Source organism: Streptomyces sp. NPDC054770, assembly GCF_053611985.1.
The window spans coordinates 73,783-184,862 of the sequence record NZ_JBSHBL010000004.1 but is presented as its reverse complement, the minus strand read 5'-3'; the positions used below and the strand labels follow the sequence as shown (position 1 = coordinate 184,862).

104 protein-coding genes, 4 pseudogenes and 2 riboswitches (1 of these 110 running past the window's edge) are annotated in these 111,080 nt (G+C 71.9%); of the genes and pseudogenes, 69 read left to right on the top strand and 39 right to left on the bottom strand.

Translation table 11 applies throughout. From position 1 onward, the window contains the following. On the top strand, window positions 1-498 hold the 3' portion of the coding sequence (locus tag ACWGKQ_RS06235) for a class I SAM-dependent methyltransferase (RefSeq protein ID WP_453290764.1). It extends 312 nt beyond the left edge of the window; 498 of the gene's 810 nt are visible here — the last part of the coding sequence; the start codon falls outside the window, past its left edge; the stop codon is at window positions 496-498. A gap of 34 nt (window positions 499-532) precedes the next feature. Here ACWGKQ_RS06235 and ACWGKQ_RS06230 read toward each other — a convergent pair whose 3' ends face one another. Further along, a complete protein-coding gene (locus ACWGKQ_RS06230; protein ID WP_453290684.1) occupies window positions 533-1,681 on the bottom strand; it encodes an NlpC/P60 family protein in 1,149 nt (382 codons plus the stop codon). Between the two features lie 8 nt (window positions 1,682-1,689). Next, a riboswitch (cyclic di-AMP (ydaO/yuaA leader) is annotated at window positions 1,690-1,860 on the bottom strand. Window positions 1,861-2,173: 313 nt separating this feature from the next. Between ACWGKQ_RS06230 and pcrA the strand changes: the two genes are divergently transcribed. Beyond that, window positions 2,174-4,633: a DNA helicase PcrA gene (gene pcrA / locus ACWGKQ_RS06225; RefSeq protein WP_453290683.1), complete on the top strand. Its 2,460-nt coding sequence runs from the start codon at window positions 2,174-2,176 to the stop codon at window positions 4,631-4,633. Between the two features lie 40 nt (window positions 4,634-4,673). On the opposite strand, the gene ACWGKQ_RS06220 is transcribed toward pcrA, so the two are convergent. Next, a complete protein-coding gene (locus ACWGKQ_RS06220; protein WP_453290682.1) occupies window positions 4,674-6,158 on the bottom strand; it encodes a M23 family metallopeptidase in 1,485 nt (494 codons plus the stop codon). Window positions 6,159-6,345: 187 nt separating this feature from the next. Continuing rightward, window positions 6,346-7,221 (bottom strand): esterase/lipase family protein, encoded by an 876-nt coding sequence (locus ACWGKQ_RS06215; RefSeq protein ID WP_453290681.1) that lies wholly within the window; start codon window positions 7,219-7,221, stop codon window positions 6,346-6,348. 326 nt (window positions 7,222-7,547) lie between these two features. On the opposite strand from ACWGKQ_RS06215, the gene ACWGKQ_RS06210 reads away from it, so the two are divergent. Further along, entirely contained in the window at window positions 7,548-7,964 is a 417-nt protein-coding gene (locus tag ACWGKQ_RS06210; protein WP_453290680.1) for a cobalamin B12-binding domain-containing protein, read from the top strand. Window positions 7,965-8,054: 90 nt separating this feature from the next. Here ACWGKQ_RS06210 and ACWGKQ_RS06205 read toward each other — a convergent pair whose 3' ends face one another. Both ACWGKQ_RS06205 and ACWGKQ_RS06200 read right to left on the bottom strand, forming a co-directional pair. Beyond that, window positions 8,055-9,647 carry a DUF5691 domain-containing protein gene (locus ACWGKQ_RS06205; protein WP_453290679.1) on the bottom strand — a complete coding sequence of 531 codons (1,593 nt, stop codon included), beginning with the start codon at window positions 9,645-9,647 and terminating at the stop codon, window positions 8,055-8,057. Window positions 9,648-9,700: 53 nt separating this feature from the next. Then, on the bottom strand, window positions 9,701-11,056 hold the full coding sequence (locus ACWGKQ_RS06200) for an SWIM zinc finger family protein (RefSeq protein WP_453290678.1): 1,356 nt from the start codon (window positions 11,054-11,056) through the stop codon (window positions 9,701-9,703). Window positions 11,057-11,188: 132 nt separating this feature from the next. Between ACWGKQ_RS06200 and ACWGKQ_RS06195 the strand changes: the two genes are divergently transcribed. The 7 genes from ACWGKQ_RS06195 to sucD all read left to right on the top strand — a co-directional run bounded on the left by ACWGKQ_RS06195 (window position 11,189) and on the right by sucD (window position 20,000). Continuing rightward, complete coding sequence (locus ACWGKQ_RS06195; protein ID WP_453290677.1) at window positions 11,189-12,307, top strand: ATP-binding protein; 1,119 nt, start codon at window positions 11,189-11,191, stop codon at window positions 12,305-12,307. Then, window positions 12,304-14,694: a DUF5682 family protein gene (locus ACWGKQ_RS06190; protein WP_453290676.1), complete on the top strand. Its 2,391-nt coding sequence runs from the start codon at window positions 12,304-12,306 to the stop codon at window positions 14,692-14,694. The genes ACWGKQ_RS06195 and ACWGKQ_RS06190 overlap by 4 nt, the downstream gene beginning before the upstream one ends. Continuing rightward, window positions 14,691-15,899 (top strand): VWA domain-containing protein, encoded by a 1,209-nt coding sequence (locus tag ACWGKQ_RS06185; RefSeq protein ID WP_453290675.1) that lies wholly within the window; start codon window positions 14,691-14,693, stop codon window positions 15,897-15,899. Before ACWGKQ_RS06190 ends, ACWGKQ_RS06185 begins: the two co-directional genes overlap by 4 nt. Before the next feature lie 249 nt (window positions 15,900-16,148). Next, window positions 16,149-16,988, top strand: a complete 840-nt coding sequence (locus tag ACWGKQ_RS06180) for a hypothetical protein (RefSeq protein ID WP_453290674.1) — start codon at window positions 16,149-16,151, stop codon at window positions 16,986-16,988. Between the two features lie 232 nt (window positions 16,989-17,220). Beyond that, window positions 17,221-17,457 (top strand): hypothetical protein, encoded by a 237-nt coding sequence (locus ACWGKQ_RS06175; RefSeq protein ID WP_453290673.1) that lies wholly within the window; start codon window positions 17,221-17,223, stop codon window positions 17,455-17,457. A 450-nt stretch (window positions 17,458-17,907) separates the two neighbouring features. After that, window positions 17,908-19,089: an ADP-forming succinate--CoA ligase subunit beta gene (gene sucC, locus ACWGKQ_RS06170; protein ID WP_391373125.1), complete on the top strand. Its 1,182-nt coding sequence runs from the start codon at window positions 17,908-17,910 to the stop codon at window positions 19,087-19,089. A 26-nt stretch (window positions 19,090-19,115) separates the two neighbouring features. Next, a complete protein-coding gene (gene sucD / locus ACWGKQ_RS06165) occupies window positions 19,116-20,000 on the top strand; it encodes a succinate--CoA ligase subunit alpha (RefSeq protein WP_046733150.1) in 885 nt (294 codons plus the stop codon). Window positions 20,001-20,154: 154 nt separating this feature from the next. On the opposite strand, the gene ACWGKQ_RS06160 is transcribed toward sucD, so the two are convergent. Continuing rightward, window positions 20,155-20,997, bottom strand: a complete 843-nt coding sequence (locus tag ACWGKQ_RS06160; protein WP_453290672.1) for an RNA polymerase sigma factor — start codon at window positions 20,995-20,997, stop codon at window positions 20,155-20,157. Between the two features lie 96 nt (window positions 20,998-21,093). Between ACWGKQ_RS06160 and ACWGKQ_RS06155 the strand changes: the two genes are divergently transcribed. After that, window positions 21,094-22,809: a cell division protein PerM gene (locus tag ACWGKQ_RS06155; RefSeq protein WP_453290671.1), complete on the top strand. Its 1,716-nt coding sequence runs from the start codon at window positions 21,094-21,096 to the stop codon at window positions 22,807-22,809. A gap of 18 nt (window positions 22,810-22,827) precedes the next feature. On the opposite strand, the gene ACWGKQ_RS06150 is transcribed toward ACWGKQ_RS06155, so the two are convergent. Further along, complete coding sequence (locus ACWGKQ_RS06150) at window positions 22,828-23,583, bottom strand: hypothetical protein (protein ID WP_453290670.1); 756 nt, start codon at window positions 23,581-23,583, stop codon at window positions 22,828-22,830. Window positions 23,584-23,928: 345 nt separating this feature from the next. Between ACWGKQ_RS06150 and purN the strand changes: the two genes are divergently transcribed. Both purN and purH read left to right on the top strand, forming a co-directional pair. Next, window positions 23,929-24,558: a phosphoribosylglycinamide formyltransferase gene (purN, locus tag ACWGKQ_RS06145; protein ID WP_350788185.1), complete on the top strand. Its 630-nt coding sequence runs from the start codon at window positions 23,929-23,931 to the stop codon at window positions 24,556-24,558. After that, window positions 24,555-26,126, top strand: a complete 1,572-nt coding sequence (purH, locus tag ACWGKQ_RS06140) for a bifunctional phosphoribosylaminoimidazolecarboxamide formyltransferase/IMP cyclohydrolase (protein ID WP_453290669.1) — start codon at window positions 24,555-24,557, stop codon at window positions 26,124-26,126. The genes purN and purH overlap by 4 nt, the downstream gene beginning before the upstream one ends. Window positions 26,127-26,206: 80 nt before the next feature. Here the strand turns inward: purH and ACWGKQ_RS06135 are convergent, their stop codons facing one another. Beyond that, a complete protein-coding gene (locus ACWGKQ_RS06135) occupies window positions 26,207-26,797 on the bottom strand; it encodes an RDD family protein (RefSeq protein WP_453290668.1) in 591 nt (196 codons plus the stop codon). A 229-nt stretch (window positions 26,798-27,026) separates the two neighbouring features. Here ACWGKQ_RS06135 and ACWGKQ_RS06130 point away from each other — a divergent pair, with 229 nt between their 5' ends. The 8 genes from ACWGKQ_RS06130 to ACWGKQ_RS06095 all read left to right on the top strand — a co-directional run bounded on the left by ACWGKQ_RS06130 (window position 27,027) and on the right by ACWGKQ_RS06095 (window position 34,834). Then, the gene (locus tag ACWGKQ_RS06130; RefSeq protein WP_453290667.1) at window positions 27,027-27,890 is read left to right on the top strand and encodes a bifunctional methylenetetrahydrofolate dehydrogenase/methenyltetrahydrofolate cyclohydrolase; all 864 of its coding nucleotides are present in this window, start codon (window positions 27,027-27,029) and stop codon (window positions 27,888-27,890) included. Continuing rightward, a complete protein-coding gene (locus ACWGKQ_RS06125; protein ID WP_453290666.1) occupies window positions 27,871-28,296 on the top strand; it encodes a DUF3017 domain-containing protein in 426 nt (141 codons plus the stop codon). Before ACWGKQ_RS06130 ends, ACWGKQ_RS06125 begins: the two co-directional genes overlap by 20 nt. Before the next feature lie 227 nt (window positions 28,297-28,523). Then, on the top strand, window positions 28,524-29,228 hold the full coding sequence (locus ACWGKQ_RS06120) for a helix-turn-helix transcriptional regulator (RefSeq protein ID WP_453290665.1): 705 nt from the start codon (window positions 28,524-28,526) through the stop codon (window positions 29,226-29,228). A 188-nt stretch (window positions 29,229-29,416) separates the two neighbouring features. Beyond that, the gene (locus ACWGKQ_RS06115) at window positions 29,417-30,580 is read left to right on the top strand and encodes a sensor histidine kinase (RefSeq protein ID WP_453290664.1); all 1,164 of its coding nucleotides are present in this window, start codon (window positions 29,417-29,419) and stop codon (window positions 30,578-30,580) included. Next, window positions 30,577-31,254: a response regulator gene (locus ACWGKQ_RS06110; RefSeq protein ID WP_453290663.1), complete on the top strand. Its 678-nt coding sequence runs from the start codon at window positions 30,577-30,579 to the stop codon at window positions 31,252-31,254. The genes ACWGKQ_RS06115 and ACWGKQ_RS06110 overlap by 4 nt, the downstream gene beginning before the upstream one ends. A 312-nt stretch (window positions 31,255-31,566) precedes the next feature. Continuing rightward, the gene (locus ACWGKQ_RS06105; protein WP_453290662.1) at window positions 31,567-32,037 is read left to right on the top strand and encodes a helix-turn-helix domain-containing protein; all 471 of its coding nucleotides are present in this window, start codon (window positions 31,567-31,569) and stop codon (window positions 32,035-32,037) included. A 344-nt stretch (window positions 32,038-32,381) separates the two neighbouring features. After that, on the top strand, window positions 32,382-33,428 hold the full coding sequence (locus tag ACWGKQ_RS06100) for a DUF2690 domain-containing protein (protein WP_453290661.1): 1,047 nt from the start codon (window positions 32,382-32,384) through the stop codon (window positions 33,426-33,428). Window positions 33,429-33,844: 416 nt separating this feature from the next. After that, the gene (locus ACWGKQ_RS06095; RefSeq protein WP_453290660.1) at window positions 33,845-34,834 is read left to right on the top strand and encodes a malate dehydrogenase; all 990 of its coding nucleotides are present in this window, start codon (window positions 33,845-33,847) and stop codon (window positions 34,832-34,834) included. Between the two features lie 89 nt (window positions 34,835-34,923). Here the strand turns inward: ACWGKQ_RS06095 and ACWGKQ_RS06090 are convergent, their stop codons facing one another. Then, window positions 34,924-35,610 (bottom strand): siderophore-interacting protein, encoded by a 687-nt coding sequence (locus ACWGKQ_RS06090; protein WP_453290659.1) that lies wholly within the window; start codon window positions 35,608-35,610, stop codon window positions 34,924-34,926. A gap of 38 nt (window positions 35,611-35,648) precedes the next feature. After that, window positions 35,649-36,485, bottom strand: a pseudogene (locus tag ACWGKQ_RS06085) (MFS transporter); the annotation flags it as partial. Between ACWGKQ_RS06085 and ACWGKQ_RS06080 the strand changes: the two are divergent. The 14 genes and pseudogenes from ACWGKQ_RS06080 to ACWGKQ_RS06015 form a co-directional block, all read left to right on the top strand. Next, window positions 36,485-37,282: pseudogene (locus ACWGKQ_RS06080) on the top strand (LysR substrate-binding domain-containing protein); the annotation flags it as partial. The pseudogenes ACWGKQ_RS06085 and ACWGKQ_RS06080 sit on opposite strands and share 1 nt — an antisense overlap. A 176-nt stretch (window positions 37,283-37,458) precedes the next feature. Then, window positions 37,459-37,638: a hypothetical protein gene (locus tag ACWGKQ_RS06075; RefSeq protein WP_453290658.1), complete on the top strand. Its 180-nt coding sequence runs from the start codon at window positions 37,459-37,461 to the stop codon at window positions 37,636-37,638. Between the two features lie 22 nt (window positions 37,639-37,660). Continuing rightward, window positions 37,661-38,347: a DUF2637 domain-containing protein gene (locus ACWGKQ_RS06070; RefSeq protein ID WP_453290657.1), complete on the top strand. Its 687-nt coding sequence runs from the start codon at window positions 37,661-37,663 to the stop codon at window positions 38,345-38,347. Between the two features lie 205 nt (window positions 38,348-38,552). After that, window positions 38,553-40,064 (top strand): aldehyde dehydrogenase family protein, encoded by a 1,512-nt coding sequence (locus ACWGKQ_RS06065; RefSeq protein WP_453290656.1) that lies wholly within the window; start codon window positions 38,553-38,555, stop codon window positions 40,062-40,064. A gap of 66 nt (window positions 40,065-40,130) precedes the next feature. Next, on the top strand, window positions 40,131-41,681 hold the full coding sequence (locus tag ACWGKQ_RS06060; protein ID WP_453290655.1) for a GMC family oxidoreductase: 1,551 nt from the start codon (window positions 40,131-40,133) through the stop codon (window positions 41,679-41,681). Continuing rightward, window positions 41,681-42,701, top strand: a pseudogene (locus ACWGKQ_RS06055) (quaternary amine ABC transporter ATP-binding protein); the annotation flags it as partial. The gene ACWGKQ_RS06060 and the pseudogene ACWGKQ_RS06055, both read left to right, overlap by 1 nt. A gap of 352 nt (window positions 42,702-43,053) precedes the next feature. Then, a complete protein-coding gene (locus ACWGKQ_RS06050) occupies window positions 43,054-44,991 on the top strand; it encodes an ABC transporter permease (protein ID WP_453290654.1) in 1,938 nt (645 codons plus the stop codon). A 2-nt stretch (window positions 44,992-44,993) separates the two neighbouring features. Continuing rightward, complete coding sequence (locus ACWGKQ_RS06045) at window positions 44,994-45,944, top strand: ABC transporter substrate-binding protein (RefSeq protein ID WP_453290653.1); 951 nt, start codon at window positions 44,994-44,996, stop codon at window positions 45,942-45,944. Window positions 45,945-46,049: 105 nt separating this feature from the next. Beyond that, complete coding sequence (locus ACWGKQ_RS06040) at window positions 46,050-46,916, top strand: tyrosinase family protein (RefSeq protein WP_453290652.1); 867 nt, start codon at window positions 46,050-46,052, stop codon at window positions 46,914-46,916. Window positions 46,917-47,039: 123 nt separating this feature from the next. After that, window positions 47,040-48,452, top strand: coding sequence for a condensation domain-containing protein (locus ACWGKQ_RS06035; protein ID WP_453290651.1), 1,413 nt, complete (start codon window positions 47,040-47,042; stop codon window positions 48,450-48,452). Window positions 48,453-48,604: 152 nt separating this feature from the next. After that, a complete protein-coding gene (locus ACWGKQ_RS06030; protein WP_453290650.1) occupies window positions 48,605-48,850 on the top strand; it encodes a hypothetical protein in 246 nt (81 codons plus the stop codon). A gap of 35 nt (window positions 48,851-48,885) precedes the next feature. Then, window positions 48,886-49,260: a hypothetical protein gene (locus tag ACWGKQ_RS06025; RefSeq protein ID WP_453290649.1), complete on the top strand. Its 375-nt coding sequence runs from the start codon at window positions 48,886-48,888 to the stop codon at window positions 49,258-49,260. A 131-nt stretch (window positions 49,261-49,391) separates the two neighbouring features. Then, entirely contained in the window at window positions 49,392-49,652 is a 261-nt protein-coding gene (locus tag ACWGKQ_RS06020) for a hypothetical protein (protein WP_453290648.1), read from the top strand. Window positions 49,653-49,816: 164 nt separating this feature from the next. Then, complete coding sequence (locus ACWGKQ_RS06015; RefSeq protein ID WP_453290647.1) at window positions 49,817-50,161, top strand: hypothetical protein; 345 nt, start codon at window positions 49,817-49,819, stop codon at window positions 50,159-50,161. A gap of 67 nt (window positions 50,162-50,228) precedes the next feature. Here ACWGKQ_RS06015 and ACWGKQ_RS06010 read toward each other — a convergent pair whose 3' ends face one another. From ACWGKQ_RS06010 to ACWGKQ_RS06000, 3 genes are all read right to left on the bottom strand, one after another. Beyond that, entirely contained in the window at window positions 50,229-50,519 is a 291-nt protein-coding gene (locus tag ACWGKQ_RS06010; RefSeq protein ID WP_093499533.1) for a hypothetical protein, read from the bottom strand. A gap of 228 nt (window positions 50,520-50,747) precedes the next feature. Next, window positions 50,748-51,032 (bottom strand): hypothetical protein, encoded by a 285-nt coding sequence (locus ACWGKQ_RS06005; RefSeq protein ID WP_453290646.1) that lies wholly within the window; start codon window positions 51,030-51,032, stop codon window positions 50,748-50,750. A gap of 205 nt (window positions 51,033-51,237) precedes the next feature. Continuing rightward, window positions 51,238-51,714: a hypothetical protein gene (locus tag ACWGKQ_RS06000; RefSeq protein WP_453290645.1), complete on the bottom strand. Its 477-nt coding sequence runs from the start codon at window positions 51,712-51,714 to the stop codon at window positions 51,238-51,240. Window positions 51,715-52,179: 465 nt separating this feature from the next. On the opposite strand from ACWGKQ_RS06000, the gene ACWGKQ_RS05995 reads away from it, so the two are divergent. The 3 genes from ACWGKQ_RS05995 (at window position 52,180) to ACWGKQ_RS05985 (ending at window position 54,126) form a co-directional block, all read left to right on the top strand. Continuing rightward, window positions 52,180-52,959, top strand: a complete 780-nt coding sequence (locus tag ACWGKQ_RS05995) for a hypothetical protein (protein ID WP_453290644.1) — start codon at window positions 52,180-52,182, stop codon at window positions 52,957-52,959. 72 nt (window positions 52,960-53,031) lie between these two features. Then, window positions 53,032-53,310, top strand: a complete 279-nt coding sequence (locus ACWGKQ_RS05990; RefSeq protein WP_453290643.1) for a hypothetical protein — start codon at window positions 53,032-53,034, stop codon at window positions 53,308-53,310. A gap of 177 nt (window positions 53,311-53,487) precedes the next feature. After that, window positions 53,488-54,126, top strand: a complete 639-nt coding sequence (locus tag ACWGKQ_RS05985; RefSeq protein ID WP_453290642.1) for a chaplin — start codon at window positions 53,488-53,490, stop codon at window positions 54,124-54,126. On the opposite strand, the gene ACWGKQ_RS05980 is transcribed toward ACWGKQ_RS05985, so the two are convergent. Together ACWGKQ_RS05980 and ACWGKQ_RS05975 are read right to left on the bottom strand one after the other, a co-directional pair. After that, a complete protein-coding gene (locus ACWGKQ_RS05980) occupies window positions 54,123-54,833 on the bottom strand; it encodes an isocitrate lyase/PEP mutase family protein (RefSeq protein ID WP_453290641.1) in 711 nt (236 codons plus the stop codon). The two genes, ACWGKQ_RS05985 and ACWGKQ_RS05980, sit on opposite strands and share 4 nt — an antisense overlap. After that, on the bottom strand, window positions 54,830-55,327 hold the full coding sequence (locus ACWGKQ_RS05975) for a carboxymuconolactone decarboxylase family protein (protein ID WP_453290640.1): 498 nt from the start codon (window positions 55,325-55,327) through the stop codon (window positions 54,830-54,832). Before ACWGKQ_RS05975 ends, ACWGKQ_RS05980 begins: the two co-directional genes overlap by 4 nt. Window positions 55,328-55,374: 47 nt before the next feature. On the opposite strand from ACWGKQ_RS05975, the gene pdxR reads away from it, so the two are divergent. Both pdxR and ACWGKQ_RS05965 read left to right on the top strand, forming a co-directional pair. Further along, window positions 55,375-56,835 carry a MocR-like pyridoxine biosynthesis transcription factor PdxR gene (gene pdxR, locus ACWGKQ_RS05970; RefSeq protein ID WP_453290639.1) on the top strand — a complete coding sequence of 487 codons (1,461 nt, stop codon included), beginning with the start codon at window positions 55,375-55,377 and terminating at the stop codon, window positions 56,833-56,835. Between the two features lie 52 nt (window positions 56,836-56,887). After that, entirely contained in the window at window positions 56,888-57,373 is a 486-nt protein-coding gene (locus ACWGKQ_RS05965) for a carboxymuconolactone decarboxylase family protein (RefSeq protein ID WP_453290638.1), read from the top strand. Window positions 57,374-57,626: 253 nt separating this feature from the next. On the opposite strand, the gene ACWGKQ_RS05960 is transcribed toward ACWGKQ_RS05965, so the two are convergent. From ACWGKQ_RS05960 to ACWGKQ_RS05935, 6 genes are all read right to left on the bottom strand, one after another. Continuing rightward, window positions 57,627-58,466 carry an aminotransferase class IV gene (locus ACWGKQ_RS05960; protein WP_453290637.1) on the bottom strand — a complete coding sequence of 280 codons (840 nt, stop codon included), beginning with the start codon at window positions 58,464-58,466 and terminating at the stop codon, window positions 57,627-57,629. A gap of 25 nt (window positions 58,467-58,491) precedes the next feature. Beyond that, window positions 58,492-59,661 (bottom strand): FAD-dependent monooxygenase, encoded by a 1,170-nt coding sequence (locus ACWGKQ_RS05955; protein ID WP_453290636.1) that lies wholly within the window; start codon window positions 59,659-59,661, stop codon window positions 58,492-58,494. After that, window positions 59,658-61,217, bottom strand: a complete 1,560-nt coding sequence (locus ACWGKQ_RS05950) for a class I adenylate-forming enzyme family protein (protein WP_453290763.1) — start codon at window positions 61,215-61,217, stop codon at window positions 59,658-59,660. Before ACWGKQ_RS05950 ends, ACWGKQ_RS05955 begins: the two co-directional genes overlap by 4 nt. A gap of 74 nt (window positions 61,218-61,291) precedes the next feature. After that, window positions 61,292-62,800, bottom strand: a complete 1,509-nt coding sequence (locus ACWGKQ_RS05945) for an AMP-binding protein (RefSeq protein WP_453290635.1) — start codon at window positions 62,798-62,800, stop codon at window positions 61,292-61,294. Continuing rightward, window positions 62,797-64,992, bottom strand: coding sequence for an aminodeoxychorismate synthase component I (pabB, locus tag ACWGKQ_RS05940; RefSeq protein WP_453290634.1), 2,196 nt, complete (start codon window positions 64,990-64,992; stop codon window positions 62,797-62,799). The genes ACWGKQ_RS05945 and pabB overlap by 4 nt, the downstream gene beginning before the upstream one ends. Before the next feature lie 30 nt (window positions 64,993-65,022). Continuing rightward, on the bottom strand, window positions 65,023-65,610 hold the full coding sequence (locus ACWGKQ_RS05935) for an antibiotic biosynthesis monooxygenase (RefSeq protein WP_453290633.1): 588 nt from the start codon (window positions 65,608-65,610) through the stop codon (window positions 65,023-65,025). A gap of 272 nt (window positions 65,611-65,882) precedes the next feature. Between ACWGKQ_RS05935 and ACWGKQ_RS05930 the strand changes: the two genes are divergently transcribed. Beyond that, window positions 65,883-66,608, top strand: coding sequence for a DUF3050 domain-containing protein (locus ACWGKQ_RS05930; protein ID WP_453290632.1), 726 nt, complete (start codon window positions 65,883-65,885; stop codon window positions 66,606-66,608). Here the strand turns inward: ACWGKQ_RS05930 and ACWGKQ_RS05925 are convergent. Together ACWGKQ_RS05925 and ACWGKQ_RS05920 are read right to left on the bottom strand one after the other, a co-directional pair. Continuing rightward, window positions 66,589-67,467 (bottom strand): DMT family transporter, encoded by an 879-nt coding sequence (locus tag ACWGKQ_RS05925; RefSeq protein WP_453290762.1) that lies wholly within the window; start codon window positions 67,465-67,467, stop codon window positions 66,589-66,591. The genes ACWGKQ_RS05930 and ACWGKQ_RS05925 overlap by 20 nt on opposite strands. Window positions 67,468-67,610: 143 nt before the next feature. Then, window positions 67,611-68,549, bottom strand: a pseudogene (locus ACWGKQ_RS05920) (hydrolase); the annotation flags it as partial. A gap of 386 nt (window positions 68,550-68,935) precedes the next feature. Between ACWGKQ_RS05920 and ACWGKQ_RS05915 the strand changes: the two are divergent. After that, window positions 68,936-69,577: a TetR/AcrR family transcriptional regulator gene (locus ACWGKQ_RS05915; protein ID WP_453290631.1), complete on the top strand. Its 642-nt coding sequence runs from the start codon at window positions 68,936-68,938 to the stop codon at window positions 69,575-69,577. Continuing rightward, a complete protein-coding gene (locus tag ACWGKQ_RS05910; RefSeq protein WP_453290630.1) occupies window positions 69,574-69,975 on the top strand; it encodes a hypothetical protein in 402 nt (133 codons plus the stop codon). Before ACWGKQ_RS05915 ends, ACWGKQ_RS05910 begins: the two co-directional genes overlap by 4 nt. A gap of 53 nt (window positions 69,976-70,028) precedes the next feature. Here the strand turns inward: ACWGKQ_RS05910 and rocD are convergent, their stop codons facing one another. Next, the gene (rocD, locus tag ACWGKQ_RS05905) at window positions 70,029-71,234 is read right to left on the bottom strand and encodes an ornithine--oxo-acid transaminase (RefSeq protein ID WP_453290629.1); all 1,206 of its coding nucleotides are present in this window, start codon (window positions 71,232-71,234) and stop codon (window positions 70,029-70,031) included. Window positions 71,235-71,337: 103 nt separating this feature from the next. After that, a riboswitch (ZMP/ZTP riboswitch) is annotated at window positions 71,338-71,428 on the top strand. A gap of 32 nt (window positions 71,429-71,460) precedes the next feature. Between rocD and ACWGKQ_RS05900 the strand changes: the two genes are divergently transcribed. The 3 genes from ACWGKQ_RS05900 (at window position 71,461) to ACWGKQ_RS05890 (ending at window position 74,796) form a co-directional block, all read left to right on the top strand. Then, window positions 71,461-72,930, top strand: coding sequence for a glycine hydroxymethyltransferase (locus ACWGKQ_RS05900; RefSeq protein WP_453290628.1), 1,470 nt, complete (start codon window positions 71,461-71,463; stop codon window positions 72,928-72,930). A gap of 143 nt (window positions 72,931-73,073) precedes the next feature. Beyond that, window positions 73,074-74,087, top strand: a complete 1,014-nt coding sequence (trpS, locus tag ACWGKQ_RS05895; protein ID WP_453290627.1) for a tryptophan--tRNA ligase — start codon at window positions 73,074-73,076, stop codon at window positions 74,085-74,087. Window positions 74,088-74,217: 130 nt separating this feature from the next. Further along, complete coding sequence (locus ACWGKQ_RS05890) at window positions 74,218-74,796, top strand: 2'-5' RNA ligase family protein (protein WP_453290626.1); 579 nt, start codon at window positions 74,218-74,220, stop codon at window positions 74,794-74,796. A 97-nt stretch (window positions 74,797-74,893) separates the two neighbouring features. On the opposite strand, the gene ACWGKQ_RS05885 is transcribed toward ACWGKQ_RS05890, so the two are convergent. Both ACWGKQ_RS05885 and ACWGKQ_RS05880 read right to left on the bottom strand, forming a co-directional pair. Then, window positions 74,894-75,649, bottom strand: coding sequence for a decaprenylphospho-beta-D-erythro-pentofuranosid-2-ulose 2-reductase (locus tag ACWGKQ_RS05885; RefSeq protein WP_453290625.1), 756 nt, complete (start codon window positions 75,647-75,649; stop codon window positions 74,894-74,896). A 25-nt stretch (window positions 75,650-75,674) separates the two neighbouring features. Then, a complete protein-coding gene (locus ACWGKQ_RS05880) occupies window positions 75,675-77,066 on the bottom strand; it encodes an FAD-binding protein (protein WP_453290624.1) in 1,392 nt (463 codons plus the stop codon). Window positions 77,067-77,216: 150 nt separating this feature from the next. Between ACWGKQ_RS05880 and ACWGKQ_RS05875 the strand changes: the two genes are divergently transcribed. From ACWGKQ_RS05875 to ACWGKQ_RS05860, 4 genes are read left to right on the top strand one after another with little or no spacing between them, the layout of a single operon-like run. Then, on the top strand, window positions 77,217-77,714 hold the full coding sequence (locus ACWGKQ_RS05875) for a phosphatase PAP2 family protein (protein WP_453290623.1): 498 nt from the start codon (window positions 77,217-77,219) through the stop codon (window positions 77,712-77,714). Then, window positions 77,711-78,724: a decaprenyl-phosphate phosphoribosyltransferase gene (locus tag ACWGKQ_RS05870; protein ID WP_453290622.1), complete on the top strand. Its 1,014-nt coding sequence runs from the start codon at window positions 77,711-77,713 to the stop codon at window positions 78,722-78,724. The genes ACWGKQ_RS05875 and ACWGKQ_RS05870 overlap by 4 nt, the downstream gene beginning before the upstream one ends. After that, window positions 78,721-79,146, top strand: a complete 426-nt coding sequence (locus ACWGKQ_RS05865) for a GtrA family protein (protein WP_453290621.1) — start codon at window positions 78,721-78,723, stop codon at window positions 79,144-79,146. Before ACWGKQ_RS05870 ends, ACWGKQ_RS05865 begins: the two co-directional genes overlap by 4 nt. Then, on the top strand, window positions 79,134-80,039 hold the full coding sequence (locus ACWGKQ_RS05860) for a YihY/virulence factor BrkB family protein (RefSeq protein WP_453290620.1): 906 nt from the start codon (window positions 79,134-79,136) through the stop codon (window positions 80,037-80,039). Before ACWGKQ_RS05865 ends, ACWGKQ_RS05860 begins: the two co-directional genes overlap by 13 nt. On the opposite strand, the gene ACWGKQ_RS05855 is transcribed toward ACWGKQ_RS05860, so the two are convergent. Beyond that, a complete protein-coding gene (locus ACWGKQ_RS05855) occupies window positions 79,987-81,249 on the bottom strand; it encodes a D-alanyl-D-alanine carboxypeptidase family protein (RefSeq protein WP_453290619.1) in 1,263 nt (420 codons plus the stop codon). The two genes, ACWGKQ_RS05860 and ACWGKQ_RS05855, sit on opposite strands and share 53 nt — an antisense overlap. Window positions 81,250-81,454: 205 nt before the next feature. On the opposite strand from ACWGKQ_RS05855, the gene ACWGKQ_RS05850 reads away from it, so the two are divergent. From ACWGKQ_RS05850 to ACWGKQ_RS05835, 4 genes are all read left to right on the top strand, one after another. After that, the gene (locus ACWGKQ_RS05850; protein ID WP_406439741.1) at window positions 81,455-81,694 is read left to right on the top strand and encodes an SCO4848 family membrane protein; all 240 of its coding nucleotides are present in this window, start codon (window positions 81,455-81,457) and stop codon (window positions 81,692-81,694) included. Between the two features lie 27 nt (window positions 81,695-81,721). Beyond that, complete coding sequence (locus tag ACWGKQ_RS05845; protein WP_453290618.1) at window positions 81,722-82,999, top strand: metallophosphoesterase; 1,278 nt, start codon at window positions 81,722-81,724, stop codon at window positions 82,997-82,999. 224 nt (window positions 83,000-83,223) lie between these two features. Next, complete coding sequence (locus ACWGKQ_RS05840) at window positions 83,224-84,765, top strand: ABC transporter substrate-binding protein (protein WP_453290617.1); 1,542 nt, start codon at window positions 83,224-83,226, stop codon at window positions 84,763-84,765. A 5-nt stretch (window positions 84,766-84,770) separates the two neighbouring features. Further along, window positions 84,771-85,172: an ATP-binding protein gene (locus tag ACWGKQ_RS05835; protein WP_453290616.1), complete on the top strand. Its 402-nt coding sequence runs from the start codon at window positions 84,771-84,773 to the stop codon at window positions 85,170-85,172. Window positions 85,173-85,278: 106 nt separating this feature from the next. Here ACWGKQ_RS05835 and ACWGKQ_RS05830 read toward each other — a convergent pair whose 3' ends face one another. Next, entirely contained in the window at window positions 85,279-86,712 is a 1,434-nt protein-coding gene (locus ACWGKQ_RS05830; protein ID WP_453290615.1) for a sensor histidine kinase, read from the bottom strand. Next, window positions 86,709-87,398, bottom strand: a complete 690-nt coding sequence (locus ACWGKQ_RS05825; RefSeq protein WP_453290614.1) for a response regulator transcription factor — start codon at window positions 87,396-87,398, stop codon at window positions 86,709-86,711. The genes ACWGKQ_RS05830 and ACWGKQ_RS05825 overlap by 4 nt, the downstream gene beginning before the upstream one ends. Before the next feature lie 175 nt (window positions 87,399-87,573). Here ACWGKQ_RS05825 and ACWGKQ_RS05820 point away from each other — a divergent pair, with 175 nt between their 5' ends. Then, on the top strand, window positions 87,574-89,982 hold the full coding sequence (locus tag ACWGKQ_RS05820) for an MMPL family transporter (RefSeq protein WP_453290761.1): 2,409 nt from the start codon (window positions 87,574-87,576) through the stop codon (window positions 89,980-89,982). 1 nt (window position 89,983) lies between these two features. Here ACWGKQ_RS05820 and ACWGKQ_RS05815 read toward each other — a convergent pair whose 3' ends face one another. From ACWGKQ_RS05815 to ACWGKQ_RS05770, 10 genes are all read right to left on the bottom strand, one after another. Further along, window positions 89,984-90,571: a Uma2 family endonuclease gene (locus tag ACWGKQ_RS05815; protein ID WP_453290613.1), complete on the bottom strand. Its 588-nt coding sequence runs from the start codon at window positions 90,569-90,571 to the stop codon at window positions 89,984-89,986. A 90-nt stretch (window positions 90,572-90,661) separates the two neighbouring features. Further along, complete coding sequence (locus ACWGKQ_RS05810) at window positions 90,662-91,402, bottom strand: TetR family transcriptional regulator (RefSeq protein WP_453290612.1); 741 nt, start codon at window positions 91,400-91,402, stop codon at window positions 90,662-90,664. Between the two features lie 9 nt (window positions 91,403-91,411). Continuing rightward, window positions 91,412-91,906, bottom strand: a complete 495-nt coding sequence (locus ACWGKQ_RS05805) for a thiol-disulfide oxidoreductase DCC family protein (RefSeq protein ID WP_453290611.1) — start codon at window positions 91,904-91,906, stop codon at window positions 91,412-91,414. Continuing rightward, on the bottom strand, window positions 91,903-92,310 hold the full coding sequence (locus tag ACWGKQ_RS05800) for a hypothetical protein (RefSeq protein WP_453290610.1): 408 nt from the start codon (window positions 92,308-92,310) through the stop codon (window positions 91,903-91,905). Before ACWGKQ_RS05800 ends, ACWGKQ_RS05805 begins: the two co-directional genes overlap by 4 nt. A gap of 94 nt (window positions 92,311-92,404) precedes the next feature. Continuing rightward, a complete protein-coding gene (locus ACWGKQ_RS05795; protein ID WP_453290609.1) occupies window positions 92,405-92,815 on the bottom strand; it encodes a VOC family protein in 411 nt (136 codons plus the stop codon). 130 nt (window positions 92,816-92,945) lie between these two features. Next, window positions 92,946-93,725, bottom strand: a complete 780-nt coding sequence (locus ACWGKQ_RS05790; RefSeq protein WP_046729767.1) for a succinate dehydrogenase iron-sulfur subunit — start codon at window positions 93,723-93,725, stop codon at window positions 92,946-92,948. Beyond that, the gene (gene sdhA, locus ACWGKQ_RS05785; protein ID WP_453290608.1) at window positions 93,725-95,479 is read right to left on the bottom strand and encodes a succinate dehydrogenase flavoprotein subunit; all 1,755 of its coding nucleotides are present in this window, start codon (window positions 95,477-95,479) and stop codon (window positions 93,725-93,727) included. Before sdhA ends, ACWGKQ_RS05790 begins: the two co-directional genes overlap by 1 nt. 19 nt (window positions 95,480-95,498) lie before the next feature. Further along, complete coding sequence (locus ACWGKQ_RS05780; RefSeq protein ID WP_351714984.1) at window positions 95,499-95,978, bottom strand: succinate dehydrogenase hydrophobic membrane anchor subunit; 480 nt, start codon at window positions 95,976-95,978, stop codon at window positions 95,499-95,501. Between the two features lie 5 nt (window positions 95,979-95,983). Next, a complete protein-coding gene (gene sdhC / locus ACWGKQ_RS05775; protein ID WP_043406142.1) occupies window positions 95,984-96,364 on the bottom strand; it encodes a succinate dehydrogenase, cytochrome b556 subunit in 381 nt (126 codons plus the stop codon). Between the two features lie 190 nt (window positions 96,365-96,554). Then, on the bottom strand, window positions 96,555-97,103 hold the full coding sequence (locus tag ACWGKQ_RS05770; protein WP_453290607.1) for a 2-oxo-4-hydroxy-4-carboxy-5-ureidoimidazoline decarboxylase: 549 nt from the start codon (window positions 97,101-97,103) through the stop codon (window positions 96,555-96,557). A gap of 155 nt (window positions 97,104-97,258) precedes the next feature. On the opposite strand from ACWGKQ_RS05770, the gene ACWGKQ_RS05765 reads away from it, so the two are divergent. From ACWGKQ_RS05765 to ACWGKQ_RS05700, 14 genes are all read left to right on the top strand, one after another. Continuing rightward, window positions 97,259-98,926 carry a beta-N-acetylhexosaminidase gene (locus ACWGKQ_RS05765; protein WP_453290606.1) on the top strand — a complete coding sequence of 556 codons (1,668 nt, stop codon included), beginning with the start codon at window positions 97,259-97,261 and terminating at the stop codon, window positions 98,924-98,926. Window positions 98,927-99,041: 115 nt separating this feature from the next. After that, window positions 99,042-99,809, top strand: coding sequence for a DUF4328 domain-containing protein (locus tag ACWGKQ_RS05760; protein WP_453290605.1), 768 nt, complete (start codon window positions 99,042-99,044; stop codon window positions 99,807-99,809). Between the two features lie 90 nt (window positions 99,810-99,899). Then, window positions 99,900-100,385: a hypothetical protein gene (locus tag ACWGKQ_RS05755; protein WP_453290604.1), complete on the top strand. Its 486-nt coding sequence runs from the start codon at window positions 99,900-99,902 to the stop codon at window positions 100,383-100,385. A gap of 87 nt (window positions 100,386-100,472) precedes the next feature. Then, window positions 100,473-101,030: a hypothetical protein gene (locus ACWGKQ_RS05750; RefSeq protein ID WP_453290603.1), complete on the top strand. Its 558-nt coding sequence runs from the start codon at window positions 100,473-100,475 to the stop codon at window positions 101,028-101,030. A 95-nt stretch (window positions 101,031-101,125) separates the two neighbouring features. Next, window positions 101,126-101,536: a hypothetical protein gene (locus ACWGKQ_RS05745; protein WP_453290602.1), complete on the top strand. Its 411-nt coding sequence runs from the start codon at window positions 101,126-101,128 to the stop codon at window positions 101,534-101,536. Between the two features lie 98 nt (window positions 101,537-101,634). Next, entirely contained in the window at window positions 101,635-103,107 is a 1,473-nt protein-coding gene (locus ACWGKQ_RS05740) for a DHA2 family efflux MFS transporter permease subunit (RefSeq protein WP_453290601.1), read from the top strand. A gap of 160 nt (window positions 103,108-103,267) precedes the next feature. Further along, window positions 103,268-103,864 (top strand): RNA polymerase sigma factor, encoded by a 597-nt coding sequence (locus ACWGKQ_RS05735; protein ID WP_453290600.1) that lies wholly within the window; start codon window positions 103,268-103,270, stop codon window positions 103,862-103,864. 72 nt (window positions 103,865-103,936) lie between these two features. Beyond that, window positions 103,937-104,173, top strand: a complete 237-nt coding sequence (locus tag ACWGKQ_RS05730; protein WP_453290599.1) for a hypothetical protein — start codon at window positions 103,937-103,939, stop codon at window positions 104,171-104,173. A 211-nt stretch (window positions 104,174-104,384) separates the two neighbouring features. Beyond that, window positions 104,385-105,128, top strand: a complete 744-nt coding sequence (locus ACWGKQ_RS05725; protein ID WP_453290598.1) for a hydrolase — start codon at window positions 104,385-104,387, stop codon at window positions 105,126-105,128. Between the two features lie 654 nt (window positions 105,129-105,782). Further along, window positions 105,783-106,613, top strand: a complete 831-nt coding sequence (locus tag ACWGKQ_RS05720) for an FAD:protein FMN transferase (protein ID WP_453290597.1) — start codon at window positions 105,783-105,785, stop codon at window positions 106,611-106,613. Next, window positions 106,610-108,049 carry a ferredoxin reductase family protein gene (locus ACWGKQ_RS05715; RefSeq protein WP_453290596.1) on the top strand — a complete coding sequence of 480 codons (1,440 nt, stop codon included), beginning with the start codon at window positions 106,610-106,612 and terminating at the stop codon, window positions 108,047-108,049. The genes ACWGKQ_RS05720 and ACWGKQ_RS05715 overlap by 4 nt, the downstream gene beginning before the upstream one ends. Before the next feature lie 46 nt (window positions 108,050-108,095). Beyond that, complete coding sequence (locus ACWGKQ_RS05710; protein ID WP_453290595.1) at window positions 108,096-108,626, top strand: FMN-binding protein; 531 nt, start codon at window positions 108,096-108,098, stop codon at window positions 108,624-108,626. Window positions 108,627-109,126: 500 nt separating this feature from the next. Further along, window positions 109,127-109,789, top strand: a complete 663-nt coding sequence (locus ACWGKQ_RS05705) for an RNA polymerase sigma factor (RefSeq protein ID WP_453290594.1) — start codon at window positions 109,127-109,129, stop codon at window positions 109,787-109,789. Then, window positions 109,789-110,826 (top strand): hypothetical protein, encoded by a 1,038-nt coding sequence (locus ACWGKQ_RS05700; RefSeq protein WP_453290593.1) that lies wholly within the window; start codon window positions 109,789-109,791, stop codon window positions 110,824-110,826. The genes ACWGKQ_RS05705 and ACWGKQ_RS05700 overlap by 1 nt, the downstream gene beginning before the upstream one ends. Window positions 110,827-111,080: the final 254 nt, after the last annotated feature.

The following is a 111,080-nucleotide window of genomic DNA, read 5'->3' as shown; positions in this document are numbered from 1 at the left end:
GACGCCGTCGTGGCCAACTTCGTTCTGAACCATGTGGGCCGGCCCAAAGTGGCGCTGGCTGAGCTGCGCCGTGTGGTGCGGCCCGGCGGCTGGATCGCGTTGACGACATGGGCGGCGCCGCCGGCGCCGGGACAGGCTCTGATCGGCCGTGCGATCGAGGCCGCGGGTGCGGTGCGCCCACCGCATCTGCCCGCAGGGCTGGCTCCTGAGGATGATTTCCCCCGTGACGAGAGCGGCCTGACCGGGCTGATGGACGCGGCGGGGCTGCGCGAGGCGGAGTGCGCGACCTTGCGTTGGGATCACCGCGCGAGCGCCGACGAGTGGTGGAGCGGTCCTGCGAGCGGAGTGGCGTTCGGCGGGCAGCTGGTGCAGAGCCAGACACCCCGGATCCGCGCCGAGATCAAGCGTCACTTCGATGTGTTCAGTTCGGAGTTCGCTGCCGAGGACGGTCTGCTGGCCCTGCCGCATGCGGCCCTGCTCGCGCGCGGGCGCCGCTGACCCGGGCGTCTGCAGATGCCGGCCTGCAGTCGGCTCAGGCCGGGCGTACCACGCTGTGGATGATCGACTCGCCGCCGTAGTAGATCGACTCCTCCCGGACGTAGGCGCCGGGCTTCGGGGCGTGGATCATCATGCCGTTGCCGATGTAGATGCCGACGTGGCTGACGTCGTCGTAGAAGAAGACCAGGTCGCCGGGTCGGGCGTCGGCGAGGGAGACGGTGGTGCCGGCGTTCACCTGGTCGTAGGTGGTGCGCGGCAGGGAGACGCCCGCGGCCTTCCAGGCGGCCTGGGAGAGCCCGGAGCAGTCGTAGGAGCCGGGGCCGGTGGCGCCCCAGACGTACGGCTTGCCGATCTGTGCGCGGGCGAAGGCGATCGCCTTGGCGGCCTTCGTGGCGTAGGCGGAGGAGGAGCCGCTCGACGTGCCGGAAGAGGAGCTGCCCGATGCGGCGGACGACGACGTCTCCTGCTCGGCGGCCGCGGCCTGCTGCTTCGCCAGCTCCGCCGCCTTGCGGGCCGCCACCTCCTCCTGCTGCTTCTCGATCGCCGCCAGCCGCGCCTTCTCCGCGGCCGTCAGCTGCGACAGCAGCTCCCGCGCGGAGGCCAGCTTCGTCTGGACGGTGGTCTTGGCGGTCTTGAGGTCGTCCTGCGTCTCGGTGAGCGTTTCGAGGCTCTTGGCGGCCTCCTGCCGCTTCCTCATGGTCGCGGACTGCTGGGTGACGTAGTCGTCGACCGCGCCCTTCTGGCGTGCGGTCAGCCGGCTCATCAGCTGGTCCTGGTCGAAGTAGTCCTGGGGACTGTCCGCGAGCAGGAAGGTCGCCGTGTCGGGGGCGGCGGCCCCGGTCCGGTACTGGGCCGCGGCGAACGAACCCAGCTCCTCACGCGCCTTGTTCAGCCGGTCCGTGCGCTCGGCGACGTCGTCGAGCAGGGTGTCGACCTGCTTGCGCTGCCGGCCGGTCCGCTCCTTGGCGGCGTTGTACTTCTCGGTCGCCGACTCCGCCTGCCGGTAGAGCGAGTCGACCTTCTTCTCGACCTCCTCCAGGCTCGGCTTGCCGTCCTCGGGGGGCGCGGCCTCGGCCGTCTGGGAGAACAGGGCCATGGAGGTGAGGGCGGCGGTGGCCAGCGCGGGGGTGCGTATGCCCGCCGCGCGCGTTCCTGACGGCCGGGACTTGCGGTGCGACGCCAACGGAGGCGACTCCTTCCACGTTCCGCCTACCGAGTTAGCTGTCGGGTTCGGGCGGGTGGTTCGGAAGGGTTGCCCTACGGTCCGCTCCCCGGAGGGGAGTCGGGACCGATTCACCCCGGGATCGGTGGGTCCCCGGCTCCGGATGCGCGGCGGCGCCCCGGACTCGGCGGAGGCCGTGCGGCCCGGCGACGTTCGCCGGTGGGGGTCGCGCGGCCCGCCTCGCACGCTAACCAACTCGTGTGGCCTCTGTGAAGGTTGATGTGCGATATGCCCGATACATTTTCGTGACCTTGTTGTTAGAACTTGTTAAGGCAAGGTCATCTGGGACGGTATGAGTGACTTGTTCGGAAGGGTGCCGCTGGTTCGCGCTGGGGGAGTGCGGCTCCGTGCTCCGCGCCGACCTGCCGTGACGGAGCGGAACCGGTCGGTCACCCGGGCGAGTTTTCGGGGCGGCGACCGGTTGTCGGTGGGGCGCCCTAGACTCGGAGAGCGATGAGCAGCCTCTTTGACGACAGCTTCCTGGCGAGCCTCCAGGCCCCCCGCGGCCATGACGAGGAACCCCCGCCGCCGCCCGAGGACGAGCACGCTCCGGAGTCGATTCCGGACGATCTGTTCGGCGGGAAGTTCGACGTGCCCCCGGACCGAGACGCCTACTACCGCGACGGCGCCGCCCGCCCGGCCCTGGACCCGGCCGCGCTCCTGGACGGGCTGAACGACAACCAGCGGGCGGCCGTGGTGCACGCCGGCTCCCCGCTGCTCATCGTGGCCGGCGCCGGTTCCGGCAAGACGCGCGTGCTCACCCACCGCATCGCCCACCTGCTCGGCGCGCGCCAGGTGCACCCGGGCCAGATCCTCGCGATCACCTTCACCAACAAGGCCGCGGGCGAGATGAAGGAGCGGGTCGAGCACCTCGTCGGCCCGCGCGCGAACGCGATGTGGGTGATGACCTTCCACAGCGCCTGCGTGCGGATCCTGCGCAGGGAGAGCAAGAAGCTCGGCTTCACCTCCTCCTTCTCGATCTACGACGCGGCCGACTCCAAGCGCCTGATGGCCCTGGTCTGCCGCGACCTGGACCTCGACCCCAAGCGCTACCCGCCGAAGTCCTTCAGCGCCAAGATCAGCAACCTGAAGAACGAGCTGATCGACGAGGAGGACTTCGCCGCCCAGGCCGCCGACGGCTTCGAGAAGACCCTCGCCCAGGCCTACGCCCTGTACCAGTCGCGGCTGCGCGAGGCGAACGCCCTCGACTTCGACGACCTGATCATGACGACGGTCAACCTGCTGCGCGCCTTCCCGGACGTCGCCGAGCACTACCGCCGCCGCTTCCGGCACGTCCTGGTCGACGAGTACCAGGACACCAACCACGCCCAGTACGCCCTGGTGCGCGAGCTGGTCGGCACCGGCGCGCCCGACCTGCCCCCCGCCGAGCTCTGCGTCGTCGGTGACGCCGACCAGTCGATCTACGCCTTCCGGGGCGCGACGATCCGCAACATCCTCCAGTTCGAGGAGGACTACCCGAACGCGACGACGATCCTCCTCGAACAGAACTACCGCTCCACGCAGACGATTCTGAGCGCCGCCAACGCGGTCATCGAGCGCAACGAGTCCCGCCGCCCGAAGAACCTGTGGACCAACGCGGGCGCGGGCGCGCAGATCACCGGCTACGTCGCCGACACCGAGCACGACGAGGCGCAGTTCGTCGCCGAGGAGATAGACCGTCTGACGGACGCGGGCGAGGCGAAGGCCGGCGATGTCGCCGTCTTCTACCGCACCAACGCCCAGTCCCGCGTCTTCGAGGAGATCTTCATCCGCGTCGGCCTGCCCTACAAGGTCGTCGGCGGGGTCCGCTTCTACGAGCGCAAGGAGGTCCGGGACGTCCTGGCCTACCTGCGGGTGCTGGCCAACCCGGAGGACTCCGTCCCGCTCCGGCGCATCCTCAACGTCCCCAAGCGCGGTATCGGCGACCGCGCGGAGGCGATGATCGACGCCCTCGCCCAGCGCGAGAAGATCAGCTTCCCGCAGGCGCTCAGGCGCGTCGACGAGGCGTACGGCATGGCCGCGCGGTCGACGAACGCGGTCAAGCGGTTCAACACGCTGATGGAGGACCTCCGTACGGTCGTGGAGTCCGGCGCCGGACCCGCCACCGTCCTGGAGGCGATCTACGAACGCACCGGATACCTCGCCGAGCTGCAGAACTCGACGGACCCGCAGGACGAGACCCGCATCGAGAACCTCCAGGAACTCGCCTCCGTGGCACTGGAGTTCGAGCAGGAGTCCGGAGAGGGCGAGGAACAGCCCGGGCTCGCCGCCTTCCTGGAGCGGGTGGCCCTGGTCGCCGACTCCGACCAGATTCCCGACGACGACGAGAACGGCGACGGCGTCATCACCCTGATGACCCTGCACACCGCCAAGGGCCTCGAATTCCCGGTGGTGTTCCTGACCGGCATGGAGGACGGCGTCTTCCCGCACATGCGCGCCCTCGGCCAGACCAAGGAGCTGGAGGAGGAGCGGCGCCTCGCCTACGTGGGCATCACGCGGGCGCGGGAGCGGCTGTACCTCACCCGGTCCTCGATGCGCAGCGCCTGGGGCCAGCCGTCGTACAACCCGCCCTCGCGCTTCCTGGAGGAGATCCCGGGCGCGTATCTGGAGTGGAAGCGGACCGGGGCGATGGCGCCGGTCTCCACCGGGCCCGCGGCGGGCGTGGCGGCCTCGCTCTCCTCGACCCGCTCGCGCTCCTCGGCGTCGGGTGCGTCCGGCTTCGCCACCCGGCGGACCTCGGAGAAGCCGGTGGTCTCGGTGGCCGTCGGCGACCGTGTCACCCACGACCAGTTCGGCCTCGGCACGGTCGTCGCGGTGAAGGGCACGGGGGCGAACGCGGAGGCGACGATCGACTTCGGCGACACCAAGCCGAAGCGGCTGCTGCTGCGGTACGCGCCGGTGGAGAAGCTGTAGGACGACCGGGTCCCGCCGCGGCGGGACCCGCCGGTACCGGTCAGGTCGGGTCGAGCCCGTGGCTGCGCAGCCACGGCAGCGGGTCTAAGGCGGCGCCACCGGCCGGCCGCACCAAGAAGTGCAGGTGCGGCCCGGTCGAGTTGCCGGAGTTCCCGGAGTACGCGATCGGGTCGCCTGCCTTCACCGTCGTACCGGCGGCGACACGGTAGGACGAGAGGTGGCAGTACCACGTCTCCGTGCCGTCCTTCGCCGTCACTATCATCATGTTGCCGTAGGCGCTGTTCCACTTGGTGGAGACGACGCCGTCCATCGCGGCCATCACCGTCGTGCCGTAGGAGACGGGAAAGTCGATGCCCGTGTGGACGGACATCCAGTTCACGCCGGCCTGGCCGAAGTAGGCGCTGAGCCCTTTCTGCGTGACCGGAAGGGCGTACTTCGGGCGCAGCCGCTCCTTGCGGGCCGCCTCCGCCGCCGCCTTCTTCTTCTCGGACTCCTGCTGGGCCTTGAGGTCGATGCGCTCCTGCGTCCGGCTGGCCCGGTCGGCGAAGTCGTCGGCGCCCGCCGAGAGCGTCCGCAGCTGGGCGTCCAGCTTGCTGTTGGCGGCGGACGGTTTCACCGACTGCCCGTCGGAGGCGGAGGCCGTGGTGTCCTTGCCGTCGTCGGTCAGGCTGCCGACGGAGGCGGCCGCGATCCCGGCGACCCCCATCACGCACACCGAGGGCACGGCGACGGTCAGCAACGCGGACCGCTTGGGAGGCGTACGGCGGCGGGAACGCGCTCCCGCGCGGGAACCGGCGCGGGTCGTCGCCCCCTCCGGCGTGGCCGGGGTGATCTCTTCCTGGTCGTCCAGCAGTGGCGTTACTTCAGGCAGTTCAGGCAGTTCACCGGTCGCGGCCGATTCCCCGCCGTCCGGGAAGTCTTCCGTGGACTCCTCGAACTCCCTGAACTCTCCGAACTCGCCGAAATCTCCGGACGCCTCGAACTCCCCGTGGGCAAGCTCGTGCTCGGGCTCGGCGCTCTGTGCCGGGGTGCCGTCGGAGTTCCACTGCGTGGCGTCGTACACGCCGGTGTCGAACGCCTGGGTGCCCCACTCCCACTGCTGGGTCGCACCGGCCATGCCCGACTGGTCGGGCTGGAGCCAGGCGTTCGCGTCCCAGTGACCGCTGGTGTCGGCGATCGTCTCGGGTGACGGCGCCGGTGCCGGGATGGTCCACGCGGTGCTGTCGTAGGCGCCGGAATCGTAGGCGGCGTGATGCTGGGCCGCGTACGGGTCGTAGTTCAGCGTCTGGCCGCCGGCCGTCTGCCACTGCGTGGCGTCGTACGCGCCGGTGGACCGGCTCTCGCCCGGGAGGCTGCCGAAGAGCGGATCGCTGTGGAACGAGGCGCCGGCGACGGTGTGGTCGCCGTACGTGGTGAAGTCGCCGTACTGGGCTTCCTGGGTGCTGTACGCCGCGTAGTGCGCCGGATCGGCATCGGAAGCCGGGGCCGGGGTGGTCATGGTCCCCGACGGGTGACGGTCGTTCACCAACTTCTCTTTCGCCTCGACAACAGGGGCTGGCAGAGCAGTGCGGCGACTGTACCCGGCGGTATACGGGCGCGACAATCTTCAACAGGTTTCGCTGTTTCGGGAAACGGGCATTCGGCCGTGTTTCGGGGGACGACGGGCGCGGGTTTGGCTTTGTGTTCGAGGAGTGTTCGAGGGAGAGGGGTCGTCAGGCCACCGTCAGACCGCCCGCGATCCGCTCCTCGGGGTGGGTTTCGTCGAGGGCCTGCCGTATACCGGTCGCGATCGCCGGGTGGACGGGCAGGGCGAGGTGGCCGATCCCGGTCACCCGCACATTCGTCGCCATGAGGTCCGGGTGGTCGACCCGGGCCGTCTCCACCGGCTCCATCAGCGAGTCGAGGTCGCTCCAGAAGCTCACGAACCGGGTACGGCAGCCGGGTGCCGGCCGGGCCAGCTCCTCGATCACCTGCGAACCGGGGCGCATCTGCCGCACGATCGGGTGCGCGTCCGCGAGCGGCGCCACCCGGGTGCCGGAGTGCGGGGTACCGAGCGTCACCAGGGTGCGGACCCGCAGGTCGCCGCCGAGGCGCTGGACGTAGTAGCGCGCGATCAGGCCGCCGAGGCTGTGCCCGACGATGTCGACCCGGCCGCTGCCGGTGCGCGCGCAGATCTCCTCTATGTGCCGGCCGAGCAGTTCGGCGGCGGTGCGGATGTCGCAGGTCAGCGGTGAGTAGTTGAGCGACTCGACACGCTGGCCGCCGTGCTGGGCGAGGGTGCGGCGCAGCAGGACGAAGACCGAGCGGTTGTCGATGAACCCGTGCAGCAGCACGACCGGCGGGGCCGCCCGGACCGGCAGCCGGGCCGGGCCGTCGGCGGGCTCGGCGGGCAGTGCGGACGGCGGGGCCGGTGCGGGCGGGCGGCGCTCCGGGGTGAGGCCCGTCGGGTAGAGCAGCAGGTGCCCGGCCAGGATCGCGGCCTCCAGGGCCGTCGACTTCAGGAGGGCCAGCGACAGTCCGGCGAGTCTGCTGGGCAGGAGGCGGCGGCAGAACGGGAGAAAGGGGTCCAGTACCTCGGTGACCTTCATCGGCCGGCCTCCTGTCGGCACGCCGAGGACGACTCCGTCCCCCGTGTGCCCTCATGGGGAGTCCGAGCGCGGAGGCGGCGGGGGTGGCGGGATGCGACGCCATGCCACGTCGTGGGCCCGTACTGCCCCGCGGACCACGCTGCGGCTCCCTGACGTGTCCCGCTGTGTGTGATTTCCCCCTCTGTAACCTCCGCGAAACTGCCGGTTGCGGGATGCTGGAGATAACGTTCGTTCACTTGCGACGGGTGGCGGAACGCGCCGAATGTGCGGTACTTCTCGGTACGGATGGATGTTGGCGTGTTCGTTTCATGGTCATGGAGGCAGTGATGGGTGTGGCAGCCGGCCCGATCCGTGTGGTGGTGGCCAAACCGGGGCTCGACGGCCACGACCGCGGGGCCAAGGTCATCGCGCGGGCGCTGCGCGACGCGGGCATGGAGGTCATCTACACCGGGCTCCACCAGACACCGGAACAGATCGTCGGCACGGCCATCCAGGAGGACGCCGACGCCATCGGCCTCTCCATCCTCTCCGGCGCCCACAACACGCTGTTCGCGGCGGTCATCGACCTCCTCAAGGAGCGTGACGCCGAGGACATCCTCGTCTTCGGCGGCGGCATCATCCCCGAGGACGACATCGCCCCCCTCAAGGAGAAGGGCGTTGCCGCGATCTTCACGCCGGGGGCGACGACGACGTCGATCGTGGAGTGGGTGCGGGAGAACGTGCGGCAGCCGACGCAGGCCTAGTCCGCATGTGCGGGGGGCCGACTTGGGGGGTGCGCGTGGTGTGGGGCGCTGCGGGACGGTGGGGGCTGGGCGCGCAGTTCCCCGCGCCCCTCAAGGGGCGCGGTCGTCCAGCTCTTTGAGCATTGCCGCTCGGAGTCTCAGGGTCGTCACCAGGCGTTGGAAGGCTTCCGCCCAGTAGCCGCCGGCTCCCGGTGACGCGTCCTCGCGTTCGTCCGGTACTGCGAGGAGGGCGTCGAGCCGGGCGGCTTCCGCGGGGTCCAGGCAGCGCTCGGCCAGGCCCATCACCCCGCTGAAGCTCCACGGGTAACTCCCCGCGTCCCGCGCGATGTTGAGGGCGTCCACCACGGACCGGCCGAGCGGTGCGGACCAGGGGACGGCGCACATGCCGAGCAGCTGGAACGCCTCCGACAGACCGTGTGCCGCGATGAAGCCGGCCACCCAGTCGGCCCGCTCCCCGCCCTCCAGCGTGCCCAGCAGCTTGGCCCGTTCGGCCAGGGACACCGCGCCAGGACCGCCCGCCTCCGGTGCCGCCGGAACCCCCAGCAGCGCTCTCGCCCACCCGGCGTCGCGCTGCCGTACGGCGGCCCGGCACCAGGCCGCGTGCAGCTCGCCCTGCCAGCCGTCCGCCACCGGCAGCGCCACGAGCTCCGCCGGCGTACGGCCGCCGAGCCGCGCCGCCCAGGTGGCGAGCGGGGCCGCTTCCACCAACTGCCCCAGCCACCAGGACCGTTCGCCGCGCCCGGCCGGCGGCTTGGCCACCACCCCGTCGCGCTCCATCCCCGGGTCGCACTCCGGCGGTGCCTCCACCGCGATCACCGGCCCGTCCCCGGTGTGATCGACCGCCACGCACACCCCGGCCCGCACCGCCATCCGACCGGCGAGCGCCGAGCCGGGCAGTGCGGACAGCAGCTCCGCGGCCGTCGTCCGCACGTTACGGCTCCGGTCCGACAGCGCCTGCTCCAGGAACGGCTCGTCCCCGGCGGCCAGTCCGGTGCGCAGCGAGTCGAGGAACATCAGCCGGTCCTCGGCCCGCTCCGTCACCCAGGTCCCGGCCAGCAGCTCGCGCGCCGCCTCGGGTGAACGCGCCCGGAGCGCGGCCAGCAGCGCGACCCGCTCGGCGAACAGCCCCTCCTGCCACAGCTGCCGTATCGCCGCGGTGTCCTCGGGGTCGGGCAGGGCCGTGCCGCCGCCCGGGGCCGCGCGCAGGGCGAACCGCCAGTCCTGGTTGAGCCGGGCCAGCCACAGGGCGCGCGGTCCGGCGAAGGCCAGCGCGGCGGGCCGCAGGTCGGTACGGCCCCGGGCGGCGTCCAGCAGCGCGGGCAGCAGCTGCGGGGGTGCGGCGAACCCGCGTGCGCCGGCCGCCGCGAGCCACTGCGGCAGCAGCTCCATCAGGTCGGGCGAGGTGCCCCGGCGGCCGCCGGCCGCGGTACCGGGGCGGTCGGAGAGCAGCATCGCCAGCCGACGTGCCGCGGCGGCCGGCAGCGCGGGGCGCGGATCCGCGGGGGCCGGTTCGGGGCGGCGCGCGGCCGGTGCCGGACGCAGCCCGGCCCGCCGTCGTACGGTCGCCACGGCCGCCTCGTCCAGCAGGGCCACCGGAGCCTCGCGGCCCGGCGTGCCGGTCGCGGGCGGACGCCGGTCGGTGCCCAGCAGAGCCGTGGTGACGAGATCCTCCCAAGCGGTCACGGGTTCCCTTTCCGCGGGTTCTGCGAGTCGGTTCGGGGGTGGGGCCGGCCGGGTCAGCACAGCGGTACCGCCTCGCCCGCCGTCTCCGGCCAGGCCGTCAGCGGGGTGAAGCCGCGGTGGCCGCACTCGCCGAAGACCGTGACCGGGGCGCCGCCCGAGAGCGCGACCAGCCGCCACAGGTCCGGCCCGGAACGGGCGGCGGGAGCCAGCGGCAGCGCGGACTCGCCCTCGGCGTCGGCCAGTTGCCAGGAGTCGCCGTCCTGGACCGGCACCACCCGGTCCAGCGTCACCGGCACCGACTCCAGCCACGGGTCGTCACGCAGCGCCTCCCCGTACCGGGCCGCCGCCCGCTCGGTCGGCACGCCTGGCGGCCGTGCCGACAGGGGCGCCGGTGCGGCGAACCGCTCACCCAGCGCCGCCCGGTGCTGCCCCGCGCCCGGATAGGCGGACAGCTCCGCCTCCAGGGCGAGGCCTACCGGCAGCGCCAGCTCGGGGGCGCGGCCGGCCGCGCCGTAGGAGAGCAGCAGTGCCGTACGCCCGGAGTCGGCGCCGTGCAGCCAGATCCGGCGGGTCGTCAGCTTCGCGTCACCGGTGTCGTACTGGGCGAGGACCAGCCAGCGGTCCCGCACCGGGGGGCCGTCCGCCGGGGCGGGCAGGCCGACCCGGGAGCGGACCGTGGCCGCGAGGCCCGCCGGGAGCCGGTCGCGGCGCAGCCAGCCCTGGTCGAGGAGGTGCAGCAGCGCACACTCCTCGAGGAGCCGCACCGGCCAGCCCGGACCGGAGCCCGGTATCGCCCCCAACTCCCGCACCCGCGCGGCCAGTCCGGGGGCCTGGGCGTCGATCATGCGGGCCGCCGTCTCCTCCCACAGCCCGTACCCCGCCTGTTCGGCCGCGGCCAGGCCGCCGCGCAGCAGGTCGGACAGGCGCTGCTCCAGCTCGCCGGCGCCCGCCGTGATCCGCTCGGCCCGCTTCTCGGACCGGCGCCGGGCCGCCGCTGGATCAGCGGCGGCCGGGGAACTCCCGCCGCCCGCCGCCCGTTTGTCCTCCGCACGCCCGCGTCTGCCCGCGATCCACTGCTCGGCCCAGTCCGGCGGCTCCTGCGCGGCCGGCACCGACTCGTCCTCGCCCGCCCAGAGCAGAAGCAGTCCGAGGGCGTGCTTGCAGGGGAACTTCCGGCTCGGGCAACTGCACTTGTAGGCCGGACCCGCCGGATCGGCGATGTCCACGATCGTCTGGTACGGCTTGCTGCCGCTGCCCTTGCACAGTCCCCATACCGTCCCCTCCTCGCAACTCCCCGCCCCGGACCACGGTCCGGCCGCTCCGAGTCTGCTTCCCGCCTTGCGTGACGCGGCGTCAGGCGCCAAGGCCAGCACCTGGTCCGCACTCCAGCGCACCCCCTGCTGAGTCATGCCATCGAAGGTAGATCCCGCCACTGACAATCGCCCCGGCGGGCGCGTCTGTGCAGGTCAGAGCGATTGTCAGTGGCGTGGTGCACGGTGGACACCAGATCCGAACCGGCCGAGCTGGAGGGGGCCTCAGCCATGACTGTGTCCGTGGAACCGACCGACCCGACGACCACCGAGGGCGCGCTGCGACCGCACGCCGAGCACGCCTTCGCCGCCGAACTGGCGGCGCTGGCCGCGCAGGACGACCGGCCGCGACCGGCCCGCTGGAAGCTGTCTCCGTGGGCGGTGGCGACCTATCTGCTCGGCGGAACACTGCCGGACGGCACGGTGATCACACCGAAGTACGTCGGCCCGCGCCGCATCGTCGAGGTCGCCGTCACCACCCTCGCCACCGACCGTGCCCTGCTCCTGCTCGGCGTGCCAGGCACCGCCAAGACCTGGGTCTCCGAGCACCTGGCGGCCGCCGTCAGCGGTGACTCGACCCTCCTCGTGCAGGGCACGGCCGGCACGCCTGAGGAGGCCATCCGCTACGGCTGGAACTACGCGCAGCTGCTGGCCCACGGCCCCAGCCGGGACGCTCTCGTGCCGAGCCCGGTCATGCGGGCCATGGCGGAGGGGATGACGGCGAGAGTCGAGGAGCTGACCCGGATCCCCGCCGACGTGCAGGACACGCTGATCACGATCCTGTCCGAGAAGACCCTGCCCATTCCCGAGCTGGGCCAGGAGGTGCAGGCGGTCCGCGGCTTCAACCTGATCGCCACCGCCAACGACCGCGACCGGGGCGTCAACGACCTCTCCAGCGCCCTGCGCCGCCGCTTCAACACCGTGGTGCTGCCGCTGCCGGAGAGCCCGGACGCCGAGGTCGACATCGTCGCGCGCCGCGTCGACCAGCTCGGCCGCTCCCTGGACCTGCCGGCCGTGCCCGACGGCATCGCGGAGATCCGCCGGGTCGTCACCGTCTTCCGCGAGCTGCGCGACGGCGTCACCGCAGACGGCCGCACCAAGCTCAAGTCGCCGAGCGGCACACTCTCCACGGCCGAGGCGATCTCCGTCGTCACGGGCGGCCTCGCCCTGGCCGCCCATTTCGGGGACGGCGTGCTGCGGGCCGGTGACATCGCGGCCGGCATCCTCGGCGCCGTCGTCCGCGACCCGGCCGCCGACCGGGTCATCTGGCAGGAGTACCTGGAGACGGTCGTCCGCGAGCGGGACGGCTGGAAGGACTTCTACCGCGCCTGCCGCGAGGTGAGCGTATGAGCGACACCGGGGGGAGGCCGCCCGGGCCGCTGCTGCTGGGGGTACGGCACCACGGGCCCGGCTCCGCGCGGGCGGTGCGGGCCGCCCTGGACGCCGCCCGGCCGCGGGTCGTCCTGATCGAGGGCCCGCCGGAGGCCGACGCGCTGATCCCGCTCGCCGCCGACCCGGAGATGCGGCCCCCGGTCGCCCTCCTCGCGCACGCCGTGGACGAGCCCGGCCGCTCGGCGTTCTGGCCGCTGGCCGACTTCAGCCCCGAGTGGGTGGCCGTCCGCTGGGCTCTGGAGCACGAGGTCCCGGCCCGCTTCATCGACCTGCCGGCCACGCACACGTTGGCGTGGGAGGGGCACGAGGACCCGTGCGAACCGGATGACGGTGCCGACGGCGGGCGGCGGATGCGCGTCGACCCGCTCGCCGCCCTCGCCGAGGCCGCCGGGTACGACGATCCCGAGCGCTGGTGGGAGGACGTCGTCGAGCACCGGGGCGGGGCCGGGGAGCGGGACGCGTTCGCGCCGTTCGCCGCGGTGGCGGAGGCGATGGAGGCGCTGCGGGAGACCTACGGGGTCGGCGGGCGCGACCGGGACCCCGTGCGGGAGGCGTACATGCGGCTCCAACTGCGCGCCGCGCAACGGGAGTTCCGGGAGCAGGTCGCGGTGGTGTGCGGGGCGTGGCATGTGCCGGCGCTGCGCGCGAAGAGCACCGTCGCCGCCGACCGGGAGCTCCTGAAGGGCCTGCCCAAGGTCAGGACCGACATGACCTGGGTGCCGTGGACCAACCGGCGGCTGGCCCGGGCGAGCGGCTACGGCGCCGGCATCGACTCGCCGGGCTGGTACGGACATCTGTTCCGGGCCCCGGACCGGCCGGTGGAGCGGTGGCTCACCAAGGTGGCCGGACTGCTCCGCGAGGAGGACCGGATCGTCTCCTCGGCCCATGTCATCGAGGCGGTACGGCTGGCCGAGACCCTCGCGGTGATGCGCGGCCGCCCGCTGCCCGGCCTCGGCGAGACGACCGACGCGGTGCGGGCGGTGCTGTGCGAGGGCTCGGACGTCCCGCTGGCGCTGGTGCACGACCGGCTGGTGGTCGGGGACGTGCTGGGGGAGGTGCCGGAGGCGGCGCCCGCGGTGCCGTTGCAGCGGGACCTGGCCCGGGAGCAGCGCCGGCTCCGGCTCAGGCCGGAGGCGCTGGAGCGGGAGCTGGAACTCGACCTGCGCAAGGAGACCGACGCCGGGCGCAGCCGGCTGCTGCACCGGCTGCGGCTGCTCGGCGTCGGCTGGGGCGAGCCCGCGCAGTCCCGGGGCAGCACGGGGACGTTCCGGGAGACCTGGCGGCTGCGCTGGGAGCCGGAGCTGTCGGTGCGGGTGGCAGAGGCCGGGGTGTGGGGGACGACCGTCGAGGGCGCGGCGACGGCCAGGGCCGAGGCCGACGCGGTGCACGCGAGCGCCCTCGCCGAGGTCACCGGTCTCGCCGAGCACTGCCTGCTCGCGAGCCTGCCGGAGGCGCTGCCAGTGGTGATGCGGGCGCTCGCCGACCGGGCCGCGCTGGACACGGACGTCGGCCAACTCGCCCAGGCCCTCCCGGCCCTGGTCCGCTCCCTGCGCTACGGCGACGTCCGGAGCACCGACACCGAGGCGCTCGCCGAGGTCGCCGCGGGCCTCGCCGAGCGGGTCTTCGTCGGACTCCCGCCGGCCTGCGTCGCCCTGGACGCGGACGCGGCCGACGAGATGCGCGGCCATGTGGACGCCGTGCACACGGCGGTGGGACTCCTCGGGGAGCCCGGAACGGCGGCGGGGGCGGGGGCGGGGGCCGATTCCGGCGGCCGTGACCTGCGGGGCCGCTGGCGGGCGGTGCTGCGCACGCTGTCCGGGCGGGAGACCGTGCCCGGGGTGCTGCGCGGGCGGGCCGTGCGGATCCTGCTGGACGAGGGGGAGCTGGAGCCCGAGGAGGCGGCGCGGCTGATGGGGCTGGTGCTCTCGCCGGGGACCCCGCCCGCGGACGCGGCCGCCTGGATCGAGGGGTTCGTCGGCGGCAGCGGCGGGGGCGGGATGCTGCTCGTGCACGACGAGCGGCTGCTCGGCCTGGTCGACGCCTGGCTGACCGGGGTGCCCGCGGCGGCGTTCACGGACGTGCTCCCGCTGCTGCGGCGGACGTTCTCGGTGTACGAGCCGGGGGTGCGCCGGACGATCGGCGAACTGGTGCGCCGCGGCCCGGGGGAGCGGCTCCAGGGGGCGGCGCGAATCGGCGGGACACCGGGATTCGGCGCCGAGGCGGACGCCGGGCGCGCCGACGCCGTACTGCCGGTGCTGCGCCTGCTGCTCGGCCTCGACGAAGCGGAAGACGAAGGGAAAGACGCAGCGGAACCGGACAACGACCTTGTGGGGGCGGGGAAATGACCACGGACGCGACGGATGTGACGGACGCGACGGATGTCGGCGCCGACGCCGGACTCGGTGATCCCGGGCAGGAGCGGCTGCGGCGGTGGCGGCTGGTGCTCGGGGGCGAGGCCGCCGACGGGACCGGGTGCACGCTGTCGGGGCAGGACGCGGCGATGGACGGGACGCTGGCCGCGCTGTACGGGAAGGGGGACAGACCGCAGTCCGGGCGGGACCGTTCGGCGGGGCTCGGGGCGTCGGCGCCGTCGGTGGCGCGTTGGCTCGGGGACATCCGGACGTACTTCCCGTCCTCCGTCGTCCAGGTCATGCAGCGGGACGCCATCGACCGGCTCGGGCTGGCCTCGCTGCTGCTCGAACCGGAGATGCTGGAGGCGGTCGAGGCCGATGTGCACCTGGTCGGCACGCTCCTCTCGCTCAACAAGGCGATGCCGGAGACGACGAAGGAGACCGCACGGGCGGTCGTGCGCAAGGTCGTCGAGGACCTGGAGAAGCGGCTGGCCACCCGCACCCGGGCCACCCTCACCGGCGCTCTCGACCGCAGCGCCCGCATCACCCGGCCGCGCCACCACGACATCGACTGGAACCGCACCATCGCGGCCAACCTCAAGCACTACCTGCCCGAGTACCGGACGATCGTGCCGGAGCGGCTGATCGGGTACGGGCGGGCTTCGCAGTCGGTGAAGAAGGAGGTGGTGCTCTGCATCGACCAGTCCGGGTCGATGGCCGCGTCGGTGGTGTACGCCTCGGTGTTCGGGGCGGTGCTGGCGTCCATGCGGTCGATCGACACCAGGCTCGTCGTCTTCGACACCGCGGTGGTCGACCTCACCGACCAACTCGACGACCCGGTGGACGTGTTGTTCGGCACCCAGCTCGGCGGCGGTACGGACATCAACCGGGCGCTGGCGTACTGCCAGTCGCAGATCACCCGGCCGGCGGAGACCGTCGTCGTCCTCATCAGCGACCTCTACGAGGGCGGCATACGGAACGAGATGCTGAAGCGGGTCGCGGCGATGAAGGCGTCGGGGGTGCAGTTCGTGGCGCTGCTCGCGCTGTCGGACGAGGGGGCCCCGGCGTACGACCGGGAGCATGCGGCCGCGCTCGCCGCGCTGGGGGCACCGGCGTTCGCCTGCACGCCCGATCTCTTCCCCGAGGTGATGGCGGCGGCGATCGAGAAGCGGCCGATTCCGGTGCCGGACACCGTGTGATGCCGCGCCCGGGAGGAGGGGCGGAGGGTGACTTGTCGACTCGGCGATGTACGGCACCGGTGGTCAAAACGGACATGACTACCCATCGGTAACGAGGGGCTTGCGCAACCTCGGGAGTCCCGTGCAAGGATCGAAGTCTCCACTGGTCTTTCACCGGCCTTCACGCCGTTGGGCCACCTCTGCTCTGTTCCGCCGCACGGGAGGGTCCTCCCCGTCTTGACCTCGCCAGCAGTTCTGCCCGGTGCCGCCGTGCGCGTGTTGCGTACGGCGCCGGGGCGGCGTGCGCTGCAACTGGCGCTGCTGGTCGGCGGACTGCTCGCGCTCGGCTTCCTCTGCGGGCAGCAGGCGCAGGCGGCCGAGGGCGCGCCCTCGACTCCGTCGCCGACGTCGGTCGTGACCCAGAAGGTGCCGCTGCGGGACGTGGTGACGCCTCGTCGGGTGCCGGAGACGCGGAAGCCCGTCACCAGGGCGGTGCCGGTGGTGCCTGTCGTGGCGGTGGCGCCGGTGGTGGACAGCGTCGGCGAAGTCGTCCGGTCCGTGACCGGCACGGTGACCACTCCGGTCACCACGGCCCTGACCGACACGCTCGTCGAGACGGTGCGGCAGGTGACGGAGCTGCCCGTGGTGCAGGTGCCGCAGCTTCCCGTCGTCTCCGAGCCGCCCGTCGAGTCGGCCCCGGCACCGGTGACGCCGGAGCCTGCGCCCGGTCCCGCGCAGTCGCGGACACCGGTCACGCACGACACCGGGCACAAGACGTCCCGTACGGAGACGGCAGCGGCGGCGACCGCCGTCGTGTCGTACGGGCCGCGGATCACCGCCGTGACGCTGACGCCCGACAGGGCGGTGCACGTCGGCGGCCACCGTGCCGCCCGCGCCGCCGACGCACCCGCGCACCGCGCGCCCGCCGGGGACCCGGACGGCGTGCTGGGCAAGGCGGCGGTCGACGGCACGGCCTCCCGGCACGGTGACGCGCACGTCGTGACCTTCGCCGACCGGGCGCCGCTCAGGCTCGTGCCCGGTGCCGCCGCGCGCCTCGACGCGGCCGGGACCCGGGACAGGTACCGGGACATCCCCCTCTTCCCCGGCTAGGACCGGCGACCACCTTCCCCGCCACAGACCTGTCGCGCGGGGGCGGAACAGGTCTGCCCGCCCGTCCGGACCCTTGCGGATCCCCCTTCTGGACTCCGTGAGCACGTCTCGGTTCCCCTGCCGAGCGCTCCGGGCGGCGATGTCCCCAGCCGTGCTTCCGGTCTCACGGAAGCTCTCCCGGCTTCTTGTGCGCGTGGCGAACGCGCCGGAGCCCCGAAGGACTGACATACGCATGAACGAGTACATCGACCGTTCCAGGGCCGCCCGGATCCGCGGCACCCAGGCCATCCAGGGCGCCCGTGCGGCCCGCGCCGCGACGGCGACGGCCAGGGCGCAGGCTGTCGCCCGAGCTCACGCCCAGGCCCTCCAGAACCGCGCGGCGACCATGCTGATGGACACCGCCCCCGGCCACCTCCCCCACCCCTCGGCCGGTACTGCCACGACCCCGGAGGCTGGCCGCGGGGCCTAGGCCCGCGTGACCGGCTTTCCGTGACTCCGTGGGTGGCTCGGTGCGGGCGGCCGAATGCCGTCGGTCCGTCCGGCCGGAAATCCCACGGTTCGGGCCGGCCCTCCCCTGTGGGGCGGGGTGCGGCTGCCCGGCCCGAGGACCGGAAATCCTCGGGACCTGAGGCCTCACCGGGTCAACCCCAGCCCGGTGAGGCCTCGCACATCACACGTAAGGCGGCACGCCGTGCCACGAAAACCAGGGATACCCGGCATCATGTGACAGGTATCACCGCTCAGGTGTGACTCCCGATTTAGAGACCCCCAGCGAGCGGCGATAATCTGCGAGACGGACATGCCGCGCGCTCGGACACCGTGTGCGCCCCCCTTGTGACACATGCGGACGTCACGTTGCCCTTCGCGGCACGCCCACGCATCCAACGAACCGCGAGATCACTGATAGGGACGGAAGCGCGTGGACCTGTTCGAGTACCAGGCGAGGGACCTCTTCGCCAAGCACGATGTACCGGTGCTGGCCGGTGAAGTCATCGACACGCCTGAGGCGGCGCGCGCGATCACCGAGCGTCTGGGCGGCAAGTCCGTCGTCAAGGCGCAGGTGAAGGTCGGTGGCCGCGGCAAGGCCGGTGGCGTCAAGCTGGCCGCCTCCGCGGACGAGGCCGTCGCCCGGGCGACGGACATCCTCGGCATGGACATCAAGGGCCACACGGTCCACAAGGTGATGATCGCCGAGACGGCCCCGGAGATCCTTGAGGAGTACTACGTCTCCTTCCTCCTCGACCGTGCCAACCGCACCTTCCTCTCCATCGCCTCCGTCGAGGGCGGCATGGAGATCGAGGAGGTGGCGGCCACCCGTCCGGACGCCGTCGCCCAGACCCCGATCAACCCGATCGACGGTGTGGACCTGGCCAAGGCCAAGGAGATCGTCGCCGCGGCGAAGTTCCCGGCCGAGGTCGCCGACAAGGTCGCCGACGTCCTGGTCACGCTGTGGGACACCTTCATCAAGGAGGACGCCCTCCTCGTCGAGGTCAACCCGCTCGCGAAGGTCGCCTCCGGTGACGTCATCGCCCTCGACGGCAAGGTGTCGCTGGACGACAACGCCGAGTTCCGCCACGCGGACTGGGCGGAGCTCCACGACAAGGCCGCGGCCAACCCGCTGGAGGCCGCCGCCAAGGAGAAGAACCTCAACTACGTCAAGCTCGACGGCGAGGTCGGCATCATCGGCAACGGCGCGGGTCTCGTCATGAGCACCCTGGACGTCGTCGCGTACGCCGGTGAGAACCACGGCGGCGTCAAGCCCGCCAACTTCCTCGACATCGGTGGCGGCGCCTCCGCCCAGGTCATGGCCAACGGCCTGGAGATCATCCTGGGCGACCCCGACGTCAAGTCGGTCTTCGTCAACGTCTTCGGCGGCATCACCGCCTGCGACGAGGTCGCCAACGGCATCGTGCAGGCCCTGAAGCTCCTGGAGGACCGCGGCGAGGACGTCTCCAAGCCGCTCGTCGTCCGCCTCGACGGCAACAACGCCGAACTGGGCCGCAAGATCCTCACGGACGCCAACCACCCGCTGGTGCAGCGCGTCGACACCATGGACGGCGCGGCCGACAAGGCCGCCGAGCTGGCAAACGCCGCCAAGTAAGCACACAGGACGAGGACAAACACACCATGGCTATCTGGCTCAACAAGGACAGCAAGGTCATCGTCCAGGGCATGACGGGCGCCACCGGCATGAAGCACACCAAGCTCATGCTGGGCGACGGCACCAACGTCGTGGGCGGCGTGAACCCGCGCAAGGCCGGTCAGAAGGTCGACTTCGACGGCACCGAGGTACCGGTCTTCGGCACCGTCAAGGAGGCCATCGAGGCCACCGGCGCCAACGTCTCGGTCATCTTCGTGCCGGAGAAGTTCACCAAGGACGCGGTCGTCGAGGCGATCGACGCCGAGATCCCGCTGGCCGTCGTGATCACCGAGGGCATCGCCGTGCACGACTCGGCGTCGTTCTGGGCGTACGCCGGCAAGAAGGGCAACAAGACCCGGATCATCGGCCCGAACTGCCCCGGCATCATCACCGTCGGCCAGTCCAACGTCGGCATCATCCCGGGCGACATCACCAAGCCGGGCCGTATCGGCCTGGTCTCGAAGTCCGGCACGCTGACGTACCAGATGATGTACGAGCTGCGTGACATCGGCTTCTCGACCGCCGTCGGCATCGGTGGCGACCCGATCATCGGCACCACGCACATCGACGCGCTCGCCGCGTTCGAGGCCGACCCCGACACCGACCTGATCGTGATGATCGGTGAGATCGGTGGCGACGCCGAGGAGCGGGCCGCGGACTTCATCGCGAAGAACGTGACCAAGCCGGTCGTCGGCTACGTCGCGGGCTTCACCGCGCCGGAGGGCAAGACCATGGGTCACGCCGGCGCCATCGTCTCCGGTTCGTCGGGCACCGCCCAGGCGAAGAAGGAGGCCCTGGAGGCCGCGGGCGTCAAGGTCGGCAAGACCCCGACCGAGACGGCGAAGCTGGCCCGCGAGATCCTGGCCGGCTGAACAGCTGCGTGACTGAACGCCGGTAGGCCCGTCCCCGGGGTGGGGGTGGGCCTACCGGCGTTTTCGCTCGCCCGCGCTGGCGGGGTGCCACTGCGCCCACCCGTGCCGCCCCAGCGGCACGACTGCCCGCAGTTACGTTGTCAGGGGCGCCCCGCTATCTCGCCACCGGCACCAACCTCTCCGGTCCGTTCTCGGCTGACTTCCGCAGCTTCGCCTGCAGCGCCCGCTCCCCGGCGGACAACGGCCCCAGCCCCACCTCCGCCGGTACCCCGCTGATCGCCTGGGCCGGGCCGACCGGGGCCTCGTAGTGCGTCGGTGCCGTCCGCAGCGTGAGGGTGGTCGCCGCGATGATCGTCGCCGTGAAGGCGATTGCGGACCGGGTCCAGAAGCGGCTCTGCCGTTCGGCGTACGTCCGCACGGCGGGCGGCTGGGACGCCCGCAGCCGCTCCGTCGAGGCCAGTTCGGCGAGCCGCCGGTGCAGCGCGGCCGGGTCGGCGAGTTCCGGCACCCGGTCGGCGACCAGCCGCCGCGCCCGGGTCAGCCGGTTGGCCGCCGCAGGCGTGCTCGCCTCCGTCTCCGCCGCGGTCTCCGGCAGGTCGAGGCCGACGCCGTCGTACAGCAGGAGCGTGCGGCGGTACGTCGGCGGCAGCTTCAGCAGCGCGTCCAGGAGGGCGCGGTCGGCCGCGTCGGCCGGCGGGGGTTCGGGGTGGCGGTAGCGCAGGCGGAACCGGTGCCAGGGGGAGAGCGCGCACTCGTGCGCCACCGCCCGTACCCAGCCGGCCGGGTCCCGGTCCCGGGCCACCTGCGGCCAGTTCTGCCAGGCGAGTTGGAAGGCCCGCTCGACGGCCTCCTGCGCCAGCTCCCGGCGGCCGGTGAGCAGGTAGGTCTGCCGGACCAGGGCCGGGGCGCAGAACGCGTAGAGCGCGTCGAAGGCCTGAGCGGGCGTCAGGGCGGGGGACGGGCCGGCCTCGTCGGCACGGGCAGGGCTCTGCGTCATGGCGCACACCTCCCTACGAAAAAACACATAAACATATATTGGGCGACACTTCGGCTGTTCGCCGGTTACGACGGGAAAGCGCGTGTCGTTGGGAGCATGGCGGTCGTGATTCGGAAGACCGCCCGCCGGCCGTCGTTGTCGTCCCGCCGACCGTCGTTGGCACCTCTGCTCGACCGGGTGCGCGACCGGGTGCGCGACCGCTCCCCGGGACTGGGCGCCAGCCTGGCGGCCGGTGCGCTCGCGGCCGGGCTCGGGCTGGGCTCGTTCGCCGTACTGGCGATCGCGCTCTGGGTCAGCTCGCCGTACCCCGACAGCGGTCCGGGCGGCGCGCTGCACGTCGCGGCCGCGCTGTGGCTGCTCGCCCACGGCGTCGAACTGGTCCGCACCGACACGCTGTCCGGGGTCCCGGCCCCGGTCGGGGTGACGCCGCTGCTGCTCCTCGCACTGCCGGCGCTGCTGGTGTACCGGGGCGCGCGGGACGCGGTGGACGCACCCGACGGCACCGACGCCGACGCCGAGGCCGACGCACCGCCGCCGGTGCGTGCCCATACCGCGTGGACCGGGGTCGTCGCCGGCTACCTCGGCATCGGCGGCTGTGCCGCGCTCTACGCGTCCGGCGGCGAACTGCGGCCCCAGTGGGCCTGGGTGGCGGTGTGTCTGCCGCTGCTCGCGGCGGCCGCGGCGGGCGCGGGGGTGTGGACGGCGTACGGCCGTCCGCGTGAACCGCTGCTGAGCCTGGTGCCGATGCTGCCGGGAGCGGTACGGCGACGGCTGCTGGGGCGGGACACGCGGGTGCGGTGGGCCACGGCCCTGCGCGCGGCCCTGGCCGGGACGGCCGTGTTCTTCGGGGGCGGGACGCTGCTGCTGGCGGTGTCGCTGGTGGGGCACGGCGACGCGGCACGGGCGTCGTTCCTCCAGCTGACGGAAGGCTGGTCGGGCCGGTGCGCGGTCCTGCTGCTCTGCGTCGCGCTGATCCCGAACGCGGCGGTGTGGTCGGCGTCGTATGCCGTGGGCCCCGGCTTCGCGCTCGGCGCCGGGCATCTCGTGAACCCCCTGGCCTCGGCTCCGGCCCCGCTGCTCCCGCCCTTCCCGCTGCTGGCGGCGGTGCCGCGGCACGGTCCCGGAACTCCGGTGAACTGGCTGGCCGGGGTGGTACCGGTGGCTGCCGGGCTGACGGTGGCGTGGTTCGTGGCGGCGCGGGCCGCCAAGCGGCGCTGGCCGGCCGGGCGCACGGCCGGGGTGGCCGCGCTGGCGGCGCTGCTGTGCGCGGTGCTGCTCGCGGCGCTGGCCGAGCTGGCCGGCGGCCCGCTGGGCGTCGGCGCGCTCACCCGCTTCGGCCCGCTCTGGTGGCAGACGGGCGCGGCGACCGGCGCCTGGCTCCTCGCGGTGGCCGTACCGGGAGCCCTGGGACTGCGGACATGGCGGAGCGCGGGCGCCGCCTCACTCGCCGCCTGGCTGGGATTCGCGAGGCGGAATCCGGCGGGAAGCCCGGCCGCGGAGAAGGAGAGCCGTACGCCGGTCGCCCCGGCCCCGGGTTCCGCCCAGACGCCGGGTTCCGCCTCGGCCCAGGTCTCCGCGCAGGTCCCCGGCTCCGCCTCGGCCCCGGCCTCGTTCGTGATCGTCGGGCTGCTGCCCGACCAGGGCGACGGCGACGCGTCCGAGCGGTACGAGGCGCTGCCGGCCGAGCCGCACGACGCGCTGCCCGCCGACCCGCTGGCCGGCACCTGGGAGGACGAGGCGGCACGCAAGGCCCGCTGGGCGGCGTTGCAGAAGCTGTCCGAACCGGCGGCCGAGGAGACCGACGGCCCCTGACTCCCGCCGGTCGTCCCGTCAGCTGTTGCCGCTGCCCAGGACCCCGCGCAGCTCCTGCGGCAGCAGGTGGTCGCAGGACTGCTTGGCCTCGTTGGTGAGGGAGTCGGTGACGCACGTGTAGTAGTCGCGGTAGACCATCTGGGCCGTGAAGTTGGCCGCCACCAGGGCCAGCGCCAGGGACGCCGTGACCAGGCCGCTGATCGCCGCCGTGGTCTGGGGGCGGCCGGTGGCGGCCTCGTCGGGGGTGCGGGGCTTGGCGCGGAGCGCGCTCACGCCCCAGTAGACGGCCAGGGCGCCGAGCAGCAGCGCCACGTACGGCCAGCTGAAGAGCGCGAAGAGGAAGGCCCACATGCCGCACAGCAGGGCGTACCGCGCCCGGCGCTGGGCCGGGTCGGTCGGGTCCCAGCGCATGCCGGGGCCGCCGGGCCCGCCGGGACCGCCCTGACCGCCGTCGTCCGGGCCGCGGTCGGGACGGTTGCCGAAGCCGCCGGGCTGCCGGCCGGGCTGGCGGTCGCTCCACTGACTGCCCCACGGCGCCTGCCGGTCGTCGTCACCGGCCGGGCGGCGCGGCCGCCAGGGCGTGTCCGGGGTGCCCTCCGGCGGCGGGGCGAAGGGGTTGTCGTCCTGCTGGTCGTCCTGCTGGTCGCCCTTCGGCCGGTCCGAGGGTGCGTCCGGCGGCGAGGCCGGCCGCTCCCGCAGCAGCACGGCAGCGCGCGTGCCTCCCTGTACCGACTGCGGGGGGAGCATGCGAAGTCCCAGGCTGCGGTCCGGCATCAAATGAGCGTCTTCCCCTAGATCAAGTTGAACAGAACAGAGCTGATGGATCGGGTGGATACGGCTACGGACGGCTGCGGGTGATCGGCACGGCAGCCGAAACGACCGCCTACCTCGTGAACGCGCCGTATCCCGGACGCGTTCCCGCCTCGGTACCTAACCAGACGCTACCTTCCGGCCACGCCCCCGTCCCGTGGGGGCCGCCCGGTGTGCCGGTATCGTTGCTGACGGTCGGCCGCTTCGTAGACTTCCCCGTATCCCGGGGCGCGAAGCACTCGTACGAATGTACAAAGCGCGGACGAGGCCGGCCGCCGTACCGACGCTCCCCCGAGAAAGGGCCCCGCCGTGGCCGCCAAGCCCGTGGCCAAGCGCCTCGTCGTGCTGGTCTCCGGATCCGGCACCAACCTCCAGGCGCTCCTCGACGCGATCGCCGAGAACGGCGTCGAGGCCTACGGCGCCGAGGTCGTCGCCGTAGGCGCCGACCGGGCCGGCATCGAGGGGCTCGCGCGTGCCGAGCGGGCCGGGATCCCGACCTTCGTGACCAGGGTGAAGGACTTCGGGACCCGCGAGGAGTGGGACCGGGCGCTGGCCGACGCCGTGGCCGCCCACGCACCCGACCTGGTCGTCTCCGCCGGGTTCATGAAGATCGTCGGCAAGGAGTTCCTGGCGCGGTTCGGCGGGCGGACCGTCAACACGCATCCCGCCCTGCTCCCCAGTTTCCCCGGGGCCCACGGTGTACGGGACGCGCTCGCGTACGGCGCCAGGGTCACCGGCTGCACCGTCCACTTCGTCGACGACGGCGTCGACACCGGACCGATCATCGCTCAGGGCGTGGTGGAGGTCCGGGACGAGGACGACGAGAGCGCTCTGCACGAGCGCATCAAGGACGTCGAGCGAAGGCTGCTCGTCGAGGTCGTGGGGCGGATCGCCCGCAACGGCTATCGCATTGAGGGACGAAAGGTAGTTATCCAGTGACCGCCACCGCCGAGAGCAACAAGCGGCCCATCCGGCGCGCGCTCGTCAGCGTCTACGACAAGACCGGGCTCGAGGAGCTCGCCCGCGGACTGCACGAGGCCGGTGTCGCGCTCGTCTCCACCGGCTCCACCGCCTCCCGTATCGCCGCCGCGGGTGTCCCCGTCACCAAGGTCGAGGAGCTCACCGGCTTCCCGGAGTGCCTGGACGGCCGGGTCAAGACCCTGCACCCCAAGGTGCACGCCGGCATCCTCGCCGACCTGCGCCTGGCGGACCACCGGCAGCAGCTCGAAGAGCTCGGTGTCGAGCCGTTCGACCTCGTGGTCAGCAACCTCTACCCGTTCCGCGAGACCGTCGCCTCCGGTGCCACGCCCGACGAGTGCGTCGAGCAGATCGACATCGGTGGCCCCTCCATGGTCCGTGCCGCCGCCAAGAACCACCCCTCGGTCGCGATCGTCACCAGCCCCGCGCGGTACGCCGACGTCCTCGCCGCGGTCGCCGACGGCGGCTTCGACCTCGCCACCCGCAAGCGGCTCGCCGCCGAGGCCTTCCAGCACACCGCGTCCTACGACGTGGCGGTCGCGAGCTGGTTCGCCTCCGAGTACGCGCCCGTCGACGAGTCGCAGTTCCCCGACTTCCTCGGTGCCACCTGGGAGCGCGAGAACACCCTGCGCTACGGCGAGAACCCGCACCAGCCGGCCGCGCTCTACGTCGACGCCAGTGGCGGCGGCCTCGCCAAGGCCGAGCAGCTGCACGGCAAGGAGATGTCGTACAACAACTACACGGACACGGACGCCGCGCGCCGTGCCGCGTACGACCACGACGAGCCGTGCGTCGCGATCATCAAGCACGCCAACCCCTGCGGCATCGCGGTCGGTTCGGACGTCGCCGAGGCGCACCGCAAGGCGCACGCCTGTGACCCGCTGTCGGCGTTCGGCGGGGTCATCGCCGTCAACCGGCCGGTCAGCAAGGAGATGGCCGAGCAGGTCGCGGAGATCTTCACCGAGGTCATCGTCGCGCCCGACTACGAGGACGGCGCCCTGGAGGCCCTCGCCAGGAAGAAGAACATCCGGGTGCTGAAGGCGCCGGGCGCCCCCGCCAACCCGGTCGAGGTCAAGCCCGTCGACGGCGGTGTCCTCCTCCAGGTCACCGACCGCCTCCAGGCCGACGGCGACGACCCGGCCAACTGGACCCTCGCGACCGGCGAGGCGCTGAGCGCGGCGGAGCTGGCGGAGCTGGCCTTCGCCTGGAAGGCCTGCCGGGCGGTGAAGTCCAACGCCATCCTGCTCGCCAAGGACGGCGCCTCGGTCGGCGTCGGCATGGGCCAGGTCAACCGCGTCGACTCCGCGAAGCTCGCCGTCGAGCGGGCGGGGGAGGAGCGGGCGCGCGGCTCCTACGCCGCCTCCGACGCCTTCTTCCCGTTCCCCGACGGTCTGGAGATCCTCACCGCGGCCGGCGTCAAGGCCGTGGCGCAGCCGGGCGGTTCGGTCCGTGACGAACTCGTCGTGGAGGCCGCGAAGAAGGCGGGCGTGACGATGTACTTCACCGGCACGCGGCACTTCTTCCACTGAGCCGCCGCGTAAAAGACGCAAACACCAGGGCCGTGTCCCCCTGTGCGGGGACACGGCCCTTGGAGTACCGGAGCGACCGCTCAGTTGCTGCGGATCACGATCGTGCCGCAGACCTTGTCGGCGAACGTCTGGCGCTTGGCGTCCCACGCCGGCCACAGCCAGCCCAGGTAGCAGGCGAGGCTGTCCAGGAAGTGCGCGATACGGCGCACGAAGGCCATGCCGACGCCGATCGGCTGGCCGGTGGCCTCCTTGACCAGGCGGATGCCCAGCGCCTTCTTGCCGACCGTCTGGCCGGTGCGGCCCTCCATGATCAGCTGCCAGATGGCGACGCCGAGGATGGCGAGGACGCCGATCGCCCTGATCGCCGCGTTGTTCCTGCCGACGATCACGATGATGTACGGCACCAGGAAGACCAGGCCGTCGACGATCGTGCCGCCGAAACGCTGACCCCAGTTCGCGTACGGCGGCGTCGCGCCGTAACCCTGCTGCGGGTAGCCGTAACCGCCCTGCTGCGGGTAGCCCGGCTGCTGGGGGTAGCCGTAGCCCTGCTGCGGCGGCACGCCCTGCGGGGCCTGCTGGTAGCCGGGCTGCTGCGGGTAGCCGTAGCCGGGCTGACCCTGCTGGGGGTCCTGCGGCTGGCCGTAGGGGTTGTTGGGCGCGCCGAAACTCATGACGGGTTTCCTCCGTTTGACCTGCGGGGACGACGCGGACAAGGACGGAGGTACGTCATGAACTGAGCGGTTTTGCCCCCCACCGGACCGCGATACTGCGCGCTCATCGTTAAGTACGTGCGGGGTGTTGTCCAGTCCGATTAGCGATGTGTTGTGCAAGTGCAACATCATTGATCATGACCGCACACCCGACTGGAACCGGGAGACCGGCATCCGCGAGGATGGACCCATGACCGCCCAGATTCTCGATGGCAAGGCCACCGCAGCCGCGATCAAGTCCGATCTGACCGCCCGCGTGGCGGCGCTGAAGGAGAAGGGCGTCACGCCCGGCCTCGGCACGATCCTCGTCGGGGACGACCCCGGCAGCCAGAAGTACGTCGCCGGCAAGCACCGCGACTGCGCGCAGGTCGGCATCGCCTCCATCCAGCGCGAACTCCCGGCCACCGCCACCCAGGAGGAGATCGAGGCGCTCGTCCGCGAGCTCAACGACGACCCCGCCTGCACCGGCTACATCGTCCAGCTCCCGCTGCCCAAGGGCATCGACGAGAACCGCATCCTGGAACTGATGGACCCGCACAAGGACGCGGACGGCCTGCACCCCATGAACCTCGGCCGGCTGGTGCTCGGCGAGCCGGCGCCGCTGCCCTGCACCCCCAACGGCGTGCTCACCCTGCTGCGCCGGTACGGCGTCGAGATCAAGGGCGCCGAGGTCGTGGTCGTCGGCCGTGGCGTGACCATCGGGCGCCCGATGCCGCTGCTGCTCACCCGGCGCAGCGAGAACGCGACGGTGACGCAGTGCCACACCGGTACGCGGGATCTCGCCTCGCACCTCAAGCGCGCGGACATCATCGTGGCCGCCGCCGGTTCCCCGCACCTGATCCGCCCCGAGGACGTCAAGCCGGGCGCCGCCGTCCTCGACGTCGGTGTCTCCCGCAACGCCGACGGCAAGATCGTCGGCGATGTGCACCCCGGGGTCGCCGAGGTCGCCGCCTGGATCTCCCCGAACCCCGGTGGGGTCGGGCCGATGACCAGGGCGCAGCTGCTCGTCAACGTGGTCGAGGCGGCGGAGCGCAGTGTCGGTGCGGGGGAGTGAGGCCGGCGGGGCGCGCCGGACGACCCGGCGCTTCCCGCTGTTCACCCGGGACACGGCACGCCCCGAAGGGGGCGGCAGGGCCGCGTCGGGGGATCTGCCGGCGCCGGCCCGGCAGTGGCCGATGCTGGTCGTTCTGGCGACCGTCGGGGTCGGGTTGCTGCTGACCTCGCTGGACCAGTTCCGGGTCGGTGCGCTGCTGGTCGGGGCGGCGTTGCTCGCCGGGGCGGTGATGCGGTGGATACTGCCGAGCGTCGGGATGCTGGCGGTCCGGTCGCGGTTCACGGACATCGTGACGTACGGGGTGCTGGGGCTGGCGATCGTGCTGCTGGCGTTGATGGCGCAGCCGAAGCCGTGGCTGGTGATCCCGTATCTGAAGGACACGCTGCATTTCACGATGAAGAGCTAGCGGGTTTGGGCGCGGGTGGGTGGGGGCTGGTCGCGCAGTTCCCCGCGCCCTATCGGGGCGCTGATGCGCGGGGCGCTGATAGGTCGGCGTTCGCAGTGGTGCCGGCCACCGCGAACGCCCGTACGTCAGCTGTAGTCGAGGACCAGCAGCCGGGAGCCACCTGGTCCGAGCCGCGCCCGGGGTGCCCGGCTATCTTCGAAACGACGGCACCGTCGAGGCGGAGGAACATGATGGACAGCGAAACCAGCCCCGTGTCCTGGTCCGCCGAGGCCGACGCCGAGGCCGACCGGGTGCTGGCCACCGCCCGGCAGCTGGTGCCCGGGATCCAGGCCACGTTCGGGCGGATCTGCGAGGTCGTCCTGCACGACTTCCGGCGCGGGGACCACTCGGTCGTCGCGATCACCGGCGACGTGACGCACCGCGAGGTGGGGTCGCCCATGAGCGCGATCGGGCTGTCGCTGCTCCGTCAGGGCGAGGCGGCCGAGGACAAGCTCAACTACGTGACCCGGCTGCCCGACGGGCGGGTCATGAAGTCGACCACGATGCTGCTGCGCCTCGCCGACGGCAGGGTGACGGGTGCCCTCTGCATCAACCTCGACGTGACGCAGCTGCGGATGTCGTCGATGCTGCTGAACGAGGTCATCGGCGAGAACGGCGAGGCCACCGCCCCGGAACCGCAGCCGGTCACCTTCGGCAGCGACGCGGAGACCGTCATCGAGTCGGTGCTCGCCGAGGTCGAGGGGCAGCTGGGCAAGCCGCTGACGCACCTCGCCACGGCCGAGTGGCTGTCGGTGTTCAAGACCCTCGACGAACGGGGGGTCTTCCAGCTCCGCCGTGCCGTGCCGATGCTGGCCGGCCGGCTGGGGATCTCGCGCGCGTCCGTCTACAACTACATCGGCAGGCTGCGCGACGGGACTCCCGCCGGCACCTGACCCGCGGGCACGTCCCCTTTCCCTGCGGCCCGCACCTCCCCCGGTGGGTGCGGGCCGTCCCCCCCCGGGTTCGAAGGTAGGGAACCGGGCCCGTCCGCGAATCCCACCCCAGGTTGAACCCCCTACAACTTCCGCGGTACGCCCGGCGGATGACTCGTCGTCCCCGAGCCCGGCGTTACGCTGCGGCGATGCGACCGCGCCAGCCGCCCCCACTCGTCGTCGACACGCTGATCGCGTGCATGACGGTCGTGATGGCCGTGTTGCTGGGGCGGGAGTCGCCCGCCCAGGGCTGGCCGCAGCTCGACGCGCGGGCGTACGCGCTGATCGGGCTTGCGCAGCTGCCCGTCGCCCTGCGCGGACGGTGGCCGGTCGCGGTCTTCGCCGTCATGCAGGGCGCCTCGGTCGCCTATGTCAGCCTCGGCTTCTGGCCCGTGGTGTGCACCTTCGGCTCCATGCTGGCGCTGTACACGATCGCCTCGGTACGGCCGGTCCGGGTCGCCGTCGGCTGCGCGGCCTGCATGACCGGCATGTGGCTGTACGCGGGGCTCGTCACCGACGACTCCTCGATGCCGTCCGTCGTCACGCAGGCACTGCTGTACTCCTCGGTGCTGGTCTGGTTCGGGCATCTCGCGCAGCGGTCCGCCGCGCTCACCCGGCATCTGCGGGCCGAGCAGACCGAGCGGGCGCGGCGGGCCGTGGTCGAGGAACGCGGGCGGATCGCACGGGAGTTGCACGACGTCGTCGCCCATCACATGTCGGTGATCTCCGTGCAGGCGGGGCTCGCCCGCTTCGTCTTCGAGTCCGATCCGGCAAAGGCGCGCGGCGCGCTCGGCACCATCGCCGACACCAGCGGGGAGGCCCTGGACGAGCTGCGCCGCATGCTCCAGGTGCTCCGGGACGAGGACCCGCGGGCCGCCGAGCGCGCTCCCATGCCGACCCTGGAGCGGCTGGCCGAGCTCGTCGACCGGGTGCGGGCCGGCGGATTGCCCGTCGAGTTCGGGGTCGAGGGCACGCCACGGCCGCTGCCGCCCGGTGTCGAGCTGTGCGCCTACCGCGTCGTCCAGGAGGCGCTCACCAACGTCCTCAAGCACGCCGGCCGCGCCCACGCGCGCGTGCTGCTCCGGTACGGGCCCCACGAGCTGTCCGTGTCCGTCCTCGACGACGGGGAGGGGGTGAATCCGGACAGAATGCGAACGGGCGCCGGACATGGCTTGATCGGTATGCGTGAGCGGGCCAAGCTCTACGGCGGGGCGATCAGTGTCGGCCCACGCTCCGAGGGCGGCTTCGCGGTCGAGCTGACCCTGCCGACCTCGGCCGCACTCGCACGGCGGGGGGACGACCGTACCGGATGACCAGAGTGCTCGTGGTCGACGACCAGTTCCTCATCCGTGCGGGCCTGGTGGGCCTGCTGGAGGCGGCCCCCGGGTTCGAGGTGGCGGGGGAGGCGGGGGACGGTGCGGAGGCGGTGCGGCTGGCCGCCGAGACCCGGCCCGACGTCGTCCTCATGGACATCCGGATGCCGGGGGTCAACGGCATCGAGGCCACCGAGCGCATCCTCGCCCAGGCGGCCGGGCCCGCGCCCCGTGTCCTCGTCCTCACCACCTTCGACCTCGACGAGTACGTGTACGGCGCGCTGCGCGCTGGCGCCTCGGGGTTCCTCCTCAAGGACTCCGGCCCCGAACGGCTGCTGGCCGCCGTCACCGCGGTGGACGGCGGTGACGCCCTGTTCGCGCCCAGCGTCACCCGGCGCCTGGTCGAGGCCTTCGCCCACCGGCACGGGCCCGGCCCCGACGCCGGACCGCCGCCCGACCTCGACGTGCTGACCTCCCGCGAGATCGAGGTCCTCAGGCTCACCGCACGCGGTCTGTCCAACCTGGAGATCGCCGACCGCCTCTACATCAGCGAGGCGACCGTGAAGACCCACCTCAACCGCACCATGACCAAGCTCGACCTGGGCAGCCGCGCACAGGCGGTGGTGGTGGCGTACGAAACGGGTCTGGTGACCCCGGGCGGACCGGCCGACTGACCGCCGACCGACCGCTGACCGGGCCGCCAACCGTCGGCGATCCGTCGGCGATCCGGCCGTACGGCTGCCCGAAGACTGGCCGAAAGGCGGTCCGTCCCCTCCCCCGAGCAGGACGGACCGCCGTCCGGAATCAGCCTTCCCGTCGGGCGGCGGCTGTTCAACGGCTGTCCGTCGGCTGTGGCAGAGAGGTGACACTTCCGCTACGGGCCGCCCGCACTGCCACTGCCTGCGGGAACCGTCCGGCCGCCGCCCGTCGTCACCCGCTCTGAACTGGCAACGAACTGGCAACGAGGCAAGCCGTGGAGGTGTGTGATGGGCGGCTGGCAGCCGCTGCCGGAGGGGCTCCCGCCGGAGGTACGGCACTTCGTGGAGCAACTGCGGCTCATCAAGGACGACACCGGCCTCAGCCTGGTCGCGCTGGGCGCCCGCACCGCGTACAGCAAGTCCTCCTGGCAGCGCTATCTCAACGCTGTGCAGCCGCCGCCCCGCCAGGCCGTCGTCGCGCTGTGCCGGGTCGCGGGCCTGGCCGGCGCCGACGCCGAACGGCACGCCGTGCGCTGGGAACTCGCCGTCCAGGCCTGGCCGCGCCCGGCGGCCGCGCCGGACCGCCCGCCGGGCGCCGGGGAGCCCGAGGGGTACGAGGACGATCCGACCCTCCCGTGGTGGGACCGGCCGGACCCGGACCCGGCGCTCCGCCCGCACGGCCGTCTCCTGCTGTACGCGGTCCTGTTGCTGCTCGCGCTGCTCCTGGTGGCGGTCGTCGGTGCCGTGGCTCTCGGGTGAGCTGTGGGCCCTGTGATCTGCGAGGTCACGGCTGGATGACCGGTGTGTCGATGTGTTGACAAGTTCGCGGATATGTCACGAAGCCGACCCACACGCGGGCTAACGTGTCCAATCTGGACGAGCCGGGAGCCCGTTGGACCGCGGGGCGGGCGGCGTGCGACGGTGCATGCCGGACGGGCCGATGCTCCTGTACGCCCCCTGCCCGGCGGCTGACTTCCGGGACCTCCGCATCCCGGTGGGTAGCCAGAACGGGGACCGGCGCGGGGGGCACCGCGCAGGGGAAACGCGGGAAAGACACGGCACCGAACCGGGGGAAAGAGGACCGGGGGAAGAGGGGGGAAGCAATGCCTCGTTGGAAAGCCCTGCCGGATGAACTCGATCCGCAGGTCAAGGAGTTCGCGACCCAGCTGCGGCGGCTCGTGGACCGCAGCGGGCTGAGCGTCGCGGCACTGTCCGACCGCACCGGCTACGCCAGGACGTCCTGGGAGCGCTATCTCAACGGCCGCCTGCTGGCGCCCAAGGGCGCGGTCGTCGCGCTCGCCGAGGTCACCGAGACCGATCCCGTCCACCTCACGACCATGTGGGAGCTGGCCGAACGGTCCTGGAGCCGTTCGGAGATGCGCCACGACATGACCATGGAGGCGATCCGGATCTCCCAGGCGCGGGCCGCGCTGGGGGAGTTCGGGGCGCCGCCGGCCACCTCCGCGACCACCGCCACCGCCGACGGCAAGGCACCGCGCCGGGCGGGCGGCGCCGTGGCGATGCCGGGGATCGCCGGCCCGGCGGGCGTCTCGCCCACCATTCCGCCGCAGCCGACCGCACCCGACGCCAACCGTCGCGAGGGCACCGGTGGCCGCGGCCCGGCCGCACCCCCGCCCGCGGCCCCGCCGGGCGGCGGCAGGCGGCGGCTGACGATGTTCCTCGCCGGGGTCGTCGGCGTGGTCGTGGTCATCGCCGCGGTCCTCTTCCTCACCGGGGGCGACGGCGGCGGGAAGAAGAACCAGGGCAACGGCGCTTCGGCCACCCCGTCCACCGGCACCAGCAGCGGCCTCCCGGCCGGCGTGAAGTGCTCGGGCGCCGGCTGCACCGGCAAGGACGCGGAGGCCATGGGGTGCAGCGGCGACCTGGTGACCACCGCCAAGACCGTCACGGTCGGCGCGACCACCCTGGAGGTCCGCTACAGCAGGACCTGCGGCGCCGCGTGGGGCCGTATCACCGGGGCCGCCCAGGGCGATTCGGTCAAGGTCACGGCCGGCACCACCACGGAACGCGGCGACATCACGGCCGCCGGCGACACGATCGCGTACACGCCGATGGTGGCGGTGCGGGACGCGGCAGCGGCGAAGGCCTGCGCCACGCTGGCGTCGGGGCGGACGGGGTGCACGACGTAGACCCGGAACAGCCCGTCCGGCGTTCGAGGACGAGGCCGAAGGCCGACAGCGGGGGTCCGGGGGCGGCGGCCCCCAGTGCCTCGCGACAGTGCCGGCGCCGTCGAAGAAAGTCGGCGGCACACAGGAATGCCGGCCTCCATCCTGGGCACGCGGAAGGTATCCCCCCACGGGAGTCCGGAAACGGTACCCCCGAGTGGCGGCCGCCCTGTCTCACCCTCTCCCGGACAGGCGGCCGCCTCTTTCGTGGGGGAGTTTTGTGGGGTGAGCCACACCGACCCCTCGCCCTCCGGCATCCTTGATGCGCGATAGCCTGACCGGTGGATCTCTTGATACCAAGAGATCGATCATTTGTACGTCCGCACCCCAGGGCACCCAGGGCAAGGACGCCCACCGCCAGCTGTCATACGGAGAACGCCATGACCCGCACTCCCGTGAACGTCACCGTCACCGGCGCGGCCGGCCAGATCGGTTACGCCCTGCTCTTCCGCATCGCCTCCGGCCAGCTGCTCGGCGCGGACGTACCGGTCCGGCTCCGCCTCCTGGAGATCACCCCCGCGCTCAAGGCCGCCGAGGGCACCGCCATGGAGCTCGACGACTGCGCCTTCCCCCTCCTGGCGGGCATCGACATCTCCGACGACCCGAACGTCGCCTTCGACGGAGCCAACGTCGCCCTCCTGGTCGGCGCCCGCCCCCGTACCAAGGGCATGGAGCGCGGTGACCTCCTGGAGGCCAACGGCGGCATCTTCAAGCCGCAGGGCAAGGCCATCAACGACCACGCCGCGGACGACATCAAGGTCCTGGTCGTCGGCAACCCGGCCAACACCAACGCCCTGATCGCGCAGGCCGCCGCGCCGGACGTACCGGCCGAGCGCTTCACCGCGATGACCCGCCTCGACCACAACCGCGCGCTGACCCAGCTCGCGAAGAAGACGGGCTCGACGGTCGCCGACATCAAGCGGCTCACCATCTGGGGCAACCACTCCGCCACCCAGTACCCCGACATCTTCCACGCCACGGTCGCCGGCAAGAACGCCGCCGAGGTCGTGAACGACGAGAAGTGGCTGGCCGAGGAGTTCATCCCGACCGTCGCCAAGCGCGGCGCGGCCATCATCGAGGCCCGTGGCGCCTCCTCCGCGGCCTCCGCCGCCAACGCCGCCGTCGACCACGTCCACACCTGGGTCAACGGCACCGCCGACGGCGACTGGACCTCGATGGGCATCCCGTCGGACGGCTCCTACGGCGTCCCGGAGGGCCTGATCTCCTCCTTCCCGGTCACCACCAAGGACGGCGTCTACGAGATCGTCCAGGGCCTGGAGATCAGCGACTTCTCCCGCGCCCGCATCGACGCGTCGGTGCAGGAGCTGGCGGAGGAGCGCGACGCGGTCCGCGCCCTCGGCCTCATCTGAGCCTCCCGCGCACAACGGGCCCCGTTCCGGACTCCTCCGGAACGGGGCCCGTTCCCGTCTGCGCGGCAGACAGCGGTGCTCCTGGGCGGTCACTCCATCCCGCGCTTGCCCGGCGTCCAGAACGGCTTGGTCAGCACCGCCCGCCGGTCCCATCCCGCCTCCTGGACCAGCACCTTCCGCACCGCCTGCACGGCCCGCGCCTCCCCGGCGACGTAGGCGACCCCGCCGGGTTCGGGAGCGAGCCGCCGTACCGCCTCCGGCAGTGAGGTCTCGGTCCTGAGCAGCCAGTCGAGGCGCTCCGCGTGGCGCAGGGGCAGCCGGTCCGCGGCCGTCTCCGTCTCGACGCACCCGGAGATCAGGGCCTCTTCGGGCAGCGCCGCGAGCATCGCGCCGAAGGCGACCGCGGCCGTCTCGTCGCCGACGAAGACGTGGTGGGCGGCGTCGGGCCGCAGCGTGAAGGTGCCCTCAGGCCTGCGCAGCCGGACCGGCTCGCCCGCCTCGACGGTCCGGCCCCACCGGGCGCCCGGCCCGCCCTCGGAGTGGTCGAGGACGCACAACTCGACCACGCCGGACGGGTCGTAGCGCCAGACCGAGTACGTCCGCAGGGTCAGGCCGGCGACCAGGACCCGGACCTGCTGGCCGGGCCGGACGTCGAGGCCGGCGAGCTGGTCGCCGTCGATGCGCAGGCGGCGCATCCGGGCGGTGATCTGCTCGGCCTCGGTGACGGTGCCGCGCAGGGTCAGCAGGTCGAGGACGGGGTTCAGGAGGGCGGGCATCGGGGCTCCTCAACGGGCCGTAGTGTGCGGGGAGTTGCTCAGGCGCGGGTAGAACGCGATAGTACGCGTTCCGGATCGGACGCGATAGTGCGTGTCGGGGTACGGCCGCCGTGACCGGCCACCACGAGCGCCGTCGCCGCGAGGACCAGCAGCGCGACGGTGCGCAGGGCCGGGCCCATCCCGGAGGCGAGGTCGCCGTGCGCGGACAGGACCGTGCCGGTGACCGCGACCCCGAGGGCCGCGCCGGTCTCGCGGGCGGTGGTGCCGAGCCCGGAGCCGAGGCCCGCCTGGTGCGGCGGGAGCGAGCTGACCACGCCGAGGGTGAGGGCGGGCATGGACAGACCGGTGCCCACCGAGATGACCAGCAGCCAGCAGGCGTACGTCCAGTAGGGCGTGGCCGCGTCGACGGTGGACGCGCCGAGCAGCCCGAGGCCGATCAGGGCGAGCCCGGCGCCGACGACCGCGCGCGGGCGGCCCGCCCAGCGGGCGGCGAGCCTCGGGACCAGGGCCATGCCGATCGTCAGCGGCATGATCGCGACGCCGGTCACGGCCGCGTCGTAGCCCTTCACGCCTTGCAGGTACTGCGAGTTGACGAAGAAGAGCGAGAAGAGGCCGAAGAAGCCGGCCGCCGTGCCGAGGGACGCCGAGCGCAGCCGTGCGGAGGCGAAGACGCGGGGGTCGAAGAGGGGGCGCGGCGAGCGCAGGGCGTGCGCGGTGAAGAGGGCGGTCAGTACGGCGCCCGCCGCGAAGGAGCCGACGATGGGCGCCGACGTCCAGCCGTACGTCGTGCCCTCGATGATGCCGAACAGCACCGCCACCAGGCCCGCCGTCAGGAGCAGGGTGCCGAGCGGGTCGAGGTTGCTGTGCGCGGAGCGGCCGGATCCGCCGGGCCCTCGGCGACCCGGTGCTGGTGCGCGCCGGGCGCCGGATGGTGCCGACCCCGCACGCCCTGGCCGTGCGCGCCGAGGTGAGCGCGGTGGTGGAGCGGGCGCGGGCGCTGTTCGCGCCGGGCCGGGACACCGATCTGCGGACCGTCTCCCGGACGTTCACGATCATCGGCCCCGACGCGATCGCCGGCACCCTGGCCGCCGCCCTCTTCGCCCGGGCCGCCGCGGAGGCGCCCGGGATCCGCATCCGCTTCCTCGCCGAGGCCCATGTGGACCTGCCGTACCTGCGGCAGGGCACGGCCGATCTGGAGGTCGGGGCGATCGACACCACCGCGCCCGAGGTGCGGGTGGAGCAGCTCCACGAGGACCGCATGCTCGGCGTCGTACGGTCCGGACACCCGCTGCTGGCGGGCGAACTGACGCCCGAGCGGTACGCGACCGCGGCCGGTCATCTGAACGTCTCGCGGCGCGGCAAGCTGCACGGCCCCGTCGACACCGCGCTGGCCGAACTGGGCCTGGAGCGCCACGTGGTGGGCAGCGTCGGCACGTTCCCGGCCTCCCTCTTCGTGCTGCGCGGCTCCGACCTGATCGGCCTGATCAGCTCCTGGGGGATCCCGCTGGCCGCCACCCTGGGCCTCGCCACCTTCGAGGTCCCGCTGCCGCTGCCGCCGATCCCCCTCGGCCTGGCCTGGCACCCGCGCCACGACGCCGACCCGGCGCACGCCTGGCTGCGGCGCTGCGTGCGGGGGCTGATGACCGGGGGATCCGGGGCCGTGCCCGCCTGACGACGGCGGCGGCGGACCGACGCACCGGCCCCGCACCAATCACATCGTCGTTCGTTTGGTTTCGATATTCACGGAGTGTAATCTCCCGCGTATTCACAATTTCTTTTATAACTTCTCGTCCGGGTGACTGAATTCCCCCGAACGCTCCAAATCCCGCCCCGTGCGACGGTCGTTAGGTGACCGTGACGCGATTGGACTGGTGCGCAGTGGAAGATCATCCGACAACCGTGCTCCGCTGGCCAGGTGGTATGGATATCACCTCATGCTCGGACCTGCTCGATGATTTCCTGAAGAGAATCAATGCTATGGAAAACGAATATCGGCGGACCCTGGCGGATCTGTACGCGGCGTTCTGAGACAGGGTGCGGAGGTTAATCGATGGACGGGATTCAGCACGACTCGGGTCCGGGGCTCTACGACCACACCGGCTTCTATGATCATCCCGGTCTCTACGACCACGCCTGGGGTGTCCCGGAGCCGGACGTCGTGCAGAACGACTGGGACCCGGTCGAGGAGCTGGCGCAGATACTGTCCGCACCGACCGTGGCCGTGGCCCCCACCCTGGTGGACGTGCCGGCCCAGCGCCGGGGCAGCCGCCGGCGGGTCCGCCATGACTCCCACCTGCTCGACGGCGGCCGGAGCGTCACGCACATCACGCTCCTGATCGCGGCGGTCTCGCTGTGTGCCGTGGCCATGCTGGCCTGGTCCGTCTGCTACTCCTACGCGCAGCTGCGCGGCATCGCCTCCTCGGTGCTCCCCGGGGGGCTGGCGCGGTACTGGCCGCTGACGGTCTACGGCCCGTGGTTCGTGGCGGCCCTGTCCGTCCTGCGGGCCACCGCGCAGCGGCGGAGCGCGCGGCGGTCCTGGTGTGTCGTGCTGGCCGCCTCCGTGGTGGCCGTGGCCCTGTGCATCAGCCACTCCTCCCATGCGCTGTTGTCCTTAGTGATCTTCGGGATTCCGCCCGTCACCGCCCTGGTCTGCTTCTGGGAGCTCGTCGGCCAGATCTCGACCAGGGGCCGGCCCCGGCATGCCACGCCCGCCAAGCCGGCGAGTGCCACGCCCTGAACCCGGGGGGCGTACGACCCGCGCGGGCCGCCATCGCACCCCGTGAGCCATATGTTCCGTTCTGTCCGACTGTTCAGTGACGCGGCACACTTTCGGCCGACGATTGCGCATGCAATCCGATGCCGAGGGCAGGTGCTGGCGGTCCCCGAGTGTGGCCTGAAAGTCACCCAGGGGCACCGAACAGGAACGGAAGGCAATACCGATCATGGCGGACAGCACGGCACGAGCGACCATTCATGCCGGAGGCGAGTGGCTGGCAGCCGCCTCCGGCGCGACACGCGAGATCATCGACCCCGCGGACGGCCTGCCCTGCGCCGTGGTCGCCGAGGGCGACGAGAAGGACGCGGAGGCGGCGGTGGCCGCCGCCCGGCGTGCCTTCGACACCGGCGACTGGCCCCGGACCCCCGTCGCCGAGCGCGCCGCCCTGCTCCGCCGGGTGGCCGGCCTTCTTATACGCGACCGCGAACAGCTCGGGCTCCTGGAGAGCCGGGACGCGGGCAAGACCGTCGAGGAGGGCCGCGTCGACATCGACTGCGTCGCCGACGCCTTCCGCTACTTCGCCGACCTGGTGGCGGCGGAGGGCGCGGGCCGGGTGGTCGACGCGGGCTCCGCCGACGTCCACAGCGTCGTCGTCCACGAGCCGGTGGGCGTGTGCGCGCTGATCACGCCCTGGAACTACCCGCTCCTCCAGGCCAGCTGGAAGATCGCCCCGGCGCTCGCGGCCGGCAACACGTTCGTGGTCAAGCCGAGCGAGCTCACCCCGCTGACGACGATCGCGCTGATCGATCTGCTCGCCGAGGCCGGACTGCCCGCCGGGGCCGCGAACCTCGTCACCGGACCCGGCCACACCGTCGGCGCCCGCCTCGCCGAGCACCCCGACGTCGACCTGGTCTCCTTCACCGGCGGACTGGTCAGCGGCACCAAGGTCGCCCAGGCCGCCGCGCCCACCGTCAAGAAGGTCGCCCTCGAACTGGGCGGCAAGAACCCCAACGTCGTCTTCGCCGACGCCTGCGCCACGCCGGAAGGCTTCGACACGGCCGTCGACCAGGCTCTGAACGCGGCCTTCATCCACAGCGGCCAGGTCTGCTCGGCCGGCGCCCGGCTGATCGTCGAGGAGCCGGTCCGGGAGCGGTTCGTCGCCGAACTCGCCCGCCGGGCCGCCCGGATCCGGCTCGGCCGGGGCACCGCGGCCGGCGTCGAGTGCGGCCCGCTGGTCTCCGAGCAGCAGCGCGCCAAGGTCGAGGCGTACGTGGCGTCGGCGCTGGCGGAGGGCGCGGTGCTGCGCGCGGGCGGCAGGCGCCCCGAACCCTCCGCCGACCGCCCCGCCACCGGCTACTTCTACGAGCCCACCGTCCTCGACCAGTGCCACCGCGAGATGCGGGTTGTGCGCGAGGAGGTCTTCGGACCGGTCCTCACCGTCGAGACCTTCCGCACCGAGGACGAGGCGGTCGCCCTCGCCAACGACACCGATTACGGCCTGGCCGGGGCGGTGTGGAGCACGGATGCCGGGAAGGCCCGCCGGGTGGCGGGACGGCTGCGGCACGGCACGGTCTGGATCAACGACTACCACCCCTACCTCCCGCAGGCGGAGTGGGGCGGCTTCGGGAAGAGCGGGACCGGCCGCGAGCTGGGCCCCGCCGGGCTCGCCGAGTACCGCGAGACCAAGCACGTCTACCAGAACCTCGCGCCGCGGCCGGTGCGCTGGTTCGCCGGCTGAGCCCCCGCCGCCGCCCCTCCCGCCGCCTTCGCCCCCCCACGCACCAGGCTTTCTTGGAGTACCCCCATGCCCCACGCCGATGAGCACGTCCACGAGCACGTCCATGAGTACGACTACGTCGTCATAGGCGGTGGAACCGCCGGTTCCGTCATCGCCTCCCGGCTCACCGAGAACCCCGACGTCACGGTCGCCGTCATCGAGGGCGGCCCCAGCGACGTCGGCCGCGACGACGTCCTCACCCTGCGCCGCTGGATGGGGCTGCTCGGCGGCGAGCTGGACTACGACTACCCGACCACCGAACAGCCGCGCGGCAACTCCCACATCCGGCACAGCCGCGCCCGGGTGCTGGGCGGCTGCTCCAGCCACAACACCCTCATCGCCTTCAAGCCGCTGCCCTCCGACTGGGACGAGTGGGAGGAGGCGGGCGCCAAGGGCTGGGGCGCGGTGCCGATGGAGGCGTACTACGCCCGCCTCCTCAACAACATCGTCCCGGTCGACGAGAAGGACCGGAACGCCATCGCCCGCGACTTCGTCGACGCGGCCCAGGAGGCACTGGGCGTGCCGCGCGTGGAGGGCTTCAACCGACGGCCGTTCACCGAGGGCGTCGGCTTCTTCGACCTCGCCTACCACCCCGAGACCAACAAGCGCTCCAGCGCGTCGGTGGCCTACCTGCACCCGGTGCTGGACGAGCGCCCGAACCTGACGGTCCTGCTGGAGACCTGGGCGTACCGGCTGGAGCTGGCCGGCAGCCGCGCCGACGGCGTGCACGTGCGCACCAAGGACGGCGAGGAGCTGCTGATACGGGCCCGCGGCGAGGTCGTCCTGTGCGCCGGCGCCGTCGACTCCCCGCGTCTGCTGCTGCACTCGGGCATAGGCCCGGCAAAGGATCTCGAAGCCCTCGGCATCCCGGTCGCGCACGACCTCCCGGGCGTCGGCGAGAACCTCCTCGACCACCCCGAGTCGGTGATCGTCTGGGAGACGCACGGCCCGATCCCGGAGAACTCCGCGATGGACTCCGACGCGGGCCTGTTCGTCCACCGCGACCCCGAACACGCGGGCCCGGACCTGATGTTCCACTTCTACCAGGTGCCGTTCACGGACAACCCCGAGCGACTGGGCTACGAACGCCCCGCGCACGGCGTCTCGATGACCCCGAACATCCCCAAGCCGCGCAGCCGCGGCCGCCTCTACCTGACCAGCGCCGACCCGTCCGTGAAGCCCGCGCTCGACTTCCGGTACTTCACCGACGAGGACGACTACGACGGCCGCACCCTGGTCGACGGCATCCGGATCGCCCGCGAGATCGCGAGGACCGAGCCGCTGGCGGGCTGGCTGAAGCGCGAGGTGTGCCCAGGCCCGGAGATCCTCGGCGACGCCGAGCTGAGCGAGTACGCCCGCAAGGTCGCCCACACCGTCTACCACCCGGCGGGCACCTGCCGGATGGGCGCGGACGACGACGAACTGGCCGTCGTCGACCCGGAGTTGCGGATCCGGGGCCTGGACGGCATCCGGGTCGCCGACGCCTCCGTCTTCCCGGCCATGCCGGCCGTGAACCCGATGATCGGGGTGCTGATGGTCGGCGAGAAGGCCGTGGACCTGCTGAAGGGCGGTGCGTGATGAGTAGTACGACCCCTGTCTTCTCCGTCGACGGCCTGTGGAAGGTCTTCGGCCCCAAGGCCGACCGCGTCCCCGCGGACCCCGAACTGACCGTCCTGCCTCCGGCCGAACTCCGCGGCCGCACCGGCTGTACGGCCGCCGTCCGCGACGTCTCCTTCGACGTGCGCAAGGGCGAGGTCTTCGTGGTGATGGGCCTGTCCGGCTCCGGCAAGTCGACCCTGGTCCGCTGCCTGACCCGGCTCATCGAGCCGACGGCCGGCCGGATCGCCATCGACGGCGAGGACGTCCGCGCGATGGACAAGGGCCAGCTGAGGGAGCTGCGCCGGCACCGGACCGCGATGGTCTTCCAGCACTTCGGACTCCTCCCGCACCGGTCCGTCCTCGACAACGTGGCGTACGGGCTGGAGATCCAGGGCGTGAGCAGGTCGGAGCGGCGCGCGCGGGCCGCCGAGGTCGTCGCCAAGGTCGGCCTCGACGGCATGGAGCAGCGCCGTCCCGGCCAGCTGTCCGGCGGCCAGCGTCAACGCGTCGGCCTCGCCCGGGCGTTGACCGTCGACCCCGAGGTGCTCCTCTTCGACGAGCCGTTCAGCGCGCTCGACCCGCTGATCCGGCGGGACATGCAGGAGGAGGTGGTCCGCCTGCACCGCGAGGAGGGCCGCACGATGGTCTTCATCACCCACGACCTCTCCGAGGCGCTCAAACTCGGCGACCGCATCGCCCTGATGCGGGACGGCAGGGTGGTCCAGCTGGGCACCCCGGAGGAGATCGTCGGCTCCCCGGCCGACGACTACGTCCGCGAGTTCGTCCGGGACGTGCCGCGCGAGCAGGTACTGACGGTGCGCACGGCCATGCGGGCACCGGAGGGGGCCGAGGCGACCGGCCCGACGGTGGGCCCGGAGGCCACGGTCGCCGAGGCGATCGAGGTGGTGGCGGGGGCCGGCGTCCCGGCACGGGTCGTGGAGCACGACCGCTGCGTCGGCGTGATCGACGCCGACACGCTGCTCGGCGTCGTCGCGAAGGGGCATGCAGGCAGTCCTCCACCTCCGGCCGATGGCGGCCCGGTCGCGCAGCTCCCCGCGCCCCTGGGTGGGGACGCGCAGGCTTCGCTGGAAGGTCCCGCGGCTGCGGGCAGTGCTTCGTCTGCGGGTCGTGGTGGGCCGGTCGCGCAGTTCCCCGCGCCCCTGGGTGGGGATGCGCAGCGCCCGCAGGAAGGCACCCCAGCCGCCGATACCGACTCAGCCGCGGGTGCCGCCGAGACCGCCCCAGCCGCGGGCAGTCGTGCCGCTGGGGCGGCACGGGTGGGCGCGGCGGCACCCCGCGAGCGCGGGCAAGTGAGACCCCCCGCCCCGCGTACCAGCCCGGAGGACGTCTGATGGCAACGATCAGTGTCCCGACCCGTGGCCGAGCAGCGCTCCCCACCGGCCAAGCCGTCCGCAAGCTCCTCACCCTGGCCGTGGTCGCCGCCGTCCTCGTCCCCCTCGCCGACTCCCACTGGGCCGGCGCCGCCTGGCCCCACCACCTCACCGTCGACCTCGCCTCCCCCCTCTCCTCCGCCAGCAACTGGGTCATCGACAACCGCGACACCCACCCCCTCTTCCTCTACTTCTTCGGCTACATCAGCAACGCCGTGGTCCTCACCGTCCGCGCCGTCTATCTCACCCTGCTCGCCGCGGGCTGGCCCGGTGTCACCGTGTTCGCCGCCGCCGTCGCCCACCGCGTCGCGGGGACCAGGCTCGCCGCCGGTACGGCCGCCGCGTTCCTCGCCTGCGGTGCCCTCGGCATGTGGGTGCCGACGATGCAGACCCTCGCGCTGATGGTCGTAGCCGTGCTCGCGTCCGTCGCCGTGGGTTTCGTGCTCGGCCTCGGGGCCGGTCTGAGCGACCGGCTGCACCGCGCCCTGCGCCCGGTGCTCGACACCATGCAGGTGCTGCCCGCCTTCGCCTACCTCCTCCCCGTCGTCCTGGTCTTCGGCATCGGCGTCCCCGCGGCGGTCCTCGCCACCGTCGTCTACGCCGCCCCGCCCATGGCCCGGCTCACCGCCCTCGGCCTGCGCGGCGCCGACCCCGAGGTCCTGGAGGCCGTGGAGTCGCTCGGGGCCACCGGCACCCAGCGGCTGCTGACCGCCCGCCTCCCGCTCGCCCGCAAGGAACTCCTCCTCGGCCTCAACCAGACGATCATGATGGCGCTGTCGATGGCGGTCATCGCCTCCGTCATCGGCGCCGGCGGCCTCGGCGACCGCGTCTACCAGGCGCTCGCCTCGGTCGACGTCGGCGCGGCCCTCGCGGCCGGTATCCCGATCGTGCTCCTCGCCGTCGTCCTGGACCGCATCACCGCGGCGGCCGGGGAACGCGACGGCGACACCCGGCCGACCCCCGTCGGCCTCCTCTACGGCCTCGGCGCCACCGTCGCCGTCGCGGTCGCCGCCCGGCTCCTCGGCCGCCTCGACTGGCCCGCCGGCTGGACCCTGGACTTCGCCGAACCGGTCAACCGCGCCGTCGACTGGATGACCGCCCACCTCTACTCGGGCGTGCCGGTCGTCGGCGGTACGGCGGACTGGGCGGGGCACTTCACCACCTGGGTCCTCGACCCCCTCCGGGACGGGCTCCAGTGGCTGCCCTGGTGGTCGGTGCTGCTGATCGTCGCCGCTCTGGCCTGGCTGATCGGCACCTGGCGCACCGCGCTCACCGCCGTCCTCGCGATGGCCGCGATCGGCGTGCTCGGGGTGTGGGAGCCGTCCCTTGACACGCTGTCCCAGGTGCTCGCGGCCGTCGCCGTGACGCTCGTCCTCGGCTTCGCGACCGGCATCGCCGCCGCCCGCAGCGACCGCGTGGAGCGGGCCCTGCGGCCCGTCCTGGACGTCTTCCAGACCATGCCGCAGTTCGTGTACCTGATCCCGGTCGTCGCGTTGTTCGGCGTCGGCCGTGCGCCCGCCGTGGCCGCCGCCGTGGTCTACGCGCTGCCGGCCGTCGTACGGATCACCGCGCAGGGGCTGCGCCAGGTGGACCCGGCCGCCCTGGAGTCCGCGCGGTCGCTCGGCGCGACCGGGCGCCAGCAGCTGTTGCAGGTCCAACTCCCGCTCGCCCGGCCCGCGTTGCTGCTCGCCCTCAACCAGGGCGTGGTGCTGGTCCTCGCCGTCGTCATCATCGGCGGGCTGGTGGGCGGTGGCGCCCTCGGCTACGACGTCGCCTTCGGTCTCGCCCAGGGCGACCTGGCCACCGGGCTGGTCGCCGGCGCCGCCATCGTCTGCCTGGGGCTGATGCTCGACCGGGTCACCCAGCCCACCGAACGCCGTACGAGGAAGGGAGCGTGACCATGCGCCGTACGACACTCATCGCCGCCGCCTCCGTCCTCGTCCTCACCACCGGCTGCGGTGCCGCCGACATGACGAAGCAGGCCTCGCCGTTCGCCGACGCGCAGGGCGCCAAGACCGTGACCCTGTCCGTGCAGTCCTGGGTCGGCGCGCAGTCCAACGTCGCCGTCGCCCAGTACCTCCTGGAGCACAAGCTCGGCTACCGCGTCGACACCGTGCAGGTCGACGAGGTGCCCGCCTGGGACGCGCTCAGCCAGGGGCGCGTCGACGCGATCCTGGAGGACTGGGGACACCCGGACCAGGAGAAGCGGTACGTCGACGACAAGAAGACCATCAGCCGGGCGGGGGGCCTCGGGGTCACCGGGCACATCGGGTGGTTCGTGCCGACCTATCTCGTCAAGCAGCACCCGGACATCACGGACTGGAAGAACCTGAACAAGTACGCCTCCCTCTTCCGCACCGCGGAGAGCGGCGGCAAGGGTCAGCTCCTGGACGGCTCACCGTCGTACGTCACCAACGACAAGGCGCTGGTGGGCAACCTGAAGCTGGACTACCAGGTCGTCTTCGCCGGTTCCGAGGCCGCCCAGATCACCCAGATCAAGCAGTTCGCCAAGGAGAAGAAGCCCTTCCTCACCTACTGGTACGCGCCGCAGTGGCTGTTCAAGAAGGTGCCGATGACCGAAGTGCGGCTCCCCGCCTACAAGGAGGGCTGCGACGCCGACGCGGCCAAGGTCGCCTGCGCCTATCCGCACACCCCGCTGCAGAAGTACCTCAACACCGGCTTCGCGCACAGCGGCGGCAGGGCCGCGGCCTTCCTGAGGAAGTTCAAGTGGACGACCGAGGACCAGGACCAGGTCTCCCTGATGATCGCCGACCAGAAGCTGAGCCCCGAGGAGGCCGCGAAGAAGTGGGTGGACGGCCACCCCGACGTGTGGAAGCGCTGGCTGTCCTGAGCCGGCCGCCGAGCGTGGCGCTCCGTCACCGGTCCGGCCGTAGCGCGGTGACCCGAAGGTATGTCCGGCGGTTACCCCTTCGGCCGATGCCCGAGGGAGGCGCACGTGGTCTACAGGCGAAAGAACGTCAACAAGCTGACCCGAGCCGAGCGGCGCCGGTTCGTGGACGCTCTGCTGGAGGTCAAACGCCGCGGTGAGTACGACGAGTTCGTACGGATCCACATCGCGCACAACTCCGCCGACCGGGAACACCGGTTGCGCACGGCCCACATGGCGCCGTCCTTCCTGCCCTGGCACCGCCGGCTGCTGCTCGACCTGGAGCGGGCGCTGCGCAGGGTGGACGCGTCGGTGACGGTGCCGTACTGGGACTGGACCCGTGACCGGTCGCCGAACTCCCTGCCCTGGACCGATGATCTGCTCGGCGGCAACGGACGGCGCTCGGACCGGCAGGTGATGACGGGCCCGTTCGCCTACCGGGCGGGCCACTGGAAGATCACCGAGAACGTGACCGACGTGCACTACCTCACCCGCGATCTCGGCCGGGCCCGCGCCCCGATCCAGCTTCCGACCGGTCGCGACGTCGAGTCCGCGCTCGCCGACCCGGTCTACGACAGCTGGCCCTGGAACTCGACGGTCACCCGCGGGTACCGCAACAAGCTGGAGGGCTGGGGGAGCGGCCGGGGCAGCGTCTCCTGGCAGAACCACAACCGGGTCCACCACTGGGTCAGCGGGGTGATGGTCAGCGCCGCCTCCGTCAACGACCCGGTCTTCTGGCTGCATCACTCCTTCGTCGACCTGTTGTGGACCCGCTGGCAGCAACGGCACCCCGGACACACCTACCTTCCCGCCGAACCCCCCGGCGCGGGCGACCCGCAGCGCGGCCGGATCGTGGCCCGGCACGAGCAGTTGCCCCCGTGGGACGTCACGCCCGCCCAACTGGAGGACGTGAGCGGGATCTACGGATACGAGTGAGGCGGGGCGCTCTTCCGTTCGAGCTGTCACACATCCCGCTGAAATTGCGGCGACACAGCGATCATCGCGCGCGTACGGCCTCCCCTTGATGAAGCTGGTGTCTTCTGCGAAGGAGACGCCACCGTGCGAATTTCTGACATCCAGCGCTGCGAAATCCGGCCCGGACGGCTCGTCGAGTGGAGGTTCAGCCCGGTGACCATCGCGGCCGCGGCAGCGCTGCCACCGGATCCGAGGCCGCCGGCGTACATCCAGGAGTCGCACATCAGGACGGCCCGGTCGGTGCGGGAGGACGGGCTGTTCGTACCGACCTGGCTCGGCGCGGCGTTCGACCTGCCGGGCCGGGCCGATCTCGACGCGCTGGAACGGGCGTTGCGCGACTGGACGCTGCGTCACGAGACGCTGCGCAGCGGCTTCAGGTGGGCCGGTGACGACATGCAGCGGTTCACACTCGCCGAGGACGACGTGTCCCTGCACCGAGAGGTGGTCGGCGACTTCACCGACGCGGGGGCGCTGACCCGGTACCTGCAGGATCGGTTCGACGCCGCGGCGGACGCGCTCGGCTGGCCGAACCTCATCTACACGGCGGTCGTTCGCGAGGACTCCACCAGCGTGTACATGGCCTTCGACCACACCAACGTCGACGCCTACTCCATCCACCGGCTCCCCGAGGAGATCGGCGCCCTGTACACGGCGGCCGTCACGGGAAGGCCCGTCACCGGTCCGTCCGTGGGGAGTTACGTGGACTTCTGCGAGCAGGAACGGGCCAACGCGGACGGCATCGACGACACCCACGCGATCGTCGCGCGCTGGCGGGAGTTCATCGCGCGGTGCGGCGGCCGGCTTCCGGAGTTCCCCGTCGACCTCGGTCTGCAGCCCGGCGGAGCGCTGCCCACCCAGAAGCTGGTGTGCGAGCCGCTCGTCGACGCGGACGCCGCCGCCGCGTTCGAGGCGTACTGCCGCCCCTACGGCGGCAGTCTGGTGGGCATCCTGGCCGCGACCAGCCTGATCGTCCACGAGCTCGGCGGCCAGCCGGTCTACCGCACCGTCGTGCCGTTCCACACCCGGCTGAAGTCCGCGTGGTCGGACTCCGTGGGCTGGTACGTCGGCGGGGCGCCCATCGAGGTACCGGCGGCCCGGGACCTGGAGAGCGCGCTCGAGACGGTCCGTGCCGAACTGCGGGCCAACCGGTCGCTGGCGCGCATCCCGCTGGCCCGCGTACTGCGCCTGCTCGGCGCGGACTTCCGTCCGACCTCGCCCGACATGTACTCGATCATCTCGTACGTGGACGCCCGTCTCGTCTCGGGCGCGGCCGACTGGGCCGAGCAGAAGGCGTACGGGCTGCTCCGGGTGTCGTACGGCGACCAGGTGTGCGCCTGGGTCAACCGCCTGCACGAAGGACTGTGGTTCGCCTGCCGCTACCCGGACACCGACATCGCGTACAAGAACGTGCGGCGGTACGTCGAGCGGCTGCGGGACCTGATCCTCTCGGTGCCCGCACCGGATCGTCCGCGGGCCGTGGAGCTGGCGCTCTCCTGACCCAACTCGCCCCATCCATAAGGTGATTATCTGCTGCTATGTCACCCTCGGGGCGGATGTCCGTTGTGGAGCGCCTTGTCCAGCTACTGCTAGTGTTCAGCCAGTCACGCTAGGCAATCAATTCTCTGTATGAGCAAAGGACCGAGGGTTCCATGCGCAAGCTTCAGCAGGTCGTGATCGCAGCAGTGGCGGCCGCCGGCGGCCTGTCCGCCGTCGGCGCCTCTCCCGCGGTGGCCGACTCCTACGACAGTGGGCCGCAGGTGTCCAACCACTACCGCCCCTACCAGGAGTGCAGCCCGCAGACGGTGTCCGAGAACGACGTCCCGATCGGCGTGCTCGGCCTCGCCGACACCCTCGACACCAACTGCGGCCAGTACAACCAGGCTTTCACCGGCTGAGTCGGCGGGTGTCCTCACGAAGGAAAACGGATCACATGTTCAGCGCGAAGAAGATCGCGGCCGTCTCGGGACTCGTCGGCGGCATCGCGGTGGCCTGTGCCGGTCTCGCCCCGGTGTACGCCGCGGCGGGCCCGGGGAAGTGCACCGACGATCTCATGGGCAACCTCACCTGCACTCAGCGGATCAAGGGGGAGGTGCCCGAGGGTGGTGCACTGCCGCACCAGGAGACCTGCAAGCCGGTGCAGCCCGTGCAGCTGCCCGCCGTCCTGGGGCAGGGGACGGAGCGGCTCGGGCCCGAGGTGACCTGTTCCCCCGGGACCGTGGGAGTGGCGCCCGTGGAGAAGGGTGACGAGGTGGAGCCGTCCGGCCCGTTCGGTGTCATGGGCCGGATCCTTCCGGTCGGCGGGTAGCGCCAATACGGCAGACGGGGCTGAAGCGCAACTCGGCGGGTGTAGATCCTCGGTTAGCTACGGACTGTGTGTATATGCTCACATTAAGTAGTCGAGCCGGGCGGTTCCGCCTGGACCAGAAAGGGTCAATCATGCGTAAGTTTCAGCGCGTCGCACTCGTAGCGGCGACGGTTGCGGGGCTCTCCTTCCTCGGTGCCGGGGTCAGCTCCGCCGCCGGTGGCGAGGACGCGCCTCCGCAGATCACCGCCGTGGCCAACTCGACGGCCAACGCCCTCGCCGTCGGCGGTGGTTACTACGCCGCTCCGCAGGCCCAGCCGCAGGAGCAGCCTCAGGAGCAGGGGAACTCCGGCCCCGAGCAGGGCGGTTACGACCAGAACCAGGGTGGCGAGTAAAAACGCACCCCGCACGAACTCGGTACCCCGCACCGGCACCGCTTCGGTCCGTTCGCCGGTGTGCTGAGTGACAACCATGGCGAAGGCAGCCCGGACGCACCCCGACTCTGTCGAGGTATGCGTCCGGGCTGCTTTGCTTCGCCCTTCGCAGAGGAAGACGACTCATGTTCACTGCACGGAAGATCGCCACCGTCTCGGGGCTCGTCGGAAGTCTCGCCGCGCTCTGTGTCGGCGCCGGGCACGCGTACGCGGACCCGTCCCCGGGCGACTGCAGGACCACCGCACAGGGCGGCACGGTCTGCGTTCACAAGAGCGAGACGCGCATCGACAAGAACGGCACACACGTCCTCAAGCAGGCTCAGGACTGCTCGACCTCCGACCGTCCGCGTGTGCTGCTCCCGGACGACCAGGCGGCGGGTGAGGGGTCCACCAGCGCCGGAGAGGTCGTGGACTGCTCCAACAAGGCGGAGTTGCCCAAGGGCTTCAAGAGGCCGCACATCGAGTTCTGAGGCTGCGCAAACGAAAGTCCCCGGTTTCCCGGCCAATGGCCGGGAAACCGGGGACTTTCGTTGTGCCCTACTTGCCGAACGCGCTGTTGCTGCAGCCCATGCTCGAGCCCAGCGACGACTGCTGCGCACCCGAGTTGCCCTCGCCGTTCAGCAGGTTGCCGCCCAGGCCGTTGAGGATGCCGACCTCGCCGAGGATGTCGAGGTTCAGGTCGTGCGACTTACAGCTGCTGCTCTGCTGGATGTTGAACTCGTCGCCCTTCTTGCCCCAGCCCTGGTCGGCGTGGGCGGCGCCGGCGCCGAGGAGACCGAAGCTTCCGAATGCGGTGACGAGAACGGCGGCGGTGCGGAGCTTGTGCATGTCATCTCCGTGGAGTGGGGGTTGCGATCTGCGGGAAATCGCGATCTGTGTCATAAAGGCTGATACGAAATACCCGAGATATCCGTGCGACGCGCCGAATACCATTGCAATTCGCTGACTTGATGACCCGTAGACACACACGAATGGTCCCGGCGCCGGGCGCCGGGACCATTCACTGCCCGGCGCCGTGGCGTCGGGCGGGGCCTCGGAAGGCTGCTGTTACCGGCCTCAGAAGGCGCTGTTGTTGCAGCCCATCGTCGAACCGAGGTTGGTGGCCTGGGCGCCCGGGTTGCCCTCGCCGTTCAGGGCGCTGCCCAGCACGCCGTTGAGCAGGCCGACCTCGCCGAGGACGTCGAGGTTCAGGTCGTGCGACTTGCAGTGCGAGCTCTGGTTGATGTTGAACTTGTCGCCGTGCCCGTGGCCGTCGCCGCCGCCGGCGTAAGCCGTGCCACTGACGAGGCCGATGCTGCTGAGGGCGGCGACCAGGACGGCAGCGTTGCGAAGCTTGCGCATGTCATCTCCGTGGAGTGGGGGGTTGCGATCTGTGGAAGATCGACTTTTTACAGTTACGGGAGATTAGTACGTAATACGCCAAATTTGGCAGCGACGCGCTGTTCTCTCCGATGCACTGAAGAAACACCCGAAAAGTCGTATGCCCGTGGCTGGACCCGTCGGCCGTGCTCTCGAAAGGCCCGTGCCGGCCCGCGACTTCCGGCCGTCAGCCCTGGCGCTGCGCGCTGGCGAGGGCGTTCGACTGGCTGTTGGCCTGGGTGCAGTCGACTCCGCGGGTCTGGGAGGCCGCGAGCAGGGCGACCGGGACGTTCGCGTCGAGCAGGGACTGCGGGCTGCACTCCTGGTACGGACGGAACAGGTTGTTCTGCTCCACCGGGCCGCCCTGCGCCGACTGCGGGGCGGCCTGCGGCGAGATCTGGGGGCTGATCTGCGGGTTCAGCTGGGGGTTGAGCTGCGGGGCGACCTCGGTGCCGCGCTGCGGGGCCTGTTGCGGGGCCGGCGCGCCGTACGTCTGCGCGGTCGCCTGGGCGGAGGTGGCCGCGGCGGCCTGCGCGTCCGGCTGCGAAACCGGGGTCGGCCCGGTCCCGTAGGAGACGGGTGCGGCGGAGCTGGGCGCGGCGCCGACGGCGGTCAGGCCGCCGGCCGCAGCGACGATGAGCGCGACTTGCCGAAACTTGCGCATTGAATCCTCGGCTCTTCATTTGATCTGTGCAGGGAACCTGATGAAATGACTGATGAGGCAGCGCGGTTATCGCTTTGTCGCCGCCCCGGGGCGGCTGGAATGGACCTTCGCCCTCACTCCGTGGGGAACGAGAGGTGTGCGGACCCGGATACGGGCGCGATGTCGTGTCACCCGTTTGCCGAAAGGCATATGAGCGGCAACGCCCGTGTCGGTGACGGCATTTGGGTGACGCGACTCCGAATTCCCGTGACCGCGGCCGGGCAGTCCTCGTTCCGGTGGGGAGAGGGCGGCGGTCGAGGACCTGATGAGAATGAGGCGAATCGCTGCCGGCTCCGATGCGAAGTTCGCGTGCTGCTCAGGAGTACCGCTGCTGAAAGTGCAGTGTCATTGCCGCACCAACTGCACGCGCGACCGCACTGATCGCAATGGGCTTTGTCATCCAGGTATCGAAGGGCCGAGGGTTTCATGCGCAAGCTTCACAAGGCCGCGCTCGTTCTGGCAGCGGCTGGTGGTCTGTCCGCCATCGGCGCCGGCGTCAGCTATGCCGACGCTCCCGTCGGATACGGCGGTCCGGCTCCGGCGCCGGCTCCGGACCAGTCGTATCCCCAGGCCCCGCCCGCGGCACCTGCTCCGCAGCAGGCCCCCTACGCCGTCGGCCAGACCCAGGGCACGGCCCAGGCGACCGTCCCTGCCTACCCGCAGCAGCAGGCGGCGCCGCCGCAGTATCCGCAGCAGCAGTACGCCCCGCCGCCGCAGTACCCGCAGCAGGCTCCGCCGCAGCAGTACCCCCAGCAGACCGGTTACGCCGCCGCCTCGGCCTCGTCGCAGGGCTCGGCCCAGGCCACCACCGCTCCCTCGTACCCGCAGCAGCAGGCCGCGCCGCCGCAGTACCCGCAGCAGCAGTACGCCCAGCCGCAGGCCGCTCCCGCGTACCCGCCGCAGCAGTACGCCCCGCCGCAGCAGTACGCCCAGCCCCAGCCGCAGCCCGCCCCGCCGCAGGTCGTACCGCAGGTCATGCCTCAGGTCATGCCGCAGGTCGCCCCGCAGCTGGCCGTTCCCCAGGGCTACGCCCCGGAGGGCCCGACGCGCGTCACCCCGCAGGTGAACCCCCAGGTGAACCCGCAGGTGAACCCGCTCATCAACCCCGTACTCGGAGCGCCGGGCGTGCCCGGGCTCGCGCCGGTCGGCCTCGGCCAGGTCGCGGCTCCTCCCGTCGGCCAGCTGGGGCTTCCCCGCCTCGGCTGACGGCCTTCCGTCATCGTCCTCTTTCCGATCCATCCGTCGCGGATCCCCGTCCGCTCGACCAACGGAGAACCCATGCGCACGTTCCACAAGGCGGTCCTCGTGGGCGCCGCCGTCCTCGGCAGCGTCTGCTCGATCGGCGGCACCACCGCCTTCGCACACGGTGAGCCGGGGCACGACATCGACGTCACCCAGGGCACCGAGTGCCGCTCGCACGACATGAACATCGAGGTGCTCGGCAGCGTCGGCGCCCTCACCGGCCTGGCGGGCAACCTGCTGAACGGCGAAGGCAACCCGGGCGCGCAGCAGAACCACCTCGGCTCGGACATGGGCTGCAACAACCAGGCGCTCTGACCTGACAGGTCGGGACACGTCACGGGCCCCGGAACCGCCAGCCATGACCATCCGGGGCCCGGACCACGCACATTTCTCTCATCTCCCAGCGTTTCCCCGAGTCCGGGTCAGTGCCCGCGACGTGTCTGGAAGGGCAGGAACCCCATGAAACGGGTTACCCGAAACAGTGTGATCGCCATGGCCGTCGCCTCCGGCGCGATGGCAGTCGCGGGGACGGCTCACGCCGACTCCGCCGCGGACGGTTCCGCGAGCGGCTCGCCCGGAGTGGCATCCGGCAACACCGTCCAGCTGCCGGTGAACATCCCGGTGAACGTGTGCGGGAACACCGTGGACGTGGTCGGACTGCTCAACCCCGCGATGGGCAACAAGTGCTCCAACACGGGTCACGAGGCCGCGGGCAAGGCGGGCTCCCGGACGTCGGGCCGGGCCACGGCCGACGGCAGTGCCCACGACTCGCCGGGCATCCTCTCCGGCAACGACATCCAGATCCCGGTCGACGTGCCCCTGAACCTCAGCGGCAACAGCGCGAACCTGGTGGGTGTCCTCAACCCGGTCTTCGGCAACGAGTCCCACAACGGCTCGGACGACCAGCCCGACGCGCCGGACCCGTCCACGCCACGGGTTCACCAGCAGCCGCAGCACCCGGCCAAGGCCCACCCGCGGACCACCGTCGTACGGCAGCGGACGACCGACGCCCTCGCCCACACCGGAGCGGTGAGCCCCTGGGCGCCGGCCGCCGTGGGCCTGGCCTCGGTGGCGGCCGGCGCGGTGCTGTACCGGCGCTTCCGCCCCGGCAGCAGCGCGCCGTACGCCTAGTGCGGAACTGCCTGCAGTGACCGCAGGGCCAGCCGCAGCAGGCCCGGCCCGAACGTGATCCGGGTGGCCCCGAGTTCGCTGAGTCCGGCGGGCGAGGGGCCCTCGCCGTCCACCCGGGCGTACATGTTCAGCGGGCCCTCGACGCCCGCGCGCAGGAACGGGAGCACGGCGCTCGGGGCGTCGATCGGATAGACGCAGTCCGCACCCGCCGCCACGTACAACGCGGCCCGCTCGACCGCCTGTTCGGGATCGTCGATGCCGCGTTCGAAGGTGTCGACGCGGGCGTTCACGAACAGCCGGTCACCGGCGGCCGCGCGGACCTCGGCCAGCCATTCGGCGTGCTCGTGCGGGTCCTTGAGGACGCCCCCGCTGGAGTCCTCCAGGTTGCAGCCGACCACTCCTGCCGCCAGCAGGCGCTCGACCAGCTCCTTCGGCGCCAGCCCGTAGCCGTCCTCCACGTCCGCCGAGACGGGGACGTCCACGGCACGCGCGATCCGCGCGACCGCCTCGAACATCTCCGACGCCGGGGTCGACCCGTCCGGGTACCCGAGCGAGGCCGCCACCCCGGCGCTGGGCGTCGCCAGCGCCGGGAACCCGGCCGCCACCAGAGCGCGGGCGCTCGCCGCGTCCCACGGGCCGGGCAGGATCAGGGGGTCACCGGGCGGCCGCCCGTGGTGCAGCGCCCGGAAGACGTCGACCTTGCTCACCCGTGCTGCCCCGGCGTGTAGTGCCCGGGGACCATACGGGTCGTCACGGCGAACCGGTTCCAGGAGTTGATCACGATGATCGAGGCGATCAGCTGCGTCAGCTGCACCTCGTCGAAGTGCTTGGCGGCCCGCTCGTAGACCTCGTCCGGCACGAAGCCGTCGGTCAGCACGGTGATCGCCTCGGTCAGCTCGATCGCGGCGATCTCCTGCTCGGTGTAGAAGTGCTTCGACTCCTCCCACGCGCTGAGCTGAACGATCCGCTCGATGCTCTCGCCCGCCGCGAGCGCGTCCTTGCTGTGCATGTCGAGGCAGTACGCGCAGTGGTTGAGCTGCGAGGCGCGGATCTTCACCAGCTCGAACAGCTTGGCGTCCAGGCCCTTACGGGCGGCTCCGTCCAGCCGGACCATCGCCTTGTAGACCTCGGGCGCGAGCTGGGCCCAGGGGAGGCGGGGGGTGTGTTCGGGGGCGTACTCGGCGTTTTCCTGGTTGCTCATGACATCGACACTAGGTGTCAGGCAGCCCAGGCGTATGGTCCATTTCCATGGAGAAACCATGGGCCACTCAGCCCGCTCGGCGGCCCGCCCGGACTGCCCTGGGCATCGATCTCCACCTGGAGCCGACCGCCGGTCCGGGCCTGCGCCGGGGCCTGACCGACGCCCTGCGCGAGGCCGTGCGCAGCGGCCGGCTGCTCCCCGGCACCCGGCTGCCCTCCTCCCGCTCCCTCGCCGCCGACCTGGCCATCGCCCGCAACACCGTCGCCGACGCCTACGCCGACCTGGTCGCCGAGGGCTGGCTCACCGCCCGGCAGGGCTCCGGCACCCGGGTCGCGACCGGACTTCCCGCGGTCGCCGCCGGGCGGCGGACGGCGCCGGCCACCGACGGTACCGCAGCCCACCGGCCCGCCTACGACCTGCGCGCCGGCTTCCCCGACGTCTCCGCGTTCCCGCGCGCCGAGTGGCTCAGGGCCGCCCGCCGCGCCCTCACCGCCGCCCCCAACGAGGCCTTCGGCTACGGCGACCCCCGCGGCCGCCCCGAACTGCGCACCGCGCTCGCCGCCTACCTCGCCCGCGCCCGGGGCGTCCGCGCCGACCCCGAACGGATCGTGATCTGCGCCGGGTTCGCCCACGGCCTGAGCCTGCTCGGCCGGCTGCTGCGGGCCCGCGGGGCCGACACGGTCGCGGTCGAGTCGTACGGCCTCGACGAGCACTGGCAGTCGCTGACGGAGTCCGGTCTGCGCCAGGTCCCGCTGCCCTTCGACGACCTCGGCTCGGACACCGGGGCACTGGCCCGGGGACCGGCCGCCGTCCTGCTGACCCCCTCGCACCAGTTCCCGATGGGCGTGGCGCTGCACCACGACCGGCGGGCGGCCGTCGTGGACTGGGCGCGGCGCACCGGCGGCCTGGTCCTGGAGGACGACTACGACGGCGAGTTCCGCTACGACCGCCGGCCCGTCGGCGCCCTCCAGGGCCTCGCCCCCGACGAGGTGGTCTACCTGGGCACCGCCAGCAAGTCCCTGGCCCCCGGGCTGAGGCTGGCCTGGATGGTGCTGCCGCCGGCCGTGGCCCGGGAGGTGACCGCGGTCAAGGGCGGTGTGGACACCTGCGGGGCGCCGGACCAGCTGACGCTCGCCGAGTTCATCGCCTCCGGCGCCTACGACCGGCACGTCCGTGCCGCCCGCTCCCGCTACCGGCGGCGCCGGGACGCCCTGGTCCGGGCCCTCGCCGAACGCGCCCCGGCGATCCGGGTCACCGGCATCGCGGCGGGCCTGCACGTCGTGCTGGGGCTGCCGCCCGGCACCCAGCACCGGGTGATCCGGGCCGCCGCCGAACGCGGCCTCGCCGTCGAGGGACTCGTCCCGCGCCACCGCCACCCCGAGGCCGCCGTCGAGGCCCCGGACGCCCTCGTCCTCGGCTACGGCACCCCGCCCGACCACGCCTGGTCGGGGGCGCTGGACATCCTGTGCGCGGTGCTGTCAGGCCCGGCTGCGACCGGCGTCGCCTGAATTACCCGGCAACGGCCCCCGGAATTCAATTCCGGAGGCTAGAGTCTCTCCCATGAGCAATGGTGATCAGATTTCCCGCGTCGCCCTCAAGAAAATCACCCCCGACGTCTCCTCGGCGATGGGTTCCCTGCATGTCGCAGCCGTCACCGCGGCCCGGGACGCCAAGGTGGAGCCGGAAATCCTCGAACTGGTCAGAATCCGCGCCTCCCAGCTGAACGGCTGCGCGTTCTGCCTCGACATGCACACCAAGGACGCGCGTGCGCAGGGCGAGACCGAGCAGCGGATCTACGCCCTGAACGCCTGGCGGGAGACCCCCTTCTTCACCGAACGCGAGCGTGCCGCACTGGCGTTGACCGAGGCGGTCACCTTCGTCGCCGACGGCCGGGTGCCGGACGGCGTCTACGCCGAGGCCGCCGGGGTCTTCGACGAGGCGCAGGTCGCGGCGCTCGTGTGGGCGGCGACCGTCATCAATGCGTACAACCGGATCGCCATTGCCACTCGGATGGTTCCGGGGGCTTATCAGCCGACGCGGAATTAAGGGGCGGGCCGAAGAAAAGAAACCTCATATCCGGCCCGGCGGAATAATGCCGGGCCTGTTTTTTCGGCGTCGCATGGTCGTATTGTGACTGCGGGTCGGTGGGGGCTGGTCGCGCCCACGCGGAGGAGCCGCATATTAATGCAGTCCCGGGCCCCCTACGGGGGGGGGTTCAGGCCCCGCGTCCAAGGCCACCCGCCAATGGGCCCGCGCCACCGCCGACACCCACCCCCCCCCCACCCGGGGGAGCCGCATATTACTGCCGTCCCGCGCCCCTTTCGGGGCGCTGTTCAGCCGCCTCTTCCATGGCCTCCGGCAATGGCTCCGTCGCCTCGTCGTCCAGCCACGCCCGCCACTCCGGTGCCCGTACCGCCGGGCCGGCCTTCGCCGGGCCGCCCACCCAGCGGGTCACCGGTCTGATTCCGTGCAGGGCGTTCACCAGCCAGACCTCTCGGTCGGCCAGTTCCGGCAGGGTTCGTTCGCGGTGGGCGACGGGGATGCCGGTGCGTTCCGCGCGCTCCTGGATCAGGGCGACGGTCACCCCGGGCAGCAGCGGCAGCCGGGGTGGTGGCAGGCACAGGGTGTCGTCCTCCCACCAGAGCACGCTCGTGGTGGCCGCCTCGAGGACCGCCCCGGACGGCCCCACCAGCACCGCCTCCTGGGCCCCCGCCTCGACCGCGCGGGCGCGCAGCCGGGCCAGGGTGTCCAGGTCGGGTCCCTTGCGGCGGGGCACGGTGCGCGGATCGGGCCGGCCGACCGCCCAGACCTCGACGGCGGAGCCGAGCGGCGGCGCGTGCCGCAGCCGGAGCCGCACGTGGTGGGGCGTGAGCTCGACACGGGGGAACCACGCGCCGGTGCGGGGCAGCGCGGCCGTCATGTCCCGCCAGAACTCCAGCAGCCGGAACGCCGGCGGCCCGTCGCACTCGCCGCAGGACCGCACGAAGCGCTCCCGGTGCCGGTGCAGGCCGCGCACCCTGCCGTCCCGGACCAGCCAGGAGTCCGCGACCAGCAGCGGTTCGTCCGCGTCCGCGACGGGGCGCAGCCCGGCACGCGGCGACCACGTCAGCACGCCTTCCTTCACCGCCGGCTGTGTCATGGCCCCTCCCTTTCCGTCGCCGAGCTCAGTATTTCCGGCCCGCCAGCGCCGGTGAACCGCCCCGCGGCCCGTACGGCGCGTGCTCCAGCCAGGATCCGCAGGACGGCAGGACCGGCGCCAGCGCCGCCGCCGCGCGCTGGCGCAGCCGTACGATCCGGCGCCGGGGCCGCAGATGCTCCAGGGCGGCCCCGGCCGCCTCGCTGTTGAAGAGCGCCGCGGACCGCCGTACCGCCGCGAAGTCCGCCACCGCGCCGGTGGCGATCGCCTCCGCCGCGGCCGCCGCATCCGCGATCCCGCTGTTCATGCCCCGTGCCCCGAACGGCGGGAAGAGGTGCGCGGCCTCCCCGACGAGCAGCACCCGCCGGTGCGGGTCGGTGAAGCAGGCCGCGACCTTGCGCAGGAAGCGGTACGTCGACACCCACAGGATCCGGTCTGCGTATTCCTCGCCCACCACCCCGGGCAGCCAGCGGCGGACGGCCTCCTCGGTGCCGTACTTCGCCACCGGGTCGTGGGCGTGGCACTGGAGGTCCACCTGGAAGCCTCCGGTGAACGGCACCCGCATGACACTGCGGCCGCCGACGCCCGGGTGCTCGTAGTGGAAGACCCGTTCCAGGGGCAGTTCGGCGTCCGGCCGGTCCGCCACGTCGACGACCACGTGGAAGCCCTCGCCGTGCGTGCCCTCCATGGGGATGCCGAGCCCGGCCCGGACGGCGGACCGCGCGCCGTCCGCCGCGATCACGTACCCGCACGTCAGCTCCCGGCCGTCCGCGCAGCTCAGCGACGTGTCCGAGGCGGTGGTGCGGACACCGATCACGCGCGCGTTCCACACCGACTCCACGCCCGCCGCCGCGCAGGCGTCCCGCAGGAAGCGTTCGGTGTCCACCTGGCGCAGGCTGGTGAAGGGCGGCCGGCCGGACGGGGGCGGGAAGGTGCGGGAGTACACCTCCCGCCCCCGGTACAGGGTCCGCCTGGTGTGCCAGGTCCGGCCGTACGAGGTGATCTCGGCGGCCAGCCCCGGGCGCATCGCGTCGAGCAGCGCGAGGGTCTCGCGGTGCACGAACAGGGCGCGGCTGCCCGGCCGTTCGCGGTCCTCGGGGTCGGCCTCCAGGAGGAGCACCGGCAGTCCGTGCGCGCGCAGCGCGAGCGCCGCCGACAGGCCCACCGGACCGGCGCCGACCACGACGACCGGGGTCATGCGCGCACCCCCTCCGCCAGCATCCGGGTGATCTCCACCCGCTTCACCTTCCAGGTCGCGGTCATCGGCAGCTCCTCGAACCGCCACTGCCGGGGCTCGGCCATCGCGGGCAGGTCGGCGGTCGCCGCCCGCCAGCGTTCCGGGTCCAGCGGCCGGTCCCCGCGCACGCACACCACCGGGACCGGCTCCCGGTCCGCGCCCGGCACGATGACCACCTCACGCAGCTCCTCCAGCCGGTCCATCAGGGTGTCCTCGACCTCCAGGTTGCTGTGCACGGAGTCGATCCGGTCGATCTCCCGGTCGGTCAGGTACAGCGCGCCCAGCCGGCTCCGGTAGCCCAGGTCGCCCATCTGCCACCACTCGCCGTCCAGCTGTCGCTCGTACTGCTCGCGGGCGCCGAGGTAGGTGAGGATGCGGCCCCGGGTGCGGGCCTCGATCCGGCCGGGGGTGCCGGGCGCGGCGGGCAGGCCGTCGGGGCCGGTGACACGGACGCTCGTGAAGCCCGGGATGCCGATGCCGACCCGCCGCCCGTCCGCGCGGGCCGCGCTCCGGCGCGTGAACCACTGGAAGGCGACCGGCCCGGTCTCGCTCTGCCCGTACAGCTGGAGCAGCCACGGGCTGCGGCGCCTCGACGCGTCGAGCAGCCGTCGTACGGTGCGCGGATGGATGGCGTCGAACGTCGAGCCGTACGACCTGACGCGCGACAGCGGGGCGCCGGGCGCGTCGGCCAGCTCCTCCCACAGCACGAAGGTGTTGGGGTGGGTCTCGACGATGCCGGGGCGGTGCCGGGCCAGCATCGGGCCGACCCTCGCCGGGTCGGGGTCGGTGATCAGCAGCAGCGGGCTGCCGTAGTGCAGCAGGACGCCGAGCAGGTGGTAGAAGCGGGAGTGCACGAAGGACATGTGCAGGGCCGCGACCTCGCCGCGGGTGGGCCAGCCCATCGCCTGCTGCGGGACCAGCCGGTTCCACATGGTCTGCGGGCAGTGCACGGCGAGTTTGGGGACGCCGGTGGTGCCGGAGCTGTGGGTGATCAGGGCGGGTTCGCGCGGGTGCAGCCGGATCGGCGCCGGGACCTCGGCGCCGCTGTGCTCCGCGAGCGAGACCACGCCGGGCACGCTGTCCACGGTGAGGGTCTGCCGGACCAGGCCCCTGACCTCCAGGCCGGCCAGTTTCGCCCCGTCCGTGACCAGCCACGGCCGCCGGAGCCGGGCGAGCAGCTCGCCGACCACCTCGCCGGCCAGCGCGGGGGAGAGCAGTACGGGCACCGCGCCGATCCGGGAGACCGCGCAGGTCAGCAGCACGATGTCGACGTTGTCGGTCTTGTGCACGACGACCTGCTCGGCGGGCCGCACCCCGGCCGCCCACAGCCGCGCCGACAACTCCTCGACCGCGTCGGCCAGTTCCGGATAGCTCAGGCGGACCCCGAGGTCCGGGTGGGTGCCCAGGGGCCGGTCCAGGGTGACGAACACCCCGCCGTGCCGGTCGGCCGCCCGCCGGAACAGCGGGCCCAGATAGAACCCGCGGTCACCTATGAGGGACACCTGCGACTCCTGCATGGGGACGTGCCTTTCGGTCAGGTCGGTCAGGTCGGTCAGGTCGGTCGGGTCGGTCGGGTCGGTCGGGGCCGGGGTCACCAGGCGCCCCGGCGGACCAGATGGCGGCGGAGTTTCCCGGTCGGGGTGCGGGGCAGGGAGGGCAGCAGGCTGACGCTGCGCGGGACCTTGAAGGCCGCCAGCCGTTGCCCGGCCAGCCGCAGCAGCTCCTCCTGGAGCCCTTCCGGGGCCGGGGTGACGGCGGGGACGACGAAGGCGCGCAGCCGCCCGGTGCCGGTCCCGTCCGGGACCGCCGCGACCGCGACCTCCCGCACCGCCGGATGGGCGCGCAGCACGGCCTCCACCTCCAGCGGGGAGACGGTGATCCCGCCGACCATCTCCATGTCGTCGGTACGGCCCAGGTGCCGGTAGGCGCCGTCGGGTTCGCGGACCGCCCGGTCGTGGGTGGCCAGCCAGCCGCCGACCAGGGTGCGCGCGGTGTCCTCGGGCCGGTTGAGGTAGCCGGGCGTCACCGTCGGCCCGCGCACCCACAGCTCGCCCTCGTGGCCGTCCGGCACCGGGCGCCCGTCCCGGTCGCGCAGCTCCACCTCGAAGCCGGGTACGGGACGCCCGACGGTGCCGGGGTGGTTGTGGCCGAGGCTGTTGGCGCAGAAGGCGTGCCCGGCCTCGGTGGACCCGATCTGCTCCAGGACCGGCGCGCCCAGCAGCTCCGCGACCCGGGCGCCGAGCCCGTCCGGCAGGCCCTCGCCGGCCGACACGGCGGCCCTTACGGAGGCGAAGCACGCCTGGTGCCCGCTGCCCCGGTCGGCGACCAGCGCCGCGTACGCGGACGGCACCGAGTACAGCAGGGTCACCCGGTGCCGGGCGACCAGCTCGTCCACGGCACCGGGCGCCGGACGCCGGTCCACCAGGACCGCACTCGCCCCCGAGAACAGCGGGAAGACGAAGGCGTTCCCGAAGCCGTAGGCGAAGTACAGCTTGGAGACGGACAGGGTGACGTCGTCCGGGGTGATGCCGAGCAGCCGCCGTCCGATGAGGTCGTGGTACGCGGCCGGGTGGGCGTGGGTGTGGACGACCCCCTTGGGTCTGCCCGTCGTCCCGGACGTGTACTGGACGTACAGCGGGCCGTCCGCGTCGACCGGGTGCGCGGGCGCAGGTTCGGCGGCCGGGGCGAGCGCGAGCAGCTGGTCGGCGCCGAGCCGGGCGTGCCTGGCGAAGCGGTCCTCCAGTCCTGGGCCCGTCAGGCAGAGCACCGCCTCCGTGTCGGCGGCCATGAACGCGTGGTCGGCGGCCGGCAGTTCCGGGTTGACCAGGACGGCGACGGCCCCGAGCCGGGCGACCGCGAGGAAGGCCACCACCCAGGCGATCGAGTCGGGCAGCGCGAGCACCACCCGGTCGCCGGGGGCCACGCCCTGTGCGGCCAGGACGGTGGCGGCCCGCGCCCCGAGGTCGTGCACCTCGCCGTGGGTCCAGGCGCGATGGCCCTGGTGGAAGGCGGTGCGGTCGTGCCAGCCGTGCCGTTCGGCGAGGAGGGGCAGCCGTGCGGCGAGGTTCTCGGTGTCCGTGCGGGACAACGGCAGTGTCATCGGGCGGCCTCCTCGACGGCGTCCGCCGCGGCCGACGGGGTGTGCTCCCGCAGCGCCCGCATCTGCGCGGCCGTCTTCAGCAGCATCTCGTCGTACTCGGCGGCCGGGTCGGAGTCCAGGACGATCGCCCCGCCCGCGCCCAGCCGCATCCGGCCGCCGGCCAGCACGGCCGTACGGATGACGATGCTGAGGTCCGCGCCGCCGCTGCACCCGAGGTAGCCGAGCGCCCCCGAGTACACGCCCCGGGCCTCGGTCTCCAGCGCGTCGATGATCTCCATCGTGCGCAGCTTCGGGGCGCCGGTCATCGACCCGCCCGGGAAGCAGGCGCGCACGCAGTCCACGGCGTCCGTCCCGGCCCGCAGCCGTCCGGTCACGGTGGAGACCAGCTGGTGCACGGTCGCGTACGACTCGGTGGCCATGAGGCGGGGGACCCGCACGGTTCCGGTACGGCAGACCCGGCCCAGGTCGTTGCGGAGCAGGTCGACGATCATCAGGTTCTCGGCGCGGGTCTTGGCGTCCGCGGCCAGCGCGTCCCGCAGCCGGTCGTCCTCGAACGGCGTCGCCCCGCGCGGCGCGGTCCCCTTGATGGGCCTGGCCTCGGCCACGCCGTCCCGGGTGATCCGCAGGAACCGCTCCGGCGAGGAACCGGCCACGTCCAGCTCGCCGAAGCGCAGGAAGGCCGCGTACGGCGCCGGGTTGACGCGGCGCAGCTGCCGGTAGAAGGCGTACGGATCGGCCGGGGCGGGCAGCCGGGCCGCGTTGGTCAGGCAGACCTCGTAGCTGGTGCCGGCCCGCAACTCCCGCCCGCAGGCCTCGATGTCGGCGAGGTAGGCCGCCCGGTCGCGCACCAGCCACGGCTCGGCGGCCGCCAGGTCCGGCCCCGCGGCGGCGGGCGGGGCGGGCCGGGGGGTGTTCGGGGCCAGGAAGGTGAGCTGGGCCAGGGTCGTCTCCAGCCACTCCGCGGCGTCCCGTGCGGCCTGCGGGGTGTCCTCCGCCAGGCAGACCGCGTAGGTGACGTCCTCCTCGTGGTCCACGGCGATCAGCCGGTCCGCGAACAGCCAGCAGGCGTCCGGGGTGTCGGCCTGGTGTCGGTTCGGGGAGCCGCAGTCGGCCTTGGTCTCGTAGCCGAAGTAGCCGACGTAGCCGCCGGTGAAGTCGAAGGGCAGCCCGTCCGCGTCCACCCGGCGGCTGCCCAACTGCCGCTTCAGGTAGTCGAAGACGCTCGCGGACACCTTGCGCGGCGGCCGTCCGGCCCGCTCGACCACACACCGGCCGGCCGTGACGTCGTAGCGCACGAACTCGGCGAGCGGGCCGCTGCCGTCGCCCAGGAAGGAGAAGCGCGAGCGGCCCTCTTCGACGAGCGAGCTGTCCAGCCAGAACGCGCGGGGCGCGGCGGCGAAGAGGCGCCCGAAGGCGGCCTCCGTGTCGACGGCACCGGCGATCTTGCGGGTGTGCAGGCGGTACGCGGGCCCTTCGCCGTGGCGGGGGCGGGGGATGGCCGTACCGGACTGGGGCCCGGCCGCGCCAGCCGTGCCTGCCGCGCTCGCCGCGGCCCTCGGCCGGGGGATCGCCGCCTCGGCCGGCGGGACGGCGGTGTTCTTGGTGCGTGCTCTGCGGGCCCGGCGGGCGGTGAGGTTGCGGAAGTTCACCAGCATGCGGTGGCCGTACTCGGTGAGTGCCGACTCCGGGTGGAACTGCACGCCCCACAGCGGCCGTTCGCGGTGCCGCAGCCCCATCAGGACGCCGTCCTCGGCCCAGGCGGTCGCCTCCAGGGCGGCGGGCAGCGGCTCGTGGACCGCGAGGGAGTGGTAGCGGACGGCGGTGAAGCCCTGGGTCAGCCCCTCGAAGAGGTCCCGCCCGTCGTGCCGCACCCGGGTCAGGTGCCCGTGCCTGGGCTGCGGGGCGGGCGCCACCCGGGCGTTCTCCCCGAGCGCGATGCCCTGGTGGCCCAGGCACACCCCGAGCACGGGGACCGTGGCCTCCGCGATCAGCCGGGCGCCGATACCGAAGTCACGGCCGTCGCCCGGATGCCCGGGTCCCGGCGACACCACCACGTTGTCGAACTCCGCGAGAGCGGGCGGTGCCTGCTCGTCATTGCGGATCACCACCGGTTCCTCGCCGTTCACCTCGGCGATCAACTGGAACAGGTTGTAGGTGTACGAGTCGTAATTGTCGATGAGCAGGGTCTTCACCCGCCCACCTCCCTCGGGTCGTTCCCGGGCCTATGCGGCCCGTCGTTTGTGCCGCCCGCGCAGCGCCTGGAGCGGGGGATACAGCCATTTCTTGAAGAAACGCTGTAGTCGCGGCATGAGAATCCACGTGACAAGCGCTGTCACGCAGAGGCAGAGCACCAGGGTGCGAAGGAGCGGATTGACGCCGCCGAGATAGGGCAGCACGATCAGATTGAACAGCAGGACCGGCGGAAACACCGCGCTCATGTTGATGAACCACAGTTTCCATTTCGCCGGCGGGGTGGTCGGCGGCGGTGCGGGCGGCGGCCCGGTCAGCGAGTCGAACCACTCCTTCGACCCCCGTACACTACGGCGCCCGGTGGGCCGGGCGATGCCGTCCGCGCGGGTCTCCCACTGGCCGCGATCTGGGGAGTTCTCCCAGGCCAGCGCCGAGTCCTCGGTGGCGAAGCGATACACGACATGCCATTCCGCCTCCTGGTCGACTAGGACGCCGCCGCCGAGGAACCCCGGCCGGCGGGCGCTCGCGCCCAGCATGGCCCACCCCCAGGAGTGGAAGTCGGCCTCACGACCCGGCATCACGTGATAGGCCACGGTGACGGTGACGGGATTACTGGTCACGGTGTCCTTTACGGAATCGACACAACCCGCGTTCAAAGATTCAACGAGTTTTTCCGGTGTCCGGATCGTTACTTTTTACAGCGCTTTCTGTGCGCTTGCCGTGGTCTGCTGCCGACTACTTCCGGTAACTCCCCCGTAATTCTGGAAAGTGCTTGCCTGGCCGGTCGTGAAAGTTGCAGGATCGCCGTCCCAGAACGAAGGAGGACGCCATGTCGAGGTACGTCTGGAATTTGACCGAAGAGGGTCGACAGGCAATCGATCAGGCGCGTTCCATGATCGAACCTGCGCGAAAAGAAGTGACCTCGCATCCCATTTACCAGCGAATATCGGACCGGGCGCACCTGGCCGTGTTCATGGCCCACCACGCGTTCGCCGTCTGGGACTTCATGTCCCTGCTCAAGTCGCTCCAGCGGGAGCTGACCTGCGTCGACGTCCCCTGGGTGCCCCGCGGCTCCGCGGTGGCCCGCCGGCTCGTCAACGACATCGTGCTGGTGGAGGAGAGCGACGCCCTGAACGGCGGTTTCACCAGCCATTTCGAGCTGTACCGCGCGGCCATGGCCGAGGCGGCGGCCGACACTGCCGCGCTCGACACCTTCATCGCCCTCGTCGCGGAGGGCCACGACGTCCCGGCGGCCCTGCGGGTGGCTCGAGTTCCGGCTCCCGCGGCCGAGTTCGTCCGCACGACCTTCGGCATCATCGCCGACCGCCCGCTGCACTGCCGGGCCGCCGCCTTCGCCTTCTCCCGCGAGGACCTGATCCCGGACATGTTCGACCAGGTCATCAGGGAGGAGGGGACCGACCGCTTCCCGCTCTTCCGGGACTACCTCGCCCGCCACATCGAGGTCGACGGCGAGGAGCACACCCCGATGGCCCTCCAGATGGTCGCCGACCTGTGCGGCACCGACGACCAGCGCTGGCACGAGGCCGTCGACACCGTCCTCGTCGCCCTGGAGGCCAGGTCCCGTCTGTGGGACGGCATCACGGACGCGATGGGCTGACCGGTCCGGCCGCCTCGGTGCCGGTGTCTTCGGGGCCGGTGTCCTCGGTGCCGGGCGCCTCCCCGAAGCGGGCCAGCGCCAGCGCCCCCGCCACGGCCACCGCGAAGCCGAGCACCGCGAGCCAGGTCAGGCCCTCCCGGGTCCGGTCCCCGAGCCATACGACCCCCACCGCCGCCGGGCCGATCGTCTCGCCGACGACCATGCCGGCCGTCGCCGTGGTCACCGAGCCGCGCTGGAGCGCCGAGGTCAGCAGCATGAAGGCGGCGCCGCCGCCGACCAGCAGCGCATAGGTCGCGGGGTTGGTGAACAGCCCGGCCGGCCGCAGGGTGTCGATCAGCCGTACCGACACCTCGACCACCCCGAACCCGAACCCCGCCCCGAGCCCCAGCAGCAGGGCCCGCCCGCGCCCCGACAGCCGCCCGCCGGCCAGGCCGAGCAGCAGGACCCCCACGGCCGTCCCCAGCATCACCCACTTCAGCGTCGTCGACCCGGCCCGGTCCCCCTCCGGCCCCGACGCCAGCCCCAGCATCGCGAGCCCCGCGCACACCACCCCCACCGCGGCCCACTCCACCCCGCTCAGCCGCACCCGCAGCAGCCGTGCCGCGACCACCGCCGTCACCGCGAGGCTCGACGCCAGGGCCGCGCTCACCGCGTAGATGGGCAGCGACCGCAGCGCGAGGATCTGGAACACGAACCCGAGCCCGTCCAGCCCCAGTCCGACGACATACCGCCACTGCCGCACGGCCCGCAGCAGCAGCGCGGCCTCCCCGCCGGTGCCGTCACCGGCCGCCCGCGCGGCCATCGCCTGCAGGACCGTCGCCGTACCGAAGCAGATCGCGGCCGCGAGGGCGCACACCATTCCAAAGAGCACAAAGGGACTGTAGGGGAGCGGAGCATGCCGTGATCGGGAGGGGAGTAAGAAGCGGGCCCGGGGCGACCCCGGACCCGCTCCTTCCCCTTGCGCCCCCGTGTCTCCGGGGAGCTCGGGCCCCTCGGAGGTCAGCTCGCGCCGGCCAGCCAGGCGGTGGCGTTGAGGGCGAGGGCGGCGTTGGTGGCGCCGGTGTCGTTCCAGCCGTCGTACAGGGTGTTGCCGGACTGGCCGGTGCCGTCGTCGATCGGGGAGCTGTCGCCCCAGAAGGCGACCCGGCCGCTGCCGAAGGTGCTGGTGGCGAAGAACGCGCCGGTGTTGCCGGAGTAACCGCTGCGGTACACCAGGCCCTTGACGTTCGCGTTGTCGGAGGGCTTGAGCGTCGCCGTCGTCCCGTCGGCGATCAGGCTCTTGGTGACCGTGCCGAAGCCGCCGTGCAGCACCGCGTTGCTGCTGTCGCTGATGGCCTTCGGGTAGCCGGAGCTGATGTCCAGCGAGTCGATCGAGAAGCCGAACGGGTCGGTCGAGTCGACGCTGTTGTTGGTCATCAGGTCGTTGAGGATCTCCAGCGCGTCGTAGCCGTCGTTGTTGCGGTCGGCGCCGGTGTGGTCGGAGATCATGAAGAGACCGCCGCCGGCCTTCACGAAGTTCATGATCGCCGTCTTCTCGGCGGTGGTGAACTTGGTGTTGGGCTCGGGCAGCACCAGCGCGTCGAACTTCGACAGGTCGGTCGTCGACGAACCCCCGTACGTGAGGGCGCTCGTGGCGGTCTTCAGGCTGTAGTCACCGGTCTTCTGCAGGGCGATGCCCCACGACGACAGCGCGCCGGTCCAGTCCTTGTCGGAGGACGGGGAGGAGTCCTGGGCGAGCGGGTCGGGCTTGCTGGTGGAGACGATCCAGTCCGCGTTGCCGGCCTCCTCGGCGTGGCCGTCGTCGAACAGGACGCGGTACGTGGTGGCCGCACGGGCGGGGGTCGCGGCGCTGGTGGCCTGGACGGCGGCACCGGCCGCGATCAGACCGAGCACGGCCAGGGCCGTGGTGAGTTCGCGGCGCGGGGTGGCGAAGCCGGGCATCTGTCATTCCTCCATCGGTGGGGGGTGCGAGAGGGATGGCGGTGCGGGTGGTGCGTCGTGGGTCGCTCTGCGCGCGTAGAAAGATGCGTGGAGGGACCCGTGGAGAGAAATGCGGTTCTGCCGGTAGGACGTGTTCTGCGCGCGTAGAGTCCGAAGTTGATCGTTCATCCACGGGCAGTTGGACGGTACCGGCGGGACTCGGTGCGCCGACAGGAGCCCCGGCCGCTTCACATGATTTTCTTACCTGTGCATGACAACTCTGCGATCCCTCGGTGTCGATCATGGCCGGATTCGGACTCTTGTCCGGCGCCTCCGGTGGTCGCTACTTTTTGAGCAGTCGCTCAATCCAGTTGCTCAATCCAGTCGGTCAATCGAAGGGGCGCGGTGTGGCCAGAGCCGGAGGGAAGAGGTCGGTCGAGCCGTCCGGGAACGCCAGTTCGGCGGCGACGCGAGCGGCGCTGGTCGCGGCGGCTGCCGACGCACTGCGCGAGGTGGGTTTCGCCGGGGCCAGCGCGCGGGAGATCGCCCGGCGCGCCGACTGCCAGCAGTCGCTGGTCTTCTATCACTTCGGTTCGGTGGCCAAGCTGCACCTGGCGGCCCTGGACCAGGTCAGCGGTGCGCGCAACGCGCGCTACCAGGCGATGGTCGACGAGTCCAAGAGCATCGGCGACCTGGTCCGGGCCGCCAGGGCGGTCTTCGACGAGGACCTGGACCAGGGGCACGTGACCGTACTCGTCGAGATGATCGCCGCCGCCCAGTTCACCCCCGAACTCCGCCCGGAGGTCGCCGCCCGGATCCGTCCGTGGCGCACCTTCGCCGCCGACAGCGTCCGCGAGGCACTCGCGGGCTCTCCCGCCGCCCGGCTGATGCCCCCCGAAGAACTCGCGCACGCGATCGTCGCCCTGTACCTGGGCCTGGAGATGCTCGCCAACCTCGAAGAGGAACGCGAGCCCGCACTGGCCCTGTTCGACCGTGCCGGGAAGATCGCTTCCCTCCTGGACATCTTCAAACGGAAGAAGAAGACATGACCGGCAACAGACGCGCCTGGCTGCTCTTCACCGGATGGCTCCTGACCGGAGCCTGCTACCTGCTCGCCCTCCTCACCGCGCTGTCGGTCGGGATCTTCGTCCTGCCGGTCGCCGTGGCCGGCACCGTCGCGCTGGCCACGCGCCGGGACACCCGGCGGGGCCTGCCCGGCCTGCTGTCGGGTGCGAGCCTGCCCCTGTTCCTGCTCGCCTACCTCAACCGGCACGGCCCCGGCACCTACTGCACCAGCTCGGCCACCAGCAGCAGTTGCACCGACGGCCTGCTCGACCCGTGGCTCCTGCTCGCCGCCGGCCTGCTCGTCCTCGTCGCCGGACCCGTGCTGTTCCTCAGGGCTCGGCGACAGCCGGTGAACAGCCCCGCGCCGAGCGTCTCCGAGTAGTCCGCCGAGCGCTGCGCTGGTTGTGCGGTTCGTCCGTTCGTCCACAGATCCGCTCAGGCGCTCAGCACCCCCCACAACTGCTCGATCCCCCACTCCAGGTCCTCCTCCGCCACCACCAGCGGCGGCGCGATCCGCACCGTCGCTCCGTGCGTGTCCTTCACCAGCACCCCCCGCTCCATCAGCCGCTCCGAGACCACCCGTCCCGAGCCCACCCCCGGGTCCACGTCCACCCCCGCCCACAGCCCCCGCCCCCGCACCGCCGTCACCCGGCCGCTCCCGGCCATCTCCGCCAGCCGGCGGTGCAGCAGTTCCCCCAGCTCGGCCGCCCGCTCCTGGAACTCCCCGGTCCGCAGCATCGCGAGCACCTCAAGACCCACCGCACAGGCCAGCGGGTTCCCCCCGAAGGTCGACCCGTGCTCGCCGGGCCGGAACACCCCGAGCACCTCCGCGTTCGCGACCACCGCCGACACCGGCAGCACCCCGCCCCCCAGCGCCTTCCCGAGGACGTACACATCCGGTACGACGCCCTCGTGCTCGCACGCGAAGGTCCGCCCGGTCCGCCCCAGCCCCGACTGGATCTCGTCCGCGACGAACAGCACCTCCCGCTCCCGGGTCAGCTCCCGCACCCCCGCCAGATAGCCCTCCGGCGGCACCACGACCCCCGACTCGCCCTGGATCGGCTCCAGCAGCACCGCCACCGTGTTCTCGGTCAGCGCGGCCCGCATGGCGGTCAGGTCCCCGTACGGCACGATCTGGAAGCCGGGCGTGTACGGACCGAAGTCCGCCCGGGCCTCCGGATCCGTGGAGAAGCTGATCACGGTCGTCGTACGCCCGTGGAAGTTCCCGCCCGCGACCACCACCTTCGCCATCTCGGCCGGCACCCCCTTCACCCGGTAGCCCCACTTCCGGGCCGTCTTCACCGCCGTCTCCACCGCCTCCACCCCGGTGTTCATCGGCAGCACCATCTCCATCCCGCACAGCTCGGCGAGCTCCGTGCAGAACGCGGCGAACCGGTCGTGGTGGAAGGCCCGCGACGTCAGCGTCACCCGCTCCAGCTGCGCCTTCGCCGCCGCGACCAGGCGCGGGTGGCCGTGCCCGAAGTTCAGCGCCGAGTAGCCGGCCAGGAAGTCCAGGTACCGGCGCCCCTCGACATCCGTCATCCAGGCGCCGTCGGCCGTCGCGATCACCACCGGCAGCGGGTGGTAGATGGGCGCGCTGTGCGCGTCGGCGGCGGCGATGAGGGCTTCCGTAGTGGTCACGGCGACTCCAGGGGGCGCGGCGGAATGATCCCTTTCCTACCCTCTGCCCCTGCCCGACTGGTGGACGCCACGGCCCCCGGGCCCGGCGTGCCCGGTAATGTGACCTGCGGGCCGTGACTGGCGCGCTGGGATGGGACCGACCATCGGGGAGCGGCCCGTGTTGTGACCGAGTGCCGTGCGCCTGGGCCGAACCGTGAATGCCGAACGCCATGTCCGGAGGTCCTGAATGTCCGACAAGTCCGTGTCCGACACGTCCGCGCCCCTGTCCACCGAGTCCACCGCCTACCGCGCCGCCCTCGACGTGATCCGCGCGGTCGAGCCGCGGGTCGCCGACGCCATCGGCCAGGAGGTCGCCGACCAGCGCGAGATGCTCAAGCTGATCGCCTCCGAGAACTACGCCTCCCCGGCGACCCTGCTCGCCATGGGCAACTGGTTCAGCGACAAGTACGCCGAGGGCACCATCGGCCGCCGCTTCTACGCCGGCTGCCGCAACGTCGACACCGTCGAGGGGCTCGCCGCCGAGCACGCCCGCGAGCTGTTCGGCGCGCAGCACGCCTACGTCCAGCCGCACTCCGGCATCGACGCCAACCTGGTCGCCTTCTGGGCCGTCCTCGCCGACCGCGTCGAGGTCCCCTTCCTCCAGAAGACCGGCGCCCGCCAGGTCAACGACCTCTCCGAGGCCGACTGGGCCGAGCTGCGGCAGGCCTTCGGCAACCAGCGGATGCTCGGCATGTCCCTGGACGCCGGCGGCCACCTCACCCACGGCTTCCGCCCCAACATCTCCGGCAAGATGTTCGACCAGCGCTCGTACGGCACCGACCCGGCCACCGGCCTGATCGACTACGACGCGCTGCGCGCCCAGGCCCGCGACTTCAAGCCGCTGATCATCGTCGCCGGCTACTCCGCGTACCCCCGTCTGGTGAACTTCCGGATCATGCGCGAGATCGCCGACGAGGTCGGCGCGACCCTCATGGTCGACATGGCGCACTTCGCGGGCCTGGTCGCCGGCAAGGTCCTGACCGGCGACTTCGACCCGGTCCCGCACGCCCAGATCGTCACCACCACCACCCACAAGTCGCTGCGCGGCCCGCGCGGCGGCATGGTCCTGTGCGACGACTCCCTCAGGGACCAGGTCGACCGCGGCTGCCCGATGGTCCTCGGCGGCCCGCTCCCGCACGTCATGGCCGCCAAGGCCGTCGCCCTCGCCGAGGCCCGGCAGCCCGCCTTCCAGGACTACGCCCAGCGCATCGTCGACAACTCGCGTGCGCTCGCCGAGGGCCTGATGCGCCGGGGCGCCACCCTGGTCACCGGCGGCACCGACAACCACCTCAACCTGATCGACGTCGAGACGTCGTACGGCCTCACCGGCCGCCAGGCCGAGACGGCCCTGCTCGACTCCGGCATCGTCACCAACCGCAACGCGATCCCCGCCGACCCGAACGGCGCCTGGTACACCTCCGGCATCCGCATCGGCACCCCCGCCCTCACCACCCGAGGCCTGGGCACCGCCGAGATGGACGAGGTCGCGGCCCTGATCGACCGCGTCCTGACCGCCACCGAGCCGGGCACGACGAAGTCCGGCGCTCCGTCGAAGGCCTCCCACGTCCTGGACGAGAAGGTGTCGACGGAGATCGCCCAGCGCGCGACGGACCTGGTGGCGGGCTTCCCGCTGTACCCGGAGATCGACCTCGGCTGATCACCGCCGTAAGGGGCAGCGCCCCGTCAGGGGCGCGGGGAACTGCGCGGTCGGCCCCCACCGGCCCGCAGTCCCCCGCGCCCCGAAACCACCCCACCCCTCATGGGCCCACCACCCCCTCCCCCTCTGAGAGAATGGTGAGCATGGCCTCTGACCGACCCCGCGTGCTCTCCGGCATCCAGCCCACCGCCGGCTCGTTCCACCTGGGCAACTACCTCGGCGCCGTCCGCCAGTGGGTAGCCCTCCAGGAGTCCCACGACGCCTTCTACATGGTCGTGGACCTGCACGCGATCACGGTCCCGCAGGACCCCGCCGACCTGCGCGCCAACACCCGGCTCGCCGCCGCCCAGCTGCTCGCCGCCGGCCTGGACGCGGACCGCTGCACCCTCTTCGTGCAGAGCCACGTCCCCGAGCACGCCCAGCTCGCCTGGGTCATGAACTGCCTCACCGGCTTCGGCGAGGCCAGCCGGATGACCCAGTTCAAGGACAAGGCCGCCAAGCAGGGCGCGGACCGCGCCAGCGTCGGCCTGTTCACGTACCCGATCCTCCAGGTCGCCGACATCCTGCTCTACCAGGCCAACGAGGTGCCGGTCGGCGAGGACCAGCGCCAGCACGTCGAGCTCACCCGCGACCTCGCCGAGCGCTTCAACGGCCGCTTCGGCGAGACGTTCACGATCCCCAAGCCGTACATCCTCAAGGAGACGGCGAAGATCTACGACCTCCAGGACCCGTCGATCAAGATGAGCAAGTCGGCGTCCACGCCGAAGGGCCTCATCAACCTCCTCGACGACCCGAAGGCGACCGCGAAGAAGGTCAAGAGCGCGGTCACCGACACGGACACCGTGATCCGCTACGACGTCCAGAACAAGCCGGGCGTCTCCAACCTCCTCACCATCCACTCCACCCTCACCGGCAAGTCGATCGCCGAGCTGGAGCAGGAGTACGAGGGCAAGATGTACGGCGCGCTCAAGACGGACCTCGCCGAGATCATGGTCGACTTCGTCACCCCGTTCCGGGAGCGCACCGAGCAGTACCTGGACGACTCGGAGACCCTCGACTCGATCCTCGCCAAGGGCGCGGAGAAGGCCCGGGCCGTCGCGGCCGAGACCCTGGCCCAGGCCTACGACAGAGTCGGTTTCCTGCCCGCCAAGCACTGAGCGAAGCGAAGCGCTGCACATCACTTCGGCCACGGCTGCCCGGGAGGCGGCCGTGGCCGTACAGTCGATAGCCGGACGCCCGGGTACGAACCCGACATGCGTCCGCCCACCACGACCGACGGGAGATGACGTGGGGACCGTAACGATCGGCGTGTCGATCGCGGTCCCGGAGCCTCATGGCAGCCTGCTCCAGGAGCGGCGCGCGGGCTTCGGCGACCCCGCGGCCCATGGCATCCCCACGCACGTCACGCTGCTGCCGCCGACGGAGATCGCCGAGGGGGAGCTCGCCGCCGTTGAGGCCCACCTGAGCGAGGTCGCCGCGGTGGGGCGGCCGTTCCCGATGCGGCTGTGCGGTACGGGGACGTTCCGGCCGCTGTCGCCGGTGGTGTACGTCCGGGTGGTCCAGGGCGCGGACGACTGCGCGTGGCTTCAACAGCGGGTCCGGGACGAGGCGGGGCCGCTCGACCGGGAGTTGCAGTTCCCGTACCACCCGCATGTGACCGTCGCCCACGGGATCGACGAGGCCGCGATGGACCGGGCGTTCGCCGAGCTTGCCGACTACGAGGCAGCGTGGCCCTGTACGGGGTTCGCGTTGTACGAGCAGGGCGCGGACGGCGTGTGGCGGAAGCTGCGTGACTACGTCTTCGGGGGCTCTGTCGTGCCGCCTCAGGTGGGGCATGTGGAGCGGGGGAGTATCGCCAGTCGGTAGCTGCGGGTTGTGTGTGGTTGCTCGCGCCCACGCGGCGGCAGCCGCATATCGACTACAGCCCCGCGCCCCTGGAGGGGCGCGTTCTAGCGGGCCGGGATCAGATCGGCAACCTCCGGAAGACCGACCGCGGCGCGTGCCTCAGTGCCGACATCACCACCCTCAGTGCCCCCGGTACCCACACCACCTCCGAGCGCCTGCGCAGGCCCACCTCGATGGCCGTCGCCACCGCCTCCGGGGTCGTGGCGAGCGGAGCTTCCTCCAGGTCCCTGGTCATCTTCGAGCGCACGAACCCCGGGCGTACGACCATGACGTGCACGCCCGTGCCGTGCAGGGCGTCGCCCAGGCCCTGCGTGAACACGTCCAGGCCCGCCTTGCTGGAGCCGTAGATGAAGTTGGAGCGGCGGGCGCGTTCGCCGGCGACCGAGGAGAGGACCACCAGGGAGCCGTGACCCTGGCTCTGCAGGGCCCGTGCGCTGACCAGGCCCGCCGAGACGGCGCCGGTGTAGTTGGTCTGGGCGACGCGTACGGCGTTCACCGGTTCGCGTTCGTCGGTCGCCTGGTCGCCGAGGATGCCGAAGGCGAGCAGGACCAGGTCGACGTCGCCGTTGGCGAACACCTTGCCGAGGGCCGCCTCGTGGGACTCGGGGTCGAGCGCGTCGAAGGGCACGGTGTGCACGTCGGGGCCGAGGGCGCGCAGCTGCTCGGCGGCCTGTTCCAGGGCGGGGGAGGGGCGGCCCGCCAGCCAGACCGTGCGGGTGCGGCGGGCGATCAGCCGGCGCGCGGTGGCCAGCGCGATCTCGGACGTGCCGCCGAGGACGAGCAGGGACTGGGGCATTCCGAAGGCGTCCTTCACGGCAACTCCTGAGGCTGGAGGGGGTCTAGAGACCTAGGCGGCGGGACAGGTCGGAGACGAAGACCCCGTGCGGGTCCAACTCGGCCCGCAGGGAACGGAAGTCGCCGAGGCGGGGGTACATCGCCGTGAGCAGCTCGGGGCGCAGCCGGGCGTCCTTGGCGAGGTAGACGCGGCCGCCGGCGCCCGCGACCTCCTCGTCCAGTTCGTCGAGGAAGGCGGAGAGACCGGGCAGCGCGGCGGGGATGTCGAGGGCGAGGGTCCAGCCGGGCACCGGGAAGGAGAGCCAGCCGGGGTCGGCGTCGCCGAAGCGTTTGAGGACGGCCAGGAAGGACGGGCAGCGGCGCTCGGAGATGCGGGCCACGATCCGGCGCAGGGCGTCCTCCTGGCCGTGGCCGACGGCGAACTGGTACTGGACGAAGCCGGCCCGGCCGTAGACGCGGTTCCAGTGCGGGACGCCGTCCAGGGGGTGGAAGAAGGAGGAGATGCGCTGGAGTTGGCCGACGCGGGCACGGGGCGCCTTGCGGAACCAGAGCTCGTTGAAGAGGCCCACGGTGCTGCGGCCCAGGAGGCCGTCGGGGACGAAGTCGGGGGCGGCCGGGAGGGTGCGGGGGCGGAAGGCGAGGGGCGCGCGCCCGGCGCGGGTGCCGGCGTCGAGCGCCTCCCTGGGTGCGTGGTCGCCGCGCGTGAGCACCGCGCGGCCGGTCGCCGCCCCGCGCGCGAGCAGGTCGATCCAGGCGACCGAGTAGCGGTAGCGGTGGTCGGTGGCGGTCAGGCGGGCCATCAGGTCGTCGAGGTCGGCGGCGCGTTCGGTGTCGACGGACATGTACGACGTCTCGACGGGGAGGAGGCGGACGGTCGCCGTGAGGATCACTCCGGTCAGACCCATGCCGCCGGCCGTCGCGTCGAACAGCGGGGTGCCGCGGCTCACCGTGCGGACCTGGCCGTCGGCGGTGAGGAGTTCGAAGGACAGCACGTGACGGGAGAACGATCCCGAGACATGGTGGTTCTTGCCGTGGATGTCGGCGCCGATCGCGCCGCCCACCGTCACCTGGCGGGTCCCCGGGGTCACCGGGACGAACCAGCCGAGCGGCAGCAGCACCTCCATCAGGCGGTGCAACGAGACCCCGGCGTCGCACAGCACGGTGCCGCCGTCGGCGTCGATGGCGTGGATGCGGTCCAGGCCCGTCATGTCGAGCACGGCACCCCCGGCGTTCTGCGCCGCGTCGCCGTAGGCCCGCCCCAGGCCCCGCGCGATACCGCCGCGCGCCCCGCAGTCGCGGATCGCGTCCGCCGCCTCCTGGTAGGTCCGGGGACGGATCAGTCGGGCGGCGGTGGGGGCGGTGCGGCCCCAGCCGGTGACGGAGACGGTGGTCTCGGGCGCGGCGGGACCTGCGGGCCGTTCAGGCTTTCCAGGCATGGGGACGACCGTATCGCTGCCGTATGGGTGTTATGGGAGCTATGGGGGATTGGTTACGGAAGATCACCCGACTCCTCGAAACGGGTGATTATCCGAATGTCGATCAATATGGTCGTAGCTTTGGCGGGGTGAAGGTGAACAGTGAGTCCAATGGACGACATGGACCACCGGATCCTCTCCGCACTGCACGCCTGCGGCACCGATCCACGCGTCGCGTCGGCCGCGCGCGGTCTCTCCCTCGCCGGTGAGCACGGCGCGCTCTGGCTCGCGGCGGGCCTCGCCGGGGCCGCCGTGGACGGCGCGCGGCGCGGCGCCTGGTTGCGTGGCACGGCGCTCGTCGCGGGCGCGCACCTCGGCAGCATCGGCGTCAAACGGATCGTGCGCCGGGCGCGCCCCACGCACGTCGCGCACCGGGTGCCCACCACGGGCCTCCACTCCTTCCCGAGCTCGCACGCCACCTCCGCCACGGCCGCCGCCGTCGCCTTCGGGGCGCTCGGCGTGCCCGCCCTCGCCCCCCTCGCGGCCGCCATGTGCCTGTCCCGGCTGGTCGTCGGCGTGCACTTCCCGACGGACGTGGCGGCGGGCGCGGCCCTGGGGGCGCTCACGGCCCGGGCCGGGGCGCGCTGGATGAGCGGAGGTGTGGCGTGACCGAGACCGCGCATGCCGCGGAGGGGGTGGCCGAGGGGCGGGCCGAGGGGACTGCTGAAACGACTCTGCATGGGCAGCGCGCCCACTCCGCCCGGCCGTCCGCGCCGGCCCGGGCCCGCGTCACCCTCCCCGGCGTACTCCTCGGCCTGCTGCGGACCACCCGCCCCAAGCAGTGGGTCAAGAACACCCTCGTCATCGCCGCCCCGGCCGCCGCAGGACGGCTCTTCGCGGTGCCCGCGCTCGCCCGCCTCGCCCTGGTCTTCGCCCTCTTCACCGCCTGCGCCGCCGCCGTCTACCTGATCAACGACGCCCGGGACGCCGAGGCCGACCGCGCCCACCCCGTCAAGTGCCGCCGCCCGGTCGCCGCCGGGCAGGTCCCGGTCCCCGTCGCCTACGCCGTGGGAGGCGCCCTCGCGGTCCTGGGCCCCCTGCTCGCGGTCCGGCTGACCCCGCCCCTGGTCCCCGCCCTCCTGATCGCCTACCTGGGCATGCAACTGGCGTACTGCGTCGCCCTGAAGCACGTCCTGGTCGTCGACCTCGTCGTCGTCACCACCGGCTTCCTGCTGCGGGCGATGATCGGCGGGGTCGCCCTCGGCATCCCGCTGTCCCGCTGGTTCCTGATCACCACCGGCTTCGGCGCGCTCTTCATGGTGTCGGCCAAGCGCTACTCCGAGGCCGTGCAGATGGCCGGGAAGGCGGGCGCCACCCGCGCCCTGCTCACCGAGTACACCACCGGCTACCTCCGCTTCGTCTGGCAGCTGGCCGCCGGGGTCGCCGTCCTCGCCTACTGCCTGTGGGCCCTGGAGGGCCGCGACGGACCCGCCGCCGGCCTGCTGCCCTGGCGCCAGCTGTCCATGGTCGCCTTCATCCTGGCGATCCTGCGGTACGCCGTCTTCGCCGACCGCGGCACCGCCGGCGAACCCGAGGACGTCGTCCTGCGCGACCGCGCCCTCGCCCTGATCGGCCTGGCCTGGCTGGCGATGTACGGCCTCGCGGTGGCCCACTGGTGAGCACGGACCGGCGTGAGCTGATCGGCTTCGCGACCGCCGGCCTGCTCGCCTACGCCGCCGACCTCGGCCTCTTCAGCTGGCTGCGCGGACCGGCCGCCCTCGACCCGCTCACCGCCAAGTCCCTGTCCTTCGTGGCGGGATGCACGGTCGCCTACCTCGGCAACGCCCGCGGCACCTACCGGCACGCGCGGGCGACCGGGGTCCGCCCCTACGCCGTCTTCGTCGCCGTGAACCTCGCCGGCGCCCTGGTCCAGTTGCTCTGCCTCGCCGTCAGCCACTACGGTCTCGGCCTCACCTCACAGCGCGCCGACACCGTCTCCGGGGCGGTCGTCGGGATGGCGCTGGCCACGGTCCTGCGCTTCTGGGGTACCCGTACATTGGTGTTCCGCGGAGGGGGCAGAGTCGGATCATGGACTGGCTGAGAAGACTTCCGGTCGTCGGCCCCCTGGTGGGCTGGCTCATGACCACACACGTGTGGCGGTCGTACGAGCGGCTCGACCGGGTGAAGTGGTCCCGGCTGGCCGCCGCCATGACCTTCATCAGCTTCATCTCGATCTTCCCGCTGCTGACCGTGGGCGCCGCGATCGGGGCCGCCACGCTGAGCGAGTCCCGGCAGAAGGACCTCCAGAACAAGATCGCCGACCAGGTGCCCGGCATCTCCGACCAGCTCGACATCCACTCCCTGGTCCAGAACGCCGGCACGGTCGGGCTCATCGCCGGTGCCGTCCTGCTGTTCACCGGCATCAACTGGGTCGGCCAGATGCGGGACTGCCTGCGCGCGGTGTGGCAGCTGCCCGACAAGGACCAGAACCCGATCCTCGCCAAGGCCAAGGACGGTGTGATCCTGATCGGCTTCGGCGGCGCGGTGCTCGTCACGCTCGCCGTGTCCACGATCGCCTCGGCGGCGGTCGGCTGGGTGGCCGGGCAACTCGGCATCGCCGAACACAGCTGGGGCAGCCTCCTGCTCCGTACCATCGCCTTCGTCGTCGCCGTGACCGCCGACTTCCTGCTCCTGCTCTACGTCCTCACCCTGCTGCCCGGCGTCGAACCGCCGCGCCGCCGCCTGCTGGTCGCGGCCTTGATCGGCGCGGTCGGCTTCGAACTCCTCAAACTGCTGCTCAGCGGCTACATGCAGGGCATCGCCGGAAAGAGCATGTACGGCGCGTTCGGCGTCCCGGTGGCCCTGCTGCTGTGGATCAACTTCACGGCGAAAATAGTGCTGTTCTGCGCCGCCTGGACGGCGGAGGAGAGCGGCAACGGGGTCAGGGACGAGTCCGCCGACGCACCAGCTCCGGCAGCGGCCAACGGCGGTTGACCAGGAACACCGCGCCCATCAGCAGCACCAGCGCCCCGCCCGCGATCGCCAGCGCGACCCCGATCCCGCCGGAGCCCTGTGCGGAGGCGGCGGCCACCGGCTTCGAACTCGCGCCGGCGTCCTTCCCGACGGCGGTGGCCGACGGCTGGGCACTGGCACCCACGGCCCCCTTGGGCGGCACCAGCTCACCCACCGGCGTCACCTTGCCGGCCGCCTGGAAGCCCCAGTCGAACAGCTTGGCGGTCTCCTTGTAGACCTCGTTGTGCTGCTTGTTCTCCGGGTTCATCGCGGTGACCAGGAGCACCCGGCCGTTCCGCTCGGCGACCCCGGTGAAGGTGGCGCCCGCGTTGGTGGTGTTGCCGTTCTTCACCCCGGCGATGCCCTGGTACACCGGGACGTCGGTGTCACCGCTCAGCAGCCGGTTGGTGTTCTGGATCTCGAAGGACCCGCGGACCGACTTGCCCTTCGCGTTCTTCGTCGTGTCGCCCGGGAAACTGGCCCGCACGGTCGAGCAGTACTCCCGGAAGTCCGCCTTCTGCAGCCCGGAACGCGCGAACAGCGACAGGTCGTACGCCGACGACACCTGCCCCGGCTGGTCGTAGCCGTCCGGGCTCACCACATGGGTGTCCAGCGCCTGCAGCTCGTCCGCGTGGTCCTGCATGTCCCGGACGGTCTGCTCGACCCCGCCGTTCATCGCGGACAGCACATGCACGGCGTCGTTGCCGGAACGCAGGAACACCCCGAGCCAGAGGTCGCGGACCGTGTAGGTCTGGCCCTCCTTTATCCCCACCAGGCTGGAACCGGCGCCCATGCCCGCGAGATCGGTCGGCACCACCTTGTGCGGGGTCGACTTCGGGAACCGCGGCAGCACGGTGTCCGCGAACAGCATCTTCAGAGTGCTCGCCGGGGGCAGCCGCCAGTGCGCGTTGTGCGCGGCGAGCACCTCGCCCGACTCGGCGTCGGAGACGATCCAGGAACGCGCCGTGATGTCCTTCGGCAGCACCGGCACCCCGGCGGCCAGGTTCACCTGGGTACCGGGCTGCCCGAGCCGGGTACCGCCGACCGTCGACATGCCCGCCGGGGGAGTGGCCGACGGGGTCGTGGACGGGGTCGGCGCGGCGAGCGCGGCCGGCGCGGTGAGCGACAGGGACAGCAGGGCGGCGGAGGTGACCAGCAGAACGCGACTGGCCTTCGGTTTCGGAGCGGGCACGGACGAGAACGTACCCGTCCCAAAGGCCGAAGTCCCGTCACCGACCCCACCCCGGAACCGGAACCGGACAGCCGCCGGAGATACTGAACGCATGCTGTGCTCACCCGGGGGGCGCGGCGGCTCTTTGTCGCTGCGCGACGGGCCGGACCCCCGGCCGGTTCGGTCGGCTGTGGGCGCCCGGCGTGGTGACGAAAGGTCTGTCTCTGTGAAACTCAGCCGTCCGGTCTCCTGGTTCCTGCTCGTGTTCGGGGTGTGGAGCTGGTTCATCTGGATCACTTTCGTCAAGAACCTCGTCAAGGACGGCAGCGGGCTCGCCTTCGACAACGGCCATCCCACGGCGTACTTCTGGATCCACCTGACGCTGGCCGTCGTGTCCTTCGTATTGGGGACGGTCATCGGGGTCATCGGGTTGCGCGGAGTCCGCGCACTGCGCCACACGTCATAGCAACGGCACCGGAAGAGGCACGGCACGGTGATCATCGTCTTCGGGCTCCTCGCCCTGGCCGTGGTGACGGCGCTGTACTGGTACCTGTGGCGCCGCCTGGTGCGCGACACGACCACGGGGCGGGGATGGCCCCGCCGGATCGGCACGGCCGTGTTCGTCGTCGGCCCGGTACTGATGTTCGCGGCCCTGTTCGCAGAGGTGGGCCACGCCCCGTTCCTCCTCCAGCGCACCCTCGCCTGGCCGGGCTTTCTGTGGATGGTCCTGTCCCTGTACCTGCTGCTGGCGGTGGCGGCGGGAGAGGCGCTGAGACCGCTACTGAGCCGCCTTCTGAAACGCCGGGACGCTGAGCGCCCCGTCAGGGGCGCGGGGAACTGCGCGCCCAGCCCCCACGACGCGCCACTGTCCCCACCCACCGAACCACCCCTGAAACAACTCACCCGCACCGAAAGTCCCGCCCTCACCCCCACCCTCACCCCCGCACCCTCCCGCCGCCTCTTCGTCTCCCGGGTAATCGGCGGCGCAGCCGCCACCGCCGCCACAGCCACCGTCGGCTACGGCACCTACGGCGTCCTGCGCGGCCCGCGCGTGAAACGCGTCACCGTCCCGCTGGCCAAACTCCCCCGCGCCGCCCACGGTTACCGCATCGCCGTCGTGAGCGACATCCACCTCGGCCCCATCCTCGGCCGCGGCTTCGCGCAGCGGGTCGTCGACACGATCAACGCCACCCAGCCCGACCTGATCGCGGTGGTCGGCGACCTGGTCGACGGCAGCGTGCAGGACCTCGGCCCCGCCGCGGCCCCCCTGGCCCAGCTCTCCGCACGCCACGGCAGCTACTTCGTCACCGGCAACCACGAGTACTTCTCCGGTGCCCGGCAGTGGGTCGAGGAGGTCCGGACCCTGGGTCTGCACCCCCTGGAGAACGCCCGCACCGAACTGGCCGGTTTCGACCTCGCCGGAGTGAACGACATCGCCGGCGAAAGCACAGGCCAGGGCCCCGATTTCGACCGTGCCCTGGCCGGCCGCGACCCCGCCCGCGCCTGCGTGCTCCTCGCCCACCAGCCCGTCCAGATCCACGAGGCCGTCCGGCACCACGTCGACCTCCAGCTCTCCGGCCACACCCACGGCGGCCAGCTCTGGCCGGGCAACTTCATCGCGGCGGCGGCCAACCCGACCGTCGCCGGTCTGGACCGCTACGGCGACACCCAGCTCTATGTCTCCCGGGGGGCCGGCGCCTGGGGCCCGCCCACCCGGGTGGGCGCCCCGTCGGACATCACGGTCATCGAACTCGCGTCGAAACAGGCCTGACCGAAACCGCCTCGCACTCGCTGTGGAGGAGCTGTGAAATCCGGGGGAAACAAGCCCTCGGTAAGTTCTTCCTCATCTAGTCAGATCACTCTTCCCCCACATGAAACACCTGTGATTAGGTGAGCCGCGTCACTTAGGGGAGTGGCACTTGTGGAGGGCCTGGGTAGGGCCCGGACGGACCCGTGCTGGTCCTGGGGAGGGCACCGACCGTGCGATCTGTTCGCATGCGGATTCTCGTGACACTTGTCGTTCTGGCGGTCGTGGGAATCGGCGGCTGGCAGTTGCTGCCGTCGCAGCAGAACAAGAACAAGACGATCACCGTCGGCACGACCGACGCCGTCACCTCGCTCGACCCGGCCGGCGCCTACGACGCCGGTTCCTGGGCGCTGTTCAACAACGTCTTCCAGACACTGTTGACGTTCGAGCCCGGCGGTGTCCAGCCGGTCCCGGACGCCGCCCAGAGCTGTGCGTTCACGGACTCCGGCCTCCGGACGTACCGCTGCGTGGTGCGCGACGGAATCAGCTTCCCGAGCGGCCGGGCGATGACCGCCGAGGACGTGAAGTACTCCTTCGACCGGGTCAAGAAGATCAACTCGGATGTCGGCCCGGCCTCCCTGCTCTCGACGCTCGGTTCGGTGACCGCCTCCGGCAAGACCGTCACCTTCCACCTGTCGTCCCCGGACGCGACGTTCCCGTTCAAGCTGGCCACCGGCGCCGGCGCGATCGTCGACAAGGACAAGTACCCGGCGGACAAGCTGCGCACCGACAACGCGGTGGACGGCACCGGCCCGTACACCCTGGCGTCGTACACGAAGGACAAGCAGGCGACCCTGCGGCCCAACGGCAACTACAAGGGCGAGCTGAGCGGCACCGGCCGCCCGATCGAACTGCGCTACTACGCCGACTCGGCCAAGCTCGCCAGTGCGTACAAGGCCAAGCAGGTCGACGTGGCGACCCGGACGCTGCCGCCCGGCATGGTCTCCAAGCTCTCGCCGAGCGACCCCGACCAGCGCGTCCTGGAGTCGGACAGCTCCGAGACCCGCAACCTGTACCTGAACACCCGCAAGAACTCGCCCCTGCACGACGTACTGGTCCGCCGGGCCATCGCCTGGCTGGTCAACCGCGAGGAGCTGGCCTCGACCGTGTACGACGGCACGGTGGAGCCGCTGTACTCGCTGATCCCGAGCGGTCTCACCGGCCACACCACGTCCTTCTTCGACATCTACCCGACCCAGAGCGTCGCCAAGGCGAAGGCGCTCCTGACGGAGGCCGGCGTCAGCACCCCCGTCACGTTCTCCTTCGGCTACGGCATCGGCCACGGCGCGGGAGCCGAGGAGGCCGCCGCGCTGAAGAAGCAGCTGGAGGCGGGCGGCCTGTTCAAGGTCGACGTCAAGGGGTACGAGTGGACCGACTTCCAGAAGTCGTGGGCCCAGGGGAAGATGGACGCCTGGGCGGTCGGCTGGGTCGCCGACTACCCCGACCCGGACACCTTCGGTGCCTCCCTGGTCGGCAGCGACTCCGTGATGAGCACCGGCTACAGCAACAAGGCCGTCGACCACCTCCTCCAGAACAGCCAGCAGTACGCCGACCGCAGCCGGGCCGAGCAGGACTTCCGCACCGTCCAGACGGACGTGGCGGACGACGTCCCGCTGATCCCGCTGTGGCAGCGCACCGACTACGTCCTCAGCAGCGAGGACGTGGGCGGGGCGCAGTACCTCACGGACAGCACGGGCGTGTTCCGCCTGTGGAGCCTCAACTGGATCTGACGGGCGTGCTGAGACGCAACGCCTTCCGGCTCCCCCGGCACCCGGCCTCGGTCGGCCTGGCCCGGCACCGGGTCCGGGACCACCTGGCCGCCTGGGGGCACGGCCCGGACGCCCCGGCGGTCGGCGACGCCCTGCTCCTCGTCTCCGAACTCGCCACCAACGTCGTCCGCCACGGTCCCTTGCGAGAACGGGAGTTCGAGGTGGCGGTGACCGCCCTGGCCGACGGCTCCTGCCTGATAGAGGTCTCGGACGAGGGCCGCGTAGAGCCCAGGCTGCGGATCGTGAGGGACGACGACGAGACGGGCCGGGGCCTGCATCTGGTCGAGACGGTCGCGGCGGCGTGGGGGGTGTGGAGCAGAGGGAGCCACGGCAAGACCGTCTGGGCGTTGATCTCGGTCGACCCGTAGCTATTCGCGGCTGCGGCGCCGTCGTGGTTGCTCGCGCAGTTCCCCGCGCCCCTGAAAGAAGGGCGTTGCACTGCGCGACCAGCCACAACGCACCCGCACCCGAAACTCAGACACAGCGCAACGTCACCGTCACCGCCAGCCCCTCCCCAGGCGCCGTCCGCACGCACACCTCACCCCCGTGCGCCTCCACCACCCCCTGCACGATCGCCATCCCCAGCCCGCTCCCCTCCGCGCTCCCCACCCGGAAGAACCGGTCGAAGATCCGCCCCGCGTCCTCTTCCCCCAGCCCCGGCCCCTCGTCGGCCACGCACACCCGCACCACCCCGTCCGCCCGCTCCACCCCCAACCGCACGGCGGCGTCACAGGGCGTATGGATCCGCACGTTGGCCATCAGGTTCCCCAGCACCTGCCGCAGCCCCGACTCGTCCGCCCGCACCAGTACCGCCCCGTCGGCCTCCACGGCCACCGGCCGCCCCGGCTGCTGCGCCCGCAGGTCCTCCGCCGCGTCCCGCACCAGCCGGCTCACGTCGACGTTCCGGAACCGGATCTCCGGCCGCTGGTCGAGCCGCGCGAGCAGCAGCAGTTCGTCCACCAGGCGGCCCATCCGGTCCACCTCCCCGTGCATCCGGCCCCAGGCCCGCCGCCGCTCCCCGGGATCGCTCAGCATCCCCTTGTCGTACAGCTGGAGATAGCCCCTGATGGCGGCCAGCGGCGTCCGCAGCTCGTGCGAGGCGTCGCCGACGAACCGGCGCAGCTGGGCCGCGCTGCGCTCACGGGTCCGGTAGGCGGTCTCCACCTGGTGCAGCATGGCGTTGAGGGCGAGCCGCAGCTGCTCGACCTCCTCCGTCGGATGCTGGCTGGAGGGCACCCGCCGGGTCAGGTCGCCCTCGGCGATCGCCGACGAGGTCTCCACCATGTCCTCCAGCGGCCGCAGCCGTTGCCGCACGCTGTACATGGTCAGGCAGCACAGCAGCGCGAGCAGCAGCGTGCCGACCGCGAAGTCCAGCCTGAGCGCCTTGGCTATGCCCTGGTGCAGCAGCTCGGTCGAGTCGGCCAGCAGGATGTAGGGGCCGTCGGCGAGCCGGGTCGCCGTCACCCGGTAGGTCGCCCCGTGCACGTCGATGTCGTGCGGGTCGGGCGCGGTGGCGAGGGCGCGCGGGTCGGACACGGCGGCCGCGAGGGAGCGCTGGGCCTCGGTCGGTTTCATGCCGAGGACGGAGATCGCGTCGCCCTTGGCGTCGATGACCGTGAAGATCGAGTCCGGGGTCGGGTCGGACTCGGTGGGGGTGATCCGGTCGCGGATCACGCCGAGCGCGCCCAGCGAGTCCACCTGCCGCAGTGTCAGTTTCGAACTCCCCAGCGACGTACGCATCTTGAGCAGCTCGGAGTCCACCTGGTCGAGCAGGTACAGCCGCATGCCCATGATGCTCACGGTGGTCGCCACCACGATGCCGACGGCGAGCAGCCCCACGTTGGCCAGGGTGAGCTTGCCGCGCAGCGAGTGCAGTCCGTGCCGGTGCCGGCGCTTGCCGAGGCTCATGTCAGGCCGTATCCGACACCCCGCCGGGTGGTGATCACCGGCGCTCCCAGGGCGTCGAGCTTGCGCCGCAGATAGCTGATGTAGGTCTCCACGACGGTCGACTCGGACGGTACGTGCTCGTACTGCCAGACGTGCTTGAGCAGTTGCTCCTTCGGCACGATCCGGCCGCCGTTGCGCACCAGGAAGCGCAGCAGCGCGTACTCGGTCGGGGTCAGCTCGACCGTGCGGCCGGCGCGGTGCACCGAGTACGTCGTCTCGTCCAGCTCCAGGTCGCCGTAGCGCAGCGGCGGGTGCTGCTGGATGACGTCGGCCGGGCGGGTGCGGCGCAGTACGGCGCCGATCCGGGCGACGACCTCGTCGATGTTGAACGGCTTGGTGATGTAGTCGTCGCCGTAGCCGAGCGCCCCGACTATCTCCGCCGGGGCGTCCCGCGCGGTGAGGAACACCAGCGCCAGGTCCGGCCGCCGGGCGCGCAGTTCACGGCCCAGGGCGCGGCCGTCGCCGTCCGGCAGCATCACGTCGAGCAGGGCCGCGTCGGGCCGGGTGCGCTCGGCCAGCGCGAGGGCGTCGCGGACCGTACCGGCCGTCATCACCTCGAACCGGTGGTAGCGCAGGGCGATGGCGAGGACGTCCGCGATGCTCGGCTCGTCCTCCACGATCAGCACGGTGCTGCCTGGAGCCGTCATGCCCCCAGTATCGGCGCCGCCACCGACAGCGGGGGTCGCGCAGCTTTGGAGTTCCTTGAGAGTCATGCGCGCCCCGTGTCCCGGCGCGCGGCCGGCATCCAATCCTGTTGCCCAGGACCTGGGGGACCAACCGACCGAAGTGATCTACGACAAGGAGCTGTTGAGCGTGACGGCATTGGCACGGTGGTGCTATCGGCACCGGCTGGTGGTCCTGTTGCTGTGGGTGGGGGCACTCGTCGGCGTGGGCTTCTCGGCCTCGGCGGCGGGCACGAACTACGCGAACGTGTTCTCCCTCCCCGACACGGACTCCAAGAGCGCGTACGACCTGATGGAGAAGGCCTTCCCGAACACCTCCGGTGACACGGACACGGTGGTGTGGAAGGTCGACAGCGGCTCGGTGCGGGACCAGGCGGTCCAGGACCGCGTCCGGCCGGCCCTGGACACGATCGCGAAGCTGCCCGGCGTGGGCGCGGTCACCAGCCCCTACGCCGGCGCCCGGGGGTCGGCGCAGATCAGCAAGGACGGCACGATCGCCTACGCGCAGCTGACCTTCACCAAGCGCGCGAACGAAATCCCCAAGGAGCAGGTGCAGAAGGTCCTCGACACCGCGCAGGCCGCCGAACGGGGCGGCCTCCAGGTCGAGTTGGGCGGCCAGGCCATCCAGCGCGTCCAGGAGCCGCCGCAGGGCCTCTCCGAGATGGTCGGCATCATCGCGGCCGCCGTCGTGCTCTTCCTGGCCTTCGGCTCGTTCTTCGCGATGACCCTGCCCATCGCGATCGCCGTCTTCGGCGTCGGCATGGGCCTGTTCTCCACCCAGTTGCTCAGCCACACCACCGACATCCCCGACATCGCCCCGCTGCTGGCCTCCCTGATCGGCCTCGGCGTCGGCATCGACTACGCCCTGTTCATCGTCACCCGGCACCGGCGCGGCATCCTGCGCGGCCTGGACCCCGAGGAGTCGGCGGTCACCGCCCTCAACACCTCCGGCCGGGCGGTGCTGTTCGCGGGCGGCACGGTCTGCATAGCCCTGGCCGGCATGCTGGTCACGCGGCTGCGCTTCCTGGACGGCGTGGTGATCGGCACGTCCCTCACGGTCGTGCTGAGCGTCCTCGCGGCCACCACCCTCCTCCCGGCCCTGCTCGGCTTCCTCGGTCCGCGCGTCCTCAGCCGCCGCCAGCGCCGCCGGCTGGCCGCCGAGGGCCCCGAGCCGGAGAGGGCGAGCGGCCTGGCGGCCCGCTGGTCGGCGAACGTCGAGAAGCGGCCGAGGCGCATCGCCGCGATCGCGGTGGTGGTCATGGCGGTCCTCGCCATCCCGGTCCTCTCGCTCCGCCTCGGCGCCACCGACCAGGGCAACGACGACGCGTCCACGACCACCAGGAAGGCCTACGACCTGCTCGCCGAGGGCTTCGGGCCCGGCTTCAACGGCCCCCTCCAGGTGGTCAGCGTCGGCGGCGACACGGCGAAGCTGGTCCAGGGACTGCAGTCGGCCCCGGGGGTCGCCCAGGTCGCCGAGCTGCCTCCGTCCCAGGGCGTCACGGTCATCCAGGTGGTCCCGACCACGTCCCCGCAGTCCAAGGCGACGGACGACCTGATCGACACGATCCGCGACCGGGTGATCCCGAAGGCGGGCGCGCAGGCCCACGTCGGCGGGGTGACGGCGGTCTCCAAGGACTTCGCCTCCGTCACCGGCGACCGATTGCCCCTGTTCATCGCGACGATCATCACGCTGGGCTTCCTGCTGCTCCTGGTCGCCTTCCGCTCCCTGGTCGTCCCGCTGACGGCCGCCCTGATGAACCTGATCGCGGCGGCGGCCTCCTTCGGCGTGCTGGTGGCGGTCTTCCAGTGGGGCTGGGGCCTGGACCTGCTGGGCCTCGGCAAGGAGGGCCCGATCAACGCCTTCCTCCCGGTCATCATGCTCTCCCTGCTCTTCGGCCTCTCCATGGACTACCAGGTGTTCCTGGTGAGCCGGATGCACGAGGAGTGGGTGCACACGAAGGACAACGCGCGGGCGGTCCGGGTCGGCCTCGCGGAGACCAGCCGGGTCATCAACAGCGCGGCCCTGATCATGGTCTGCGTCTTCCTGGCCTTCGTCCTGAGCGGCGACTCGGGCGCGGCGATGGCGGGCGTGGGCCTTGCGGCCGCGGTCGCCCTGGACGCCTTCATTCTCCGTACGGCCCTGGTCCCGGCGGCGATGCACCTGCTGGGCCGCTCCAACTGGTGGCTGCCGGCCTGGCTGGACAGGCGGCTCCCGCACCTCGCGGTGGAACCGCAGGAGACGGCCGCCCCGGAGCCGGCCGGGCCCACCGGCCCGGCCACGGCGATCCACGGCTTCGTCCGCACACCGGACGGCGACCCGCTGGAAGCGGCCTCGGTCACCCTGATGTCCAAGGGCGGCCGCCAACTGGACCGGGTGACGTCCCTGGCGGACGGCTCCTACATCGTGTCGGTACCGGCGCCCGGCGCGTATCTGCTGGCGGTGACGTCATCGTCGTACGGCTCGAAGGCCCGGCATGTGACGGTGGCGGAGGGGCCGGTGGTGTACGACGTGGAGCTGGTGGAGGGGGAGGTGGACGCGGTCAACTAGCTCAGCTGAGCCCGGCTTTGAGGATTCGCTCGACATCCAGTACAACCTTGCCGCCCACGGACTCGGGGAGCGTGACGAGCTCCCCGGGGCTGTGGATCCCGTGGTGGCCGTATCGACCCCCGGCTGGATCGGTCAGTACGTGGACGCGCTGGTGCTTGCGGTCGACAATGACGTAGACGGGGATCCGGGACTTGGCGTAATAGGTGACCTTGACCTGTAGATCGGTCTTCCAGTTACTGGACGTGACTTCCATCACCAGGCGGAAGCACGTCGGGTCGTAGCAGCTGTTCTCCACCAGGTGATCGCGGTAGTCGTCGTCGACCACCGAGAGATCAGGGATCGCGTAGTCCTCGGGGCCGCTGGGCAGCCAGAGACCGATGCCGGGAAGCGCCCGCACCAGGCCCAGATTCATGAACGGGGCGGCGAACAACATCAGGGCCTCGGAGTGAGGGCCGTCCGGTGCGGGGCTCACGAGAATCTGGTCTCCGATGATCTCGACGCGGAGGCCCGGAATGCTCTCCATGATGTGGTTCGCTTCGGCGATCAGCGACCACTCCTTGTGCGGCCGCTCGACAGCTGCTGCGGACATCACGTGCCTCCCATGGGCTGGTGTCGAGAGCATCATCGTAGGCACGGGGCACCCTCGGTGTCCCGTTCGATACCGTTCACCCGAAAGTGATCACTGGCCTTTCGCCTTGACCGCTGGATCCGGCAGTACCCGCGTCATCCCCGGCAGGAAGTCCGTGAACAGCTCGTGGACCTCCAGGACCAGCGGCCGCAGCACCCGGAACCGCGCGAGGGACACCCCCCGCGCGGTCAGCCGGGCCCCCCGTTCGGCGAGCCGGTAGCTGCGCTCGCTGTCCTCGGTCCGGTCGAAGATCCAGTACAGGACCAGGCCCATCTGCGAGAGCCACATCAACTCGGGCAGCACGTCCCGCAGTTCGGGGGCGACCTTCGTCTTCGCCCCGGCCAGCACCTCGCGGTGCACGCGGATCGCCTCCTCGCGCGCGTGCTCGCTCTCCGGGGAGAACGGGCTGAGCGGGCTGTCGGGATCGGCGGCGTTCTTGAAGAAGTGGACCGCGAACTCGTGGTACGGCCGGGCGATGTCCAGCCACACCTTCAGCACCCCCGTGAGCCTCGCCTCCAGGTCGGTCTCCCGTTCCAGGACCTCGCGGACCGCCAGCCGGTGCTCGGCGGCGAGCTGGTCGTAGAAGCCCTGGATCAGGTGTTCCTTGCCGGCAAAGTAGTAGTAGGCGTTGCCGACGGAGACCCCGGCCTCCGTGGCGATGGCCCGCATGGTGGTCTTCTCGTAGCCCCGCTCCCGGAACAGCCGCATCGCCGTCTCCAGGATCAGCGCGCGGGTCTGCTCGGACTTGCTCTGGGCACCGGCCTCGACGGGACCGTCGTTCTTCGCGGACACGGACAGAGCCTAACGAGTGGCGCAGGCGCCGCCGGCACAGCCCGGCGGGTCGTAGATCCACCCGATACCGGGCTCGTACAGCCACCCGTCCTCCCGCCGGAAGGACTTCCCGCTGCCCTGGCCGCCCCGCCACCAGGAGGCGGCGAGCACCGCGCCCCGGGCCAGCCGGGCCCCGGCCGGCGTGCTCAGCCGGTGGGCAAGGGGCCGCTGCTCCCGCAGCGCCCACAGCACGACGATCCACGCGGCGGTGTCCCGGTAGACCTGTCCCGAGTCGCCGACGACGGTGACCTCGTCGAAGGTGGCCGAGTGATCGAGGTCGGGGAAGCGGGCCCGGGCCTCGTCCGATCCGGCGGGCACGAGGGTGAGCGGGACCAGCTGCGGCTGCCGGACCAGCCAGTCGCGCAGGTGGGTGCAGAGGGAGCACTCGGCGTCGTAGAGCACGGTGAGCCCGTGGACCGGGACGCGCACGGCGCCCCGGTCGGCGGTCGCGGTCACGGTGCTCACGCCCCGGCCGCCGGCGCGGTCCAGCCCTGCGGCGGGACCGGCGGGAGCTGTTCCTTCTCCATGATCCCGCGCCGCCGTATCCGGTTGAGCACGTAGACGTTGCCGAGGTGCATCACGCCGAGCACCAGCAGCACGACCCCGAGCTTGGACGACAGTGCCTCGAAGATGCCCCGGGTGTCCTCGATGGTGTCGCTGGTGTGCAGGTAGAGCGCGACGAAGCCCAGGTTGACCAGGTAGAAGCCGACCACCAGAAGGTGGTTGACGGCGTCGGCGAGCTGCTCGTTGCCGTGCAGGACGTCGGAGAGGAAGATCCGCCCGTTGCGGCTGAGCGTGCGGGCCACCCAGATGGTCAGACCGATGCTGACGACCAGGTAGATGACGTAGGCGATGACCGTGCGGTCCATGCCCCACCCCTTCTTGAACGCGTTCAAAACGCTGACAGGGATGACTGTAGACCTGCTTTTGAACATGTTCAACTCGGCCGCGAAGTGACCCCGTTCACCCTCGCCGCGCCAGCTCCGGCCGCTTGCTGTAGTCCGTGAAACCGAGGATGTTGCCCCAGGGGTCGGCGACCTCGACGGTCCAGCCGGTGGCCACCGAGAACGGCTCGTCGAGCACGGCGACCCCGGCCTCCTTGAACCGCCGGGCCGCGGCCCGGGCGTCCGGCACCTCCAGCCACACGCGCGGCGAGGCCCACACCGCCGGCCGGTGCCCCAGCCCCTCCTCGGCCCGCAACAGGATCCCGGGCGTCTCGCCCCCGACCTTCAGCAGGGCGATGCCGCCCTCGTCGAACCGGAACCCGACCGTGAACCCGGCCCGCTCGTAGAAGGCGACGGCGTCCGCGAGCCTCCCGACGGGCATCACCACATTGTCGAACCCGAGCAGTTCGTACGACTCGTCATCTGACATACCGTCAGGTTAGAACCGCGCACCCGCACCGGCGGCCGACACGCGGAAGGGGCCCGCAAGCGACGAGGGGCCGTTCCTCCCGTCGCTGGGAAGGAACGGCCCCTCGTGGGGTTGCCGGTGCGGCGTCCGGTCAGAAGCGGCGCGTGATCAGCGCCCGCTTGACCTCCTGGATCGCCTTGGTGACCTCGATGCCGCGCGGGCAGGCGTCCGTGCAGTTGAACGTCGTGCGGCAGCGCCAGACGCCGTCGCGGTCGTTCAGGATCTCCAGGCGCTGCTCGCCCGCCTCGTCACGCGAGTCGAAGATGAAGCGGTGCGCGTTGACGATGGCGGCCGGACCGAAGTACTGGCCGTCGTTCCAGAACACCGGGCACGACGAGGTGCACGCGGCGCAGAGGATGCACTTCGTGGTGTCGTCGAAGCGCTCGCGGTCCTCGGCCGACTGGAGACGCTCGCGCGTGGGCTCGTTCGTGTCCTTCGTGATGAGGAAGGGCATGACGTCCCGGTACGCCTGGAAGAACGGCTCCATGTCCACGACCAGGTCCTTCAGGACCGTGAGGCCCTTGATGGGCTCGACCGTGATCGGCTTCTCGGGGTTGATGTCCTTGATGAGGGTCTTGCAGGCAAGACGGTTCTTGCCGTTGATCCGCATCGCGTCCGAGCCGCAGATGCCGTGGGCGCAGGACCGGCGGAAGGTCAGCGTGCCGTCGACGTCCCACTTGATCTTGTGGAGGCCGTCGAGGACGCGCTCCTTCGGGTCGATCTCCAGCTGGAAGTCTTCCCAGACGGCGTCCGCGGAGACCTCGGGGTTGAAGCGGCGGACCCGGAAGGTGACCGTGATGTACGGGGAGTCGGCGAAGCCGGGCTCGGGCTGGCCGGCCGCGTCCGCCTTGTCCAGAACGGGGGTTGCCATCAGTACTTACGCTCCATCGGCTGGTAGCGGGTCTGGACGACCGGCTTGTAATCGAGACGGATGGACTCGGTGCCGTCGTCGCCCACCTCGCGGTACGCCATGGTGTGGCGCATGAAGTTGACGTCGTCGCGGTTGGGGTAGTCCTCGCGGTAGTGACCGCCGCGGGACTCCTTGCGGGCCAGCGCGGAGACCGCCATGACCTCGGCGAGGTCGAGCAGGTTGCCCAGCTCGATCGCCTCCAGCAGGTCCGTGTTGAACCGCTTGCCCTTGTCCTGGATCGAGACGTTCTTGTAGCGCTCGCGCAGCTCCGCGATCTTCTCGACCGCCGTCTTGATCGTCTGCTCGGTGCGGAACACCATGACGTTGGCGTCCATGGTCTCCTGCAGCTCCCTGCGGAGCGTGGCGACCCGCTCGTTGCCCGTCGAGGTGCGCAGCTGCTCGATCTGGGAGACGACGAACTCGGCCGGGTTCTCCGGGAGTTCCACGTACCCGTGGCCGTGCGCGTACTCGGCGGCCGCGATGCCCGCCCGGCGGCCGAACACGTTGATGTCCAGCAGCGAGTTGGTGCCGAGGCGGTTGGCGCCGTGCACCGACACGCAGGCGACCTCGCCGGCGGCGTACAGGCCGGGGACGACCGTCGTGTTGTCGCTCAGCACCTCGCCCTCGACGTTGGTCGGGATGCCGCCCATCGCGTAGTGCGCGGTGGGCTGGATCGGGATCGGGTCCGTGTACGGCTCGATACCGAGGTAGGTGCGCGCGAACTCGGTGATGTCCGGGAGCTTCGCGTCCAGCTGCTCCGGCGGGAGGTGGGTGAGGTCGAGGTAGACGTGGTCGCCCTCGGGACCGCAGCCGCGGCCCTCCCGGATCTCCGTGTAGATGGACCGGGACACGACGTCACGGGACGCGAGGTCCTTCATGACCGGCGCGTACTTCTCCATGAAGCGCTCGCCGTCCTTGTTGCGGAGGATGCCGCCCTCACCGCGGGCGCCCTCCGTCAGCAGGATGCCCATGCGCCAGATGCCGGTCGGGTGGAACTGGAAGAACTCCATGTCCTCCAGCGGCAGCCCGCGACGGTAGACCGCCGCCTGGCCGTCGCCCGTCAGCGTGTGCGCGTTGGACGTGACCCGGAAGAACTTGCCGGTGCCGCCGGAGGCGTAGATGACGGCCTTCGCCTGGAAGACGTGGATCTCGCCGGTCGCCAGCTCGTACGCCACGACACCCGCCGACCGCTTGACGCCGTCGACCTCGGTCATCAGCTGGTCGAGGACGTAGAACTCGTTGAAGAACTCCACGCCCTCCTTCACGCAGTTCTGGTACAGCGTCTGGAGGATCATGTGGCCGGTGCGGTCGGCCGCGTAGCAGGACCGGCGGACCGGCGCCTCGCCGTGGTTGCGGCTGTGACCGCCGAACCGGCGCTGGTCGATGGTGCCGTTCGGCGTCCGGTTGAACGGCAGGCCCATCTTCTCCAGGTCGAGGACGGCGTCGATGGCCTCCTTCGCCAGGATCTCGGCGGCGTCCTGGTCGACCAGGTAGTCACCGCCCTTGATCGTGTCGAAGGTGTGCCACTCCCAGTTGTCCTCCTCCACGTTGGCCAGCGCGGCGGCCATGCCGCCCTGCGCGGCGCCCGTGTGGGAGCGGGTGGGGTAGAGCTTGGTCAGGACCGCGGTGCGGCTGCGCTTCGTCGACTCGATGGCCGCGCGCATGCCCGCGCCGCCGGCGCCGACGATGACGGTGTCGTACTTGTGGATCTTCATGATTCTCGCAGCCCCGTGCCTAGCGGATGTTCGGGTCGAAGGTGAAGATCACCAGTGAGCCCAGCAGGATGGTGAACACCGTGGCCGTGTAGAGCAGGCCCTTGAGCCAGAGCCGGGTGTTCGCGCGCTCCGCGTAGTCGTTGATGATCGTGCGCAGGCCGTTCGCGCCGTGCAGCATCGCGAGCCACAGCATCAGCAGGTCCCAGACCTGCCAGAAGGGGCTCGCCCAGCGGCCGGCCACGAACGCGAAGCCGATCTTCGACACGCCGCCGTCGAGCACCAGCTGGATCAGCAGGTGGCCGAGGACCAGGACGACCAGCACGACACCGGACAGGCGCATGAACAGCCACGCGGCCATCTCGAAGTTGCCGCGGGTGGAGCGCGGGGTCTTCTTGGTGCGCTTGCGCGGGGCCTCGATGAGGGGGGCCGGGTTGTCCACGTTGAAGAGCGGGGCGCCTTCGACGGGGCCGACGCCGGCGGTGGTTTCAGTGGTCGACATCTGCGTCAGCTCCCGAACAGGACACGAGCGGCGTGGCCGAGAACGGGGTAAATGGCCCCGGCCATCAGGACGACCCAGACACCGACGACCGTCCAGAGCATCTGCTTCTGGTAGCGCGGGCCCTTCGACCAGAAGTCGACGGCGATCACACGCAGGCCGTTCAGGGCGTGGAAGAGGATGGCGGCCACGAGGCCGTACTCCAGCAGTGCGACGATCGGCGTCTTGTACGTGGCTACGACCTTGTCGTAGTCCTCGGGGGAGACGCGGACGAGAGCGGTGTCCAGCACGTGAACGAACAGGAAGAAGAAAATGAGGACGCCGGTGACTCGGTGAGCCACCCAGGACCACATTCCTTCCCGGCCGCGGTACAGCGTTCCAGCCGGCACGGAAGTCCCTCCGGGAGCGGGGATTGGGGCCGCGCCGGCTTGTGCTGTCGGTCGGGCCCGGCCGGGTACGGTCCACCGGCCCCCAGCATCGTAGCGATGCGCTAGCGCTGGGCTTACGCCGGGCCTACCGGTGTGATCAAAGTGGCACGCGTATGGGTTAGCCGTGCGGCATCTGGGGTGGGGTGTCCTGTTATTTGCCGGGTGCGGGCCGTGCGTGGCTGGTCGCGCAGTTCCCCGCGCCCCTTAGGTAGGACACCAGCCGTTCGCTTGCAAGGCGGCGTAGCTCCTCCGCTGCGATGACTCGTTCCTCCTCCGGATCGTTTGTCAAACGTGACCGGATGCCCTCCAGGACGCGGTCCAGGGATTCGGCGGGAGGGGTGTCGCCCAGGTAGATGACGAAGACGTGGCCGAATTTGGCCTCGTAGGCCGCGTGGGCCGCCGTCAGGGCCGTGTGGGCCGCCGAGTACGTGTCCGCGGGCAGCTCCGGGAGGCACTCGCCCGCCAGGGCCTCCGACAGGTCCGCCGGGGACAGGTCGTACGCCGCCTCGTCGGCCGCCGCCAGGAGGGACTCGACGTCGGGGTAGGGGCGGTGGTCGGCGATCCGGTGGGACCAGCGCAGGCTGTGCAGGCAGTGCAGGAGCAGCGCGCCGGCCTCGTCGTCGGGGGCGGCGTTGAAGGCGTCCAGCGGGGTGGGGAGGTGGGGCAGGCGGTGGGCGGGCAGCGTGGGTCCTCGTGTCACGTGCGGTGTGGCAGGGGATGCTGTGAGAGATGTGTCGTTGACGTTATCGAGGACGTTCACGGTGTGTCCGTCGGTTGCCTGAATTTCACCCGAACGGGAGAGTTTCGGATTGAGTCGGTGACGGCTGTGCGGCGGGTGCGTCGTAAGTTGTAGCTGTGAGCCAGCACAGGCGCAGGCCGTCGACACGAGAGGCCGCGCGGAGGCGGGCGGTGGTGGTCGCCGCGGCCTTCGCGGGGACCGTCGCGCTCGCCGCGGGCATCGGCGTGTGGGCCTCCTCGGGCGGCGGTGACGGCGGGAGCGGCACCGGAGCGGCCCGGCAGTCCTCCGGCAGCGCGTCGGCGGCCTCGTCCGCGGGGCGCTCCGCGGCGGCGACCCCCGGTCCCACCCGCAGCTACCCCCTCTCCCAGGCCCCCCGCACCATCCCCGCCGTCCGCTCCCACACCGCCGCCCGCGGCCCCGGCTGGCGCCCGCAGCGGGGCGGCCGGGTCGTGGTGAGCAACGCGGCGCTGGTCGACGAGGGGCGGCTGACGGCGGGCGAGCTGGGGCTGTCGTACGCTGGGCAGAAGGGCGCGGACGACGACGTCAGGCCGGGAGACCTGCGGCTCGACCTCGGCGGCAGCGGGGACCCGGAGTCGTACACCATGACCGTGCGCGGCGGGTCGGTGCGGATCAGCGGGCCCGGTGACGCGGGCGTCTTCTACGGCACCCGGACGCTGAAGCAGGAGGTGCACGGCGGCGGTACGGCCCCGGAGGGGGTCGTGCGGGACCAGCCGGCCAAGCCGCAGCGCGGATTCATGCTGGACATCGCGCGCAAGCCCTTCACCGCCGGCTGGATAGAGTCCCGGATACGAGAACTCGGCGACCTGAAGTACAACGAGCTCGGGCTGCACTTCTCCGACGACCAGGGCTTCCGCATCGAGTCCGACACCCACCCCGAGATCGTCTCCCGGGACCACCTGACCAAGGCGCAGGTGAAGGAGATCGTCGCGCTCGCCGCCGCCCGGCACATCCAGGTCGTGCCGGAGATCGACTCGCCGGGACACCTCGGCGCGGTCCTCGCCGCCCACCCGGAGCTGCAACTGCGCAACGCGCAGGGCGTGCCCACCAAGGGTGCCGTCGACATCTCGAAGGACGCCTCGGCGAAGCTCGTCGACGACCTGCTCGACGAGTACGCCGACCTGTTCCCCGGCTCCTACTGGAACCTCGGCGGCGACGAGTACCAGGCCCTGACCGTCGCCGACCCGCAGACCTCCTACCCGCAGCTGGCGGCCGCCGCCCGGCAGGCGTACGGGGCCGCGGGCACCGTCGCCGACCTCACCACGGGCTGGCTCGACGACCGCGCCGACACCGTCCGCGCCCACGAGCGGACCATGCGGGTCTGGAACGACGGCTTCCTGAGGGGCACCTCGGTGCAGCCCGCCGAGGACCTCCAGGTCGGCTACTGGACCGGCAAGGAGAACGGCGCCCGGCAGCCCGTGGAGTACCTGAGGGCGGGCCGCAAGGTGCTCAACTACAACGACGAGTACCTGTACTACGTGCTCGGCGAGCCCAACGCCTTTGTCTATCCGACCGGGCAGCGGATCTACGAGCAGTGGATCCCGCGCATGCTGCGCGGCACCTCTGCCGTGGCCGCGCGGTACGAACCCCAGGTCCTCGGCGGCTCCTTCGCCGTCTGGTGCGACCTCGCGAACTCCCAGACCCAGGACCAGGTCGCGGCCGGCATCCGGATGCCGCTGCGGGCCACGATCCAGAAGCTGTGGGACCCGGGCAACCCGACGATGTCCTGGACGGACTTCAAGAACCTCGCGAACCGGCTGGGCTGACCTGGGGGGCGAGGTAATACGGGTGGACGTCCGGCGGTGACGGGCCGTATGTTCCGCATTCCGCGCGCGGGCCTGGGGAGGGCTCCGTGCACTGCCGCGTCCCGGGGGAACCGTCTTGATCTGCGCCCGCTGCCACCACTTCGCCGCCGCGCCCGGCGCCACCCTGTGCCACCGCTGCCTGGGCGACTCACCGGAGCCGGCCCCGGTCTTCGGAAGCACACCGGGGCAGTGGCTGCGCTCGCCGGTGGGCCTCGGCTGGGCCGCCGTCGTCCTGCTCGGGGTGGTCGTCGCCGCCGACCTGTTCGCCGTCTGGGCGGACTTCCTCCAGTACGACGCCACCGGCGCGCTGGCCGACGGCGAGACCGGCGCCGCCGCGTTCCGCCGGGCCGACCGCGCCGACCGGCTGCTGGGTGTCGCCGCCGGTGCCCAGGCCGGCTCGCTGATCGCCTGCGCGATCGTGTACCTGACCTGGTTCCAGCGGGTGCGGGCCAACGCCCAGGTGTTCAACCCGCTCGGGCACCGCAAGTCGCCGGGCTGGGCGATCGGCGGCTGGTTCGTGCCGGTCGTGAACCTCTGGTACCCGCACCGGATCACCCTCGACATCTGGGACGCCAGCACCCCCTGGGGCACGACCCGTTCGCACACCCTGGTCAACGCCTGGTGGACGCTGTGGCTGGCCTCGCTGTTCGCCGACCAGATCGCGACGACCGTCTCCGGCGACGACGCCGAGGGCGCCGCCCAGGTCCGCGACGGCGCCCTGCGGCTGATCGCCTCGGACTCCCTGGACATCGCCGCCGCCGTGCTCGCGATCCTGGTCGTGGTGCGGCTGACCCGGATGCAGCACGAGAAGGCGCTGGCGGGCACCGCCCCGGCCGCGCTCTGACGCACGGCCGTCCGCACGCCCGCACGCGTCTGGTGTGCCCCCGTATGCCCGTGGTGTATTCGGCACGGGACCACTGACTGGGGGACGGACATGGGCTACTGGGGATATCTCGTCGTCGGCCGGGGCGAACCGCCGTCCGCCGGGGGCGCCTTGCGGACCTCGGGCCCCGACGGCTGGCGGGTGTGGCAGTACGACAGCCCGGGCGCCGACGTCGGCAGCATGAACGCCCTCGCCGCGCGCACCGGTTCGCCGGCGCTGTTCGGCTATGTGATGGACGGCGCCTGCGTGGTCGTCGAGGCGGCGGCGCCGGAGAGCGGCGGCTGGACCACCTGCCTGGGCCGGGCGGCCGCGGCCCGCTTCCTGGCGGCCGACGAGCGCGGCCTGTCCCTGGAGGACTACTTCCTCGACCCCCGCGACGCCGCCGAGCGTGCCGTGGCCTGGGCCGTCGAGGCCGGGCACGCCGTGACCGCCGAGGCGCTTCTCGCCGCACTGACCGCCGACCCCGACCCGGACGCACCGTTGGCTGAAAACCCTTTCTTCGGACTCCTCCGGGTCCTGGGTGTCCTGCCTGTGTGACACTGCCGTACCGTCGCACGCAGTCGGGGAAAGTACGGGCTCCGTGCATGTCGGACCTTGGTATGTACCGTTTCTGGGAGGCGTGGGATGAGCCTGGTGGAGCTGATCGCTCAGGCCGATGAACGCGGACTGGCCGCCAGTGGGTTGGCCTGTTTGGATCGGTGCGTGCCGCTGCTCGGCGGGGACGACCTGGTGCTGCGGCCGCTGTGGGCGAGCCTCGCCGACGGCTCCGACTGGAGTGCCGGACTGGAGAAGGCGCGCGGCTCGCTAGGCGCCGGCGAGGCGACCGGCGACCGGTCCGGCGAGGCCGAGGTGCTCGCCCGGCGGATGCTCGACGCCGCGCCCGCGTCGCAGGAGGCCGCCGGCATCCGCCTGTGGGCCGACGGCTGTTCCGTCGCCTCGCTGCAGATCCACCGGCTCCTCGACCCCGCCGAGGACGCCGCGCCCTCGGTGGACAGCCGCCGCGAGGGCGGCACCGAGGGCATGTCCCCGCTGGTCGCCGCCGAACTGCGCCGCCAGGTCACGGTGCTCGAACTGCTCGCGGGGCACGGCGCGGCCGGGCTGCGCCGCGCGCTGGACGTCTCCACCGAGGGCCGCCGGGTGCTGCGTGCGGTGGTGTCCCGCCGGGCCCGCGGGCTCGGGTGAACCATTCGTGAGGGCGGTGCGCGGGTCCTGCGCCAGTTGCGGGAACAGCGCCGAATCCGGGTGACGAAACCGCCGCCGGCCTGGATCTTCCCTATGTGACAGCCCACTACGTGACACCCCACCACGGGACAGCGCAGCAGCAGACCAGGCCGCACGCCGCCGCCAGACCGGCCCGGTGGGCGGCGGACGCGGTGGCGATGATCCGCGAAGGCGCCCGGGTCCGGCTCGACTACTCGGCGCCGAGCCTGTGGCGGGTCGACCGGGTGATCGAGGAGATACGCCGGGAGGGCGCGCCGTACGACGCCGTGCGGGACATGCTGCGCGGTCTCGGGGCCTACGCCGGCGAGGTGATCGTCCGTCATGCCGGCGCCGAGTGGTGGGCGTCCGGCGGCGACCACTGGATCCGCACCCCCGACGGCCGGCTGTGGGACCCCATCGACGAGGCCCGGCGCTGCTACGGCGGCCACGGCTCGCTGCGGCTGCTCTGCCTGGACGCGCTGGGGTAGCGGCGCCGGGCCGCCCCGTCGCCGTCGCCGTCGGCAAAAACACCGTAATAAGAGACGCGGGCGTTCCCAAGTGGTCGGCGGGGGAGCACGATTGGCCCATGGCCGACAACCGACGCTGGTGGGCTCTGGTCGTCATCGCACTGGCCCAGCTGATGGTCGTGCTCGACATGACCATCGTCAACATCGCGCTCCCCTCCGCCCAGGTCGCTCTGCACATGTCCGACGGCAACCGGCAATGGGTGATCACCGCCTACACCCTCGCCTTCGGCGGACTGCTGCTGCTCGGCGGCCGGATCGCCGACCTCGCCGGCCGCAGGGTCGCGTTCATGACCGGCCTGGTCGGCTTCGCGGCCGCCTCCGCGCTCGGCGGGGCCGCGGTGAACCAGGGGATGCTGTTCGGGGCCCGGGCCCTGCAGGGCGTGTTCGCCGCGCTGCTCGCCCCGGCCGCGCTGTCGCTGCTCACCACGACGTTCACCGACCCGAAGGACCGCGGGAAGGCGTTCGGCATCTTCGGCGCCATCATCGGCGCGGGCGCCGCGGTCGGGCTGCTCGCCGGCGGCTTCCTCACCCAGTACCTGGACTGGCGCTGGTGCCTGTACGTCAACGTGCCGATCGCACTCGTCGCGTTCGCCGGCGCCCTGGTCCTGCTGCCCGGCGGCGGCCGCCATCCCGACGCCCGCCTCGACGTCCCCGGCGCCCTGCTCGGCTCGGCCGGCATGCTCGCCCTGGTCTACGGCTTCTCCGAGGCGGAGTCCCGGAGCTGGACCGACGGCCTGGTCCTGACGCTGCTGATCGGCGGGGTCGTCCTGCTCGGCCTCTTCGGGTACTGGCAGACCCGCGCCCCGGTCCCGCTGCTCCCGATGACCGTCGTACGGGACCGGCAGCGCATCGGCGCGTTCCTCACCGTGCTGCTGGTGACCGTCGGCATGTTCGGCGTCTTCCTCTTCCTGACGTACTACATGCAACGCGTCCTCGGCTACTCGCCCGTGAAGACCGGCGTCGCCTATCTCCCCATCACCGTCGGCATGGTCACCGGCTCCACCCAGGTCGCCGCCCGGCTGCTGAACAGGGTCCCGCCCCGCGCGCTGATCGTGCCCGGACTGCTGCTGGCGGCCGGCGCGCTGGCGCTGATAGCCCAGGTCGGGGTCGAGCCGGCGTACGCCTCGCACATCCTGCCCGGCATGCTGATGCTCGGCCTCGGCATGGGCACGGCGATGATGACCTCCCTCTCCCTGGCCACCGGCAACGTCGCCCCGCGGGACTCGGGCGCGGCCTCGGCCACCTTCAACACCGCCCAGCAGGTGGGCGGTTCGATCGGTACGGCACTGCTCAACACCATCGCCGCGAGCGTCACCACCCGGTACGCCACCGCGCATGCCGCGAGCATCCCGGACAAGACGCTGCTGGCGGCGAAAGCCGCGGTGCACGGCTTCAACGTGGCCACCTGGTGGGCGATGGCCGCGCTGCTGCTGGGCGCCCTGATCGCCGGGGTGGTCGTGAACGCGGGCCGGGCACCCACCCCGCAGGCCGCGCAGGAACGCACCCCGGAACCGGTGGACTCGGCCGGCTGAGCCGCCGCCGGCTGTGACCTTCCTGTGTGACATTTCCGTGCGGTGCGGCGCTGGTGATCGTAAGAGCCGTGCACACCACCGCAGATGATGCACGGCCCGGCACCGCACGGGTTCGGGTTCGGCCGAGCCCGGTCCGCACTCGGCACGGACGAGGTTCGCGTTGGGCCAGGGAGGGGAAACCCGCGTACAGGCGTACGACGGCGAGCTCGGCGCGGCCGTGGCGCGCGCCCAGGAGGGTGACGAGGCGGCCTTCGCGGTCGCCTACCGGCTGGTGCAGCCCGGTCTGCTCGGCTACCTCCGCGGGATCGTCGGGGACGACGCCGAGGACGTGGCCGCCGACGCCTGGCTGGAGATCGCCCGGGACCTGGGGCGGTTCCGGGGCGACGGGGCCGGTTTCCGGGGCTGGACGGCGACCATCGCACGGCACCGGGCCCTGGACCATCTGCGCCGGCAGCGGGTACGGCCCCGGCCGTCGGCGCCGGAGCACGACCTGCTGGACCTGCCGTCCCGCCACAGCACCCACGACCAGGCGCTGGAGGCGCTCTCCACCGAACGTGCCCTGGAACTGGTCCGCTCGCTGCCCCGCGACCAGGCCGAGGCCGTGCTGCTGCGGGTGGTGGTCGGCCTCGACGGCCCGGCCGCGGCCCGGGTCCTCGGCAAGCGTCCGGGCGCGGTGCGCACGGCCGCCCACCGCGGGCTGAAGGCCCTGGCCCGGCGGCTGGGTGTCACGGACGGGACGACGGCGGAGCCGAACTGAACGCCGACCGCGGGTGACGGACGTCAGAAGGCGGTCACGACGTTCGGCCGCCGCAGAAGGAGGGACCGGGACATGGGTGAACGGCACAGCCACGACGCCGACCGCGGCCGTCGGCACGCACACCCCGGCGCCACGGTGCCCGACCCCGCCGCCCCGCCGCTGGAGGCCCTGCTCGCCGCCGCCCTCCGCGAGGACGGCGCCGACACCGCGGGCGAGCAGCGGGCGATGACCGCCTTCCGCGCCGCCCGCGACATCGGCGCGCACCGGGCGCGACCCCGGCGCCGGGACGACTGGCGGCCGTCCCGGTGAGAAGCAGCGTCTTGAGCAGCAGATTTCCGGCGAAACGGCAACCGATTCACGGACATTGGCAATTGCCTGGGCCTCGCCAGGTATGCGGGGGCACATGTCGGGGTGTGGAGGGGCTGTCAGCCGTCTGTGCAGGTAGTTCCGTGGCTACGATCCCCACGTCGCCCCAAAGGGGATGACAGACCCATACCCCACATTTCATAGGAGATGCCTCATGTCTCGTTTCGAAGGCAGGCGTTCGGTTCTGGCCGCTTCGGCCGCAGGCGCGGCGGCTGTGGTCGCGGGGGCGGGCACCGCGCGCGCCGCGTCGACCGGTGCGAGCCCGGCCGCCGCGCCGCGTCGCCACTGGGATCCGATCACCGCCAAGAACGCGGTCCTGCTGCTCGTCGACCACCAGCCCTCCATGCTCGGCGGCGTGAACAGCAACCCCACGACGACCGTGGTCAACAACGTGACGGCCCTGGCGAAGGTGGCCAAGCTGTTCGGCGTCCCGACCGTCCTGACCAACGTCCTGTCCAACCGGGGCGGTCAGATGATCTCCCAGATCCGCGATGTCTTCCCCGACCAGAAGGTGATCGAGCGCACCGCGATCAACGCCTGGGAGGAGGCCAACGTCGTCAAGGCCATACGCAAGACCGGCGCCCGCAAGCTCGTGGTCGCCGCGCTGTGGTCCGAGATCTGTCTGGTCTACCCCGCCCTGGCCGCGCTGGACGACGGGTACGAGGTCTACGCCGTCACCGACGCCTCGGCCGGCACCAGTCCCGAGGCCCACGACATGGCCGTCCGGCGCATGGTCGGTGAGGGCATCCACCCCATCACCTGGAACGCCGTGATGTGCGAACTGCAGCGTGACTGGACCCACGCCGCCACCGTCCCGGGCGCTGCGCAGATCAGCAAGGAGCACCTGGGAGCCTTCGGCGCCATCCTCGACCTCGAAGCCCAGCTCCTCGGCGGGTGACTGCCCGGTTCGGCCCGGTGACGAGTTGCGGCGAGGGGTGACCGCGTCGATGCCCTCCCAGCCGACCGGCGCTGCTCTTCGCCGCGTCGGCTCGCGCCGGCGCCGGAGCCGGGCGGCTCTGCGCACACCAGGAGCAGGGCCGACAGCCCGGCGGCCGGTCCTTACAGCCGCCGCACGGAGCTGTCCATGGGCCACAGCGCGACCGGCGGCTTGTCCACGGTGATCGAATCGCCGGTGCCCGATGCCTTGAAGAACGCGGCCTTCCGGCTCTCGTCACCGGCGTAGCCCGGCGCGCTCCCTCCTCGGCGCGGCCGGCATCCTGCACGCGGGTCCTCCCGACGGGCTCTCGGATCCGCGTCGGCACCCCGTTGCTCCGGGCCCGCGCCTCGGGCCCGTACATCTCAGGCGAATCTCAGCTTCGCGTGTGTGACGTCGCCGTGATCGTCCCTTGGAGCGTGCACGGGCGACCTGACCTGCCAGGTCGTCGACAGCAGGGACGGGGCCCGGGGCGGCGAGCCCCGGTCGCAGCCGGTGCTGCCTGAGATTCCTCTTTGAAATCGGCCGAAGTGCCCGTATCCGGCCTGATCTGAGAGCGAACTGAGAGGTCCGGTCGGCAAGGTGGGCGCACCCCCCCGCCGGCCCCCGAGGAGCCTCATGAGCAGCGTTCAAGGTCATGCCGACTCTGCGACCGACCTGTCCGCACGGCACGTCCATGTCGAACACGTGATGGGCACCGTCGTCTCCATCGATCTGCGCGACTGCGGCAAGGAGGAGGCCGCGTCGGGTGCCGACAGCGTGGTGCGCTGGCTGCACGAGGTCGACGCGCTCTTCAGTACCTACCGCCTGGACAGCGCCATCTCCCGTATCGGGCGCGGGGAGTTGAGGCCGGAGCTGGCGGGCGCCGAGGTGGAGTGGGTGCTCGGCAGGTGCGAGGAACTCCGCCGGGAGACGGCCGGGTACTTCGACGTGTGGGCGACGGGGGTCCTGGATCCGTCCGCCCTGGTGAAGGGCTGGTCGGTGCAGCGGGCCGCGGACACGTTGGTGGCGCGGGGGCTCACCGACTTCTGTCTGACGGCGGGCGGGGACGTCGTCAGCCGGGGCAGCCGCGGCACCGGCGGCAGCGGAGACGGAGACGGTCCGCCCTGGCGGATCGGGATCCAGCACCCCCAGGACCGTGGCGCCGTGGCCGCGGTGGTGCACGGCACCGACCTCGCGGTGGCGACCTCGGGAACGTACGAGCGCGGCGCGCACATCATCGACCCGCACCTGCGCACCGCCCCCAGCGGGCTGTTGTCCGTCACCGTCTGCGGCCCGGACCTGGGCACCGCGGACGCGTACGCGACCGCGGCCTTCGCCATGGGACGCGGGGCCGCCGACTGGACACTGACCCTCGACGGATACGAGGCGATGACCGTGCTGGACGACGAACGCGTGTATCTCACCCCGGGCTTCCCCCTGGCCGACCTGGCGGAGGAGTCCCGATGACCGCGCCCCGCCTCTCCCCGCAGCCTCCGCCCAAGCCGCCCGTCCGGCCGCGCAACTGGCCCCCGCCGTCCGTCCCCCCGTCCTCCCGGCACTTCGCACGGACGCCCCGCAAGTACCCCGCCCCCCGGCGCCCGCTCGTCGTCGACGCGCTGGCCGCGGCCGCCGGACTCGGCCTGGGCATCTCGCTCGCGCTCGGCATCGGCGCCCAGACCGTCAGCGCCCTGAACGCGCCGGGCGGTGTCGCCACCGCACTCGGTCGGGTCACCGGCATGCTCAGCGGCTACGCCATGGTCGTCGTCGTCCTGCTCTCGGCACGCATCCCCCCACTGGAACGCGCCCTGGGCCAGGACCGGTTGATCGTCTGGCACCGGCGGCTCGCGCCCTGGGGTCTGTACCTGCTGCTCGCCCATGCCGTGCTGATCACCGTCGGATACGCACGGGCGGCGCGGACCGGAATCCTGGCGGAGATCGGCCAACTGCTGTGGACCTACCCGGGCGTCCTGTCGGCCACCGTCGGCGGCGCCCTGCTGCTGGCCGCCGGGGTCACCTCCTACCGGCGGGCCCGACGCCGGCTGAAGTACGAGACCTGGTGGGCCGTCCACCTCTACACCTACCTGGGTCTCGGCCTGTCGTTCGTCCACCAGATCGACACGGGGGCGCCGTTCGTGGGGCACCCGCTGGCCACGGCCTGGTGGACCTCGTTGTGGGTGGGGACCCTGGTCGTCGTCCTCGCCTTCCGGGTCGGGCTCCCGCTGTACCGATCCGTCCGGCACGACCTGCGCGTCGCCCAGGTGTCGTCCGTGGGGCCGCACACCTGGTCCATCGTGCTCAGCGGTCGGCGGCTGGAGAAACTGCCCACGGCGGGCGGCCAGTTCATGATGTGGCGGTTCCTGCGCCGCGAGTTGTGGTGGCAGGCCCATCCCTACTCGCTGTCGGCCGCGCCCCAGGCGGATCATCTCCGCATCACCGTCAAGGAGCTGGGTGACCACAGCACGGCCCTGTCCCGGCTGACCCCGGGCACCAGGGTGGCGTTCGAGGGCCCGTACGGGGTCTTCACCGCCGACGCACGCCGGTCCCGGAACGTCCTGCTCGTCGGCGCCGGTGTGGGCACGACCCCCGTGCGCGCCCTCCTCGACGACCTGCCTCCGGACACCCATGTCGTCGTCCTGCTGCGCGGCAGTCACTCCCAGGACATCGCCCACCTGGACGAGTTCGAGCGCCTGGTCGCCAAACGCCGCGGTCTGCTGCACACGGTGACCGGTCCGCGGGAGGCGGTCCGGCTGGACGCACCGTCGCTGCACACCCTGGTCCCCGACATCGCCGGCCGGGACGTCTTCGTCTGCGGACCCGACGCTTTCACCCGCGCGGTCGTCGCCGCCGCCCGGGACACCGGGGTGCCCGCCGGCCACATCCACCACGAGGACTTCGCGTTCTGACCGCCCGCACCGGCCACAGCCCCCTCGACCCCCTCTGGAGAACCCCATGCGACGTGCCCCGATCGTTCTGGTCTCGACCGTGATCGGCACCACGGCCGTGCTGACGTTCAAGCCCCATGAGCTCACCCCGGCGATAGCGTCCTCGTCCTCCTCGTCCTCCTCGTCGACGAGCCAGGGCGCGACCGTCAAGAAGAGCGGCGCCACCACCACCGCCACCGGCGCGGTCGTCAGCACCCAGTTCGGCAACACCCAGGTGCAGGTCACCATCAAGAGCGGGAAGATCACGGACGTCAAGGCACTCCAGATCCCCAGCAACGAGCCCCAGTCCGTGCAGATCAGCAATGCCGCGGTGCCGACCCTGCGGCAGAGCGTCCTGGCCAAGCAGAGCGCCGCGATCGACACGGTCAGCGGCGCGACCTTCACCAGCAAGAGCTACGCCGCGTCCCTCCAGTCCGCTCTGGACAAGGCCGGCTTCAAGGCCGCCGACGGCTCCACCGCACCCACCACGGCACCCACCGAGTCCGAGGAACACGGACACGGCGGCGGCTTCGGCGGCCGGGGGCCCTTCGGCGGTTAGGGCCTGTCCGGCGGATCATGCCGCAGACGCGGGGAAGAGCCTCATGGAGGTTTCCGCGAACGTGAGGCCCGTCTCACCGGGCTCCGCCGTGGCCGAGGCGTCCGGCCCGCCGGTCACGCGCCGGTCGTGCCGGTCCCCGGGATTCGTGCGAAGCCCCGGCTCAGGGCGGGGAGACCGAAGCAACGGCCGGGGCCGCCACCCCCCACAGGAGAGGCCCCGGCCGTCGCGCGGCACGGGCCGCGCGGCGGCCCGTACTCTGTTCAGCGCCATGAGTGCGTTTTCTGTCACACCCCACGGCGTCACGAGTTAGTTGCACTTTGTACGGACGTGGACGGCGAACGGTTTCAGTGCGTAACGTGCAGTTCGCGCCGGGCCGCGGTGGACGCATGACCACCGCAACCATCCGCGTCCCGACTACCGCAACCATCAATTGAGGAACCACAACGGCGAGGACCACGTCCGCGAGAGCGGCGCCGGTTTAGGCGCAGAGTAGGTATCGGGTGCTGGGGGACGACGCGGAGTTGACCGCCGCGGTGCGTGCGGCACAGGACGGGGACGAGACCGCGTTCCGCATCGTCTACCGCGCGGTCCAGCCACGCCTGCTCGGATACGTCCGAACGCTGGTCGGTGACCCGGACGCCGAGGACGTCGCCTCCGAGGCCTGGCTCCAGATAGCCCGTGACCTCGACCGGTTCAGCGGCGACGCGGACCGGTTCCGCGGCTGGGCCGCCCGGATCGCCCGCAACCGTGCCCTCGACCACATACGGATGCGCGGCCGCCGCCCCGCGATCGGCGGCGACGAGACGGAACTGACCGGCCGGGCCGCCGAGTCCGACACCGCCGGCGAGGCCATAGAGGCACTGACCACGGACTCCACCCTCTCCCTCATCGCCCGGCTGCCGCAGGACCAGGCCGAGGCGGTCGTCCTCAGGGTCGTCGTGGGCCTCGATGCCAAGACCGCCGCCGAGACCCTCGGCAAACGCGCCGGTGCCGTCCGGACGGCAGCCCACCGGGGCCTGAAGAGACTCGCGGAGATGCTCGGCGCCGATCCGGAGAAGGCGGGCGTACTCGACGCGCTTCCGCCCCAGCGAGAACCGAATGAACGTGCGGTGACGTCCGCGAGTGTGACGCATACGCGTTCGCGGACGCAGAAGGACATGTGATGGCCGACGAGCGGTACAAGTGGCTGAACCGGGTGACGGCGGAACGTCTGCTGCGCGGTGAGTCGCTCGAAGCTGTCGACGCCTCCGCCCGTGACCAGGCAGAACGCCTCGCCGGGACGCTCGGCGCGCTCTCCGCGCCGGCCACGCCGGCCGCCGCCGAACTCCCCGGTGAGGAAGCCGCGCTGGCTGCCTTCCGCAAAGCGCGTGAATCCGCCGAGGACGCCCGGACCGGCCAGGACGCATGGTCCGCGCAGGGCGTGCGGCCGGGGACGCGCGGGCGGGGCGCCGACGCGGGACTCTTCCGTATCGGTGCCGGTTCCCGGCCGACCCGGGTCCCGGGCTGGGCCCGCCCGGCACGGCTCGGACTCGCCGCCGCGCTCACCGCCGGCATGCTCGGCGGGGTCGCGGTGGCCGCCGGCAGCGGAGTGCTGCCGACGCCGTTCGACGACAACCATCCCGGACCGGCCGCCACCGTCTCGGCAGCCGGTACCCCCGAACGCCCGCAGGGCACGTCCTCGCCGGAGTCCCTGCTCGGCGGCGAGACCGGCACGCCCACCTCCGGTGCCACCTCCGGCGGCGCCGGGCAGAGCTCGCCCGACCCGTCCGGCAAGCCCAGGAACCGCAGCACCCGTCCGCCCGGCATCTCGGCCGGCGGGTGGAGCGGTGCGCTGACGTCCTGCCGCGCGATCCAGAACGGCAAGCCGCTGGGCGCCGACCGCAAGCGCGCCCTGGAGGGCCTGGCGGGCGGCGCCGGCCGGGTGAACAAGTTCTGCAAGGCCGTCCTCGGCCCCGGCCCGAACGGCAAGGACGCCGTCTCCGGCGACGACAAGGGCGCTGACAACGGCGCGGACAACGGCGACAAAGGCCAGGGCGGCGGCGACGAGGACGGCCGGCCGGGCAGAGGCAACGGCGACGGCGGCGACAAGGGCAACGACCACCACCAGAACGGCGGGACCACACCCGCCCCGACCGGCTTCGCGCCCCTGCTGCCGAACCTGCCCGGCGCCTCGCCCAGCCCCACCTACAGCGTGCTTTGACCTTTACGCGTCGCTGTGACCTGCGGTTTTGGAAGTCCCTGAAGTTTTTTCCCGCAGGGTGTGACGTTTTCGGCGGCGGCGACGCAGTACTGAGTGAGCCGACTGGTCATCGGCCGTCGCACAGAGCCGGGGTTCCCCCCGTACCCGTGGCTCGTGCATCGGCGCGGGGGGGGGGCCGTGCCCCCGGGCCCCCCCCCCCCCCCCCCCCCGACCGCAGGGAACCCCGCCCCCACAGGAAACGGCCAGGTGGGCCG

Excerpts from the sequence above, each read along its gene's own strand:
- ACWGKQ_RS05830 (WP_453290615.1), bottom strand. The coding sequence starts at position 86,712 with ATGAGCCTCGGCAAGCGCCGGCACCGGCACGGACTGCACTCGCTGCGC.
- ACWGKQ_RS06015 (WP_453290647.1), top strand. The coding sequence starts at position 49,817 with ATGTTCACTGCACGGAAGATCGCCACCGTCTCGGGGCTCGTCGGAAGT.
- ACWGKQ_RS05700 (WP_453290593.1), top strand. The coding sequence starts at position 109,789 with ATGGCCGACGAGCGGTACAAGTGGCTGAACCGGGTGACGGCGGAACGT.
- ACWGKQ_RS05955 (WP_453290636.1), bottom strand. The coding sequence starts at position 59,661 with ATGACCCCGGTCGTCGTGGTCGGCGCCGGTCCGGTGGGCCTGTCGGCG.
- ACWGKQ_RS06215 (WP_453290681.1), bottom strand. The coding sequence starts at position 7,221 with ATGAAGGTCACCGAGGTACTGGACCCCTTTCTCCCGTTCTGCCGCCGC.
- ACWGKQ_RS06115 (WP_453290664.1), top strand. The coding sequence starts at position 29,417 with ATGCGACCGCGCCAGCCGCCCCCACTCGTCGTCGACACGCTGATCGCG.
- pcrA (WP_453290683.1), top strand. The coding sequence starts at position 2,174 with ATGAGCAGCCTCTTTGACGACAGCTTCCTGGCGAGCCTCCAGGCCCCC.
- ACWGKQ_RS05840 (WP_453290617.1), top strand. The coding sequence starts at position 83,224 with ATGCGGATTCTCGTGACACTTGTCGTTCTGGCGGTCGTGGGAATCGGC.
- ACWGKQ_RS05925 (WP_453290762.1), bottom strand. The coding sequence starts at position 67,467 with ATGGTGTGCGCCCTCGCGGCCGCGATCTGCTTCGGTACGGCGACGGTC.
- ACWGKQ_RS06200 (WP_453290678.1), bottom strand. The coding sequence starts at position 11,056 with ATGACTCAGCAGGGGGTGCGCTGGAGTGCGGACCAGGTGCTGGCCTTG.
- ACWGKQ_RS06105 (WP_453290662.1), top strand. The coding sequence starts at position 31,567 with ATGGGCGGCTGGCAGCCGCTGCCGGAGGGGCTCCCGCCGGAGGTACGG.
- ACWGKQ_RS05715 (WP_453290596.1), top strand. The coding sequence starts at position 106,610 with ATGACCGCGCCCCGCCTCTCCCCGCAGCCTCCGCCCAAGCCGCCCGTC.
- trpS (WP_453290627.1), top strand. The coding sequence starts at position 73,074 with ATGGCCTCTGACCGACCCCGCGTGCTCTCCGGCATCCAGCCCACCGCC.
- ACWGKQ_RS06130 (WP_453290667.1), top strand. The coding sequence starts at position 27,027 with ATGACCGCCCAGATTCTCGATGGCAAGGCCACCGCAGCCGCGATCAAG.
- ACWGKQ_RS06025 (WP_453290649.1), top strand. The coding sequence starts at position 48,886 with ATGTTCAGCGCGAAGAAGATCGCGGCCGTCTCGGGACTCGTCGGCGGC.
- ACWGKQ_RS05720 (WP_453290597.1), top strand. The coding sequence starts at position 105,783 with ATGAGCAGCGTTCAAGGTCATGCCGACTCTGCGACCGACCTGTCCGCA.
- ACWGKQ_RS05780 (WP_351714984.1), bottom strand. The coding sequence starts at position 95,978 with ATGTCGACCACTGAAACCACCGCCGGCGTCGGCCCCGTCGAAGGCGCC.
- ACWGKQ_RS06000 (WP_453290645.1), bottom strand. The coding sequence starts at position 51,714 with ATGCGCAAGTTTCGGCAAGTCGCGCTCATCGTCGCTGCGGCCGGCGGC.
- ACWGKQ_RS05900 (WP_453290628.1), top strand. The coding sequence starts at position 71,461 with ATGTCCGACAAGTCCGTGTCCGACACGTCCGCGCCCCTGTCCACCGAG.
- ACWGKQ_RS05880 (WP_453290624.1), bottom strand. The coding sequence starts at position 77,066 with ATGCCTGGAAAGCCTGAACGGCCCGCAGGTCCCGCCGCGCCCGAGACC.
- ACWGKQ_RS05750 (WP_453290603.1), top strand. The coding sequence starts at position 100,473 with ATGAGCCTGGTGGAGCTGATCGCTCAGGCCGATGAACGCGGACTGGCC.
- ACWGKQ_RS05815 (WP_453290613.1), bottom strand. The coding sequence starts at position 90,571 with ATGTCCGCAGCAGCTGTCGAGCGGCCGCACAAGGAGTGGTCGCTGATC.
- ACWGKQ_RS06045 (WP_453290653.1), top strand. The coding sequence starts at position 44,994 with ATGCGCCGTACGACACTCATCGCCGCCGCCTCCGTCCTCGTCCTCACC.
- ACWGKQ_RS05945 (WP_453290635.1), bottom strand. The coding sequence starts at position 62,800 with ATGACACTGCCGTTGTCCCGCACGGACACCGAGAACCTCGCCGCACGG.
- ACWGKQ_RS05860 (WP_453290620.1), top strand. The coding sequence starts at position 79,134 with ATGGACTGGCTGAGAAGACTTCCGGTCGTCGGCCCCCTGGTGGGCTGG.
- ACWGKQ_RS05950 (WP_453290763.1), bottom strand. The coding sequence starts at position 61,217 with ATGCAGGAGTCGCAGGTGTCCCTCATAGGTGACCGCGGGTTCTATCTG.
- sucD (WP_046733150.1), top strand. The coding sequence starts at position 19,116 with ATGGCTATCTGGCTCAACAAGGACAGCAAGGTCATCGTCCAGGGCATG.
- sdhA (WP_453290608.1), bottom strand. The coding sequence starts at position 95,479 with ATGAAGATCCACAAGTACGACACCGTCATCGTCGGCGCCGGCGGCGCG.
- ACWGKQ_RS05995 (WP_453290644.1), top strand. The coding sequence starts at position 52,180 with ATGCGCAAGCTTCACAAGGCCGCGCTCGTTCTGGCAGCGGCTGGTGGT.
- ACWGKQ_RS05985 (WP_453290642.1), top strand. The coding sequence starts at position 53,488 with ATGGCCGTCGCCTCCGGCGCGATGGCAGTCGCGGGGACGGCTCACGCC.
- ACWGKQ_RS05875 (WP_453290623.1), top strand. The coding sequence starts at position 77,217 with ATGGACGACATGGACCACCGGATCCTCTCCGCACTGCACGCCTGCGGC.
- ACWGKQ_RS06005 (WP_453290646.1), bottom strand. The coding sequence starts at position 51,032 with ATGCGCAAGCTTCGCAACGCTGCCGTCCTGGTCGCCGCCCTCAGCAGC.
- ACWGKQ_RS06155 (WP_453290671.1), top strand. The coding sequence starts at position 21,094 with ATGGCGGTCGTGATTCGGAAGACCGCCCGCCGGCCGTCGTTGTCGTCC.
- ACWGKQ_RS05965 (WP_453290638.1), top strand. The coding sequence starts at position 56,888 with ATGAGCAATGGTGATCAGATTTCCCGCGTCGCCCTCAAGAAAATCACC.
- ACWGKQ_RS06120 (WP_453290665.1), top strand. The coding sequence starts at position 28,524 with ATGATGGACAGCGAAACCAGCCCCGTGTCCTGGTCCGCCGAGGCCGAC.
- ACWGKQ_RS05975 (WP_453290640.1), bottom strand. The coding sequence starts at position 55,327 with ATGAGCAACCAGGAAAACGCCGAGTACGCCCCCGAACACACCCCCCGC.
- ACWGKQ_RS06090 (WP_453290659.1), bottom strand. The coding sequence starts at position 35,610 with ATGCCCGCCCTCCTGAACCCCGTCCTCGACCTGCTGACCCTGCGCGGC.
- ACWGKQ_RS06065 (WP_453290656.1), top strand. The coding sequence starts at position 38,553 with ATGGCGGACAGCACGGCACGAGCGACCATTCATGCCGGAGGCGAGTGG.
- ACWGKQ_RS06160 (WP_453290672.1), bottom strand. The coding sequence starts at position 20,997 with ATGACGCAGAGCCCTGCCCGTGCCGACGAGGCCGGCCCGTCCCCCGCC.
- ACWGKQ_RS05740 (WP_453290601.1), top strand. The coding sequence starts at position 101,635 with ATGGCCGACAACCGACGCTGGTGGGCTCTGGTCGTCATCGCACTGGCC.
- ACWGKQ_RS05990 (WP_453290643.1), top strand. The coding sequence starts at position 53,032 with ATGCGCACGTTCCACAAGGCGGTCCTCGTGGGCGCCGCCGTCCTCGGC.
- ACWGKQ_RS06030 (WP_453290650.1), top strand. The coding sequence starts at position 48,605 with ATGCGCAAGCTTCAGCAGGTCGTGATCGCAGCAGTGGCGGCCGCCGGC.
- ACWGKQ_RS06060 (WP_453290655.1), top strand. The coding sequence starts at position 40,131 with ATGCCCCACGCCGATGAGCACGTCCACGAGCACGTCCATGAGTACGAC.
- ACWGKQ_RS06210 (WP_453290680.1), top strand. The coding sequence starts at position 7,548 with ATGGGTGTGGCAGCCGGCCCGATCCGTGTGGTGGTGGCCAAACCGGGG.
- ACWGKQ_RS06110 (WP_453290663.1), top strand. The coding sequence starts at position 30,577 with ATGACCAGAGTGCTCGTGGTCGACGACCAGTTCCTCATCCGTGCGGGC.
- ACWGKQ_RS05755 (WP_453290604.1), top strand. The coding sequence starts at position 99,900 with ATGGGCTACTGGGGATATCTCGTCGTCGGCCGGGGCGAACCGCCGTCC.
- ACWGKQ_RS05795 (WP_453290609.1), bottom strand. The coding sequence starts at position 92,815 with ATGTCAGATGACGAGTCGTACGAACTGCTCGGGTTCGACAATGTGGTG.
- ACWGKQ_RS06070 (WP_453290657.1), top strand. The coding sequence starts at position 37,661 with ATGGACGGGATTCAGCACGACTCGGGTCCGGGGCTCTACGACCACACC.
- ACWGKQ_RS05910 (WP_453290630.1), top strand. The coding sequence starts at position 69,574 with ATGACCGGCAACAGACGCGCCTGGCTGCTCTTCACCGGATGGCTCCTG.
- ACWGKQ_RS06020 (WP_453290648.1), top strand. The coding sequence starts at position 49,392 with ATGCGTAAGTTTCAGCGCGTCGCACTCGTAGCGGCGACGGTTGCGGGG.
- ACWGKQ_RS06190 (WP_453290676.1), top strand. The coding sequence starts at position 12,304 with ATGAGCGACACCGGGGGGAGGCCGCCCGGGCCGCTGCTGCTGGGGGTA.
- pdxR (WP_453290639.1), top strand. The coding sequence starts at position 55,375 with ATGGAGAAACCATGGGCCACTCAGCCCGCTCGGCGGCCCGCCCGGACT.
- ACWGKQ_RS06185 (WP_453290675.1), top strand. The coding sequence starts at position 14,691 with ATGACCACGGACGCGACGGATGTGACGGACGCGACGGATGTCGGCGCC.
- ACWGKQ_RS05710 (WP_453290595.1), top strand. The coding sequence starts at position 108,096 with ATGCGACGTGCCCCGATCGTTCTGGTCTCGACCGTGATCGGCACCACG.
- ACWGKQ_RS06100 (WP_453290661.1), top strand. The coding sequence starts at position 32,382 with ATGCCTCGTTGGAAAGCCCTGCCGGATGAACTCGATCCGCAGGTCAAG.
- ACWGKQ_RS06135 (WP_453290668.1), bottom strand. The coding sequence starts at position 26,797 with ATGAGTTTCGGCGCGCCCAACAACCCCTACGGCCAGCCGCAGGACCCC.
- ACWGKQ_RS05725 (WP_453290598.1), top strand. The coding sequence starts at position 104,385 with ATGTCTCGTTTCGAAGGCAGGCGTTCGGTTCTGGCCGCTTCGGCCGCA.
- ACWGKQ_RS05800 (WP_453290610.1), bottom strand. The coding sequence starts at position 92,310 with ATGGACCGCACGGTCATCGCCTACGTCATCTACCTGGTCGTCAGCATC.
- ACWGKQ_RS05730 (WP_453290599.1), top strand. The coding sequence starts at position 103,937 with ATGGGTGAACGGCACAGCCACGACGCCGACCGCGGCCGTCGGCACGCA.
- ACWGKQ_RS05790 (WP_046729767.1), bottom strand. The coding sequence starts at position 93,725 with ATGGCAACCCCCGTTCTGGACAAGGCGGACGCGGCCGGCCAGCCCGAG.
- ACWGKQ_RS06095 (WP_453290660.1), top strand. The coding sequence starts at position 33,845 with ATGACCCGCACTCCCGTGAACGTCACCGTCACCGGCGCGGCCGGCCAG.
- ACWGKQ_RS06150 (WP_453290670.1), bottom strand. The coding sequence starts at position 23,583 with ATGCCGGACCGCAGCCTGGGACTTCGCATGCTCCCCCCGCAGTCGGTA.
- ACWGKQ_RS06050 (WP_453290654.1), top strand. The coding sequence starts at position 43,054 with ATGGCAACGATCAGTGTCCCGACCCGTGGCCGAGCAGCGCTCCCCACC.
- ACWGKQ_RS06010 (WP_093499533.1), bottom strand. The coding sequence starts at position 50,519 with ATGCACAAGCTCCGCACCGCCGCCGTTCTCGTCACCGCATTCGGAAGC.
- ACWGKQ_RS06175 (WP_453290673.1), top strand. The coding sequence starts at position 17,221 with ATGAACGAGTACATCGACCGTTCCAGGGCCGCCCGGATCCGCGGCACC.
- ACWGKQ_RS05825 (WP_453290614.1), bottom strand. The coding sequence starts at position 87,398 with ATGACGGCTCCAGGCAGCACCGTGCTGATCGTGGAGGACGAGCCGAGC.
- ACWGKQ_RS06195 (WP_453290677.1), top strand. The coding sequence starts at position 11,189 with ATGACTGTGTCCGTGGAACCGACCGACCCGACGACCACCGAGGGCGCG.
- ACWGKQ_RS05930 (WP_453290632.1), top strand. The coding sequence starts at position 65,883 with ATGATCGAACCTGCGCGAAAAGAAGTGACCTCGCATCCCATTTACCAG.
- ACWGKQ_RS05960 (WP_453290637.1), bottom strand. The coding sequence starts at position 58,466 with ATGACACAGCCGGCGGTGAAGGAAGGCGTGCTGACGTGGTCGCCGCGT.